This is a genomic window from Limosilactobacillus reuteri (assembly GCF_013694365.1).
Taxonomy (GTDB): domain Bacteria; phylum Bacillota; class Bacilli; order Lactobacillales; family Lactobacillaceae; genus Limosilactobacillus; species Limosilactobacillus reuteri_E.
Map to the genome: position 1 here is coordinate 634,384 of NZ_CP059275.1, position 115,343 is coordinate 749,726.

At 39.8% G+C, this 115,343-nt stretch carries 135 protein-coding genes, 3 tRNA genes and 5 pseudogenes (2 of these 143 only partly in view); 142 read left to right on the forward strand and 1 reads right to left on the reverse strand.

Annotated elements, in window-relative coordinates; all coding sequences use genetic code 11:
* The 53 genes and pseudogenes from HHK02_RS03670 to HHK02_RS03910 form a co-directional block, all read left to right on the forward strand.
* Positions 1–26: the 3' end of an IpaB/EvcA family protein gene (locus HHK02_RS03670; RefSeq protein ID WP_098035312.1), read on the forward strand. 934 nt of this gene lie to the left of the window's left edge; 26 of the gene's 960 nt are visible here — the last part of the coding sequence; its start codon lies beyond the left edge, outside the window; it ends in the stop codon at positions 24–26.
* On the forward strand, positions 27–1,289 hold the full coding sequence (locus HHK02_RS03675) for a hydroxymethylglutaryl-CoA reductase, degradative (RefSeq protein ID WP_098035313.1): 1,263 nt from the start codon (positions 27–29) through the stop codon (positions 1,287–1,289). It abuts the gene before it with no gap.
* Positions 1,290–2,231, forward strand: coding sequence for a Ppx/GppA family phosphatase (locus HHK02_RS03680; protein ID WP_085680112.1), 942 nt, complete (start codon positions 1,290–1,292; stop codon positions 2,229–2,231).
* Positions 2,232–3,254 (forward strand): tryptophan--tRNA ligase, encoded by a 1,023-nt coding sequence (trpS, locus tag HHK02_RS03685; RefSeq protein ID WP_003671322.1) that lies wholly within the window; start codon positions 2,232–2,234, stop codon positions 3,252–3,254. It begins immediately after the preceding gene.
* Positions 3,255–4,214 (forward strand): DNA-methyltransferase, encoded by a 960-nt coding sequence (locus tag HHK02_RS03690; protein WP_152709421.1) that lies wholly within the window; start codon positions 3,255–3,257, stop codon positions 4,212–4,214.
* On the forward strand, positions 4,215–4,658 hold the full coding sequence (gene ndk / locus HHK02_RS03695) for a nucleoside-diphosphate kinase (protein ID WP_019254244.1): 444 nt from the start codon (positions 4,215–4,217) through the stop codon (positions 4,656–4,658).
* Positions 4,659–6,977 carry an RNA polymerase recycling motor HelD gene (gene helD, locus HHK02_RS03700; RefSeq protein ID WP_152719693.1) on the forward strand — a complete coding sequence of 773 codons (2,319 nt, stop codon included), beginning with the start codon at positions 4,659–4,661 and terminating at the stop codon, positions 6,975–6,977.
* The gene (locus tag HHK02_RS03705; RefSeq protein WP_078009261.1) at positions 6,978–8,147 is read left to right on the forward strand and encodes a cation:proton antiporter; all 1,170 of its coding nucleotides are present in this window, start codon (positions 6,978–6,980) and stop codon (positions 8,145–8,147) included.
* Positions 8,148–8,221, forward strand: a tRNA-Thr gene (locus tag HHK02_RS03710).
* Positions 8,222–9,583 carry an aspartate aminotransferase family protein gene (locus HHK02_RS03715; RefSeq protein ID WP_180338676.1) on the forward strand — a complete coding sequence of 454 codons (1,362 nt, stop codon included), beginning with the start codon at positions 8,222–8,224 and terminating at the stop codon, positions 9,581–9,583.
* On the forward strand, positions 9,584–11,056 hold the full coding sequence (locus HHK02_RS03720) for an APC family permease (protein WP_152719702.1): 1,473 nt from the start codon (positions 9,584–9,586) through the stop codon (positions 11,054–11,056).
* The gene (nth, locus tag HHK02_RS03725) at positions 11,057–11,698 is read left to right on the forward strand and encodes an endonuclease III (RefSeq protein WP_139561145.1); all 642 of its coding nucleotides are present in this window, start codon (positions 11,057–11,059) and stop codon (positions 11,696–11,698) included.
* Positions 11,699–11,977 (forward strand): FMN-binding protein, encoded by a 279-nt coding sequence (locus HHK02_RS03730; protein ID WP_181462776.1) that lies wholly within the window; start codon positions 11,699–11,701, stop codon positions 11,975–11,977. It begins immediately after the preceding gene.
* On the forward strand, positions 11,978–13,174 hold the full coding sequence (locus HHK02_RS03735; protein ID WP_078009264.1) for an MFS transporter: 1,197 nt from the start codon (positions 11,978–11,980) through the stop codon (positions 13,172–13,174).
* A complete protein-coding gene (locus tag HHK02_RS03740; protein ID WP_152738322.1) occupies positions 13,175–14,107 on the forward strand; it encodes an L-lactate dehydrogenase in 933 nt (310 codons plus the stop codon).
* Positions 14,108–14,959 carry a MetQ/NlpA family ABC transporter substrate-binding protein gene (locus tag HHK02_RS03745; protein ID WP_003671339.1) on the forward strand — a complete coding sequence of 284 codons (852 nt, stop codon included), beginning with the start codon at positions 14,108–14,110 and terminating at the stop codon, positions 14,957–14,959.
* Positions 14,960–16,024, forward strand: a complete 1,065-nt coding sequence (locus HHK02_RS03750) for a methionine ABC transporter ATP-binding protein (protein ID WP_003671341.1) — start codon at positions 14,960–14,962, stop codon at positions 16,022–16,024.
* Entirely contained in the window at positions 16,025–16,714 is a 690-nt protein-coding gene (locus HHK02_RS03755) for a methionine ABC transporter permease (protein ID WP_003665503.1), read from the forward strand.
* The gene (locus tag HHK02_RS03760) at positions 16,715–17,860 is read left to right on the forward strand and encodes an ArgE/DapE family deacylase (RefSeq protein WP_085719501.1); all 1,146 of its coding nucleotides are present in this window, start codon (positions 16,715–16,717) and stop codon (positions 17,858–17,860) included.
* A gap of 120 nt (positions 17,861–17,980) precedes the next feature.
* Positions 17,981–18,340 carry a voltage-gated chloride channel family protein gene (locus tag HHK02_RS13080; protein WP_225358425.1) on the forward strand — a complete coding sequence of 120 codons (360 nt, stop codon included), beginning with the start codon at positions 17,981–17,983 and terminating at the stop codon, positions 18,338–18,340.
* A gap of 60 nt (positions 18,341–18,400) precedes the next feature.
* Positions 18,401–18,511, forward strand: a complete 111-nt coding sequence (locus HHK02_RS13085; protein WP_231124914.1) for a hypothetical protein — start codon at positions 18,401–18,403, stop codon at positions 18,509–18,511.
* The gene (locus HHK02_RS13090) at positions 18,512–18,859 is read left to right on the forward strand and encodes a voltage-gated chloride channel family protein (RefSeq protein WP_225364347.1); all 348 of its coding nucleotides are present in this window, start codon (positions 18,512–18,514) and stop codon (positions 18,857–18,859) included.
* Between the two features lie 9 nt (positions 18,860–18,868).
* Positions 18,869–19,264: pseudogene (gene tnpA, locus HHK02_RS03770) on the forward strand (IS200/IS605 family transposase); the annotation flags it as partial.
* A 3-nt stretch (positions 19,265–19,267) separates the two neighbouring features.
* Positions 19,268–20,443 carry an RNA-guided endonuclease TnpB family protein gene (locus HHK02_RS03775; RefSeq protein WP_098035224.1) on the forward strand — a complete coding sequence of 392 codons (1,176 nt, stop codon included), beginning with the start codon at positions 19,268–19,270 and terminating at the stop codon, positions 20,441–20,443.
* Positions 20,444–20,872: a peptide-methionine (R)-S-oxide reductase MsrB gene (gene msrB / locus HHK02_RS03780; protein ID WP_003665495.1), complete on the forward strand. Its 429-nt coding sequence runs from the start codon at positions 20,444–20,446 to the stop codon at positions 20,870–20,872.
* On the forward strand, positions 20,873–21,511 hold the full coding sequence (locus HHK02_RS03785) for an ABC transporter permease (protein ID WP_181462777.1): 639 nt from the start codon (positions 20,873–20,875) through the stop codon (positions 21,509–21,511).
* Positions 21,512–22,282 carry an ABC transporter ATP-binding protein gene (locus HHK02_RS03790; protein ID WP_181462778.1) on the forward strand — a complete coding sequence of 257 codons (771 nt, stop codon included), beginning with the start codon at positions 21,512–21,514 and terminating at the stop codon, positions 22,280–22,282.
* Positions 22,283–22,933, forward strand: a complete 651-nt coding sequence (locus HHK02_RS03795) for an ABC transporter permease (protein WP_181462779.1) — start codon at positions 22,283–22,285, stop codon at positions 22,931–22,933. It begins immediately after the preceding gene.
* A complete protein-coding gene (locus HHK02_RS03800; RefSeq protein WP_152715585.1) occupies positions 22,934–23,833 on the forward strand; it encodes a glycine betaine ABC transporter substrate-binding protein in 900 nt (299 codons plus the stop codon). It abuts the gene before it with no gap.
* On the forward strand, positions 23,834–24,289 hold the full coding sequence (locus tag HHK02_RS03805) for an Rrf2 family transcriptional regulator (protein ID WP_085680138.1): 456 nt from the start codon (positions 23,834–23,836) through the stop codon (positions 24,287–24,289). It abuts the gene before it with no gap.
* Positions 24,290–24,649 (forward strand): NAD(P)H-binding protein, encoded by a 360-nt coding sequence (locus HHK02_RS13095; RefSeq protein WP_414601688.1) that lies wholly within the window; start codon positions 24,290–24,292, stop codon positions 24,647–24,649. It abuts the gene before it with no gap.
* Positions 24,650–24,682: 33 nt separating this feature from the next.
* On the forward strand, positions 24,683–24,934 hold the full coding sequence (locus tag HHK02_RS13100; protein WP_414601689.1) for a Rossmann-fold NAD(P)-binding domain-containing protein: 252 nt from the start codon (positions 24,683–24,685) through the stop codon (positions 24,932–24,934).
* On the forward strand, positions 24,935–25,066 hold the full coding sequence (locus tag HHK02_RS12865; RefSeq protein WP_003667147.1) for a hypothetical protein: 132 nt from the start codon (positions 24,935–24,937) through the stop codon (positions 25,064–25,066). It abuts the gene before it with no gap.
* Positions 25,067–26,257, forward strand: coding sequence for a phosphopentomutase (locus tag HHK02_RS03815; protein ID WP_107690511.1), 1,191 nt, complete (start codon positions 25,067–25,069; stop codon positions 26,255–26,257). It begins immediately after the preceding gene.
* The gene (locus HHK02_RS03820; protein WP_181462780.1) at positions 26,258–28,066 is read left to right on the forward strand and encodes a heavy metal translocating P-type ATPase; all 1,809 of its coding nucleotides are present in this window, start codon (positions 26,258–26,260) and stop codon (positions 28,064–28,066) included.
* A complete protein-coding gene (locus HHK02_RS03825) occupies positions 28,067–28,801 on the forward strand; it encodes a M57 family metalloprotease (protein WP_078009274.1) in 735 nt (244 codons plus the stop codon). It abuts the gene before it with no gap.
* A complete protein-coding gene (locus tag HHK02_RS03830) occupies positions 28,802–29,506 on the forward strand; it encodes a hypothetical protein (RefSeq protein ID WP_107690514.1) in 705 nt (234 codons plus the stop codon).
* Complete coding sequence (locus HHK02_RS03835; protein ID WP_003671366.1) at positions 29,507–29,827, forward strand: hypothetical protein; 321 nt, start codon at positions 29,507–29,509, stop codon at positions 29,825–29,827. It abuts the gene before it with no gap.
* Positions 29,828–31,183 (forward strand): FAD-dependent oxidoreductase, encoded by a 1,356-nt coding sequence (locus HHK02_RS03840; protein WP_107690515.1) that lies wholly within the window; start codon positions 29,828–29,830, stop codon positions 31,181–31,183.
* Positions 31,184–31,327, forward strand: a complete 144-nt coding sequence (locus HHK02_RS03845; RefSeq protein ID WP_003671368.1) for a hypothetical protein — start codon at positions 31,184–31,186, stop codon at positions 31,325–31,327.
* On the forward strand, positions 31,328–34,177 hold the full coding sequence (locus HHK02_RS03850; RefSeq protein WP_181462781.1) for a DUF3427 domain-containing protein: 2,850 nt from the start codon (positions 31,328–31,330) through the stop codon (positions 34,175–34,177). It begins immediately after the preceding gene.
* On the forward strand, positions 34,178–34,678 hold the full coding sequence (locus tag HHK02_RS03855; protein WP_181462782.1) for a phosphatase PAP2 family protein: 501 nt from the start codon (positions 34,178–34,180) through the stop codon (positions 34,676–34,678).
* Positions 34,679–35,632: an aldo/keto reductase gene (locus tag HHK02_RS03860; protein ID WP_152709406.1), complete on the forward strand. Its 954-nt coding sequence runs from the start codon at positions 34,679–34,681 to the stop codon at positions 35,630–35,632.
* Positions 35,633–35,707, forward strand: a tRNA-His gene (locus HHK02_RS03865).
* Positions 35,708–36,478 carry a triose-phosphate isomerase gene (tpiA, locus tag HHK02_RS03870; protein WP_019252844.1) on the forward strand — a complete coding sequence of 257 codons (771 nt, stop codon included), beginning with the start codon at positions 35,708–35,710 and terminating at the stop codon, positions 36,476–36,478.
* Positions 36,479–36,874 (forward strand): phosphate-starvation-inducible PsiE family protein, encoded by a 396-nt coding sequence (locus HHK02_RS03875; RefSeq protein WP_231124900.1) that lies wholly within the window; start codon positions 36,479–36,481, stop codon positions 36,872–36,874.
* Positions 36,875–37,417, forward strand: a complete 543-nt coding sequence (locus tag HHK02_RS03880) for an RBBP9/YdeN family alpha/beta hydrolase (protein WP_152699704.1) — start codon at positions 36,875–36,877, stop codon at positions 37,415–37,417. It begins immediately after the preceding gene.
* A 93-nt stretch (positions 37,418–37,510) separates the two neighbouring features.
* On the forward strand, positions 37,511–38,536 hold the full coding sequence (locus HHK02_RS03885) for a cation diffusion facilitator family transporter (RefSeq protein WP_181462783.1): 1,026 nt from the start codon (positions 37,511–37,513) through the stop codon (positions 38,534–38,536).
* Positions 38,537–39,955 carry a Na+/H+ antiporter NhaC family protein gene (locus HHK02_RS03890; RefSeq protein ID WP_003671381.1) on the forward strand — a complete coding sequence of 473 codons (1,419 nt, stop codon included), beginning with the start codon at positions 38,537–38,539 and terminating at the stop codon, positions 39,953–39,955.
* The gene (locus tag HHK02_RS03895) at positions 39,956–40,120 is read left to right on the forward strand and encodes a cytochrome b5-like heme/steroid binding domain-containing protein (RefSeq protein ID WP_225429505.1); all 165 of its coding nucleotides are present in this window, start codon (positions 39,956–39,958) and stop codon (positions 40,118–40,120) included.
* Positions 40,121–40,771, forward strand: a complete 651-nt coding sequence (locus HHK02_RS03900; protein ID WP_181462784.1) for an NAD(P)-dependent oxidoreductase — start codon at positions 40,121–40,123, stop codon at positions 40,769–40,771. It begins immediately after the preceding gene.
* Positions 40,772–40,999, forward strand: coding sequence for a hypothetical protein (locus tag HHK02_RS03905; RefSeq protein WP_078009279.1), 228 nt, complete (start codon positions 40,772–40,774; stop codon positions 40,997–40,999).
* Positions 41,000–41,740, forward strand: a complete 741-nt coding sequence (locus HHK02_RS03910; protein ID WP_181462785.1) for an SDR family NAD(P)-dependent oxidoreductase — start codon at positions 41,000–41,002, stop codon at positions 41,738–41,740. It begins immediately after the preceding gene.
* Positions 41,741–41,772: 32 nt separating this feature from the next.
* On the opposite strand, the pseudogene HHK02_RS03915 reads toward HHK02_RS03910, so the two are convergent.
* A pseudogene (locus HHK02_RS03915) lies at positions 41,773–42,162 on the reverse strand (IS30 family transposase); the annotation flags it as partial.
* 1 nt (position 42,163) lies between these two features.
* On the opposite strand from HHK02_RS03915, the pseudogene HHK02_RS03920 reads away from it, so the two are divergent.
* The 89 genes and pseudogenes from HHK02_RS03920 to HHK02_RS04350 form a co-directional block, all read left to right on the forward strand.
* Positions 42,164–42,553 (forward strand): annotated as a pseudogene (locus HHK02_RS03920) (IS30 family transposase); the annotation flags it as partial.
* 299 nt (positions 42,554–42,852) lie between these two features.
* Positions 42,853–44,910: a peptidoglycan D,D-transpeptidase FtsI family protein gene (locus HHK02_RS03925; RefSeq protein ID WP_181462900.1), complete on the forward strand. Its 2,058-nt coding sequence runs from the start codon at positions 42,853–42,855 to the stop codon at positions 44,908–44,910.
* A complete protein-coding gene (gene rpmG / locus HHK02_RS03930) occupies positions 44,911–45,060 on the forward strand; it encodes a 50S ribosomal protein L33 (protein ID WP_003664049.1) in 150 nt (49 codons plus the stop codon). It abuts the gene before it with no gap.
* Positions 45,061–45,615, forward strand: coding sequence for a 5-formyltetrahydrofolate cyclo-ligase (locus tag HHK02_RS03935; protein WP_003672475.1), 555 nt, complete (start codon positions 45,061–45,063; stop codon positions 45,613–45,615).
* Positions 45,616–46,278, forward strand: a pseudogene (locus HHK02_RS03940) (rhomboid family intramembrane serine protease).
* A pseudogene (locus HHK02_RS03945) lies at positions 46,279–46,410 on the forward strand (YqgQ family protein); the annotation flags it as partial. It abuts the pseudogene before it with no gap.
* Entirely contained in the window at positions 46,411–47,382 is a 972-nt protein-coding gene (locus HHK02_RS03950; RefSeq protein ID WP_003675699.1) for an ROK family glucokinase, read from the forward strand.
* Positions 47,383–47,769 carry a rhodanese-like domain-containing protein gene (locus HHK02_RS03955; RefSeq protein ID WP_181462787.1) on the forward strand — a complete coding sequence of 129 codons (387 nt, stop codon included), beginning with the start codon at positions 47,383–47,385 and terminating at the stop codon, positions 47,767–47,769.
* The gene (locus HHK02_RS03960) at positions 47,770–47,946 is read left to right on the forward strand and encodes a DUF3042 family protein (RefSeq protein WP_003664039.1); all 177 of its coding nucleotides are present in this window, start codon (positions 47,770–47,772) and stop codon (positions 47,944–47,946) included.
* Positions 47,947–48,870 (forward strand): tRNA (adenosine(37)-N6)-dimethylallyltransferase MiaA, encoded by a 924-nt coding sequence (gene miaA / locus HHK02_RS03965; protein ID WP_181462788.1) that lies wholly within the window; start codon positions 47,947–47,949, stop codon positions 48,868–48,870.
* A complete protein-coding gene (gene glnA, locus HHK02_RS03970) occupies positions 48,871–50,214 on the forward strand; it encodes a type I glutamate--ammonia ligase (protein ID WP_181462789.1) in 1,344 nt (447 codons plus the stop codon).
* Positions 50,215–51,720: a glutamate--tRNA ligase gene (gene gltX / locus HHK02_RS03975; protein ID WP_003672488.1), complete on the forward strand. Its 1,506-nt coding sequence runs from the start codon at positions 50,215–50,217 to the stop codon at positions 51,718–51,720. It abuts the gene before it with no gap.
* On the forward strand, positions 51,721–52,881 hold the full coding sequence (locus HHK02_RS03980; protein ID WP_181462790.1) for an aminotransferase class I/II-fold pyridoxal phosphate-dependent enzyme: 1,161 nt from the start codon (positions 51,721–51,723) through the stop codon (positions 52,879–52,881).
* A complete protein-coding gene (locus HHK02_RS12870; RefSeq protein WP_003664033.1) occupies positions 52,882–53,007 on the forward strand; it encodes a hypothetical protein in 126 nt (41 codons plus the stop codon).
* Positions 53,008–53,535, forward strand: coding sequence for a peptide-methionine (S)-S-oxide reductase MsrA (gene msrA / locus HHK02_RS03985; protein ID WP_065533092.1), 528 nt, complete (start codon positions 53,008–53,010; stop codon positions 53,533–53,535).
* Positions 53,536–53,850, forward strand: coding sequence for a metal-sulfur cluster assembly factor (locus HHK02_RS03990; protein ID WP_003672498.1), 315 nt, complete (start codon positions 53,536–53,538; stop codon positions 53,848–53,850).
* Positions 53,851–54,738 carry a hypothetical protein gene (locus HHK02_RS03995; protein WP_003672501.1) on the forward strand — a complete coding sequence of 296 codons (888 nt, stop codon included), beginning with the start codon at positions 53,851–53,853 and terminating at the stop codon, positions 54,736–54,738.
* Entirely contained in the window at positions 54,739–55,767 is a 1,029-nt protein-coding gene (locus tag HHK02_RS04000; RefSeq protein ID WP_098039749.1) for a hypothetical protein, read from the forward strand.
* Entirely contained in the window at positions 55,768–56,274 is a 507-nt protein-coding gene (locus HHK02_RS04005; RefSeq protein ID WP_003672505.1) for a hypothetical protein, read from the forward strand. It begins immediately after the preceding gene.
* Entirely contained in the window at positions 56,275–56,409 is a 135-nt protein-coding gene (locus HHK02_RS12875; RefSeq protein ID WP_269204225.1) for a hypothetical protein, read from the forward strand.
* A tRNA-Arg gene (locus HHK02_RS04010) sits at positions 56,410–56,483 on the forward strand. It begins immediately after the preceding gene.
* A complete protein-coding gene (locus HHK02_RS04015; RefSeq protein WP_181462791.1) occupies positions 56,484–57,116 on the forward strand; it encodes a TetR/AcrR family transcriptional regulator in 633 nt (210 codons plus the stop codon).
* Positions 57,117–57,236: 120 nt separating this feature from the next.
* A complete protein-coding gene (gene rplU, locus HHK02_RS04020; protein WP_003664009.1) occupies positions 57,237–57,545 on the forward strand; it encodes a 50S ribosomal protein L21 in 309 nt (102 codons plus the stop codon).
* The gene (locus HHK02_RS04025) at positions 57,546–57,869 is read left to right on the forward strand and encodes a ribosomal-processing cysteine protease Prp (protein WP_085719311.1); all 324 of its coding nucleotides are present in this window, start codon (positions 57,546–57,548) and stop codon (positions 57,867–57,869) included.
* The gene (gene rpmA, locus HHK02_RS04030; RefSeq protein ID WP_003672232.1) at positions 57,870–58,151 is read left to right on the forward strand and encodes a 50S ribosomal protein L27; all 282 of its coding nucleotides are present in this window, start codon (positions 57,870–57,872) and stop codon (positions 58,149–58,151) included.
* Entirely contained in the window at positions 58,152–58,859 is a 708-nt protein-coding gene (locus HHK02_RS04035; RefSeq protein ID WP_098046317.1) for a YggS family pyridoxal phosphate-dependent enzyme, read from the forward strand. It abuts the gene before it with no gap.
* Positions 58,860–59,936 (forward strand): M24 family metallopeptidase, encoded by a 1,077-nt coding sequence (locus HHK02_RS04040; protein ID WP_098046316.1) that lies wholly within the window; start codon positions 58,860–58,862, stop codon positions 59,934–59,936.
* Positions 59,937–60,611 (forward strand): 2'-5' RNA ligase family protein, encoded by a 675-nt coding sequence (locus tag HHK02_RS04045; protein WP_085678787.1) that lies wholly within the window; start codon positions 59,937–59,939, stop codon positions 60,609–60,611. It abuts the gene before it with no gap.
* On the forward strand, positions 60,612–61,049 hold the full coding sequence (locus HHK02_RS04050) for an Asp23/Gls24 family envelope stress response protein (RefSeq protein WP_003663867.1): 438 nt from the start codon (positions 60,612–60,614) through the stop codon (positions 61,047–61,049).
* On the forward strand, positions 61,050–61,466 hold the full coding sequence (gene nusB / locus HHK02_RS04055) for a transcription antitermination factor NusB (protein ID WP_078009313.1): 417 nt from the start codon (positions 61,050–61,052) through the stop codon (positions 61,464–61,466).
* Positions 61,467–62,327, forward strand: a complete 861-nt coding sequence (locus tag HHK02_RS04060) for a bifunctional 5,10-methylenetetrahydrofolate dehydrogenase/5,10-methenyltetrahydrofolate cyclohydrolase (RefSeq protein ID WP_085678778.1) — start codon at positions 61,467–61,469, stop codon at positions 62,325–62,327.
* Positions 62,328–63,665 carry an exodeoxyribonuclease VII large subunit gene (gene xseA, locus HHK02_RS04065; protein ID WP_078009315.1) on the forward strand — a complete coding sequence of 446 codons (1,338 nt, stop codon included), beginning with the start codon at positions 62,328–62,330 and terminating at the stop codon, positions 63,663–63,665.
* Positions 63,666–63,947: an exodeoxyribonuclease VII small subunit gene (locus HHK02_RS04070; protein ID WP_078009316.1), complete on the forward strand. Its 282-nt coding sequence runs from the start codon at positions 63,666–63,668 to the stop codon at positions 63,945–63,947.
* Positions 63,948–64,820 (forward strand): polyprenyl synthetase family protein, encoded by an 873-nt coding sequence (locus HHK02_RS04075; RefSeq protein WP_078009317.1) that lies wholly within the window; start codon positions 63,948–63,950, stop codon positions 64,818–64,820.
* Positions 64,821–65,642 carry a TlyA family RNA methyltransferase gene (locus tag HHK02_RS04080; RefSeq protein ID WP_181462792.1) on the forward strand — a complete coding sequence of 274 codons (822 nt, stop codon included), beginning with the start codon at positions 64,821–64,823 and terminating at the stop codon, positions 65,640–65,642.
* Positions 65,643–66,095 (forward strand): arginine repressor, encoded by a 453-nt coding sequence (locus HHK02_RS04085; protein ID WP_078009319.1) that lies wholly within the window; start codon positions 65,643–65,645, stop codon positions 66,093–66,095.
* Positions 66,096–67,775, forward strand: a complete 1,680-nt coding sequence (recN, locus tag HHK02_RS04090) for a DNA repair protein RecN (protein ID WP_172748263.1) — start codon at positions 66,096–66,098, stop codon at positions 67,773–67,775. It begins immediately after the preceding gene.
* On the forward strand, positions 67,776–68,108 hold the full coding sequence (locus HHK02_RS04095; protein WP_181462793.1) for a hypothetical protein: 333 nt from the start codon (positions 67,776–67,778) through the stop codon (positions 68,106–68,108).
* Entirely contained in the window at positions 68,109–68,729 is a 621-nt protein-coding gene (gene gmk / locus HHK02_RS04100; protein WP_003672217.1) for a guanylate kinase, read from the forward strand.
* Positions 68,730–68,948 carry a DNA-directed RNA polymerase subunit omega gene (gene rpoZ, locus HHK02_RS04105; protein ID WP_003663855.1) on the forward strand — a complete coding sequence of 73 codons (219 nt, stop codon included), beginning with the start codon at positions 68,730–68,732 and terminating at the stop codon, positions 68,946–68,948.
* Positions 68,949–70,154: a bifunctional phosphopantothenoylcysteine decarboxylase/phosphopantothenate--cysteine ligase CoaBC gene (coaBC, locus tag HHK02_RS04110; protein WP_181462794.1), complete on the forward strand. Its 1,206-nt coding sequence runs from the start codon at positions 68,949–68,951 to the stop codon at positions 70,152–70,154.
* On the forward strand, positions 70,155–72,584 hold the full coding sequence (gene priA / locus HHK02_RS04115) for a primosomal protein N' (RefSeq protein ID WP_181462795.1): 2,430 nt from the start codon (positions 70,155–70,157) through the stop codon (positions 72,582–72,584). It begins immediately after the preceding gene.
* A complete protein-coding gene (gene fmt / locus HHK02_RS04120; protein WP_003672214.1) occupies positions 72,585–73,538 on the forward strand; it encodes a methionyl-tRNA formyltransferase in 954 nt (317 codons plus the stop codon).
* Positions 73,539–74,888 (forward strand): 16S rRNA (cytosine(967)-C(5))-methyltransferase RsmB, encoded by a 1,350-nt coding sequence (rsmB, locus tag HHK02_RS04125; RefSeq protein ID WP_181462796.1) that lies wholly within the window; start codon positions 73,539–73,541, stop codon positions 74,886–74,888.
* Complete coding sequence (locus tag HHK02_RS04130) at positions 74,889–75,629, forward strand: Stp1/IreP family PP2C-type Ser/Thr phosphatase (protein WP_078009326.1); 741 nt, start codon at positions 74,889–74,891, stop codon at positions 75,627–75,629. It abuts the gene before it with no gap.
* Positions 75,630–77,534 carry a Stk1 family PASTA domain-containing Ser/Thr kinase gene (gene pknB / locus HHK02_RS04135; RefSeq protein WP_181462797.1) on the forward strand — a complete coding sequence of 635 codons (1,905 nt, stop codon included), beginning with the start codon at positions 75,630–75,632 and terminating at the stop codon, positions 77,532–77,534.
* A complete protein-coding gene (rsgA, locus tag HHK02_RS04140; protein ID WP_181462798.1) occupies positions 77,535–78,425 on the forward strand; it encodes a ribosome small subunit-dependent GTPase A in 891 nt (296 codons plus the stop codon).
* Entirely contained in the window at positions 78,426–79,079 is a 654-nt protein-coding gene (gene rpe, locus HHK02_RS04145; RefSeq protein ID WP_035153182.1) for a ribulose-phosphate 3-epimerase, read from the forward strand.
* A complete protein-coding gene (locus HHK02_RS04150; protein WP_181462799.1) occupies positions 79,080–79,730 on the forward strand; it encodes a thiamine diphosphokinase in 651 nt (216 codons plus the stop codon).
* Entirely contained in the window at positions 79,731–79,916 is a 186-nt protein-coding gene (gene rpmB / locus HHK02_RS04155) for a 50S ribosomal protein L28 (protein WP_003663833.1), read from the forward strand.
* Entirely contained in the window at positions 79,917–80,279 is a 363-nt protein-coding gene (locus tag HHK02_RS04160) for an Asp23/Gls24 family envelope stress response protein (protein ID WP_003663831.1), read from the forward strand.
* Complete coding sequence (locus HHK02_RS04165) at positions 80,280–81,989, forward strand: DAK2 domain-containing protein (protein ID WP_181462800.1); 1,710 nt, start codon at positions 80,280–80,282, stop codon at positions 81,987–81,989. It abuts the gene before it with no gap.
* Positions 81,990–84,026 carry an ATP-dependent DNA helicase RecG gene (recG, locus tag HHK02_RS04170; RefSeq protein WP_181462801.1) on the forward strand — a complete coding sequence of 679 codons (2,037 nt, stop codon included), beginning with the start codon at positions 81,990–81,992 and terminating at the stop codon, positions 84,024–84,026.
* Entirely contained in the window at positions 84,027–85,058 is a 1,032-nt protein-coding gene (gene plsX / locus HHK02_RS04175) for a phosphate acyltransferase PlsX (protein ID WP_003672199.1), read from the forward strand.
* Entirely contained in the window at positions 85,059–85,313 is a 255-nt protein-coding gene (gene acpP, locus HHK02_RS04180) for an acyl carrier protein (protein ID WP_003663823.1), read from the forward strand.
* The gene (rnc, locus tag HHK02_RS04185; RefSeq protein WP_003672198.1) at positions 85,314–86,015 is read left to right on the forward strand and encodes a ribonuclease III; all 702 of its coding nucleotides are present in this window, start codon (positions 85,314–85,316) and stop codon (positions 86,013–86,015) included. It abuts the gene before it with no gap.
* Positions 86,016–89,579, forward strand: coding sequence for a chromosome segregation protein SMC (gene smc / locus HHK02_RS04190; RefSeq protein ID WP_181462802.1), 3,564 nt, complete (start codon positions 86,016–86,018; stop codon positions 89,577–89,579).
* Positions 89,580–91,097: a signal recognition particle-docking protein FtsY gene (gene ftsY / locus HHK02_RS04195; RefSeq protein ID WP_085678747.1), complete on the forward strand. Its 1,518-nt coding sequence runs from the start codon at positions 89,580–89,582 to the stop codon at positions 91,095–91,097.
* Positions 91,098–91,439, forward strand: coding sequence for a putative DNA-binding protein (locus tag HHK02_RS04200; RefSeq protein WP_003663818.1), 342 nt, complete (start codon positions 91,098–91,100; stop codon positions 91,437–91,439). It begins immediately after the preceding gene.
* Positions 91,440–92,885, forward strand: coding sequence for a signal recognition particle protein (ffh, locus tag HHK02_RS04205; protein ID WP_003672193.1), 1,446 nt, complete (start codon positions 91,440–91,442; stop codon positions 92,883–92,885). It abuts the gene before it with no gap.
* The gene (gene rpsP, locus HHK02_RS04210) at positions 92,886–93,161 is read left to right on the forward strand and encodes a 30S ribosomal protein S16 (RefSeq protein WP_003663816.1); all 276 of its coding nucleotides are present in this window, start codon (positions 92,886–92,888) and stop codon (positions 93,159–93,161) included. It abuts the gene before it with no gap.
* The gene (locus tag HHK02_RS04215) at positions 93,162–93,422 is read left to right on the forward strand and encodes a KH domain-containing protein (RefSeq protein ID WP_003668367.1); all 261 of its coding nucleotides are present in this window, start codon (positions 93,162–93,164) and stop codon (positions 93,420–93,422) included.
* Positions 93,423–93,929, forward strand: coding sequence for a ribosome maturation factor RimM (gene rimM, locus HHK02_RS04220; RefSeq protein ID WP_099979652.1), 507 nt, complete (start codon positions 93,423–93,425; stop codon positions 93,927–93,929).
* On the forward strand, positions 93,930–94,688 hold the full coding sequence (trmD, locus tag HHK02_RS04225) for a tRNA (guanosine(37)-N1)-methyltransferase TrmD (protein ID WP_181462803.1): 759 nt from the start codon (positions 93,930–93,932) through the stop codon (positions 94,686–94,688).
* On the forward strand, positions 94,689–96,119 hold the full coding sequence (locus HHK02_RS04230; RefSeq protein ID WP_181462804.1) for an APC family permease: 1,431 nt from the start codon (positions 94,689–94,691) through the stop codon (positions 96,117–96,119).
* On the forward strand, positions 96,120–96,479 hold the full coding sequence (rplS, locus tag HHK02_RS04235) for a 50S ribosomal protein L19 (protein WP_003675625.1): 360 nt from the start codon (positions 96,120–96,122) through the stop codon (positions 96,477–96,479). It abuts the gene before it with no gap.
* A gap of 173 nt (positions 96,480–96,652) precedes the next feature.
* Positions 96,653–96,877: a hypothetical protein gene (locus HHK02_RS04240; RefSeq protein ID WP_181462805.1), complete on the forward strand. Its 225-nt coding sequence runs from the start codon at positions 96,653–96,655 to the stop codon at positions 96,875–96,877.
* Positions 96,878–97,210, forward strand: a complete 333-nt coding sequence (locus tag HHK02_RS04245; RefSeq protein ID WP_003671551.1) for a MazG-like family protein — start codon at positions 96,878–96,880, stop codon at positions 97,208–97,210. It abuts the gene before it with no gap.
* Entirely contained in the window at positions 97,211–98,038 is an 828-nt protein-coding gene (locus tag HHK02_RS04250; protein WP_099979650.1) for an exodeoxyribonuclease III, read from the forward strand.
* Positions 98,039–98,233: a hypothetical protein gene (locus HHK02_RS04255; protein ID WP_107690218.1), complete on the forward strand. Its 195-nt coding sequence runs from the start codon at positions 98,039–98,041 to the stop codon at positions 98,231–98,233.
* Positions 98,234–98,371, forward strand: coding sequence for a hypothetical protein (locus HHK02_RS04260; protein WP_181462806.1), 138 nt, complete (start codon positions 98,234–98,236; stop codon positions 98,369–98,371).
* The gene (cas9, locus tag HHK02_RS04265) at positions 98,372–100,960 is read left to right on the forward strand and encodes a type II CRISPR RNA-guided endonuclease Cas9 (RefSeq protein WP_231124904.1); all 2,589 of its coding nucleotides are present in this window, start codon (positions 98,372–98,374) and stop codon (positions 100,958–100,960) included. It begins immediately after the preceding gene.
* A gap of 258 nt (positions 100,961–101,218) precedes the next feature.
* On the forward strand, positions 101,219–102,271 hold the full coding sequence (gene cobT / locus HHK02_RS04270) for a nicotinate-nucleotide--dimethylbenzimidazole phosphoribosyltransferase (RefSeq protein ID WP_003669958.1): 1,053 nt from the start codon (positions 101,219–101,221) through the stop codon (positions 102,269–102,271).
* Positions 102,272–102,982, forward strand: coding sequence for a uroporphyrinogen-III synthase (locus HHK02_RS04275; RefSeq protein WP_003669957.1), 711 nt, complete (start codon positions 102,272–102,274; stop codon positions 102,980–102,982).
* Entirely contained in the window at positions 102,983–103,573 is a 591-nt protein-coding gene (locus HHK02_RS04280; protein WP_003669956.1) for a histidine phosphatase family protein, read from the forward strand. It begins immediately after the preceding gene.
* Positions 103,574–104,335, forward strand: coding sequence for an adenosylcobinamide-GDP ribazoletransferase (locus tag HHK02_RS04285; protein WP_003669954.1), 762 nt, complete (start codon positions 103,574–103,576; stop codon positions 104,333–104,335).
* A complete protein-coding gene (locus HHK02_RS04290) occupies positions 104,336–104,926 on the forward strand; it encodes a bifunctional adenosylcobinamide kinase/adenosylcobinamide-phosphate guanylyltransferase (RefSeq protein WP_003669952.1) in 591 nt (196 codons plus the stop codon).
* Positions 104,927–106,222 (forward strand): glutamate-1-semialdehyde 2,1-aminomutase, encoded by a 1,296-nt coding sequence (gene hemL, locus HHK02_RS04295; RefSeq protein ID WP_181462807.1) that lies wholly within the window; start codon positions 104,927–104,929, stop codon positions 106,220–106,222.
* Complete coding sequence (hemB, locus tag HHK02_RS04300) at positions 106,223–107,194, forward strand: porphobilinogen synthase (protein WP_003669950.1); 972 nt, start codon at positions 106,223–106,225, stop codon at positions 107,192–107,194.
* Entirely contained in the window at positions 107,195–108,112 is a 918-nt protein-coding gene (gene hemC / locus HHK02_RS04305) for a hydroxymethylbilane synthase (RefSeq protein WP_003669949.1), read from the forward strand. It abuts the gene before it with no gap.
* Entirely contained in the window at positions 108,113–109,378 is a 1,266-nt protein-coding gene (gene hemA / locus HHK02_RS04310; RefSeq protein WP_152697235.1) for a glutamyl-tRNA reductase, read from the forward strand. It abuts the gene before it with no gap.
* A complete protein-coding gene (locus HHK02_RS04315; protein ID WP_225429473.1) occupies positions 109,379–109,840 on the forward strand; it encodes a precorrin-2 dehydrogenase/sirohydrochlorin ferrochelatase family protein in 462 nt (153 codons plus the stop codon).
* Positions 109,841–111,352: a cobyric acid synthase gene (locus HHK02_RS04320; RefSeq protein ID WP_003669946.1), complete on the forward strand. Its 1,512-nt coding sequence runs from the start codon at positions 109,841–109,843 to the stop codon at positions 111,350–111,352.
* Positions 111,353–112,162 (forward strand): energy-coupling factor ABC transporter ATP-binding protein, encoded by an 810-nt coding sequence (locus HHK02_RS04325; protein WP_003669945.1) that lies wholly within the window; start codon positions 111,353–111,355, stop codon positions 112,160–112,162.
* Positions 112,163–112,840 (forward strand): cobalt ECF transporter T component CbiQ, encoded by a 678-nt coding sequence (gene cbiQ / locus HHK02_RS04330; RefSeq protein ID WP_003669944.1) that lies wholly within the window; start codon positions 112,163–112,165, stop codon positions 112,838–112,840.
* A complete protein-coding gene (locus tag HHK02_RS04335; RefSeq protein ID WP_003669943.1) occupies positions 112,841–113,164 on the forward strand; it encodes an energy-coupling factor ABC transporter substrate-binding protein in 324 nt (107 codons plus the stop codon).
* Positions 113,165–113,908, forward strand: coding sequence for an energy-coupling factor ABC transporter permease (locus tag HHK02_RS04340; protein WP_003669942.1), 744 nt, complete (start codon positions 113,165–113,167; stop codon positions 113,906–113,908).
* A complete protein-coding gene (locus HHK02_RS04345) occupies positions 113,909–114,607 on the forward strand; it encodes a cobalt-factor II C(20)-methyltransferase (protein ID WP_003669941.1) in 699 nt (232 codons plus the stop codon). It abuts the gene before it with no gap.
* Positions 114,608–115,343, forward strand: the 5' portion of a protein-coding gene (locus tag HHK02_RS04350; RefSeq protein ID WP_063164357.1) for a sirohydrochlorin cobaltochelatase. Its footprint extends 41 nt past the window's final position; the window shows 736 of its 777 coding nt (coding positions 1–736); the start codon lies at positions 114,608–114,610; the stop codon falls past the right edge of the window.

Consider the following 115,343-nt stretch of genomic DNA (forward strand, 5'->3'; position numbering starts at 1 on the left):
GCATTCCATACATTGTAAGGAAGTGAATGACTGATTGGCAACACGGTTTTTATAAGTTATCTGCCGATGATCGACGTCAACAATTAGCAAAAGCTCGTCACCTATCCTCTATGGAAGAGCAAGTATTAGCAAATACAAGTTCAGATTTAGGGGATGAGTTAGTCGAAAATTATATTACTGATTATTCTTTACCTGAAGGAGTAGCCTTAAATATAACCGTAAATAATCGTCCGTATGTTGTACCAATGGTGATTGAAGAACCATCAGTCATAGCCGCTGCTAGCAATGGTGCACACCGGGTAAGTAGGTCGGGAGGATTTACTGCTCCTCGGCAAGACCGACAATTAGTGGGGCAAGTTGTGTTAGATGATGTGACCGATAAAGCAGCAGTTAAAGCATGGTTATTAGAACACCAAGATGAGATTTTAACAATTGCTAACCAGGCTCATCCCTCAATGCAGGCACGAGGTGGGGGTGCGAAGTCGATGAAAGTTCGCACTCCTGGAAACTTTATTAGCATTGACCTGGGGATTGATGTTTGTCAGGCAATGGGCGCTAATAGTATCAATACGATGGCAGAAGCGGTTGGAAAATGGTTAACAGACCAGGGCTTCCATGTTATCACCGCAATTTTAAGCAATCTTGCAACGCAGAGTCTGCAAACCGCTACTTGTAAAGTTGATTTTCGATACTTAGCAACTCCGGAGATGGATGGTAAAGAGGTTGCTCAACGAATTACCCGCCTTAGTGACCTTGCGCAAGTTGATCCTTATCGGGCAGCTACCCATAATAAAGGAATAATGAACGGGATTGATGCGGTCATGATCGCCAGTGGAAATGACTGGCGGGCAATTGAAAGCGGGGCCCATGCCTATGCTGCTCGTGATGGACAATATCGCGGCTTAAGTACTTGGGAAATCCAGGACGGTTACTTGATAGGAAAAATTGTTCTTCCTTTACCAGTTGGTGTAATTGGTGGTTCAATTGGATTAAATAAAATGACTAGGATAAATTATCATATTAGTCAAATTAAGAGTGCTGAAGAGTTGGCAGCCGTAACAGCAAGTGTCGGATTAGCACAAAATTTGGCTGCTTTACGGGCATTGACAACTACTGGGATTCAAGCTGGTCATATGAAACTCCAATATCGCTCATTAGCGGCAAGTGTCGGAGCAACGCCAGCAGAAGTACCGTTAGTAGTAACACAATTAAAGCAGCGATCACATGTTGACCAAGCACTTGCTAAAGAAATATTATCAACGATCAGAAAGGACCAAGTTAATGACTGAATGGTGGAAAACCTCGCGATTGTAGACCTCGGCTCAAACTCGGCCCGAATGGCAATAACAGAAATTGCTCCAGATGGACGATTTCGTGAAATTCGACGTGTAAAAGAAAATACACGTTTATCTGAGGGAATGGGACGAGAAAAAATGTTACAAGAGAGTGCAATTGAACGCACAATTGCGGCTCTAAAACGATTTAAAAAAATCTACCAAGAGATTCCCAATATTAAAGTTCGTGCGATCACAACTGCTGCAGTTCGGCAAGCACGAAATCGTCAAGAGTTTTTGAATCGTGTTCAACAAGAAGTCGGTATTCATCTACAAGTTTTATCTGGTAAAAAAGAAGCCTATTATGATTATCTAGGCGTTGTTCGGACATTGCGACTTAACCACTGTTTGATTCTAGATGTTGGTGGAGCAAGTTGTGAATTGATATTGGTGCAACAGCGAAAAGCACGTAATTTGATTTCTATTCCGGTGGGAGCTGTTAATTTATCAGAACAATACCACTTAAATGGCTATGTTCGTTCGGCTGACCTTTTTCGTGCTCAGGTAGCCATGAATGAACGATTGACCAAGATTCCGTGGTTACGATATGCAACGCGTGTTCCGATTGTTTTATTAGGTGGTGCTAACCGAACTTTGGCGCGTATGACTCAATCCTATCATCACCATCACCGCCGAAACGGTTCGATTCATGGGTATCAACTCTCCTCACGAGTAGTATTTGCGACTTACCGTGAATTATTAAATCGGAACTTGGCCCAGCGTAAACGGCTGACTGGTCTAGAACCGGAACGAGCAGATATTATTATTGGTGGAATGCTGCCTCTTGTAACCCTTTTGCAACGCAACAGTGATGGCCGGGTTATTTTTTCAGAGAGTGGTGTCCGCGAAGGAATCATCACTGAATATGTAAATCAAAGGAAGCGACATCATGACTGAATGGCAGAAGAAAAACACGTTATTTTAACTGGTGATCGACCAACTGGTAAGTTGCATATTGGACACTATGTAGGTTCGTTAAAGAATCGGGTTGAATTACAAAATACAGGTAAATATGATACATTTATCATGATTGCTGACCAACAAGCATTGACCGATAATGCCCGGGATCCGGAAAAAATCCGCCGTAGTCTCCATGAAGTTGCTCTGGATTATTTGGCGGTTGGAATTGATCCAAAGAAATCAACAATTTTGGTTCAATCACAAATTCCAGCATTGAGTGAATTAACGATGCACTACCTTAACTTAGTAACTGTTGCACGTTTACGCCGAAACCCAACTGTTAAGACTGAGATTAAGCAAAAGAAGTTTGGTGAAAGTGTGCCAGCTGGATTCTTTACTTACCCGGTAAGCCAAGCAGCAGATATTACAGCATTTAAGGCTGATACAGTGCCAGTTGGTGATGACCAAGAACCAATGCTTGAACAAACTCGTGAAATTGTGCGGACATTCAACCGTATTTACCAACAAGATATTTTAGTTGAGCCTGAAGGGGTATTCCCACCAAAGGGTCAAGGACGGATTCCAGGGCTAGATGGTAATGCAAAGATGAGTAAGTCGCTTGGCAATGCAATTTATCTTTCTGATGATGCTGATACAGTGCAAAAGAAAGTAATGTCGATGTATACTGATCCAACACATATCAAGGTTAGTGATCCTGGTCACGTTGAAGGCAATACTGTCTTTACTTACCTTGACATCTTTGATCCAGACAAAGAGCAAGTTGCTAAATTGAAGGAGCAATACCAAGCTGGTGGCCTTGGGGATGTTAAGATTAAACGCTACTTAAATGAAGTTCTTGAAGCTGAACTTTCACCAATTCGCAAGCGGCGTGAAGAGTATGCAGCTAATATTGATTATGTTGATCAAGTTCTTAAAGAAGGCTCAGCACGGGCAAATGAGGTTGCAAACCAGACGCTTAAAGAAGTTCGTGATGCAATCGGGATTAACTACTTTGGCTAAATGCGCTCAAAAAGAAATAAAACAATTGATTTCACACTTGAGGAAGCTTCACCTGAGCTCCTTAATCAAATTATTCAACCTACTGATAATCTCCAGACAATATCCGATAAGATTATCAACGGGGATTCTTTCAAAGTAATGACTAATTTATCACCACACCAGGTTGATCTCGCCCTTATTGACCCTCCTTACAACCTTAATAAACAGTATGATGGTTTAAGCTTTAAAAAAATGTCCACAAGCCAATATCAAGCTTACACGCAAAAGTGGATTGACCTCTTAAAACCATTATTAAAAGAAAATGCTAGTATCTATGTCTTTTCTGATTGGGCAACCAGCATGGCACTTGCGCCGATCCTCGAAAAAAATTTTACAATTCAAAATCGGATTACTTGGCAACGAGAAAAGGGCCGGGGTTCACTGAAAAATTGGAAAAATGGGATGGAAGATATTTGGTTCTTAACCGCGAACCCGAGTGATTACACCTTTAATGTCGACCAAGTTAAGCAACGACGACAGGTGGTAGCTCCTTATCGTCAAGATGGGGTAGCTAAAGACTGGCAAGCTACTAAAAATGGTAACTTTCGGGATACAATGCCGTCTAATTTTTGGGATGACATTTCAATTCCGTATTGGTCAATGCCAGAAAATACTGGTCACCCTACGCAAAAGCCTGAGAAATTGCTGGCAAAAATCATCCTTGCCAGTTCTAATCCTAATGACTTCATTTTTGATCCTTTTGCTGGTTCCGGTTCGAGTTTAGTGACTGCCGCTAAACTTAACCGCCGTTATCTTGGAATCGAGCAAAGTCTTCTATATTGTGCATGGGGACAGTACCGACTTAATCAAATAAAAGATGATCCTAGCATCCAAGGCTACACTGATGGAGTCTTCTGGGAGCGTAATACCTTAGCAGTACAACGAAAGATTAAACGTCAACAAAGGGCAAGTGAAAAATAAATGGTTAAAGACGAATACACACTTGTACTAGTAAAGCCTGATGGGGTAAAAACTCGTCATATTGGAGATATTATTACCCGTATTGAACGGAAAGGGTATAATATTGAAGCTCTTAAGATGATTAACCCATCAGAAGAAAAGCTTCGTCAGCATTATTTTGATAAAGTTGACAAACCATTCTTCCCTGAATTATTAGAATATATGACAGAAGGACCAATTGTAGGAATTGTTGTTTCTGGTACTAATGTAATCCAAGCAATTCATAACATGGCAGGAGCTACTAACCCTGGTGAAGCTGAATGGGGAACAATTCGTGGTGACTATGGTCGTGAATGGCCTGATGGTAACTTGCGAAATATCATTCATACGTCTGATAACGTTAACAGTGCCACTCGTGAAATTGGTATTTGGTTCCCAGAATTTGATATTAAAGATAAACAGTAGATGGAAAATCATGAACGAGAAACGGAGCAAGCGCGGGTTGATAATGTTGAAAAACAAATTGACCAACAGATAGCTGCTACCACTAAAGCTGTTGAAGATGCTCATCGTGAAACACGGGCAGTTGAACGTAATTATAGTGAAAATGCATCTATTAATCGTTATGAAGTTGATGATATTGCTGAATCTCGGTCAATGATTGAACAGCAGCGACAATTGGTTTCACGAGCAGCGGAAAGTGAATCAATTCTAAAGCACCAGTTAAGAACTTTGAAAAACTTAAAAGGGTCACCGTATTTTGGCCGGATTGATATTCAAGATCCTGGTGAAGATAAGAGTGAAACGCTATACATTGGTACTTCTTCTTTAATGAATGAAGATAAAACAGACTTTTTAATTTATGACTGGCGGGCACCGATTTCTGGGGTTTACTATAATGGTACCCTTGGGAAAGTCAATTATGAAACGCCAGCTGGGATGCAAACCACAGAATTAAAAAAGAAACGCCAATTCACTATTAAGGATGGCAAGATCACTAACATGTTTGATACCAATGAAACGGTTGGTGATGAAGTTTTGCAAGCAGCTCTTGGAAAGCAAAATGACCAGTATATGCATAATATTGTGGCAACAATTCAAAAAGAGCAAAATGATATTATCCGTGATACGCGTAGTGATCTTTTGCTAGTACAAGGAGTGGCTGGTTCAGGAAAGACTTCAGCGATCCTTCAGCGAATTGCATACTTGCTTTATCATAGTCGAACAGAATTGAATGCGGATCAGATTGTCCTCTTTAGTCCCAATAATTTATTTAGCCACTACATTTCTGAAGTTTTGCCAAGTCTTGGTGAAAGAAATATGCGGCAAGTAACATTAGAAGGGTTTATCCGGCGGCGTTTTGAAGGCTTGCAAGTAGAAACATTATTTGATCGCTATGAAGAACGGCAAAAACCTGAAAATGCTTCTCATGTTGTTGCTGACTTTATTGAAAGTGAATCTTTTATGACGTCAATTGCACATTATGTCGAGAAAATGACAATTGAGGATTTGCAGTTTGCTGATATTCGTTTTAATGGTCAAGTTTTCTTTTCAGCTGACCACGTCAAAGATCTTTATAAAGAATTACCATTGACGATGGCTCCTGCTGATAAGTTAGTTCAATTGAAAAATAAGTTAATTCGTGAATTACAGCGGCGAGTTAAAGATGAAGCTAAAAAAGATTGGGTAGCTAAAGAACTGGATTCACTTGATTTACAACAATTGCACAATCTTTGTGGTAAGAAGTCAATTGATGACTTTAAGGATGAAGATGAGCAATATGTTTACCTTTCGCGGCGTTTAGCTAAACGACGCTTACGTGTGATTGCAGATGCGATCTATAATAATTACTTTCTCGATTTTTATAATCAATATAATAAGTTTTTGCATCAAGTTGAGGTACCTAAGACAATTAGTCAGCGGGAATGGGCAACAATGATTCTTGCTTTTCAAGATGAGATTGAATACCATCGGCTGGAATTAATGCATGCGGCACCTTTGATGTATCTGCGTGATTTGATTTCCGGTACAGGACAAAATCGTTCTTTTCAATATGTATTTATTGATGAGATGCAAGATTATTCAACAGCGATGTTAATCTACTTAAAACACGCCTTTCCCCAAGCTAAGTTTACGGTCCTCGGTGATAGTGAACAGGCTCTTTTTAAGCCATTGCAGTTACCGGAAGAGTTATTAAACAAACTTAGTGGGGTATTAAAGGCTAAGCGGCCTAATTTAATTGCTTTACGGCGAAGTTATCGTTCCACGACGGAGATTACTAATTTTGCGAAGGCCTTGTTGCCGGATGGAGATAAGATAATTTCTTTCACTCGCCATGGAAAGAAACCACGCTTGTTAGTTCGTTATTCTGATAAAGAGAGTCAGCAAAGCTTGTTAGATGAGACACTTAAACTAGCTAACAAACATGAAACTGTAGCGATCTTAACCAAGAATCAAGAGCAAGCCGCTGTTATTTATCAATTACTTCGCCGGCAAAAGGTTGAAAATATTCATCTCTTAGATAAGGATGCAAGTGAATTGCCAAAGGGGATCTTAATTCTCCCAATTTACTTAGCAAAAGGACTCGAATTCGATGCTGTCCTTGCTGCGGATGTCTCTGCTAAAAACCTAGCTAATACTGATGAAGTCGGTATGATCTATACAATGGCATCACGGGCAATGCATGAACTGGTTCTTTTAAGCAACGGTTCAGTTAGCGACGCAATTAACGAGAAAGCTGGGCGTCTTTTAACGATTGAATATCAATTGCCAAATAAAAATTAAATGGAATTTATTGCAGTGTTGGCGGGGTTATTGCTTGCAACCCAGATCGTAGCACACTTATGTCGTCGCGTTGAGATTCCAGAAGTGATTGGACAAATCCTAGTTGGAATCATTGCAGGACCCGCTGTTTTAGATTGGGTTCATCTAAATTCAATGATGAATGAATTTCAGGAAATTGGGGTTATTATCTTGATGTTCATCGCAGGATTGGAAAGCGACCTATCCTTACTAAGAAAATACTTGAAGCCCGCTGTTGTTGTGGCGCTTTTGGGGGTAATTGTTCCCATTGTAATTATGGGACCAGTAAGTTATATGTTTGGCTTTACTAAGCTTGAATCACTTTTTATCGGGGTTATTTTTGCGACAACATCTGTTAGTATTTCAGTTGCAGTATTGCGTGAATTTAATCGCCTAGATAGCCGAGAGGGGGCAACAGTGCTTGGAGCAGCGGTTGCCGATGATATTATTGGTGTTATCTTGTTAAGTGTGATGATTAGTGTAATCAATGGAAGCAGCAATAGTGGCCACGGCAATGGTCAGCCTTTAGGAATTGTCCTCTTGATGCAGTTAGTGTTCTTTGGTGGAACTTACCTATTAATTCGTTGGTTAGCACCTTACCTGATTCATATGAGTGATCGCCTATTAACAGTTGCTTCAACGTCGGTAATGGCGATGATTATCTGTTTAGGCATGGCCGCAATTGCTGATTATGTTGGCTTGAGTGGGGCTGTTGGCTCCTTCTTCGCCGGAATTGCTGTGGCTAACACCAAGCATAAAGAAGTTGTTGACCGGAGTTTTATTCCAATTGGATATGCAATGTTTATTCCGCTATTCTTTGTCAGTGTAGGCTTGAACATGCGCTTTGATAATATTGGTGAATCGTTTGTCTTTGTTATTGTAATGACAATCCTTGCATGCTTAACAAAACTGCTTGGATGTGGAGCGGGTGCTAAGCTATCTGGCTTTAGCATGCCCAGTTCTTATATTGTCGGTAGTGGGATGGTTGCCCGTGGTGAAATGGGATTAATTACAGCCCAGATTGGTTATGAAGCACATCTTCTTTCGCCAATGTATTATTCAGATGTAATTACCGTGATTATTATCGCAACTGTATTAGCGCCATTTATTTTAAAGAATGCATTGAAACGATCAGCCAACGAACTTGAGTAAGCCATCTTAGCTCAGCTAGGTAGAGCACATCCATGGTAAGGATGAGGTCGGCGGTTCGAACCCGCTAGATGGCTATGTTAAAAACGAAACTGAAGCAGGAGAAAACAAATAGAGATGTTTTATTAGAAGAAAAAAATGCATTTGCAACTGCTGCCCGGATTAAGTACTACGATATTGTATTAGATCATGGACGGGGGGCAATGGTTACTGATATTGAAGGAAATGATTATATCGATTTGCTTGCCAGTGCTAGTTCGACTAATACTGGTCATGCGCATCCGCGAGTAGTGCAAGCTATTCAAGAACAAGCAGCTAAAATGATTCAGTATACTCCAGCGTACTTTGCTAATTCACAAGCAGCGCGGTTGGCACCTCGATTAGCAGAATTAGCGCCGATAAGCGGGCCAGTTGAAATGGTATGGGGTAATTCTGGTTCGGATGCTAATGACGCAATTATTAAATTTGCGCGAGCATATACTGGACGCCAATATATTATTTCCTTTACGGGGGCCTATCATGGTTCAACTTACGGTTCAATGAGCTTGTCAGGTGTTTCATTAAATATGACGCGAAAAATGGGCCCAATGCTACCAGGCGTAGTAAAAGTACCATTCCCTAGTCCCTGGGAACGATTAACTAATGAAAGTGACGAAGCGTTTGTTGAGCGGATGTTTCATCAATTTATGCTGCCTTTTGAAACTTATTTGCCAGTTGATGAAGTTGCTGCAATTCTTATTGAACCAATTCAAGGTGATGGGGGAATTGTTAAGACTCCTCCTGCTTATATGCAAAAGGTATACGAATTTGCTAAAGCTAATGGAATTCTCTTTGCCATTGATGAAGTTAATCAAGGGATGGGACGGACTGGTAAATGGTGGTCGATCCAGCATTTTGGGATTGAACCAGATTTAATGTCTGTTGGTAAGTCCTTAGCTTCGGGAATGCCGCTTAGTGCAATGATTGGTCGTAAGGAGATTCTGGAATCATTAGGTGCGCCAGCCAATGTTTACACTACAGCTGGTAACCCAATTACGGCTGCAGCAGCGAACGCGACCTTAGATGTTATTCAAAATGAGCATCTTTTAGAACGTTCACAACGCCTTGGCAAAAAAGCAGCTGAATTTTTTAAGCTTGAACAGCAAAAATATCCTTTTGTGGGTGATGTTCGAATGTATGGACTTGATGGTGGTATTGATATCATTGATCCAGTTACGGGAAAAGGTGATACAGAAGCAACAACCAAGCTAATGTACCGCATCTTTGAATTAGGAGCAATTATCATTAGTTTACGGGGGAGTATACTTCGTTTCCAACCACCATTAGTTATTACAGAAAAAGAATTAGATCAAGCTTTTGCGATGATTGATCAAGCATTCGCGGAATTAGCCGCTGGTAAATTAGCAGCTCCCGCAAATGCAGAAGAGTTAGGTTGGTAAATGAGTTTTTGGAAAACAATTACACGTAAAGAAGACCCGCGTGTTTATGATAATAAAGACGGTCATTTAGTTCGATCTTTGAAGGTGCGGGACTTTTTAGCTTTAGGTGTTGGAACGATTGTGTCCACTTCCATTTTCACTCTTCCTGGTGAAGTGGCCGCAATGCATACTGGACCTTCAGTAGTTATCTCTTTTTTAATTGCTGCGATCGTGGCCGGGTTAGTTGCCTTCGCCTATGCAGAAATGGCTGCTGCAATGCCGTTTGCTGGTTCAGCCTATTCATGGATTAACGTCGTGTTTGGAGAATTTTTTGGTTGGGTCGCTGGTTGGGCACTATTAGCTGAATACTTTATTGCTTTGGCCTTTGTTGGATCTGGTCTCTCTGCTAACTTCCGGGCATTATTTGTTCCGCTTGGCTGGAAGCTGCCTGCTTCATTATCAAATGCTTTTGGTACAGAAGGCGGAGTTGTTGATATTGTTTCAGTTGTTGTAATTATTTTAGTAGCCCTCTTAATTTCACGCGGGGTATCACAAGCTGCTCGTGTTGAAAATCTTCTTGTTATTCTTAAAGTTTTTGCAATTTTACTTTTTATTGTTGTTGGTTTAACCGCTATAAAAGCAAGCAATTTTATGCCATTTATTCCACAATACCATGAAACAGCTAATGGTGCATTTGGTGGTTGGCAAGGTATATATGCCGGGGTATCGATGATTTTCCTTTCCTATATCGGATTTGACTCAATTGCTGCTAATTCAGCGGAAGCAATCAATCCACAAAAAACGATGCCACGTGGAATCCTTGGTTCCTTAGTAATCGCGGTTGTTCTTTTTATAGCAGTTAGTCTTGTACTGATTGGGGTATTACCATATCAACAATACGCTAACAGTGCTGAACCAGTTGGGCTTGCATTACGTGCAGCTCATCATAGTGGTGTAGCAACTGTTGTTCAAACAATTGCTGTTCTAGGAATGTTTACCGCCTTGATTGGAATGAGTATGGCTAGTTCGCGGTTGATTTACTCATTTGGTCGTGATGGAATGCTGCCAAAATGGCTTGGAAAACTTGATAAACATAATCGACCAAACCGTGCACTTTGGACACTTACAATTGGTGTTGTTTTGATCGGTGCTTTCTTCCCATTCGCCTTTCTTTCCCAATTGGTCTCAGCTGGTACGTTGATCGCCTTTATGTTTGTTTCACTTGGTATTTATGCATTACGTCGTCGTGAAGGAAAAGATATTCCAAATCCTTCATTTAAGATGCCATTCTATCCAGTATTACCAGCTCTTGGTTTTCTTGCTTCATTACTTGTGTTTATGGGATTAGATTACCAGGCAAAACTTTACGCTGGTATCTGGTTTGTCTTTGGCTTAATTATTTACTTTGCTTATGGAATGCGTCACTCGTCAATGGCAAAGAAAGAAGATGAACAAAATGTTAAAAACGAAACTGAAGCAGGAGAAAACAAATAGATGTTATCACCAGATGAAATTCGTTACTCAATCAAGGTCATGCGGCAAACATTTCCCGAAGCAGGAACAACTTTGATTGCTGACACAAACTACCACTTTCTTTTGGCTACAATCTTGAGTGCACAGTCAACAGATCAATCTGTCAATGAAGTAACGCCAGCACTATTCGCTCGTTTTCCGTTGCCAGCAGATTTAGCAGGGATTGAACCCGCAGAAGTTGAGCCTTATATCAAAAGATTAGGGCTTTATCGAAATAAAGCTAAATTCTTAGTCAAAACTTCTCAACAAATTGTTACTGACTTTAACGGGGAGGTTCCCCACACCCTCAAAGAATTAATGACCTTATCTGGAGTCGGAAGGAAAGTTGCTGATGTGGTCCTCGCAGAATGCTTTAATATTCCTGCTTTTCCAGTTGATACCCATGTTAGTCGGGTTGCCCGCCGTCTCAGAATAGTTGAGCCCAAAGCATCCGTTCTTGCAATTGAAAAGAAATTAATGAAAACTATTCCCCCTGAACACTGGTTAGATGCTCATCATAGTATGATTTTTTGGGGTAGGTATGTCTGTACGGCAAGAAATCCTAAATGTCAGACTTGCCCGCTATTATCACTCTGCGTAACAGGACAAAATAATGTAATTTAAATGAGAGAAATAGAAAGAACCCAATATATTGGAAATGGCTTTAGTGCTTATGGTGGTGAATTAAAAGTCTTATTAACCTACCAAGATGACAAGATTCAAGATTTACAAGTAATCAAACACCACGAATCTGAAATGGGCAAATGGGCTTTAGATGAACTTCCCGGCAAAATTATTGCAGCTAATAGTGCAGACGTTGATGGTATTACTGGAGCCAGTGCAACAAGTCGTGCGATTAAAGAAGCAACCAAGGATGCATTGCAACAGGCACAACAAAATTAAATGACAAAAGAAGTAAAGCGTATAATCTTTGTAGTTCTTTTTTGTGAGTTTTTGATTTGTCTCGGAATGAGTCTTATCTTCCCAGTTGAACCATTCATTAAAAATGAATACCACTTTACTGCCTTTGACATGGGAGTGATGTCTTCCCTATTTGCGTTTGTGCAATTTATTGCTTCACCCATTGTTGGTCGGATTTCAGACAAAGTTGGACGAAAACCAATGTTAGTATGGGGATTGCTAATATTTGCGATTGCTGAATTTGTTTTTGCCTTAGCACAGCATTTATGGTTATTTGACTTATCGCGGGCGGTAGATGGATTATCAGCAGCTATGTTTGTGCCAACATCAATGGCATTAGCGGCAGACATTACTAGTGAAAAAGACCGCGCCAAAGTTATTGGGTGGTTGTCAGCAGCTTTTAGTGGGGGATTAATTTTAGGACCAGGTCTTGGTGGGATGTTAGCGCATGTAAACTATAAATTCCCATTTTGGGTTGCTGGTATTCTAGGCTTGATTAGTACGGTTGTTGCTTGGCGCTTTTTACCTCATGATGAGGATGAACTATTTAAGAGTGAAACTAAAAATCCTGAAAATGAACTATTGACTGGTGGTTGGAATCAGTTGAAACAAATTATGACCCCAATACTAATCACGCTCTTTGGAATGATCTTTGTAGCTTCATTTGGGTTAGCAGGTTTTGAAAGTATTTATAGTTTGTATGTCAATGAAGTTCATAATTTTGACTTAAACGCAATTGCGCTTGTTTTAACTCTCAATGGGATTATTTCGCTTATTTTGCAAGTCTTTTTCTTTGATCGGCTAGTTCGCTGGCTGGGAGAAGTTCGCCTAATGCGATATAGCTTTTTCCTTAGTTTAGTTGGAACGATCATGGTAATTTATGATCACAATCATTGGCATATCATTATTGCAACCTTGTTTGTTTTTGAAGCATTCGATATGTTACGCCCAACAATTACTACATTATTAACTAAGATGAGCAAGACAAACCAAGGATTATTAAACGGGGTAAATATGTCATTAACGAGTGTGGGAAATGTTATTGGGCCTCTTATTAGTGGCTATTTATTAGATGTCAATTATCAATACCCATATTGGTTCGTATCGATATTCCTAATTATTTCCTGGGTAATAACACTTGTTTTAGGACGGGAAAGAAAAGCAGCTGCTAACGATTAAATGACACGAAAAGTTGGAGTTATCGGAATGGGTAATGTGGGGTCAACAGTTGCCCACTATATTGTGGCAATGGGTTTTGCAGATGACCTAGTTCTGATCGACAAAAACGAAGCAAAGGTTAAGGCAGATGCACTTGATTTTGCAGATGCGATGGCTAATTTGCCTTTCCATACCAATATTACTGTTAATGATTATAGTGCGTTGAAGGATGCGGATGTAATTGTATCCGCGTTAGGAAATATCAAACTTCAAGATAATCCTAATGCTGATCGTTTTGCGGAACTTCCATTTACCCGCCAAGAAGTAAAAGAGGTTGCACAAAGGATTAAGGAAAGTGGCTTTAACGGTAAGATTGTGGCTATTACTAACCCGGTTGATGTTATTACCTCGCTCTACCAAAAAATAACTGGTCTTCCGAAGAACCATGTATTAGGAACAGGGACCCTGCTTGACTCTGCACGAATGAAGCGAGCAGTAGCTGAACGGCTTAATTTAGATCCGCGTTCTGTAGATGGTTATAATCTTGGAGAGCATGGTAATTCACAATTTACAGCATGGTCCACTGTTCGCGTTCTTGGCCGTCCTTTAACTGAATTAGCAGATAAGCGTGGATTAGACTTAGAAGAGCTTGATAAGGAAGCTAAGATGGGTGGCTGGACTGTCTTTCAAGGGAAAAAGTATACTAATTATGGGGTTGCAACGGCAGCTGTTAAGCTTGTCAATGCAATTTTATCCGATTCATTAACTGAATTACCGGTATCGAACTTCCGTGAAGAATACGGAGTCTACTTGTCTTACCCAGCGGTTGTTGGTCGTGATGGAGTTGTAGAGCAAGCACAACTTGACTTGACAGAAGAAGAACTGCAAAAGCTACAAACATCAGCCGATTTCATTAAGGAAAAATATCAAGAAAGTTTGCAAGCAAAAGATTAAATGAAGAGAAAGAAAAGAAGAAATATCATTATTTGGTCAGTAGTTGCACTTATCGTTGTTATTGCCGGATACTTTAGTTTTATCCGTCCGCAACAACAAGCAAAACGGACTGTTACTGTCGGGATTATGGCTGGTTCAAAACAAGATGATGAAATTTGGAATTCAGTAAGCAAAACCGCTAAAGATAAGTACAATGTTACTTTAAAATTCAAACGATTCACTGATTACAACCAACCAAACAAGGCTTTGGAAAATGGCGATGTTGACTTAAACGCCTTCCAACACAAGTTATTCTTACAAACTTGGAATAAAGCCCATAAAACTGATCTTGTTTCTTTAGGCGATACATTTATTACTCCAATCCGGTTATACTCCAAGCAATACAAGAGTGTAAAGGAAATTCCTAATGGTGGAACGATCGCAGTACCAAATGATGCTTCAAACGAATCACGGGCATTATTCGCATTAAAGAATGCTGGTTTGATTGACCTAAAGAAGGGCACAAAGCTCGCAACCGTAAGTTCAATTTCTAAGAACCCACGCGATCTTAAGATTAAAGAATTAGCCGCTGATCAAACAGCACGGTCGTTAGATAACGTTGATGCTGCAGTTGTTAATACTAACTATGCACAAGCTGCTGGTCTTAATTACAAGAGTGCAATTTTCGTTGAACCAGTTAACAAGGATTCAAAACAATGGGTCAACATCATTGCTGTTAAAGACAGCGAAAAGAACAACAAGATTTACAAAGATGTTGTACGTGCTTACCAAACCGAAAAAACAAAACGAGAAATTAAGAAACTATACGGAACCGCAGAAATTCCTGCTTGGGACCTCAACTTCAATAAATAAATGGCGAACCCGATCATTGACTTAGATAACATTAGCGTAACTTTTAAGCAACGAAAACAGGTTGTTCACGCCGTTAAGGATGTTACTTTAAAAGTAGAAAAAGGCGATATTTATGGGATTGTTGGTTATTCTGGAGCTGGTAAATCAACATTAGTTCGAACCATTAACCTCCTCCAACTTCCCTCTGCTGGATCAGTAACAGTTAATGGTACTGTCTTTTTCAAAGACCACCAACAGCAAATTAGCAATAAAGAATTACAAGAAAAGCGGCGAAAAATTGGCATGATTTTTCAACACTTCAATTTACTAAATGAAACTTCAGTAATTGAAAATGTTCTTTTCGCTCTTAAACATACTGATTTAGACGATGACGCAAAAGAGAAGAAGGCACTTGAACTTTTAGACTTAGTTGGCTTAAAGGATAAAGCTGAATTCTACCCTGTTCAATTATCCGGTGGTGAACAACAACGAGTTTCCATTGCCCGGGCATTAGCTAACGATCCTGAAATTTTAATCTCTGACGAAGCTACTTCTGCCCTCGATCCCCAAAATACAAACCAGATTTTGGATCTTCTTAAACGGCTCAATGATAAATTGGATTTAACGATTGTCCTTATTACCCATGAAATGGACGCTGTTAAACGGGTAGCGAATAAGATTGCTGTCATGGAATATGGACAAATCATTGAGCGTGGTACCTTACAGAAAGTGTTCCTCCAACCACAACAAGACTTAACCCGGCAATTTGTGGGAGGATCCTTAGCCGCAGTCGATACCCTTAAAGCATTTGATCTTGGTCACCTTGATGATGATGAAGAGTTGCTGCAATTAGTCTACGATGCAAATAACGTGACTAAATCAATCATTATCGGGTTATATAAGAAGCTGCAAGTTGAAGCAAGTATGCTTTATGGAAACATTGAAGTCTTGGCTGGTTCACCAGTCGGTACCCTGTTTGTAGTTATCAAGGGCGATGCTGATAAGCGTCAACAAGCTATTGATTTCTTAAAAGAAAATGATGTTACTGTCACAAAGATTGATGATCGGAGGATTTGGAATGAATAAATGAATAATCTTATACCAAATGTAATTCAACTTGGCTGGGGTGGTGACAATGGTTGGGGTACTTCAATCGTCCAAACTATCTACATGACTTTCTGGCCTGCTATTTTCGGTGGAATTTTAGGATTAATCTTCGGAGTTGCGCTTGTGGTTACTGAGCCCGGTGGAATTTTAGAAAATCGAATTGTTTTTAGTATCGTTGATAAAGTCGTATCTGTTTTCCGGGCAATTCCATTTATCATTTTGTTGGCCTTCATTGCCCCCTTCACCCAATTGATTGTTGGAACACAGATTGGAACAACCGCCGCATTAGTGCCGCTTTCATTAGGTGTATTTGCTTTCTATGCTCGTCAAGTTCAAGTTGCGCTTGAAAGTGTTGACCACGGTAAAATTGAAGCTGCCCAAGCTATTGGGGCTACTAACTGGGATATCATTATTGACGTTTACCTCCGCGAAGCTCGTTCTGAACTTGTCCGTGTCTCCACCGTTACACTAATCAGTTTAGTTAGCCTTACTGCAATGGCTGGTGCAATTGGTGCTGGTGGTTTAGGTAATACCGCTATTTCATACGGTTACGACCGTTTTAACAACGACGTAACCCTTGTCGCCACGATTCTTGTTCTTTTATTTGTTTTAATCATTCAAGTAGTTGGCGATATTTTAGCCAAGAAGCTTAACCACCAAGATCGCTAAATGGAAGTCAGTGAAAAAGTCAAAGTACTGCAGGATTTAATAAAAATCCATTCTGTTAATGGAAATGAAGTTGAAGTAGCACGCTACTTACAAAAACTTTTAGCAAATCACGGAATCGATTCAAAAGTTGATGAATTTGGTGATCGCCGTGCAAACTTGATTGCGGAAATTGGGACTGGGGAAAGTAAAAAAATCCTTGGGCTCACTGGACACCAAGACACTGTGGCAGTACCTAATCCAGACCGCTGGCAACATGATCCCTTTGGCGGTGAAATTAGTGGTGATTATATTTTTGGTCGTGGAGCTGCTGACATGAAGAGCGGTCTGGCTGCCCAGGCTATTGTATTAATCGAATTAAAAGAAGCTGGGCAACTGCCATCAGGAACTGTTAGATTTATTGCTACCGCCGGAGAAGAACTTGGTACTCCTGGAGCTTATCGTTTACAAAAGCAAGGAGTTGCCGATGACCTTGACGCATTAGTAGTCGGCGAACCAACCGGTGGAAATGTTATTTTTGCTCACTCGGGGAGTATGAATTACCGCGTTACCAGTTATGGAAAATCTTGTCATAGTTCTCACCCGCAAAATGGTATTAATGCAATTGAAGGGCTGTTAAAGTTTATCGAAGAAGAAAAACACCTTTTTGATAACACCAAAGATGATCAATACCTTGGAAAAGTCCAACATAGTATTACAGTTATCGATGGTGGATCTCAAGTTAATACCATCCCCGACAGTGCTAGTTTGCAAGGAAATATCCGCCCTACGGCATCATTTAATAATGTTAAAGTCGCAGATCGATTAAATGATGCGCTTGAATATATTAACCACACAACTCCTTTCCAACTAGAGCTAAAAATTATTCAAGATTTTTATCCAATTGCGACAGAACCTAATAACGATTTTGTCCAAATTGCCCTCAATGCTGCCCAGCGAAACTATCCAAATGACATCAAGCTTGATATTATCAATGGTGCAACTGACGCAAGTGTATTTACATTAAATCGTCCCGACCTTCCAGTTGTAATTTTAGGATGTGACGATTGGAACGTTGCTCATCAAACTGATGAATATACAACTATTTCGAGTTACGTTGCTACAATTAAAGCTTATAAACAAATTATTCGTGACTTTTTTAAAGAGTAGGTGTTTACCATGATGTCATTATTAAGTAACGTAATCGCTGTTGTAAGTTTTTCCGCAATTTTAGTAGCTTCAATTATAAGTTTATTTGTGGGTGGTAAACACCAACACAGATTAAATTAAATGAAAGGCGAAAATACTTTATATCACAAACGGGCACGGGACATTTTAGGAAAACCATTCACCTTCATTGTTTCTCGTTACCTTGGCGTTAGTATTGCTATTGGGATAGTAACTGGTCTGGTGATCGGGGTTTTTCGCTGGATTATCGACCGGACCCTTACTTTACTGACAATTATTTATCCTTTTATGGGTAAACATCCTTGGCTATTAATTCCATATATATTAGGAACATTTATCGTTGCATGGTTAATCGGAAAAATCGTTAAGCCTTATGAAACAGATGTTGTTCGTTCTGGCGTTACCCAATTAAAAGCTGTTTTGTTAGGAAAGCATCGTATTCATTGGTGGCCAGTATTATAGATGGAGTATGGCGTTGCGGCCGGATTATCTGCGGCTTTTAGTGCACCTTTAGCAGGAACAATGTTTTTATTAGAAGAAATGATCCATAATTTTAATTCTCGAATTTGGATTCCTGCTTTAACTTCTTCAATCGTTTCTGCATTTATCACTTTTTTTATTCTTTGGTACTAATTGGCATACCGTTTTCAATTTGCAGCACTAAACCTAACTTGGTGGTACAGCAAAATCACATTTATTCCAAAAGAATTTCATAACATTATTCCACTATTATTAGTTATTCCTGTTGGATTATGGAACCCTTATATTCTTGGTGGTAGTCAAGATTTTATTAAATATGTCACTAATATGTCACTTTCAACGAATTGGAAAGCAATGGTCGCAATTTTATTAGTAACTGAAATGGTTGGTTCAGTTGAACAAATTTTGCCAATGACATTAATTACTTTAGTCGCCTATTATGTTAATCGTTTATTAGGTGGTCGCCCTTCACTTTATGATGCAATGTTAGAAGAAAATTGAGTGGTAGTAATTAAATTGGATCGTAATCAACGTTCAGTATACTTGCTGAATTACCATTTGGTAATGGTGGTTAAGTATCGTAGAAGAGTAATTAACGATGAAATATCTGAATATCTTAAACATCGTTTTGTGATTGTAGGTCAATCCTATGGAATTAATTTACAAAAATGGAATCATGATCAAGATCATGTACATGTTTTGTTTAGAGCAACTCCTCACACGGAGATGGCTAAATTCTTAAATGCTTACAAATCATCCAGCTCTAGAATAGTCAAAAAACAATTCCCAGAAATCAAGCAGTATCTTTGGAAATCCGCCTTTTGGACACAAAGCTATTGTTTAATTAGTACTGGTGGAGCACTGTTAGAAGTTGTAAAACGATATATTGAAAGTCAAGGGGAGAAAATAATGGTTCTAAAAGCCGTTAAAATGCGTATATATCCAAACTCTGCACAACGAGACCAACTTTGGCAAACCTTCGGTTGTGTTCGTTTTGTGTGGAATCAAATGCTTAATATGCAAATTGAACGGCGTAAAAATAATCCAGAGGCTAAATTTGTTAATGCCTTTGGTATGAACAATCTCTTGAAACAACTTAAAGTTGAATATCCTTGGCTTAAGCAAGCAGAATCAACTGCTTTGCAAAGTGCTAATCGCAATTTAGCCGATGCTTTTCAACGCTTTTTTAAAGGTCAAAATAAGTTCCCTCGGTTTAAATCAAGAAAATATTCGCAAAGCTACAATTCAAAGTACGTTAATGGCAACATTAGAATTCTAGATAGGCATCATATTAAGTTGCCAAAACTTGGTGTGGTGTATTTTAGAGCTGGACGTTTGCCGTTAGGCAAAATTAAGAACGTCACTGTTCGACTAAATGTTGCTGGTCAATATTACATTACCGTTTTAGTGGAGAGCGAAAACCAAACTCTCCCTAAAACAGGCAAATATATTGGTGGCGATTTAGGACTTAAGTCATTACTGAATCTCTCTGACGGCTATAAAGAACCGTTGAATCATTTTGAATCTAAATACAGCAAGAAGTTGCACCATTGGGAAAAACTACGCAGTCGACGTTACTTAATTGCTCAACAAGCTATCGCTTGGGATCATCACAATAAGGTGTTAAAGCCATGCCAACTCGATGATTTCAAAAACTACCAAAAGGCACGGATCATGGTAGCTAAATATCGGCAAAAGATTGCCAACCAACGGTTGGATCAGCTACAAAAATTCACTACTATATTAGTTAAAAAGTATGACATCATTGTGTTGGAAAGACTTAATACTAAGGGCATGATGAAGAATCACCATTTAGCTAGGGCGATCGCTAACGCTAGTTGGTCAAAATTAGTAGATATATTGCAATATAAGTGTGAATGGTATGGAAAAAAACTCATTCAGATCAATCCATCCTATACTAGTCAAATCTGTGCAAATTGTGGTGAAAGCAACCATCGGTTGGGACTAAGTAAGGCTGAATGGCTAGGAATTAGGGAATGGGACTGCCCAAATTGTGGCAAACATCTTGACCGCGACATTAATGCGGCTCAAGTCATTCTTCAAAAAGGTTTGGCGATTCAATAAATGGATAAAAATGAATTAAAGAAATTAACGCCAATGCAATATGCTGTGACTCAAATGGGGGTTACGGAAAAACCATATAGTGGTAAATATGATCGATTTGATGAACCGGGTATTTATGTTGACGTTGTTAGTGGGGAACCATTATTCTCATCATTAGATAAATACGATGCAGGATGTGGTTGGCCAGCATTTACTAAACCGATTAAGAAGCGTGTTCTTACAGAAAAGCGCGATCAATCATTTGGGATGGAACGAACCGAGGTAAGAAGTAAGGAAGCTGATTCGCATCTCGGGCATGTCTTTACTGATGGTCCAACTGATCGCGGAGGATTGCGCTACTGCATTAATTCAGCCGCTTTGCAGTTTATCCCAGTTGATAAATTGCAAGAAAAAGGCTATGGAGAATATCTAAGTTTGTTTGATAAATAGATGATTGAGTATTGGAATGAGAATTGGCCGATAATGCTTGGTGATGTCCAGCAACATGCAACGATGGTTCTTTCTTCATTAGCAATTGCCTTAGTGATTGCGGTTGTAATAATCTTATTATTCTTACGGCGTGAAAAATGGCTTAATAGTTTGATCTATTTCTTTTCACTCTTATATTCAATTCCAAGTTTTGCCTTTTTTGCCTTACTCTTACCGATTTCTGGATTAGGAATGAAGACTGCAATTATTGTTTTAACGATCTACTCTGAATATGTTTTATTACGTTCCTTTATTACGGGAATCCGTGGCGTTGATCCACAATTAATCGAAGTTGGTGTGGGGATGGGGATGACATCTCGACAGGTTTTTCGCCAAATTCAATTGCCGCTAGCATTACCGGCAATTTTTAGTGGAATCCAAGTGGCCCTAGCTTCGACAATGGCAATGGCAACTATTGCGGCAACGATTAATGCCGGTGGTCTGGGTCAATTATTGTTTGAAGGACTGCAGGGGCAACAGGTCGTGCCGATTTTGTGGGGAACAGTCTTAACAATGGCTTTGACATTAATTTGTGCAGGAATCGTTCAATTGATCTCGTGGATATTGTTGCATCGGTGGAAAGGAGTATTAAATAACTGAATGACAGAACCAATTATTCAATTTGAGCATGTTGAGAAGCGTTTTAACGATCAAACAGTGATTCCTGATCTCAATTTTACAGTCAACAAGGGCGAATTTATAACGATTCTTGGCTCATCTGGTTCGGGAAAAACTACTACCTTGAAAATGATTAATGGGTTGATAGCGCCAAGTGCTGGTGAAATCTTAGTTGATGGACAAAAGCTTCGAGAACTCGATCTAGTAAAATTGCGCCGGCACATGGGATATGTTGTCCAACAGATCGGGTTATTTCCTCATATGACGATTGGACAAAATATTGCAGTTGTGCCCAAAATGCTGCATTGGGATAAGGAAGAGATTAATAATCGTGTTAAAGAATTACTAAGTCTTGTTCAACTAAATCCCGCTGAATATATGAACCGCTATCCTCAACAATTATCTGGTGGGCAACAACAACGCGTAGGAGTGGCAAGAGCTTTAGCGACTAATCCACCGTATGTATTATTTGATGAACCCTTTGGCGCGCTGGATGCCTTAACAAGAATGGAATTGCAACGAGAAGTAAAAAAGATTCATGAATCGTTGGCAGAAAAGACTTTTATGTTTGTAACCCATGATATTAATGAAGCCTTATTTTTAGGTCAACGAGTGATGATTATGCATGAAGGACGCATCGTTCAATTTGCTACGCCAGAAGAAATTGTTCGCCATCCAGCAACGGAATTTGTTGAGCAGCTTTTAGGGACGATTCGCCAAAATCAAGATTTGTGGAGGCAACAATATGATTGATTGCTAGGGCAAATAATTCAGTATTTTCAAACAAATAGCGGCCAATATTGGCAATATGTTGGTCAGCATATAATTCTGACTGTTGTAACGCTAGTGATTTCAATGATCATTGCATTGCCATTAGGATATATTGGTTCGCGAATAAAACCAGTTGCTCAATTTTGTGTGATGTTTGCGCAATTGTTACGAATCATTCCTAGTTTGGCATTGCTGTTTCTATTAATTCCATTTATTGGAACGGGGGTTGTCCCTGCGTTAACTGCTTTAATTGTTTTAGCGCTTCCGCCGTTGCTAATCAATACAATTCTCGGTTTTAATGAAGTGAGTCCACTATATAAGGAAGTTGGGATAGCCCTAGGGATGGATCAGCGCCGATTACGTCGGCAAATAGAAATTCCCCTGGCGTTGCCCTATATTTTAAACGGAATAAAACTAGCATTGGTTGAGATCATTGCTAGTGCAACCTTAGCTACTTATATTGGTGCTGGTGGATTGGGGACCCTAATATTTACTGGCTTAGGCTTATACGATATGAGTTATGTAGTGATTGGCGCAGTAAGCGTTGCTATTTTATCCTTGTTGGCAATGATTAGCTTTGATTTTTTAATTAGAAAGGTACAAAAGCATGACAGAACCAATTATTCAATTTGAATGAGATTTAAGAAAATCGTTGCTCTTTCATTATTAAGCATTGCTGGCTTACTAGCAGGGACTATTACGCCGGCAGTAGCAAGTGCTGCCAGCAATAAACCAATTATTGTGGGTTCAAAAAATGTTTCAGAAAGTAAGACTGTCAGTGAAATTTACGCGCTTGCACTTGAGCATGAGGGTTATAAGGTTACTCGGAAACCCAACATTTCAAATAATGTGATTTTTAGTGCAACACAAAAAGGCGAAGTTGATGTTTATCCTGATTATACGGGCACAATTGTAGAGGCGTACCTTAAAAAGAAGGGGACCGGCAAGAGTGCTAGTCAAATGGCTAAATTAGCACACGATGGTATTCAAAAAGACGGCTTAACGACATTTAAATACGCCCCAGGTGATAATCGCCAAGGTGTTGCAATGCCAACTAAGGACGCAAAGAAGTACCACATTACCAATTTAAGTGAACTGCAAAAGAATGCAAAGAAGATTAACTTTGCTTCACAGGGTGAGTTCGAAAAACGTGCTGATGCCCTTCCGGAAATGAATAAGGTTTATGGTAAATTTGATTTTAAGTCAATTAAGGATTATGACGTAAATTTACTCTATAAGATTATGGAACAAGGGAAAGCACAAGCAGCTCCGGTTTCAACAACTGATGGTCAATTAGCAACTGGCAAGTTTACGTTACTAAAGGACAATAAGAATATTTGGCCACCATATAATTTAGTTCCAGTAGTAAATAAAAAAGCTGCCAAAAGTCATCCCAAAATGGAGCAAGCCTTAAATAAAGTTGATGCAAAGTTAACAACTAAGCAATTAACAGATCTAAACAAGAAAGTTAATGTCGACGGGCAAAATTATAAGACTGTTGCTAAAAATTGGTATAATCAAAATATAAAATAAATGAAAATTTCAACCCGTTTTAGTGATAGCATCCACATTCTTGCTTTCATTAATATTTATCAAGGAATTATTCCATTAACAAGTAATAATATTGCTAGCAGCATTGAAACTTCACCAGTTGTCGTCCGACGTTTGATGAGTGCGCTCAACAAAGCCGGATTAATCAATACCGTTCATGGTGCAGCAGATCCAGCACTTGCAAAATCTCCTGAAAACATCTCACTTTATGATGTTTTTCTTGCGATCGAAGGAGATGCTCATCTATTTACGATTGATGAACGAACAAATCCACAATGCATCGTTGGCGGGAATATTCAAGAGACGCTTGATGGCTTTTACCAGCAAGCAGAAACAGCAGCAAAAGCTAAACTTGCAAGAATTAGTTTACAGGATGTCATCGACACTATTCGCGTTAAGCAAGCACTAAAAGATGCTGAAAAAGAAAGAAGGAATTAAATGAAATATATGGTTACTGGGGCAACCGGGCACCTTGGTCAACACGTTGTTAAGCAATTAAGCAAGCTTATATCTCCAGATAATATCCGCGTTGGCGTTCACAATCCCGCAAAAGCTTCCCAATTCAAAGATGCCGGATACGAAATTGCGGCAATTGACTACTATGACGTCGCTAAGATGACAGCGGCCTTTAACGGAATTGATATTGTTATCTATATTCCAAGTATTACCTACTTAGTTAAGGATCGAATTGACGAATTCGAGAATTCACTAACTTCAATGTTTAAGGCAGATGTTCATAATTTAGTCGATGTTAGTTTTATTTCCGCCAAGATAGCGCTGAAGCCATCGCCAATGTAGTTGCGAGATAAGGGACAAAATTATCTCCTTACCATGATCAAAAATTATACAATGCCAGAACTTAGTTATATTATGACTAATGTTACGGGTGAAGAAATTGGTTACGATCCCGTTACCGTAAAAAAATTTGCTGAAATTTACGCTGCTGAGGGTGACGGAAACGAACTTGCTTCTATGTACCAAGCAGCTGCAATGGGCTTGATGAACCAAGTCACTGACGACTTTGCGCATATCACTGGACATCAACCAACAGATATGAAAGAATTCCTTATAAAAAACTACTAAATGTTTACTCTTCCCCTTGGTATTGGACAAATTCATGCAATGCACGAGTTATTTAAAACAAACCCACGTCTTGCTGCCCTTGTCCTTCTTTTGATTATGGGAATTGCTATTTACTATAAATTTCATCGTTAAATGCAAAATGGACAATCTTATCAACGAATTTTTGTAGTGATAATTGATTCATTAGGGATTGGAGCAACGGCTGATGCCAATCATTTTGAGAGTTTAGGGGCTGACACACTAGGACACCTTGGGGAACATTTTCGAGTACGGCTACAACTACCGACTTTTCAGAAAATGGGTCTTGGCAACTTACACCCGATTATGGGGATGTCTTCGCTTGAAAAGCTTCACGCTGCTTATGGTCAAATGAGTTCAATTTCAACGGGCCTGAGTAATCGCGAGAGCCAGTGGGAGATGATGGGCTTAGCAACGACCGCTGAACCTGACGTTTTTATTGATGGTGTGCCGTTGAAAATAGCGACTAATTTTGCGCGAAAAGCAAAGCGCCCTCTTTTAAGCAATTCCTTAATGAATATTCGTACTGCGTTGAAAGATTATGGCCTTGAACAATTGGCAACAGGTGGTCTGCTAGTAGCGACGGCTAGTTCTTCAAGTGTTTGGTTAATTGCGCATGAACAGACTATTTCGGTTGGCGAATTAAAAGAAGATTGTCAGATTTTGCGAAAAATGTTGGATAATTCCCCATATACTATCGAAAATGTGAATGGCCTTCTTTTTAGTGGGAACCAGGCGGCTAATTTTTATCCCCAAGAACTTTATAGATTTCCTTTAGCTCCAGCAAGTCCAACGGTTATTGATTGTCTCTTGGAAGAGGGTTATGCTGTGAAGTTAATCGGGAAAAGTACCCAGTTCTTTGGTTTGGACCATAATGAAATAACCGGGAATAATCAAGAGAGCTTTGTTCAGTTGCAAGAACTGATCGAGAAAAAGTTTACAGGTATTTGTATAGCAGAAGTGGGAGAGATAGAGCAATTTGGTAAAGCACGTAATCCTGAAGGCTTTGGAACGGAATTAATGCGGATTGACCACGAACTTACAAAAGTCATCGATAAAATGCAAGATGATGATTTACTGATTGTGACGGGGAACTTCGGGAATGATCCTACTTATCCTGGTGAAAAACATACTCGTGAATATGTACCCTTACTTATAACAGCCCCGCAAATTAAACAAAATATTTCTCTTGGTGGCAGAAGTTTTAGCGATATTGGGGCAACAATTCTTGATAATTATGATTTAGGAGATAAGTTGCCAGTTGGTAATAGTTTTTTAAGAAAATTATTTTCTGCATATAGATAAATGAAAAAACTATCTAATAAGCAAAAATTAATCATCATCCTAGTAATTGCAGCAATCGCAGTCGTGCTCCAATTTGGATTTCATTTACAACTTTTTGCTCAAATTCTGGTTACTGTTGTCGGCGCAATTGTTGCTTTTTCAATGTTTATTGGCATGTTAAAAACTATCCGTAGCGGTAAATATGGCGTTGATCTGCTTGCCATTATGGCTGTCGTCGCAACGCTAGCTGTTAGCGAATACTGGGCAGCGATGGTTATTCTTGTAATGTTAACCGGAGGAGATGCCTTAGAAGATTATGCTGCCAAAAAAGCAAGCACCGAATTAAAAGCATTACTTAATAATTCACCGCAAACGGCGCATTTAATCACCAATGGCAAAACCAGCGACATCCCAGTTAACGATGTCAAAGTTGGTGACCAGCTTATCGTTAAGCCTGGAGAATTAGTACCAGTCGATGGAATCATTAAAAATGGTGAGGGATTGTTCGACGAATCGTCATTAACTGGTGAATCACGACCAGTTTCCAAAACAGCTGGTGACGAAGTGATGTCAGGATCAGTTAATGGTGATAATGCCATTACTTTACAGGTCACCAAACTAGCCAAAGATAGCCAATATCAGCAACTCGTTAAATTGGTTAAGGAGGCTGAATCGACTCCTGCCCACTTTGTTCGATTAGCCGACCGATACGCTGTTCCATTTACGATTATTGCTATTATTATCTCTTCACTTGCATGGGTATTTTCCGGTCGTCCCGAACGATTTGCGGAAGTTCTCGTTGTTGCTTCACCATGTCCGTTAATCCTCGCAGCTCCCGTGGCAATGGTTTCTGGAATGAGCCGAGCTTCACGAAATGGAATTGTTGTCAAAACAGGGAGTGTACTGGAAAAACTAGCAGTTGCTAAAACTGGTGCATTTGATAAAACAGGAACTATTACAAGTGGTCAATTGACCGTTGATAAAATCCTCCCTACAGGAAAAATAGACTCAACGCAGCTCCTCCATTACGCTGCAAGTGCTGAACAACAATCATCACATATCCTAGCACGCTCACTGCTTTCTTATGCCACTGCATATAATGTTTCCTTATCAACCGTTGATCAACTTAAAGAATTAACTGGTAAAGGAATTTTAGCAACTGTTGATGGGCGGGAAGTTAAAGTAGGAAAATTAAAATTCGTATCTCCTGAAAATCTTGACCAGATGTTAGCAGCAACAGCTATCTATGTGAGCGTAGATGGGCAATACTATGGTGCAATTACTTTTACCGACCATATTCGTCCTGAAGCAAAGCAAACAATGAACCGGTTAAAACGGCTTGGTGTTACCAATCTATTAATGTTAACGGGAGACCAAGCTGTCATTGCAGATAAAGTTGCCCGACAAGTCGGGATCACGCAGGTTAAAGCCGACCTTCTTCCACAAGATAAAATCAATGCACTTAAAGCCATTCCAACAAATGAACATCCTGTTTTCATGGTTGGCGACGGCGTAAATGACGCACCTTCTCTTGTGACAGCCGATGTTGGAATTGCGATGGGAGCTCACGGATCAACCGCTGCTAGTGAATCAGCTGCCGTTGTTATCCTAAAAGATGACCTTTCGCGAGTCGCAAAAGCCGTTAGCATTTCTCAGGAAACTCTGCGGATTGCAAAACAGGCGGTCCTAATCGGAATTGCAATCTGTACTATCCTAATGCTTATCGCTAGCACCGGAATCATTCCGGCCTTTTTCGGCGCCATGTTACAGGAAATAATTGATACTGTCTCTATCTTATGGGCACTAAAAGCACGGAAAATGACAGACTAAGTGAACGAGATAAATTTCATTTTTCGACTGCTTAAGCGGATATTTATAATAGGACTTTTAGTAGGTGGAGGATGGCTTTATTTCAATGATGCACAAGTTCAAGCAACGGCGAACCAAACTGCATGGAACGTTCGTGATCGCATTGCTAAGTTAATTGGCAGAGACGATACAAGCTCAAACGATAATTCTAATCTGCACTTAAACGATACAAACAATGGCTCTTCCAAAAGTGACCAAGAACCAACGACAGAACAACAAACAAGTACACAAACTTCAATTCCATCTACTGGACGATGGGCGACTAATCAAGCAACGGTCTATGTAAATACAAATAATGCTCAACTTGACGCAGCTACTAATACTGCAATTCAAAGCTGGAATCAGACTGGGGCGTTTACGTTCAAACCAGTAAATAATCAAAGTAAAGCAGATATCGTTGTTACAACAATGAACCGTTCTGATTCAAATGCTGCTGGGTTAACGAAGACGTCCTCGAATTCGTTGACAAGGAGATTTATGCATGCAACGGTGTACTTAAATACATATTATTTAACTGACCCAAGTTATGGCTATAGTCAGGAACGAATTGTTAATACAGCCGAGCACGAACTGGGGCATGCGATTGGACTTGATCATACCAATGCTGTTTCGGTAATGCAGCCTGCTGGATCATTCTATACGATCCAACCAGATGATGTGCAAGCAGTTCAAAAACTATATACTAATAATAAATAAATGCCAAAAGATGGGATGTCGGTAGTTCACTTTAGTTCTTTTGCGCCGGTGACAGAGATGATTTTACAGTCGTTGCCAGCCGTGAAGGACAAAGAGGACCAGAAAGCGCCGGCCATTAAAAACTTTGATCAATTACGTCAACGATTAAATAGTCATGCGCGATTCCTTATTTTGGACCTTGAGTTTTTTCAGGATCAGCAGAAGCATCGAAATGGCGTTGCTCAGATTGCGGGGAAGATATTTGAAACACAAAACAGCTTTAATTACTACCTCTATGCCCAGAATATGTCTGCTGAGCGACAATTGGCCTTTTTGCGACAATATGACCTCCGCCTTTCAGAAGTAAACGGATATGAGGTTAGACAGATTTTTAACCGGATTTTTCATTTCATTGCGGTAGAGCGGCCTGACTATATTGTAAGCTGGGATAATGGAACTGACTTTGAATCATTGAATTATGAAGCAAATCGATTAAAGATTAGGAAAGAGGACCGTCCCTGGCGTACGATTCAGTCGTTAGATCTGGAAAAGCTAGTCGCTAAAGAAGTATGGAAAAGTAAAAGTGGGATCAGTCTGGAAAAGATGTGTCGTTTATTGCACCTTCCCCGGGTTAAATATCATCAAGCCCAAAATGATGTGATGGCGATTGAACAGATCTTGAAATTTTATGCTTGTGATTTAGAGCGTGAATTAAATTGTCGCTGAATGAAAGCTGCACACTTAGTAGAACACTCCCAAAAAGCAAATGAAAAGAAGCAAGTTATTCAAGAGACCAAGTTTATCGACATTTTAAGCAAGGTTGCAACAGTCGTAGCTATTTTGATGTATGTATCTTACATTTCACAGATTAAGAATAATTTGGCCGGAAATTACGGTGCTCCTTTACAACCATTAGTGGCAGCGCTTAACTGTACGTTATGGTGCATTTATGCTTACTTCAAGCAGCAACGTGATTGGCCAGTCTTCTGGGCAAATTTCCCTGGTATTATCTTTGGCTTAATCACTTTTATCACATGTTTACACTAGATGAAAACAGTCAAAAATATTATCATTGGTTTTGGGAAGGGCGGAAAAACGCTTGCGAAGTTTCTCGCTCAACATGGAGAACAAGTTCTTGTTATTGAAAAATCGAAGCAAATGTATGGAGGAACCTGCATTAATATTGCTTGTCTCCCTTCCAAACGGCTAATTATTGAAGCTGCTCATGGAACCTCATTTGAAGACGCGGTCGATGGAAAAAATGTAATGACATCCCAACTCCGACAAAAAAATTATCAAATGCTAGCAAGCGAAGAAAATATCACTGTCTTAGATGGAACTGCTCATTTTACTGGTAACCACACGATTGACGTGCAAACGCCAGATGGGCAAACTCTTTCCTACAAGGGTGAACGTATTTTTATCAATACTGGTGCAACACCAACCATCCCTGATATTCCTGGATTGAAGAGTAGTCCATTTCTCATGAATTCTACCCAAGCAATGGAGCAGCCTAAGTTACCACGTGAACTCGTGATTATCGGTGGCGGTTATATTGGTCTTGAATTTGCAAATATGTTCACTTCCTTTGGTTCACACGTCACGGTTCTTGATCACCATCAGACTTTACTACCACGTGAAGATGATGATGTGGCAGAAATGGTAATTCAAAACTTTAAGGATAACGGGGTTCGCTTTGAAGTTGGGGTTGATATTAAGGCAATTAGCGAACAAGATGAGCAAGCTGCAATTACTTTTGCTAGAGCTGATAATCGTGAAACAACTATTTTCGCTGATAAAATTTTAGTGGCAACCGGCCGGAAGCCTGCAACGGCGGACCTTGATTTACAAAACACAGATATTAAGGTCGCTAAAAACGGCGCGATTGTTGTCGATGACCTCCTCCATACTAGCGTTCCTAATGTGTGGGTAATCGGGGATGTTAAAGGTGGTCCCCAATTTACTTACATCTCGCTTGACGACTTCCGAATTATTAAAGATGAATTATTCGGTAATAAAGAACGGCGAGTTAGTGATCGTTTAATTGTCCCAACCAATGTTTTTATTGAACCTTCCCTTGCACAAGTCGGTTTAACGGAAAAAGAGGCGCAAAAACAAGGGAAAGATTACCTACTCTTTAAGATGCCTGCTGCCGCAATTCCAAAAGCAAAAGTATTGAAGGATACCCGTGGGCTGCTTAAGGTATTAGTCGATCCACAAACGAACTTAATTATTGGGGCTACCCTTTATGTCCAGGAAGCGCAAGAAATTATCAACATGATTGTTCTTGCAATGCGGGCAAAACTCCCCTATCAAATGCTTCGGGACCAAATCTATACCCACCCAACAATTAGTGAATCATTTAATGATTTATTTAAACAACCAGTAAATAAAAAAGAATGAATGCATATTATGGCAAAAGGAAAGGTAAAAACTAGTGATAAGCGTTCAGTTCGGGATGTTAAATTAGATGAATTGGCTGGCTTACTAAATGAATTTGATGTCAATACGATAGGAGCACTAGTAAAGTCTCTAAAGAAGAGTTAAATGGACAATTCAGTGCTGCAAGATGCAATTTTGAATGGACTTATTAGTACTCAATATCAAGGTAATACGCTGTTAGGTCCGCAATTATTAACCAACAACCAATCATCGACAATTTGGCAAACGTTACGGCACGAATTACTGTCATGTAAAGACTTTACGTGGTCAGTTGCCTTTATTACGTTAGATATGTTAGTCCCCTTTAAGGCAGTGATGGCTGACTTAGCACAGCAAGGAGTACACGGGACCATCATTACCAGTAATTACTTGAATTTTAATCACCCCGCGATGTTTGAAGAATTGCAAAAAATTCCTAATTTAACGGTCAGAATTGCTGATCTTAATGGATTTCATACTAAGGGGTATTTATTTGATCATGGGAAATATCAGACCGTAATTATTGGGAGTGCTAATTTTACACGGTCTGCTTTATTAGTTAATAAGGAGTGGAATTTAAAATTAAGTTCCCGCCAAGAAGGAAGCTTTTTTCAACAACTAACGACGGAATTGGATACTGTTAAACATGAGAGTACTGTTCTAACGTCAGAGTGGATTGCGGAGTATCGCAAGAATTGGCAACCACCAAAGACTAGGGTGACGCAACCAGAAAAATTAAAACCAATTGAACCTAATCAAATGCAACAGGCCGCTTTAGGACAATTAAGCACTCTGATAAAAACTGGCGCTAAGAAAGGATTGGTCGTTTCAGCAACGGGAACTGGAAAAACATATCTGGGAGCATTTGCAGTTAAAAAATATCAGCCGCGCCGTTTCTTATATATCGTTCATCGAGAACAAATTGCCAAAAAATCGTTAGCTAGTTTTCGACGAGTTATCGGCGGCAAAAAAACTGATTATGGGTTATTGACAGGTAATCGCCATGATTGGAATGCTAAATATTTATTTGCAACTGTCCAAACACTAAGCCAACAAGCAGTACTGAATAAGCTCAAAGCTACCGAATTTGACTACATTTTGATCGATGAGGCCCATCGTGCAGCAGCACCTAGTTATCAACGAATTTTAAACCACTTTATGCCGCAATTTTGGTTGGGGATGACTGCAACCCCTGAACGAATGGACAATCAAGACGTATTTAAACTGTTTGATTATCATTTAGCCTATGAAATTCGGCTGAAAGATGCATTGGCTGCTAAAATGTTAGCACCATTCCATTACGTGGGGGTTACCGATTATGAAGTTGATGGAGAAGTTATTACTGAGACTTCTAAGTTAAACCAATTGATTGCTGTAAAACGGGTTAATTATGTTCTTAACCAATTAGACTATTATGGATATTGTGGCGATCAGCCCCGTGGATTAGTATTTTGTAGTCGGCAGGCAGAGGCAAAAGAATTGGCAGTCCAATTTGCCGCGGCTAACCATCCTGCAATTGCATTGACAAATCAAAGTAGTAGTCAAGAGCGAGCAAAGGCAGTTGAGCAATTAGAGGCAGGAAAGATTGAGTATATCATTACCGTCGATCTTTTTAATGAAGGGGTCGACATCCCATCAGTAAATCAGATTGTAATGATGCGTAATACCCAATCACCAATTGTGTTTATTCAACAACTAGGGCGCGGCTTGCGTAAATATCCTGGTAAAGATTTTGTGACAGTTATTGATTTTATTGGAAATTACCAACATAATTACATGATTCCTCTTGCTCTTAACCAGGATAATAGTCGAAGTAAGGATCAAGCGCGCCGTGAAGTTAAGGTGCCAACGAATTTTGACGTTTCAACCATTAACTTTACGAAGGTTGCCGAAGAACAAATTTTAGCCTCCCTCGATAAAGTTAAATTGGACTCGATGCGTGAATTGCGACAGGCATACCATGATTTAACTAACCAACTAGGGAGAACACCATTGCTGGATGACTTTTATCGTTATGGTTCTGTTGATCCCCGAGTATTTGCGCAAAATTCCCAGCTCAACCATTATGGTGACTTTTTAGAAAAGATGGGGATAGAACTTAAATTAACAAATTATGAGCGTCAAGTACTAGCCTTTTTAACTAAAGAGTTGCTTAACGGTAAACGGCCACATGAATTGATTCTCCTTCAACGCTTACTTCGCGGTACGTGTTTAATTGATGCTTTTAAAGCAGAATTAAAGCATCAAAATATTCGCGTTACGCCAGCTGTTTTACAATCAGTTGACGATATTTTAAGTTTGCAATTCTTTAATGTAAAAGCTGGTAAACAGGTAAAAAAGGATCAGTATGGCGGACAGCCGATTATTGATCATCCAGATTTGTTAACGTATCAGTTAAATTCAAAAATTCGAGCAGGACTAGAAAGTCACAATGATTTCAAGAGGCTGTTTATAGATGTACTAACAACGGGACTTGAAATCGCTAAGCAATATGACCTCAAGCAAGCATTTACCCTTTATCAGCAATATGACCGCAAAGATGTTTGTCGTTTATTAAATTGGCCCCTCGATGTAAGTGCGCCGTTATATGGGTATCGAGTGGCAGAAGATGTGTGTCCAATTTTCATTACCTACCATAAGGATGTGGAAGAAAAAAGAAGTGCTATTTATAATAATCAACTACAAGATGGACGTTCATTGCGCTGGTACACACGGACACCTCGGCATCTTTCATCTGATGAGGTCCAGCGGTTGCTTGCAGGAGTAAAAGAGGGTAAGCCGCAAGTAAAATTACACTTATTTGTAAAACAGAGTGATGCAGTTGGCAAAGAATTTTATTATTTAGGTCCTGCTTATATTCAACCGGACTCCGTAAGAGAAGAATTGGTTGGACCAAAGAAAAAAGCGGCAGTGGGGATGGATTTAGTTTTAGAACATCCATTGACCTCAACTATGATGAACCTATTGGCAATGTAAATGAAAAAAGATTATCTCCAGTTCTATCAGCATATTACAGCACCTTTTTATCGACACCCATGGACAATTCCTTTATTACGGGCGGTTAATAAATTTGTTGTGTGGACTATGTACGTTGCTTACATCGTTATATTAGTGTGGGTAGGGAAAAATAATGTCTTGAAAGCAGGACCTTTTCTGCTTATTCCCGGTATTGGCTTTATCCTGCTTTCTTTTATTCGCCAACGGATTGACGCGCCACGACCATACGAAAAATTTCCGATTAACCCCTTAATTCTACGTCAAAAAACTGGTGATTCATTGCCCAGTCGTCATGTTTTTTCGGCGACTATTATTGCGATGTGTGGGTTAAGGTTAAATTTGATTTTAGGAGTGATTTTACTCGTTTTAGCTGTTGTTTCTGCCATTACGAGAGTGATTGGCGGAGTTCATTTTCCTCGTGATGTGGTTGTCGGGTTTATTTGTGGCTTTATTTGTGGTTCGTTTTTATTTCTTGTCTAAATGAAAAACGTACAAATTGGTGGAACAAGTTGGAAAGTATCGAACGTTGCATTAGGTATTATGCGGATGGGGACGTTAGCAGTGACTAAAGCGATTGATGCCTTAGAATCCGCCCACGATGCTGGAATAAACTTTATTGATTCAGCTGATATTTATGGCAACGACCCACAGTTAGGACGTGGATCTTCGGAAATCCATTTTGGTGAAGCATTAAAGAAAAGCAGTCTTACCCGTGATGACTTTTACATTCAATCAAAAGGAGGACTTTTTGCGAACGCGGATAATAAAATAACGCGGTATGATTCGTCAAAGAAGCATTTAATCGCTGCTGTTGATGGAATTTTGCAACGGATGGGGATTGATTATCTTGATTCATTTTTGATTCATCGTCCAGACCCTTTAATGGAGCCCGCAGAGATAGCAGAGGCCTTTGACCAACTTCAAGCATCTGGGAAAGTCCGCCATTTTGGAGTATCAAATTTTAACCCGCAACAAATTGCGCTCCTTCAAGCGGCGACAAATCAACGACTTTTGATTGACCAGGTACAGTTTGGCTTAAAGCATACGGGGATGATTGATTTTGGCCTGCATACAAATATGACTGATGATGCTGCAATCAATCATGACGGGGGATTATTAGAATATACGCGTCGTAAACAGATGACGATTCAAACATGGTCGCCTTTCCAGTACGGTACATTTGCAGGGACGTTTATTAATAATGATCAATTCCCTGAGTTAAACGCAATGTTAGAAACTCTTGCGCAAAAATATAAGGTAAGTAAAAATGCAATTGCCGTTGCATGGATTTTACGTCACCCTGCGCATATGCAAGTGTTGCTTGGTACCATGACGCCAGCTCATATTATTGACAGTGCTAAGGGGAGCGATATTACATTGACGAGCCAAGAATGGTATGATCTATATCTTGCGGCCGGGAATGATTTACCATAAGCGGTATTGGTGAAGTTTGGTTAACACACCGGTTTGTGGGTCCGGCACGCGTGGGTTCGAATCCCACATACCGCCATGCGAAAACCCTTTATTGCTGCTAATTGGAAGATGCATAAGAATGTCCAGGAATCGGTTGAATTTGTGGACGCAATTAAAGGAAAACTGCCAGATCCGCAAGAAGTTGAAGTCGGAATTGCGGCCCAAGCTTTTGCATTACCGAGTATGGTTCATGCTGCTGATGATTCAGGATTAAAGATAATCGCGCAAAACGCGGCAGCTGAATATTCGGGAGCTTTCACTGGTGAGATTAGCTTACGAGGTTTAGCTGATGCCGGTGTTTCATACGTAATGTTAGGGCATATTGAACGGCGCCATTTATTCCATGAGGATAATGAGTTGGTTAATCGAAAAGTGTTGGCGGCCCTTCAAATGGGTGTTACCCCGATAATCTGTACGGATGAAACGATGGTTCAAAAAGAAGTCAACGGAGAGATTCATTACGTTTTCCAACAATTAATGAGTGTATTGAGGGGCGTTTCTCTTGACCAAATAAAAAATGTAGTTGTTTCCTATGAACCAAGTTGGGCAGTTGGATATGGTCAGCATGCTAATCCAGTTCTTGCTGAAGAAGGATGCCGTCAAATTCGGCGAACGATTGCTGATAACTATACTTATGAGATTGCTGATAAGATCAGGATTCTTTATGGGGGCAGTGTCAATCCAGATAATATCGGAATGATTATGAACAAGCCGGATGTGGATGGAGTATTAATCGGTCGGGCAAGTTTAGATGTTGATAATTTCTTGCGAATGGTCAATTATCTTAAAAATGATCAAGAAAAATAAATGAAAAAAATATATAAATTAGCGGCTAATTTTAGCCATATTTTACGTTTATGTACAATCGGCGCACTAGCAATTCTAGGGATTTTATTAACTATTATCTTATTTACGGAAACTTTTTCGCTGATTCCCCTTATGCAAGATGGAATACGGATCATGTTATTTTTAAGATTTTGGATCGTGTTATTGTCTTTTTTCTTTTCATTTATGACAATGATAATTGCCGCGCTAAAACATCATGGCCGAATTGCGGTCGATTTCCTATTAAGCTTAGGAATTATGGCTTTAATCCGGGGACTAATTGCCGCCCACGGTCAGCCTTATGAAATTCTTACTAATTCGATTGCCATTTTATTGTTAATCATCGGCATGGTAATATTGAAACACTTTATGAAATAGATGAAGAACGCATACTTAATTCATGGTACGTCTACCCGTGATGATGACTGGTTTCCATGGCTCGAAGAAGAAGCAAAACCAGTAATTACCCTTGATCGGATATGGCTACCAAATCCCTTTAATCCCCAACAAGCTGAATGGGATCAAGCGGTTGACGACCAAATTCATCCCCAAGATAACCTCATCCTTGTTGCCCATAGTTTAGGATGTATTACCGCCCTTCGTTATATTGAACATCATCATGTTAAAGATGCACGACTTTTACTTGTGGGAGCATTTGACAAAGAATTACCAGCTTATCCTGAATTAGATGAGTTTATGAAAGATCGGCCTCATTATGAGCATATACTCCCTAAACTTGCTAAAGCTACCGTTATAACAGCCAAAGATGACCCAATCGCTCCTTATCAAAATAGCATTGCGGTCGCTAATAAAATTAGAGCAAAACTCATAGTTAAAGAAAAAGGCGGCCACTTTTTGACTAGTGACGGCTTCACAAAATTTTCTCTAGCCTTAAAAGAATTAAACAGATTAGCTAAATAGATGATGTCAATTATGAGTAATATGATCGCTGTAGTAAGTTTTATGGGACTGATTATTGCAACATGCGCCCACGTAATTAATAACCGGGCCTAGATGACTAAATTTAAAAGACATACAGCCGAAGAAATGAATAACTGGGAAAAAACGCAAGCAAATGAACTAGCAAAGATTCGAGCTTCCCAACACCATTTAATCTATAACTTGGTTGCTTATGTTGTTATTTCAATTATCGAGTACTGGTTAGCTGAAATAAGTAAATCGCAGACGTTACGAGCCGATGCCTTTAACAACCTTTCGGGAATTATCTCGACCTTTTTATTGATGATGGGCTTACACATTGCCCAGGATGTGGATGATGATGATATCATCGGCGCACAGCTGCCTTCGGGAAATTATCAAGCGCACATGGGATCTGACCAGCGAGTACAATTCGTTCGTTGGCGTTATGAGACAATTTTTTCCCTTGTCACAGCGGTCGTTATGGTTGCGATTGCCTTAAGCGTTATCATTGATGGCATTAAAAGTCTCCTCAATCCTGCAAGTCGGGTGGTTCCCCAACCAGTCGCATTGATTGGGGCCGGAATCGCGTCAGTTATTATGTTAGTTGTTTGGTATATGAATCGCCAAACAGGGCTTAAATTAAAAAACGCCGCGTTGCTTGCTTCTGCCCAAGATAGCCTGAGTGATGCTTTCACCAGTATTGGAACTTTGATTTCAATTGGCGGTGCTCTCCTCTTTAACCTTCGTTGGCTTGATGGTGCTACCAGTATTGTCGTTGGTTTCTTCATTCTGTATTCTGGACTAAAAATTTTCTTTGAAAGCAGTCTTAACTTAACCGACTACTTTGATCCGCGGGCTGAACGGGAATACCGCCAAACAATCACCAATATTCCACACGTTGTAAAAGTTGTCGAACTAAAAGCTCACTATAACGGAAATGTGGTCACGCTTGATGCTTCCGTGATGGTTAACGCTAAAATGACGATCCTCAAAAGTTTCCAATTATCAGAGCACATCGAAAATGTAATGCGAGAAAAATTTGGAATAATTGACACTGATATTTCTTTTGTCCCCGACCCTCATTCATTTTCTGATAAGGATATTTCTGGCGAATTTTAAATGAAAACTATTAACAAATCAAAAAATAGTCCTGAGCCAGTGATTGGTTTTAGTGAAAGTTTACTTATTCTTGGCGTTATTTTATGCATCTTAGGCTACCCTATTATTTTTAAGCATCAAGAACCGCAAGCCCCATTATTTATTTCATTTGTTTTGCTTGCTGTTTACGGGCGAATTCGTGGATTTAAATGGGATACCGTGATGGGGGGAATGCGTCATGGTTTGCGAGCCGGTGTTGACCCTCTCATTATCTTTCTTTCTATCGGCGTCTTAATTGCCACCTGGATTTTCTCAGGAACTATTCCAACAATTATGTACTTTGGGTTTGAGATTATTTCTGTAAAGTTCTTCTTACCAACAGTTTTTATTGTTTGTACCCTTGTTGGGGTTGCTTGTGGAAGTTCATTTACTACTGTATCAACAATGGGAATCGCCTTTATTGGCATTGGCGCAACTCTTAAAATTAACCCCGGTTTAACTGCGGGGGTAATTGTTTCAGGAGCCTTTTGTGGTTCGAATATTTCCCCGCTTTCAGGAACAACAAACCTTGCCGCCAGTGTTGGTGAAATTAGTATCTACAAGCATATTAAATCCCTGCTCACCACCGATATTCCTGCCTGGGCAATTTGTCTTATTCTTTACACTTTCTTAGGGTTAAACTCCAAAAATGTTAGTTTAGGCGCCGTTCACCAAATGATGGCCGGGCTACAAAGTGGGTTCTGGATCTCTGGATGGGCTCTTCTCCCAGTTCTGCTCCTAATCGTATTAGCCATTTTCCAAGTTCCTGCTATCCCTTCCCTTGGTCTGGGCTCACTCTTCGCGGTCGTACTTGGCTGGATTCATGCACCTAAAACCAGCCTTACGACGATTACTAATACCATCATGACTGGTTACGTCTCCCATACCGGTGATAAAACAATCGATACATTGCTTTCTAAAGGCGGTATCTCTAGTATGCTTACTTCTCTAGCCTTAATTATCTTTGCGCTTGCTTTAGGTGGCTTATTGATCAAGTTCAATATTATTAGCGCTATCATCAATCACTTAACTGGGATTGTAAAGACACCTGGTCGGTTAACATTCTCCACAGCTCTTACTTGTATTGGGGTTAACCTCCTTGTTGGGGAACACTACCTTGCAATTATTCTTCCCGGGCAATCATTTCTCCCATCATTTGACAAATTAGGCTTAAAGCGGGTTGATTTAACCCGGATTCTCAATGATGCAGGAGCCGCAGTCAACGCAATTGTCCCATGGAGTGTTTCTGGGGTATTCATCGCTAGTACCTTACAAATCAATCCATTAAGTTTCATTCCTTGGGCATTTTTCCCATTCCTCGTTACGATCCTAACTATCATTGCAGGAATGCTCGTGAAAGTCTCAGTCAAAAGCCCTGCTGCAAACTTAGCAACTGAATAAGTGCGTGGAAATGTTTATGATGTTTCTGAAGTTCCAGAATGGAAAGGCGCAGAAATCCACGGTAATGTTTTCGGCCATGATTTATCAGATGTCACCTATCAACAAGCAGCCAAAAAGTGTTCACCGGTTTCAAAACTTCCAATTATTGGAAAATTAGTTGACTAAATGATAAGAGTTGGAATAATTGGTGCTTCTGGAATGGCAGGCAGTGCAATCTATAAATTAGCATCGACGAAAAAAGATTTGAATGTAACTGGAATTGTTCGAAATGAGAGTAAGGCCAGAAAGATCCTTGGTGATGATGCCAATTTGATCAGTGGTGATATTTTTGCCTTAAGTGATAGTTTGTTGTCGCGGTTTGATGTAATTGTTGATGCATATGGTACTAGTCCAGAGAATGCGGATCGGCAAGTAAGACTGGCTGAGAAATTAGTAGTTTTAGCCCGGAAACATAAAATCCGGTTAATTTTCATCCTCGGTGCCGGAAGCCTTAAAACTGGTAAGGATAAGCATCTATTTGTTGATGATATTGAAAAGATGTCTGGTGCTGAGACATGGATTAATACACCCCGCCAGCAGTTAAAAGAATTACAGTATCTTGAAACTATTTCTGATATTGACTGGCTAGGAATTTCACCATCGGCAGTATTTGAAGCTGGGGTTGCGACTAATTATATTCTTGGTCAGGATGAATTATTATTTAATGAACAAAATGAATCAAAGGTAACTGCAGGAACAATGGCAAAGTTAGTGGTCAATGAAATTTTAGCACCACGCCACCATCGTGAACGAATTACCGTTGTTGATGCAGAATAGATGAATACAGCAACCTTAGAAGCACTTCAAAATTGGCTTCATGGACGTGGCTATACATTAGAACAAGTAGACGCACAACTAATTCTTAAATATCATGGACAAGAACGAGCAGTCATTACGCCACCTGATCGCTATCAAGTGAAAGACCTTGACCTGAATTTTAATGACTGGGTTGAGTTCAATAAGTGCATTCGCAATATTCGCCATTCTTTAGCTAGTAACGAATAGATGCAGACAGTTGTTATTAGTGGTGGAACCTCTGGGATTGGTCTTGCCACTGCTGACATTTTTCTTAAAAATGGATGGAATACGGTACTTATCGGTCGTGATACCGAAAAGGGGATGCAAGTTAAACAACAATTAGGCGAAACGTATTCCCCGACACAAGTTGCTTTTATTCAAGCCGATATTAGTAAATCAAGTGAGGTTGAACATGCTAAGCAAATAACCCTCAGTAAATTTAAAACCGTTGATGCGGTTATCAATAATGCAGGAATCGTTATTCACGGCGAGGTTCATGAAACCAGTGAAGAAGATTGGGATAAAATCTTTGATGTTGATGTTAAGGGAACTTTCCTCGTTAGCAAAGCCTTCTTACCAACAATGATTGAACAAGATCATGGTAGTATCGTTAATATTTCCTCTGTCTCAGGAATGGCTGGTGATCGAGCAATGGTTGCTTATAATGCCGCCAAGGGAGCGATTATTAACATGACTCGGGCAATGGCAATTGATTACGGTAAAAATAATATTCGCGTAAATGTTGTTGCACCCGGTCCGACTAATACCCCGCTTTTTCACCAAGATAAACAAAAATTCGCAAAAAACAGTCCATTAAATCGGATTGTTGAACCCGAAGAAGTCGCCGCTGCAATTTATTTTGTGGCTAGCCCAGCTGCTAGTGCAATCACGGGAGAAGTAATTCCTGTAACAGCCGGCTTTGAAATCTCAACTGGACAACCAATGTAACCTAAATTTCAAGAATAAGTTAGCCACTGGACTCAAATAAATAATACTGACCAATTGATTATTGGTTGATGGAGCTGTGATATCTCTTGGTAGAAGGCCTTACGATAGATATCCATTGACGAATGTCCATTAAACATAGCTCGTGGATAGTGATTCATCCAATCATTAGTCGCTATGATCTGAGCACTACTATAGTTATTTATAGCTTCACCTTTGGTAATCTCCTTGCGGAGAAACCGGTTATTGATCTCATTGGATCCACGTTCCCAAGGGGAATACGGATCAGCATAGAAAACATGATCGTGAACTTGTGTTAACTCACTAAATTCTGAACCGTTGTCAGAGGTTATTGTCTTAAAGATGCGATAGTAAGCATCTGTGCCCATTTTCTGGCGTAAATTTATAAAGAACTGATTTACTGCAGCAGTAAATCAGTTCTTTATAAATTTACGCCAGAAAATGGGCACAGATGCTTACTATCGCATCTTTAAGACAATAACCTCTGACAACGGTTCAGAATTTAGTGAGTTAACACAAGTTCACGATCATGTTTTCTATGCTGATCCGTATTCCCCTTGGGAACGTGGATCCAATGAGATCAATAACCGGTTTCTCCGCAAGGAGATTACCAAAGGTGAAGCTATAAATAACTATAGTAGTGCTCAGATCATAGCGACTAATGATTGGATGAATCACTATCCACGAGCTATGTTTAATGGACATTCGTCAATGGATATCTATCGTAAGGCCTTCTACCAAGAGATATCACAGCTCCATCAACCAATAATCAATTGGTCAGTATTATTTATTTGATGTTCAGCTTCAAATAAACTGCCTGATTTCACCAAATTCTGCTCGATTTCTGTTAAAATATCCATGAGGAAAGACCTGCCTTTGCTTAGTATTCGACACACTAAAGGCTACTGGTCTTTTCTTTTTTTGTAAATAAGTAAATTGGTCTACAAAAAAGATTTCCACGACCAGATGAATTATTCATCCAACCTATGAAAATCTTACACTAACCTATTATGGATATTTTAACAGAAATCGAGCAGAATTTGGTGAAATCAGGCAGTTTATTTGAAGCTGAAGTGAAATTCTTTGATCGAATAATGAACTTGTTTGGTTCACGTACCAAAAAGCGTCAAAATGCGCAGTCAATTATTCCATTCCGGCTGAACATGCTATTATGGATTGTTGGTATCTTGTTATTAGCGTTAACTATTCGACTGTTTTATCTTCAAGTTCTGCAAGGAACATCATTTAAAGCGGAAGTAAAGCGATCAGATACAACAACGCAGACGAATAATGTACAACGGGGGATGGTTTATGATTCACAAGGGAATGTTCTTGTTGGTAATCAAACTCATCAAGCCATTACCTATACTAAAGGGGCTAATGTAACTACTGATCAGCTCTATCAGATTGCTAATCGTTTAGGAAAATATGTGTCTGTTTCTAATAAAAATTCGCGCTTAACTGATCGAAATGAAGAGGATTATTACCTTGCTGATAAAGAGCGGCTTAAGAGTGTTTTGAAACATGTCAAGACTTCAGATGCCGATTCTGAAGATACTAAATATAATAAAGCTCTCGAATATTTGAGCAAGCATCCTGATTCATGGGAACTTACAGATCAGCAAAAGAATAATGCCCGAATTTATGCGGCAATGAGTGGAGCATATTCCCTTTCGACAACTTATATTAAAGAAACGGGTGTTAGTGCTAAAGAGCTTGCAGCAGTTGGAGAACACTTGAATGAAATGCCAGGGGTAAAGATTGGAACGTCTTGGACTCGTAATTACCCCCAAGGTACAGATATTCAATCGTTAACAGGAACTGTCTCAACTACTGGTTTACCAAGTGATGAAGTTAACTCATTGCTTGCTCAAGGATATTCTCGAAATGATAGCGTTGGACAAAGTTATCTGGAAAAACAGTTCCAATCAACTTTAGCTGGTTCGAAGTCACAAACTGAAGTTACTACTAACGGAAATGATGTAACTAAAGAAAAGACTAAGTACCCTGGTAAGAAGGGTGATAACCTTGTATTAACGATTAATTCAAAATTCCAAAAGCAAGTTCAATCGATTTTGAAAAACAATTACTCAGCTGCCGGAAACCAGTATTCCACTGGGGTATATGCAGTAGTAATGAATCCAAATACCGGTGCAATTTATGCGATGGCAGGAATTGACCGTGACCCAGCAACAGGTAAAGAAACCCCTGATGAAATTGGTGCTATCAACCACCCAATTACGATGGGTTCAGTTGTAAAGCCGGCGATGGTCATGGGGGCATTAATGGATGGTGTAATTACGCCAACAAATAATACCTTAACCGATATGCCAATTAAGCTTGCCGGAACTTCATCTAAGGGATCATGGTTTAACCATGGTGGATCAGCAAATATGGCAATTAATGCAGCAACGGCGCTCGAAGTTTCTTCCAACTCTTATATGATGCAACTACTCATGAAAGAAGCAGGAATGAAATATACACCAAATGCGCAAATTACGATGAAGCCAAGTATTTTTGCTAAAGCGCGAGGTTACTTCAACATGTTTGGACTAGGGGTTAAAACTGGAATCGACTTGCCTGGTGAAACAAGCGGTTATACAGGACCTGCTGACCAAAAGCATATCGGTTCAGCACTTGACTTGTCATATGGTAACTATGATGGTTATACTTTGATTCAACTTGCCCAATATATGTCTACTATTGCTAACGGTGGTACCCGGATGCGCCCATACATTGTTAAAGAAATCCGTGGTACGAAAGCCAATGGTCAACTTGGTGCCGTTGAATATACAACAAAGCCCCAAGTTCAATTAACCATTCCTGCTTCTAAAGCTGACTTTGATGTCGTTAAACAAGGGCTTTATCAAGTGGTTCATGGTTCTAACCGTTATGTTACTGGTAAACCGTTGGCATCTGTTAAACCATCAGTATCTGGTAAGACAGGGACTGCCGAAACCTACTACAAGTCGCACTCAACAACTACGCTAAGTTTTGCTGGATTTGCGCCATCTGATAATCCACAAGTTGTAGTTGCTTTGGCTATTCCAGGAGCTTCAAATTCCGATGGTGGTGCCAACCTGACAATGGCAAAACAAATTTTTGAAGCCTACTGGAAGACTGTTCAGAGTCCTAAGGGTTTCGGTGACTAAATGCGTGTCAACATTACACTTGAATGTACTTCATGCCACGAACGGACTTACTTAACTAGCAAGAACCGTCGTCACAACCCAGATCGTCTTGAATTAAACAAGTACTGTCCACGGGAACAAAAGGTTACATTACATCGGGAAACTAAGTAAATGGCTTATTCAAAGAAAGAGTTACGACAAGCATATATTGCGCGCCTTCAACAATTAGATTTAAACACCCGTCTTTACGAAGAGCGAAAGTTAGCATCTTTGCTATATGATCAACCTGAATGGACAGGGGCTAAAACAATTGCTGTTACTTTAAGTCAATCTTTTGAAATTGATACTGCACCTATTATCCTTCATGCGCGTCATAAGGGCCAGCAGATTGTTGTTCCACGGACGTTGCCCCATCGTCAAATGGAATTTGTTGAATTAAATGAGGATACCGATTTCGACGAGACGTCTTTTGGTATTTTAGAGCCACATGATGGCAAAGTTTATTCTCCAGATGAGATTGATTTGATGGTTGTTCCTGGAGTAGCCTTTACCGCATCTGGTAACAGGTTGGGCTTTGGCGGCGGTTATTATGATCGTTACCTAAAAAACTATAAGGGCCCTAAAGTTTCAATGGCATTGACAACGCAACTGGCTGAAGAAAGCGAATGGGAACCAGAAGAATTCGATCAGCGAATAGATAAAGTGTTGTATTTACCGGGGATATAGATGCGGACACAGGGACTAAGATTGGCGCCCGTGACGCTTACCTTAATAATTTTTCAGGTATTAGTTTATTGCTGGTTAGTTTATGCAGGTGGCTCAACTAATACAGTAACCCTCCTGAATATGGGTGCTCGTAGTACGCCCTTAATCAGGGAAGGTGAATGGTGGCGTTTAGTATCACCTGTGTTCCTTCATGTTGGTTTATCACACTTAGTAGTCAATAGCGTTACGCTTTTATATATTGGCCGTTACATTGAAGAGTTTTTCGGTCATTGGCGAATGGTAATTATATACTTTGTCAGCGCGTTTTTTGGTAATCCTACCAGCGCGGTCTTCATGCCATCGACAGTTTCAGCTGGTGCTAGTACTGCTATTTTTGGATTATTTGGCGCATTTTTAATGTTGGGTGTTTGCTTTCACCATAATGTTATTGTTCGCGTCTTAAGTCGTACTTTTTTGTGTTATTTGTTATTATTAATATTGTGAATGGATTTTTTCCTGTCAGGAGTTGACTTGGTAGGACACATTGGCGGCCTATTTGATGGCTTTTTCATTGCATTTATTGTTGGTGCTCCCATGTTAGGAACTGTTGATTACCTGAAACGGTTGTTAAGTGGAGCTGTATTAACGGTAAGTTTGGTAATTTTGACTCTAGAATTGAAGTGAATGGCTATTGAGCTCGATAACCTCTATCAATCAGGAGTTGTAGATAACTCAACTTATACAAAAGCAAAGATTGTCTTGCGTAAAGAACATCGTGAAGAACAAACGAGAATTAAAAGGGGTAAACTGTATTAAATGGCTAAGAAATTAATTGGTGTTGACCTTGGTGGTACTACTATCAAGTTTGCAATTTTAACGGAGAACGGTGAGATTCAACAAAAGTGGTCTTTGCGGACTAACATTTTGGATGATGGTTCACACATTGTGCCAGACATCATTAACTCAATTAATCACCACCTTGATTTATATAAAATGTCTCGAGACCAATTTATTGGAATCGGAATGGGAACTCCCGGAACAATTGATCGTGAAAAGGGAACTGTTATTGGTGCCTACAACTTAAACTGGAAGACAACTCAAAATGTTAAAGAAGAGATTGAACAAGGCACTGGGATGCAATTTGCTCTTGATAACGATGCTAACGTTGCTGCACTTGGTGAACGTTGGAAGGGCGCTGGTAATGAAGGTGACGATGTTGCATTTATTACTTTAGGTACCGGTGTTGGTGGTGGACTTATCTCCAATGGTAAGCTTATCCACGGTGTCGTTGGTGCCGGTGGTGAAGTTGGTCACATGATTGTTAAGCCAGATGGATACCTTTGTACTTGTGGAAACCATGGATGTCTTGAACAATACGCATCCGCTACTGGAATTGTTCATATCGCTCAAGATAAGGCGGAAGAATATGAAGGTAACAGTCGTTTGAAGGCAATGATTGATAACGGTGACGAAATTACAGCCAAGATTGTTTTTGACCTTGCTAAGGAAAATGATTATCTTGCTAATACTGTTGTTGATGAAGTTTGCTTCTACCTCGGTTTAGCAACTGCCAACTTAAGTAACGCATTGAACCCTGAATACCTTGTTATCGGTGGTGGAGTTTCCGCAGCTGGTGAATTCCTTTTGAAGCGGGTAAAGCAAAACTTTGAAAAATTTGCCTTCCCAACAGTTCGGACTTCAACTCAATTGAAGTTAGCTGAATTAGGTAATGATGCTGGTGTTATCGGTGCTGCTTCATTAGCTCGTCAGTTTGTAAACGCAGATTAAATGATTCTTAATGCAGTCATTATAATCATCTTGTTAGTATGGATTTTTAGCTGGGCATTTCAGACTTACCGTCGAAAGAGATATGCAACTGTCCTTAGTCAAGATGACTTTAAGCAAGGAATGCGAAAAGCACAGGTTATTGACTTGCGACAAGAAAATGATTTTAAACAAGGTCACATTCTTGGTGCACGTAACTTGCCTTATCCATATCTTCGTCAACAATATGGCGAATTGCGGAAGGACTTGCCGGTTTACTTATATGATGAAGGAATGACATTAAGTACCCAGGCCGCTGCATTTTTAGGTAAGCATGGGTATAACCACCTTTATATCTTAAAAGATGGTTATCGTGCGTGGGATGGTAAAACTAAGAAGTCCAAGTATTAAATGAAACAATTAGCAAAAGGTATTTTAGTTGGTAGTTTAGCAACAGTTGCTGCCATTGCTAGCGGGGTTCTCACTTTCCATAAAACTGTCATTAAGCCAGCGGAAGAAGAAGAAGAAAAGTTTGATCAAAACCGTCGAGCTGCTATCCGTAAGGGCCGCTCAGCACACCAACTTTAAATGAATAAAGTAATCGCAATTGTCGGTCCAACCGCTGTAGGAAAAACTGCACTATCAATAAAACTGGCACATGAATTTGATGGGGAAGTAATTTCTGGTGATTCGATGCAAGTTTATCGCCGCCTTGATATTGGAACGGCAAAAGTTACTCCCGAAGAAATGGGGGATGTGCCGCACCATCTCATTGATATCTGCAATATTGAAGAGCGTTTTTCTGCAGCCCGTTTTAAGAAACTTGCTGACCAAAAAATAGACGAAATAGCTCAACGTAATCATTTACCGATTATTGCAGGCGGAACTGGATTTTATCTTCAAACCTTAACAGATAATCTAGCATTGGGAAGTGACCAGTTTGACCAACAAACACTTGAAATTCGTAACCATTGGAAAAGAGTTGCTGAGGAAAAGGGAGCCGAGTACGTTTGGGAGCAATTAAACGACTTGGATCCGGTAGCTAGTACTCGGATCCCCAAATCTAATACTCGCCGGGTTATTCGGGCTTTAGAGGTAATTAAGAAAACGGGTCAATTATTTTCCAACCAACCACAGTTCAAAGCAACAAATGATTTTCTCTTGATTGGCCTGACTACTGCTCGTCCTGTTTTATATGATCGGATTAATAAGCGAGTCGATTTGATGATTCAAAACGGCTTGTTAGAAGAAGCAAAATGGTTATTTGATCAAGGAGGAGAAAATCTGCCAGCAGGTAAAGGAATTGGGTACCATGAATTATTTCCTTATTTTTGTGGCGAGATTAGCCTAGCTGAGGCAGTTGAAAAAATTAAGCAGGATTCTCGCCATTATGCTAAAAGGCAGTTGACGTGGTTTAGAAATAAGGCTGATACTCACTGGTTTGATATTTTGCGTCATCCCGATGATATTAATCAAATTAAGCAGTTTATAAATGATTGGTTAAAAAAATAAATGGGTAAACACGTATTTACAAAAGATGAAGTTCGCCAAATGGTAAAGGATGAAGATATTCATTTCTTACGAGTTATGTTTACTGACTTATTAGGAACGATTAAGAGCGTTGACTTACCAGTTAGTCAGTTAGATAAATTGATGGATAACAAAATTATGTTTGATGGTTCTTCAATTGATGGATTTGTTCGGATTGAAGAAAGTGACATGTATCTTTACCCAGATATGTCCACTTGGCTTGCATTCCCTTGGGGTGCTGAACACGGGAAGGTTGCGCGGGTAATCTGCAGTGTTTACAAGACTGATGGTACTCCATTTGAAGGTGACCCCCGTAACAACTTAAAGCGGGTTCTTGAAGATATGCGGAAGATGGGCTTCAAAGACTTTAACATTGGACCTGAGCCAGAATTCTTCCTCTTCAAGACTGATGAAAAGGGTAACCCAACTACCAATCTTAACGATAAGGAAAATTACTTTGACATGGAACCAGCAGATCCTGGTGAAGATTGCCGTCGTGACATCGTCTTAGCTCTTGAAAAGATGGGCTTTGATGTTGAAGCTGCTCACCATGAAGTTGCTCCTGGTCAGCATGAAGTTGACTTCAAGTACTCAGATGCTTTAGAAGCCGCTGATAACATCCAAACATTTAAGTTCGTTGTTAAAACAATTGCTAAGAAGTATGGTTTCCATGCCACCTTTATGCCTAAGCCGCTTTCTGGTATTAATGGTTCAGGAATGCACCTCAACATGTCATTGTTTAGTCAAGATGGCACTAACGCCTTCTTTGATGAAAATGATAAAGATAAGCTTTCCGCAACTGCTTACCATTTCTTGGGCGGTTTGATGAAGCATGCACGAAGCTACACTGCAATTTGCAACCCAATCGTCAACTCTTATAAGCGATTGGTTCCAGGTTATGAAGCCCCGGTTTATGTTGCTTGGTCAACTTCTAACCGGTCACCACTTGTGCGAATTCCGAGTGATCGTGGAATGGGAACACGACTTGAGTTACGGTCAGCAGATCCATCAGCTAACCCATATCTTGCAATCGCTGCTGTTCTTGAAGCTGGTTTAGATGGTTTACGCAACAACTTACCACCAATTCATAATGTTGATGAAAACATCTATACGATGACGAAAGCAGAACGAGCTGAAAAAGATATTCATGATTTACCAGATACTTTACACAATGCATTAAAGTCTTTGGCTAACGATGAGGTTATCAAGAGTTCAATGGGTGAACACCTCTATAACAACTTTATGGAAGCCAAGACTCGTGAATATGCTTCATATCGTCAACACGTTTCTGACTGGGAACGGCAACACTATATGGAACAATACTAAATGGATCAAAAGGTCAGAGTTCGATATGCACCTAGCCCAACAGGTTTCTTACATATCGGAAATGCTCAATCAGCATTATTTAATTATTTATTTGCACGTCACTTCGATGGAACGATGGTATTACGGATTGAAGATACCGATACCAAGCGGAACGTTGAAGATGGTGAAGCTAGCCAACGTGAAAATCTTCACTGGTTAGGAATTGACTGGGATGAAGGTCCAAATAAGCCAAATCCAAAGTATGCCCCTTACCGTCAAAGTGAACGGAATAAAGAAGGTATTTACCACAAATACATTCAAGAATTATTAGACAAGGGCATTGCATACAAGGATTACTCAACAGAGGAAGAATTAGCTGAAATGCGTGAACGGCAAAAGGCTAACAATGAACCTCCTCATTATGATGGTCGTTGGTATGGCAAGAGTGAAGAAGAACAAAAGGCTGCTGAAGCAAAGGGATTGAAGCCAACTATTCGTTTCCACTTCCCTAAAGACCATGATTACGAATGGGACGATATTGCACGTGGTCATGTTTCATTTAACTCTGACAACCTTGGTGGTGATTTCATCATTGAAAAGAGTGATGGAATGCCAACATATAACTTTGCCGTAGTAGTTGATGACCATACCATGGACATTACCCATGTTTTGCGTGGTGCTGATCACATTTCAAATACGCCAAAGCAAATTGCTATTTATGAAGCATTAGGCTGGGATCACCCAACTTTCTGCCACATTCCATTGATCTTTAATCCAAAGACTCGCAAGAAGTTAAGTAAGCGTGATAAAGATACCCTTCAATTCATTAGTGAATACAAGAAGCACGGTTACCTTCACGAAGCAATCTTTAACTTTATTGCATTCTTAGGTTGGTCTCCAGTTGGCGAACGTGAAATCTACTCTAAAGAAGAGTTGATTAAGGTGTACGATCCAAAACGGATGTCAAAGGCACCAGCATACTTCGATCAAAAGAAACTTGATTGGATGAATGCTCAATACATTAAGAGTATGTCGATCGATAAATTAACTGATCGGACAATGGAATTAATTAAGGAAGGCGAAACTGAAGAAGCTAAGCGCCTTCAAAGTATTCCAGAAGATCAATTGACTGAATTGCTTAAGAAGACAATTAAAGTTCACCAACGGGATATTAATAAGCTTCTTGAAGTTATTCAATATGCATGGTCATACTACACGGTTCTTGACCAATCATTCAACTATGATTTGCTTAAGGACAACGAAGACTTCGCTAATGAAGATGTTTTAGCTGTTCTTAAGGGCTTAAAGGCTAAACTTGAAAACGGTGGCGATGACCTTGATTACAGTCAAGCTATTAAGGAAGTGGGTAAGGACACTGGTATTAAGGGTCGTGGTTTATACTTCCCATTAAACCTTGCCTTTACTGGTTCAACTTCTGCACCACAAATCTATGAAATTATGGATATTTATTCACGTGATACAGATATTGAATTGCTTGACCGGATGATCAAAGCATTTGAAAACTAAATGCGGAAGATCTTAAATGATGTTCCAACGTTAAAAGTATTTGATTTTTCCCAATACGTTTCAAAAATTCCAGGAATTATTAAGTTTACAATTGGTGAACCTGATTTTGACACACCAGAATATGTTAAAAGGTCCGGAATTGAGAGCATTGAAAATAATCGAACTCACTATGCTCTCCAACGTGGAACAGTGGGATTGCGTCAAGCGATTGCCGATACGTTGGCTAATAAATATGGCCTTCAGTACGATCCTGCAACAGAGATTCTTGTTACAAACGGAGTAACAGAAGGGGTTTCTGTTGCAATTACTGCAATTACTAATCCGGGAGATATAATTTTAGTTCCAACGCCTACTTTTTCAATCTACACGCCTGATGTAATGATTGCGGGAGGGATGCCAGTAGAAGTAGATACATCCAAGACCGGGTTTAAACTAACGCCTGCTCTTCTTAAACAGTATCTAGATAAATATGGTGATCGAGTAAAAGGAGTTGTTTTCGTTAACCCTTCTAACCCGACTGGAATTACCTATACTCAAGCAGAAATGAATGAATTAGCAGCCTTAATTAAGGGTAAGCCAATCTTTGCAATCTGTGATGAAATTTATAGTGAATTAAACTATGACGGTGAATACTCAAGCATGGCTAAGATCATTCCAGACCAGACAATTTTGGCTAATGGTTTTTCGAAGTCCTATGCAATGACCGGGTGGCGGATTGGATACCTTTGCGCAACAGCTAAAGTAACCGATCTGCTGTTCAAGGTTCATGCATTTGCTGTGACGGATATCGCAACATTTGTCCAGGATGCTGCAGAAGCCGCTTTAAAGGCTGGGGACGAGGCAACAAAGGAAATGGACGCCCAATATATTAAACGGCGTGACTATATGTATAAGCGGCTTACAGAGATGGGCTTTGAATGTAGTCAACCAATGGGCGCATTTTATATTTTTGCCAAGATTCCACCATTCCTTGATCAGGATGACAATAAGCTAATTTATCAACTTGCTAATGAGGCCAAAGTTGCCGTAACGGCTGGATCAAACTTTGGTAAAGGTGGGGAAGGATATCTTCGCTTTAGTTATGCTACAAGTATTGAGCAAATTAAAAAGGGAATGGATCGTCTCGCGGAATTTTGTGAAAAAGAACAAAATAATGCTTAAATGGCACTTAGTAAGCAAGAACGTAAGGAAATGGCTCGTAAAGCTATGGAAAAGCGTGGCAGCAAGAAGCCAGATGGTTCTGGTTTTGCAAAGATTGATGCTGACGCCAAGAAACTGAGCGAATAAATGAGTTTAGACACAGCAATATTTGCAGGCGGGTGCTTTTGGTGCATGGTTCAGCCGTTTGATACTTATCCGGGAATTGACAAAGTTGAATCAGGTTACACGGGTGGCCATGTTGCCAATCCAACCTATGAGCAGGTATGTTCTGGAACGACAGGCCATACAGAAGCAGTAAAGATTACTTTTGACCCCGATAAAATTTCATACAAAGACTTAGTAGAGATTTATTGGCACCAAACTGATCCGACTGATGCAAGTGGCCAATTCCAAGATCGGGGAGACAATTATCGTCCTGTAATTTTCGTTAAAAATGATGAACAACGTAAAACTGCAGAAGAGTCAAAAAAGGCTTTACAGGAAAGCGGCCGTTTTGGTGATGCAAAGATTGTAACAACAATTGAGGATGCGCAGCCATTCTATCCCGCAGAAGACTATCATCAGGGCTTTTATAAGAAAGATCCGCAACGTTTTGCCTTAGAAGAAGCTGGTGGCCGACAACAATTTATTGAGAAGTATTGGAAAAACAATTAAATGAGAGACAAACAATCAATTAAGGACGATATTGTTCAACGATTAGCAACAGTTATTGATCCTGAACTTCATATCGATATTGTTAATTTGGGACTCGTTTATACAATTGATCTCGATAATGATGGAATATGTTTGATTGAAATGACGCTAACGACAATGGGATGCCCATTAACAAATGTATTGGCTGATATGGTGACTAAAGCGGTAAAAGAGGTTCCAGAGGTAAAAAACGTTGATGTGGAATTTGTCTGGGAACCAGCTTGGACGATTGATCGGATGAGCCGTTTTGCTAAATTATCGTTAGGGGTTCATTGAATGGCGAGTGTAGAAACTAATAGTGATTCACTTGATGTTACTCAAGTCATCAATCAACAAATTATTACAAAGATAAAGTATTTGCGACGCTTTAATGATGCAATTTCAAACCATCGTGATCGGGAAATCTACCAATTACTAGATAACCAACGCTATGCTAAAGAGATTGAACATCGGGAACAACAACCAAATGATAAAGGTGTAATGAACCTAGTCGATGATTTGGCTGATCAATTAAGTAATTACCTTAGTGAAAACTTAATTAAATATTTGGGTAAAACCTATCCCTTCTTTTATTATGAAGAATATCAAACTGGTCACTACCGGATTTATTTTGGTAACTGGTGGGATCGCCGTCAATTTGGTGAATTAGACGTTTTGAATGTTCGTTTTTCTTTTGACCAAACAGAATATGATAAATTACGGACGGCTTTTGAATTAGCGCGTGACAATAAACGTTACAATAGTGACCGGATTAGTAAAATCTCTAGTGAAAATGACCGTCTCCAAGATTTGATTGATCATCAACGAGAACGTGAGGAACGTAAAGAAGCCCTTCAAGAACAATTAAAAGAAATTAGTTCACGGTCTGGCATTTGGGAATCAAGTCGTAACAAGGAGAGTCGCCAGGAACTGGTTGAGCAGCTGCAAAAGTTAGAGGACCAAGAAGAAGAAGCTCGTAATGCAGCCCAAACTATTAAGGATAATGAACGCGTTGTCCTATCCTTATCAAAAGAAAATACGATTTTAAGTTATGAGCAAAAGAGCATTATCGATACTTTTGGCAGCTTTGAAGATTTCGAATTAGCTAATCGCAATTTATATGCTAATTATTTAGCCAGTTTAAATGGATCAGAAGGAAAGCAGGTGGACGACGATGAGCAATAAATGAGCAATAATCGAATCGTGACTTCTCCTAGTGAACGGGTCCAGGCTCTTTCTGATTCCTTTAAAGATGTTTTAAGCCTTGGACAAAAATATGTTGACCTTTTAGACCAGTTAGCCCAGACTAAGGATGCTAAGAATCTATTATCAGCCGCTAATAAACTAACCAAAATGGATTTGGCAAACGCGTTTATTAATTTTCCGCCACACTATAAGGCGGCTGACTATTATCTGATTTTTATGGATCGCCTATTAAAAATGCATGGGGATACAGCGGTTAATGTTGCAGAAAATGAATTAAACCATGAATTTGAAGCGACTGTTGCGGCTATTGGCGGTGAAGCTATTTTTAAATTTGAGGTCGATAGTCGGGGAGAAGCGGCTTTTACAGAGCAAAGTCAGCATGAACCACTTTTCTATCTAAGCTTAGAAGATAAATTAATGCAATTTAATAACCGCGCATTAGTAAATTATTTTATCGTTTATGCGCTTAAACAGCATACTGACCTTGAGTTACGGGATGCGGTTAAACCTCTGATTGATTTTGCTAAATACTTGCAAAAAGATCTTGATTTCACGATTGATCTAGGCATTTTAGCAACTGCAAATGATCGCCGCTTTATGTTGAATAAGCCTGAACTTCCACTGACAGTAATTGATCGTTTATTTGTTGCGACTGCTGATGAAGATTACATGTTGATGAATTTACCACGAAATAATGGGGCTGAGTTACTATTAGATCAAGGTACCAAACTTGACATTGCTTTTGACCCGGACGATTATAGTCAAGAGTGGGCCTTCTTAGTTAAAGATTCGGATGAGCAAGTTTCGTTCTTTGATGTATTGCTTCATTACGACCTGGTTCGCGAGTGGTATTTGGCAAATCGTTCCGCTCTAGCCGTGAGAACAGATCATATGGAGATTGTTGATGAAGAATCACCAGCAACGACAGAAGTAGCAGAAGACGAATCTTCAGATGAAGTATCTTCGGCAGAACCATCAGAAGATCCAACTTCTAATGAGGAAGAATAAATGTTAGATATTACTAAAATGCTTCACCAAATTATCGATTTAGAATTAAAGATTGATGATGAAAAGGAATTAATGATTGGGCCAGAAACAAGAAAGCAAACGATTTTTGTTGACCTTGACATTTCTTTATCAAATATGGCTGAAGCAGCAGGGTGGTATAAGGTAGTTAATCCTAGTGAAGTAGACAAAGAAGATTTGCTAAAATCGTATGTTGAATCAGTAGCTTTACTTTTGTTGTATAGTGCAAAGATGAAGTGGACGCATCTGGTTGTGCTAGATGATCAAGCCTGGCAACGAATTACAGATGCAAAAAGATCTACAAAGTTAGCAGACCTTAATAAATCGTATCTAGCAATTAAACACTTCTTGAGTGATGCCTATTTTAATCATCAACAAGAAAGCTTTTGGCATGCTTGGCATCTTTTGCTAAAAATGGGAATTAGTGATTGGCAGTTAACACCTGATCAAATTTCCGATGCTTACCAAGCAATGATTGACCAACATTAAATGCTACCATTTCTTATTATTGTTTTAATTTTGGTTGCGTCGGTAATTGGTGAATTTATGTTTGGCAGTCTTAGTAACAAAGAAACTGGAAAACATAGTGCAACTACCAATCGCTTACGAGATCGAAAAGCTTAAGGAGCGGTAGCTCAACTGGATAGAGCATCGGTCTTCTAAACCGAGGGTTGCGAGTTCAAGTCTCGCTCGCTCCAATGGCTGATAATAAGACAGACCCACGTGTAATTAAAACACGTAATAGTCTGCGCAAAGCTCTTGTATATCTGATGAGACGTGAAAAGCTTGAAGATATTAGCGTCCAAAAGATTACTGAAACTGCCAACATCACTCGGGGAACTTTCTATCTTCACTATAAGGATAAACAAGATTTTATTCAGTCAGCAATCCAAGAGATTATTGACGATTTCTTTAACCAAGTAATGATCGATAGTAATTTTTCGAAAGAACGGACGGTAAAGGTGTTTTCACTCCACAAAGCGTTTCAGTATATCGAAAATAACGCCGATATTTTTGATGTTCTATTAAATAATGAAAAGAATAACTTCTTTTATGAACAACTTTACAATCGGTTAGCAAATGAAATGACACACTTTAATGAGCAAGTGAATAAGAACCAACAGTTGAAGGTCCCACTTAATTTGCAGATTTCCTTTGTTGATTCAGCATTTCTGGGTTTAGTAAGTCGGTGGCTAGAAGATGGCATGATTTATACTCCACGTTACATGACACAAAGCGTGGCAAAAACGTTGAATCAGTTTAGTAGCGAGAATATTTCTTTGGTTAGTTTTTTTGATGGTGAACTAGAAGGAACTTTAGAAAAGATTTAACCCCCGCAAGCAACAATAGGCCTCCAACGTTCGGCTTTTTTGCCGGACGTTGGAGGCCATTGTTGTACTGCGTATTTCCTTTTTATGAAAGTAACTTAACTTATGTCACAGTCCTTTTTTATGTACGCAATTATCGTTACTGGTGGTAAGCAATACAAGGTAGAAGAAGGTGCTTCTATCTATGTTGAAAAGCTTGATGCTAAGGAAGGTGACAAGGTAACTTTTGATCAAGTTATCTTTGTCGGTGGAGACGACACTAAGATCGGTACTCCTGTAGTTGACGGTGCTTCTGTTGAAGGTACTGTTGACAAACAAGGTAAGGAAAAGAAGGTTGTTACCTTTAAGTACAAGCCTAAGAAGCACACTCACACTAAGCAAGGTCACCGTCAACCTTACACTAAGGTTACTATCAACAAGATCAACGCTTAAATGATTCGAGCACAGTTTAATTTAGATTCGAATCAGCGGATCACTTCTTTTAAAATGACTGGGCATGCTGAATCTGGTCCATATGGGCAAGATATTGTTTGTGCCGCGGTTTCTGCATTATCTATTTCAACGGTGAACGGCCTTGAACAAGTTATTCATACAAAGCCTCACCTTAAACAAGATAATGATAATGGTGGCTTTCTGGAAGTTACAGGATTAGACCTTGGTCATGATAGTCAGATCCTTCTTAAAACCTTTTTAAATGGATTATGTGATATCCAAGAAAGCTATCCACAAAACATTGAAGTAAAAATGTTTGATTAAATGATTATGAATTTACAATTCTTCTCCCACCACAAGGGGGGTGGTTCCACTGCTAACGGTCGGAACTCAGCTGGTCGTCGTCTTGGTACTAAGGCTGCTGATGGTTCAATCGTAACTGCTGGATCAATCATCTACCGTCAACGTGGTACTCACATCAACCCAGGTGAAAACGTGGGTCGTGGTGGAGACGATACATTATACGCTAAGGTAGCCGGTGTTGTTAAATTTGAACGCATGGGTCGCAGTAAGCGTAAGGTATCGGTTTACCCAATCGCTGAATAGATGACGATTGTTGATAAAGCTAAAGATGTCCAAGAAAAAATTATTGCTGCATGTAAGCGCAGCGGTCGCGATCCTCAAGATGTTCAACTGTTACCGGTTAGCAAAAATCATCCGGCGGCAGATATTGCAGAGCTTTATAAAGCTGGATGGAACAGTTTCGGTGAAAATTATGTTCAAGAATTAGATAAAAAGCATGATGAATTACCAGCCGACATTAACTGGTATATGATTGGCCACCTTCAGCGTAATAAGGTTAAATATATTGCTGATTACGTTACAATGATTCAATCAGTTGATTCCCTTAAGCTAATGAAGACGATTGAAAAAGAAGGAAGAAAGCATAATCGAATAATCCCGATTTTAATTGAAGTTAATGTTGGAGAAGAAGAGAGTAAATTTGGGGTTAAGCCAACTTTGCAAGATTGCATGGAATTAGCTGAGGCCAGTCTTCAATTGCCACATGTAAAGTTACGGGGATTAATGACAAGTGCTCCTTATTATGATGATCCGGAAAAAACGCGGCCGATTTTTCGCCGACTACGTGAATTGTGCGATGAAATGAACAACCAAAATGATCAATTAAAATTAGATGTTCTTAGTATGGGGATGACCCATGATTATGAAATAGCGGTAGAAGAAGGGTCAACCTGTGTGCGGGTTGGGACAGCTATCTTTGGCCCTCGTGATTACTCTAACCGGCAGTATTAAATGTCTAGAATTAAACGTTTACAGAAGAAATTTGAAAAATTATATATCGATGCATTTTTAGTAACGGATGAAAAAAACATTTATTACCTCACTGGCTTTAATCTTATTGAAGGCGATGGATGCCTTTTAATAACAAAAGATAATGCAATTATTATTACTGATGACCGGTACCAGCTTGCATTAGAAGAATTTGAAAACGATGAGGTTGTGGGAATGATTACCCGTGACTATTACGGTTCGCTTAATAAAATATGTCAGGGGATGAAAGTGACTGTTCTGGGATATGAAGATACAGTTACTTATGCCTTATTTGATATGCTTGATGAGCAGATGGCGACAGACCTTGTTCCTTTCCACCAGCAAATTGAACGGATGCGAATGATTAAGGATAGTGATGAAGTAAATGCCCTGCGTGCTTCTGCAGACTTGCATTCAGCGGGATACCGGTATCTTTTAGAAAATGTCCACGCTGGGATGACCGAGCGCCATGTTGCGAACTTGCTTGATTTTTGGATGAAAGAACATGGAGCGAGCGGGGCCTCTTTTCCAACAATTATCGCTAGTGGCAAAAATGCGGCCAAACCGCATGCGACGGCTTCAAAAAAGGTGATTGAAGACGGCGATATTGTTACTGTTGATTTTGGCTACTACTTCAATGGCTATACGGCAGACATGACCAGAACATTTGCCGTTGGTTCAATTGATCCAGAATTACGTGATGCTTATCAAATCGTCAATGAGGCCCGTGAAGCTGTAATTCAAGCTGCTCATGTTGGGCAACGAGGAGACCAACTTGACTTTGCGGGACGGCAATTAATCGAAATAGCAGGTTATGGGGATGAATTCAACCATGGAATGGGGCATGGAATAGGCTTATCGGTTCATGAATTGCCTGCTAGCTATGGACCCAGTGCTCAAAATATTAAATTGCGGAACAATGAAGTTATCACTGTTGAACCCGGTATCTATATTCCTGAAATCGGCGGGGTCCGGATAGAAGATGATATTCTGGTTACTCACGGTGGAGTTGAAGTGCTGACAAAGGCGCCAACTGATCTAATAATCGTAGGAAAATAGATGCAACTTACTACTCTGTATAATAATATTAATCAACAGGGAATGTCGGCAATTAGAAATCATCAAGAACAGCTAGATCGTAACTTGCTAAATCCTGATAAAGATATGCGTCGAGGACTGACGCTTACTGCTTCACTGCCTGCGCACGTTAGTCGGAACATTATGTTTTGCTTGCAAAAGTTGGCTGCAATTGAGCCTAACCAATACTTCTATCCTCCTGCTGACCTGCATATTACGATTATTGACCTTATTGCAGCTAGTTCATACTTTTCGCTCTCAACATTTGAAGAGGAAAAATATAAAAACGTAGTAGGGCAGATTATTTCACAAATTGGACCGATTCATTGGCGTTTAGCAGGAATGATCACTAGTTCAGGAGCACTTCTTGTAAAAGGGTATTATTCAGCAGAATTATCAACTTTACGGAATGTACTTAGGAAAGAACTGCCGTTACATGACTTATTGCTAAAAGAACGATATCCAACAATCTCAGGACATGTGACGGTTGCACGGTATACTAGTCCGCTTCAGCAGGCAGACCAATTCTTGAAAACGTTAGAAGAATTTAAATCAATTAATTTCGGACAATTTACCACATCTAGTCTCGATTTAGTCGTTCATGATTGGTATAATCATAATTCGCGGTTAATTTCTAAACTGGCGCTATGTTCCTAAATGGCTGAAGAATCAAAGATTGTTTTAAGTAGTGAAGACAAGTCACTCGGGACAATTCAAATTTCGCCACGAGTTTTAGAAATTATTGCGGGGATTGCCGCAAGTGAAATCGATGGTGTTTCAAAGATGTATGGTTCATTTGCAAATAGCGTAAGTGAACTTTTGGGACGCTCTGATCGCCGGCGTGGGGTAAAGCTTTCCAGCAATGATGAAAAATTATCACTTGATGTGGATGTTTATGTTGAATATGGTGTCTCTGTTCCTAAAGTAGCGGCAATGATTCAAGATAAGGTCAAACAACAAATCACATTAATGACTGATTTAAAAGTAAAAGAAGTTAATGTTCATATTAAGGGAATCGTAACATCTAAAGAAGACCAACAAGTAGACCCTAATGACTTGTTTGGCGAACATCTTAATGACGAGGCTGGTGAATAAATGAGTTTAAACCGACACATGATTCGTGAGGAAGCTTTTCAAGTTCTCTTCGCTTTGCAATCAGATCCTGAAGCCGATATTCAAACTGTGTATGAGGCAATTCCTCATCATGATGAAAAGCAAATTCCCCCTTATTTACTGACTTTAGTAAATGGGGTGCGAGAACATCAAGATCAGCTCGACGAACAAATCAATGACCTTCTCGCAAGCGGATGGACCATCAATCGTTTAGCAAAGCCGGATTTAGTTATTTTACGGCTTGCTTTATTTGAAATTCAATATGCTGAAAATGTTCCAACAGTAGTAGCAATTAATGAAGCACTAGAACTTACGAAAACATTCAGCAGTGATAAGTCACGTAAATTTATCAATGGAGCCCTTGGCAAATTTGAAAAACAAGTCAACACGAATAACTAAGTGACGACAATTATTGATGGCAAGGCCCTTGCTAAAAAAATCAATGCCCAGACCCAAAAACTGGTGGCACAGTTAAAAGAAAAACAAAATATAACTCCGGGAATTGCAGTCGTGATTGCTGGTGATGATGCAGCGAGCTTAATCTATACCCGAAATAAGCATAATAAGGCTACTAGGTTAGGAATCAATTCAATTTTAAAAAAATTTCCTGCTGATGTTAGTCAAGATGAGCTTCTTGCCGAAATTGAAAAGCTGAATCATGATGACACAATTGATGCCATTCTTGTTCAACAACCCCTTCCTCCTCAATTGGATTCAGAAGTAATTACCAATGCTATATTGCCAACTAAGGATGTTGATGGCCTTAATCCCCTAAATTTAGGAAAACTGTTTGCCAATCAACATGGTAATTATCCAGTGGCCTGTACACCTCGCGGAATTATGCGGATGTTGGCAGAATATAATATTGATTTACAAGGGAAAAATGCAGTTATCGTTGGTCGGAGTATTTTAGTTGGTAAACCTCTTTTAGCTCTTTTAAATAATGCTAACGCAACTGTAACAATGGCTGGAAGAAGTACTGGCGACCTTTCTGCTTTAACGAAAACAGCGGATATTTTAATTGTTGCTACTGGTGTGCCTAACCTTATCAAGGAGACAGATGTAAAACCAGGAGCAGTGGTAATTGATGTGGGAATTAATCGTTTAAGCAATGGTAAATTGACAGGGGATGTTGATTTTGAAGCGGTAAAGACAAAAGCTCAGGCAATCACTCCTGTTCCAGGTGGCGTAGGACCAATGACAATTGCAACTTTAATGGAACAAACAGTTGATTTAGCGCGGTGGAGGCATCATGGATAGATGGATAGAAGCCAGTATTTAACAGTTAGTGAACTAACTAAGTATTTGAAAATGAAGTTTGACCGGGATCCATACCTACATACGGTTTATTTAACCGGTGAGCTTTCTAATTTTCGTTTACGGCAAAAGCATCAGTATTTTAGTTTAAAAGACGATAATGCTGTGATCGATGCTGTAATGTTTGAGCATCAATTCCGGAAAATTAAATTTACTCCTGAACAGGGGATGAAAGTTTGTGTAGTCGGTCATGTAAGTTTATATGAAAAAAGTGGTCGCTATCAGATTTATATTGATCGGATGGAGCCAGATGGTCTAGGCTCTTTATACTTAGCGTTTGAACAACTAAAAAAGAAATTGAGCGCTGAAGGTCTATTTAATTTACCTAAAAAACAGATCTTAATGTTTCCGAAACGAATTGCAGTTGTTACTAGTATTGATGGGGCGGTTATCCGGGATATTAATACAACTGTTCGACGCCGTTATCCAATTGCTCAAGTTGTTCTATATCCCACTGTTGTTCAAGGAGATAAGGCAGCGGCGGATATTGCTAGACAAATTAACCGTGCCAATGACCGCGGCGACTTTGATACCCTTATTATCGGTCGTGGTGGGGGATCAATGGAAGACTTATGGCCTTTTAATGAAGAAGTAGTTGCCCGTGCAATTGCCAATAGTAAAATTCCGGTAATTTCATCAGTTGGTCACGAGACAGATACAACAATTGCCGACCTCGTAGCTGATCAACGCGCAGCAACCCCAACTGCTGCTGCTGAATTAGCAACGCCGGTAAAATTAAACGATGTATTAATGACACTTAAAGATGATCAGAATCGTTTATTAAATACGATGCGGACTAAAATTAATTTTGACCGCCAACAATTGAATAAACAGCTGCAAAGCTATATTTTTCAGCAACCGACAAGATTATATGAAAACTATGCACAAAAGGTTGACCAATTGACGCAACAGCTAGGTCAAGCAGCACAAAATAAAATGCAAGAGCTGCGAATGAACGTAGAAAGATTAAGTGGGCGTCTAACAGCTATTTCTCCACTGCATCGGGTTCAACAACAAGAACAGTTAGTTAATCAATTACAAAAACAATTGGTGACAGCCTCACTTGCCAACCAAAATGAAAAGAAACAACAAGTGACAACTCTTATTAAACAATTAGATTCACTGAGCCCCCTTAAAATTATGAGTCGGGGGTATACATATGTAACGAGTGATGAAAAAGTTGTTAATCATGCCAGTCAATTAACGGTTGGGCAAAATGTTCACCTGCATTTTGATGACGGGGAAGTTCAAGCAGAAATAAAAAAGGTAAAGGAGCACTAAATGGCAACAGCAAAACCAACATTTGAAGAACAATTAGCACAATTACAACAGATCGTTAATCACCTTGAACAGGGGAATGTGCCACTAGAAGAAGCCCTTCAACAGTTTCAAGAAGGAATCAAGCTTTCTAAGGAATTACAAATGAAGCTAACAAATGCTGAAAAAACGCTTGGGCACTTAATTGACGATAATGGTGATGAGCAAGTCTACGAAAAACAAACCGATGACCCAAGCAATAATGGCGGTGGTAACCGTGGATTTGGTAGCACTGATGAACAATAAATGAGTACACCATTGCCGATTTTAAAAGAACAGATTGAAGATTATCTAAGCAAGTCATTGGCCACAGATATTGATCAAGCAACGTTAGAAAGCTCAATGTTTTATTCCCTAATGGCTGGGGGCAAGCGGCTGCGTCCAGCATTGACGCTTGCAACAATTGAGATGTTGGGTGGCACGCTTAATGATGATCTGCTACGCGCAGCTTCTGCGTTGGAATTGCTTCATACATATTCATTAATTCACGATGACCTTCCAGCAATGGATAATGATGATCTACGCCGCGGAAAACCAACTAATCACTGTAAATTTGGGGCAGGAATGGCAACTTTAGCAGGAGATGGATTATTGACATTGGCCTTTCAGTGGGTTGCCGATAACCATCTTCCAGCTAATGTTCGGAGTCAGTTGACCCTTGAACTTGCAAAAGCCGCGGGACCATCTGGAATGGTTGCGGGCCAAGCACGGGATATTGAAGGCGAACACCAACATTTAAATTTAAACCAATTGAAATACTTGCACCGTCAAAAAACGGGGGAATTGATTCGCTATGCTGTTTTGGCAGGTGGGATTATGATGGATCAATCTGCTGAAATCAAACAAGAGCTAGCAGCATTTGGTGAAAACTACGGGTTAGCATTTCAAATCTATGATGATTTAATGGATGTCCTCAGTACTACTGAAGAGATGGGAAAAGCTGTTCACAAAGATGCTGATGAGCAAAAAAATACTTATCCAGGATTACTTGGCATAGATGGTGCAAAGGAGCAGCTACAGATAGCTTTAACTGCTGCTAATCAAAATCAAAAGAACCTTGAAAAGCTTACTGGCAAGTCATTTGCTGGTTATGATGACTTTTTAGCATATTTTAAATAAATGAAAAAAGAACGTGTAGATGTATTATTGGTCCAACAAGGGCTGTTTGACTCTCGCGAACAAGCAAAGCGGGCGGTAATGGCAGGAGAAATTCTTGGCAAAAATAATGAACGATTAGATAAACCGGGACAAAAAATTCCGATTACCACCACCCTTCACATGAAAGGCCATAAAATGCCATATTTTAGTCGGGGCGGCTTGAAATTAGCGAAAGCATTAAAAGTTTTTGATATTTCAGTTAAGGACAAGACGGTTTTAGACATTGGATCATCAACTGGTGGCTTTACTGATGTAATGTTACAAAATGGGGCGAAGTTAAGTTACGCTCTTGATGTCGGGACTAATCAGTTGGTTTGGCAATTGCGGGAAGATCCCCGGGTAGTTGTTATGGAGCAGACCAATTTCCGTTACAGTAAGTTAGCAGATTTTACTAGTGGTCAACCAGAATTTGCTTCGATTGATGTTTCGTTTATTTCCCTTCGTTTGATCTTGCCACCTTTGGCTCAGATACTGAAAATGGGTGGTGAAGTAGTGGCCCTAATTAAACCACAATTCGAAGCAGGAAAAGAGCATGTTGGCAAAAATGGGATCATTCATGATCATAAAGTTCACAGAGCAGTTTTGGAAGAAGTGCTGACCTTTGCCCGTGAAGATCATTTTGATATCCTTGGATTAGATTATTCACCAATCAAAGGGGGACAAGGAAATATGGAATTTTTAGTTCACCTCCGCCTAAGTGAAAATCCGGGGATTGTTGCCGAAGAAGTAAATATCGATAAGGTTATTGCAACCGCTGATGATGATTTAAATCATAAGGAATAAATGAAAAAAGCAGAACGACAACAAAAAATTCGTGAAATCATTACTAATGAGAGCATTGAGCGGCAGGAAGATCTTGTTGAACGCCTGCGTGAAATGGGATTGACAGTTACTCAAGCGACTATTTCGCGTGACATTAAAGAAATGCAACTGATAAAGATTCCTGCGGATAATGGGGGTTATCGTTATGGTTTGCCAGCATATCATCATCAAGGACATGAAAATCAGTTAGCTCAGACTCTTCAAGACAGTTTGGAACAATTAAAGCGCAATGACTGTTTCTTAGCGTTAACAGTTCATCCGGGGAATGGGCCGGTAGTAGCTACCTTAATTCGCAAGATGGATTTTCCAACGGTCTTCACAACAATTGGTGATGATGGGAATGTTCTTGTAGTTTGTATGTCTCCAGAAGCGGCAATTAAATTGGAAGAAAAGCTTAACGCAATGCTCGACTAGTTGTTACAAGAATTGACAATTGATAATTTAGCAATTATTAAGCACTTAACCTTAACTTTTGCTGACCAAATGACTGTTCTAACTGGGGAAACTGGTGCCGGAAAGTCAATTATTATTGATGCAGTTGGTTTGCTGGCTGGTGGTCGTGGATCGCAGGAATTCATTCGCCGTGGAGAAGAAAAATTAAGCCTTCAAGGACAATTTGCAATTCCTGATGATCCTGAATTTGATAAATTACTTGAATCACTAGGAATTGATCATGAAGATGGGATCTTAATTGTCTCCCGTGAAATTCATCGCAATGGTCGCAATATTATCCGGGTCAATGGTCAACTAATCAATACGGCAACTCTTCGTCAAATTGGTGCGGGATTAGTTGATATTCAAGGGCAAAATGAACATCAACAATTAATGCAACCTGAGACTCATTTAGGAATGCTCGACCAATTTGCGGCTAAAGAGGTTCAGCCCTTACTTCAAAAATATCAAGAAGAATATCAAGCTTATTCTAAACTCAAAGCTGCTGTAAATAAAAAACAAGCAAATGAACAACAATGGGCGCAGCGATTGGATATGCTTCGGTACCAAGTCAATGAAATTGTAGAAGCTAATCTAAAAGAAAATGAAGAAGATGAATTAATTAGTGAACGTGATCGATTGGAACACTTTCAACAAATTAATAATGCTCTTCAACTAGCTGTGACGACCTTTAATGAAGGTGAGCAAGCGCCTGTTTTAGATCAAGTTGCCACGGTGATGGACTCAATCAATGCAATTGCTGAATTTGATGATGCTTATGATAATCTTAGTAAGGCTCTTAATGATGCTTATTACGCTCTTCAAGATGTAGCGAATGAAGCTAGTCAACAATTAGACATGCTTGAATTTGATGATGAACGATTAGCTCAGATTGAACAACGGTTAACTACTATCGGTGATCTTGAACATAAGTATGGCGATACATTGGCAGATGTTTTGAAGTATTATGATAAGATCAAAAAAGAACTCGATTCGATGGAGGCTGCGGCTGATTCTAGCAGTGACCTAGAGCAACGGTTAGGAGAAGCCGAAAATAAGATTCGAGAGACTGGTCGTAAATTGAGTCAGGTAAGACAAAAAGCTGCTCATGAGCTTGGCAAAAAGGTTCACCAGCAGCTTAAAGAGCTTTACATGGAAAAAGCAGAATTTGAAGTTCACTTTGCTAATCAAAGTCGGGAACAATTTACACCGACGGGAATTGACCAGGTTGAATTTTATATTCGGACTAATCCGGGAGAATCAATGGGGCCGTTAGCTAAAATTGCTTCTGGTGGTGAATTGTCACGGGTAATGTTGGCCCTAAAGACAATTTTTGCGCAAAAGGAAGGTGTTACTAGTATCATTTTTGATGAAGTTGATACTGGGGTGAGCGGACGGGTTGCCCAAGCAATTGCTGATAAGATTCGCTTAATTGCTCAACATTCACAGGTTTTATGTATCACGCACCTGCCACAAGTAGCAGCCGTTGCGCAACATCATTTCCTTATTAAGAAATCTGTCCATGATGACCGGACAACTACTCGAGTTACACCATTGAAAGAAAACGACCGAGTTGAAGAACTTGCGCGAATGCTATCGGGTGAAAAGATTACTCAGTTGACAAAAGAGCATGCGCAAGAATTGCTTAATATGGCAAAATAAATGCAAATTGAACAAAAGTCTATTTTTAAATTTACGCCACAAATTATTAGTGATAAGCTTCGTCATCTTTTTGAAGAAGCACCTGCTGACGATCAGCAGGCAGGGTTACTTACTCCCCAACCTGCTAAACAACGACAATTATTTTTAAAACGAGCCATTAAAGATAAAATTAAAGCAACGTTTCAGCTAATGCCAATCAACAACGATGGCTATCCCGTAAACGTTACCGGTAACATCGCCCAATTAGCGAATAGCAATCGATACCTTATTACGAATCAAAATGTAAGTTATGTTGTTAACTTTGATCAAATTAGATACATTGCGAATTTATAAATGGCAAATCGTGGAATGTTAATTGTTCTTTCAGGTCCTTCCGGGGTTGGGAAGGGAACTGTTCGAAAAGCTATCTTTGATTCAAATGATAATGATTTTCAATATTCAATTTCGATGACAACTCGGAAACCACGTCCTGGAGAAGTTAATGGTGTTGATTATTTCTTCGTAAGCAAAGAAGAGTTTGAACACCAAATTCAAACTGGTGGGATGCTGGAATATGCTAAGTATGTTGACAACTATTACGGTACCCCATTAAAATATGTTAATGAGACCTTAGATTCAGGAAAAGATGTTTTCCTTGAGATTGAAGTTAACGGAGCAATGCAAGTACGGTCTAAGTGCCCAGATGGCGTGTTTATTTTCTTAACCCCTCCTGATTTAGATGAATTAAAACAACGATTGATTCACCGGGGAACTGATAGTATGGAAGTCATTAATAAACGAATTCATAAAGCATTTAGTGAAATTCAAATGATGCAAAACTATGATTATGCAGTAGTTAATGACGAAGTACCAAATGCAGTTGAAAAGATTAAAGACATTATTCGTACTGAACGGCTTCGTGTTACCCGTGTAATGCCACGTTATCTTGAAATGTTAGGAGATGCCGAAAAATGAATGATCCTTTTTCCATCAGTTGATGAATTATTAAAACATATTGATTCTCGTTATTCATTAGTTATGCTTGCTAGTAAGCGTGCCAATGAATTAGATGCAGGAGCTGCCCCATTACTTGAACATTATGATTCAAGCAAGTCAGTTGGGAAGGCCCTTGAAGAGATTTTGGCTGGAAAAGTTACGATCGATCCTGATCATACTGAAGACTTACAGGATTAAATGACACGAATTGCAGTGTATCTTACAGGCAGTATCGCTGCTTACAAGGGAATCGAAGTAGTGCGTGGACTGCAAAAAATGGGACATAAGGTTCGCGTAGGAATGACTGACGCCGCTACTAAGTTAGTCACTCCTGCTACTCCTTTTGCCTTGACGAAAGCACCAGTTCTTACTGACCTATGGGATGAGCATTCAACGCCTATTCCTCATATTGAGTTAGCTGATTGGTCAGAACTAGCAATAGTGGTACCAGCATCAGCAGATATAATCGCTAAAATGGCAACGGGACTGGCTGATGATGCTGTTTCTACCACCTTATTAGCAACTAATGCTCCTAAAATTGTAGTTCCGGCAATGAATAGCCATATGTGGTTGGCCCCCGCAACTCAACGAAACATTACTCAACTTAAACAAGATGGGGTCAATATTATGCCGCCAGTTAGTGGAAGATTAGCTGAAGGATATGCTGGTCGCGGGCGTTTGCCAGAACCAGCAGCAATTTGCCAATATATAGAAGACTTTTTAGTTAGTAGTCAAGCATTAAAGGGCAGACACGTGATTGTTACTGCTGGTGGAACACGTGAAAATATTGATCCTGTTCGTTTTATTGGTAATCGGTCCTCTGGTAAAATGGGAATTGCACTTGCTAACGCCGCGGTCCAAGTAGGAGCTAAGGTAACATTGATTGCCGGTCAAGTTACCGTCCCCCTTCCACAATCACCAGCGATTGAAGTTGTGCGCGGAATCACAACTGAAGATTTATATACCAGTTTAAAAGAACGTTTTGCGCAGGCAGACATTTTAATCATGGCGGCCGCAGTTGCTGACTATCGCCCAGTTGAGGTAGTTGATCATAAAATTAAGAAAAAAGATGGTAACCCGCATCTTACCATTGCGCTTACTGAAACTATTGATATTTTAAAGAATATTGCGAAGATGAAGCAAAACGGTCAATACATCGTTGGGTTTGCGGCAGAAACAAATGATCTTCTAGAAAATGCTAATCGTAAACTTGCTAGCAAAAATGCGGATATGATTATTGCAAATAGTGTGGCGGGAGATATGGGAGCATTTGGCAGTGACCAGAATCAAGTGACCATCTTACAAAAAGATCAAACGCCAATTAAATTAGCTCGCCAATCTAAAGCTAAAATTGCAAACGAGATTATTGAATTAATTAGTGCAAAATTAAAGTCAGGTGATTAAATGCCAGAGTTGGCACAGGTAGTTGTTGATGTTCCAACAATGCAAACAAATCAACCATATACTTATCAGATTCCGCCAAAACTTGAAAAACAAATTCAAGTTGGAGTAAGAGTGATTGTGCCTTTTGGAAAGGGAAAACGGACTGTTCAAGGATTTGTTGTTGCCCTTGACAATGCATCCCAATATGAGGGAGAACTCAAACCAATTCAGGCGATAATGGATCTTCAACCGGTAATTAATCCTGAATTAATGAATCTTAGCAAATGGTTAGCTGATACTACTTACTCTTTTTGGATTTCTTGCTTATATACGATGTTGCCTAACTTATTGAAGGCTAAGACTACTAGAATTATTCGAATTGTAGATGAAGTAGACGAGCATGTTGCCTTTGACATTTTTCATGGGCGAGATGAATTAGAAATGGCGGCGGTACAAGATAAACCGGCAATCTTAAGTAAATTGTTCAAACTGCAAAAGGAAGGAAAGATAACGATTGAATACCAAGTGGAGGATCGAGCCAAAGCTAAAACGGTGACTGGTATTCGCTCTTTGCTTAATTTTGAACAACTGGAAGATGAGCGCGCATCCCTTCATGCTAATGCTCATGCTCAAAACCGTCTTCTTTCATATTTACAATCAATTGGTAGTCAAGTTGTTAAGCAAAAGGATGCTGAACATAAAACTGGTTTAAAAGCAGCCACCTTCAATCAGGGACAACAGAAGGGATGGCTAGAAAAAACATCAGTTGAAGTATATCGACAACCCTTGGCTATGCAGGGCACTCCTGATGATGCTCATTTAGTAGCCCCCCTGCAGCTCAACGCCGATCAACAAAATGCTGTTAACCAGATTAATCAAGCAATCGACAATCATGACCCTAAAGTTTTCCTCTTACAAGGAGTTACGGGGAGTGGCAAGACAGAAGTATACTTGCAATCGATTGCTAATGCTCTTCAACAGGGAAAGACAGCATTAATGCTTGTACCCGAGATTTCATTAACGCCCCAGATTGTTAACCGTGTGCGGCGACGATTTGGCTCTAAGGTTGCTGTTTTACATAGTAGTTTATCGAATGGTGAACGATATGATGAATGGCGACGGATTGAACGTGGAGAAGCGCAAGTAGTTGTGGGTGCCCGTTCAGCAGTCTTTGCTCCGTTAACTAATTTAGGGCTAATCATTCTTGATGAAGAACATGAATCTAGTTATAAACAAGATGAATCACCCCGTTATCAGGCGCGTGAAGTAGCTAAATGGCGGGGAAAATATAATCAAGCGCCTGTAGTTCTTGGCTCTGCTACTCCTAGTCTGGAGAGTCGTGCGCGAGCAGTAAAAAACGTTTATCACTTGTTGCGTCTTCCTCACCGGGTAAATAAACAGGAACTGCCACCAATCGAAGTGGTTGATATGCGAGATGAAATTAAAAAGTACGGGGAGAGTAACTTTTCTCAAAAACTATTAACCGAATTAAATGACCGCCTGCAAAAGAACGAGCAAAGTATTTTAATGCTAAATCGACGGGGATTTTCATCCTTTATGATGTGTCGTGATTGTGGAAATGTTTTAAAATGTCCTAATTGTGATATTTCTTTGACGCTCCATATGGATACGCGGACAATGAAATGTCATTATTGTGGTCATGAAGAACCAATCCCCCGTGAATGTCCCAATTGCCATAGTCATCAGATTCGCTATTATGGGACTGGAACAGAGAAGGTTGAGCAAGAATTGCATCAATTATTACCCCAGGCCCGGATTATTCGCATGGATGTTGATACCACTCGACGGAAGGGAATGCATGCAAAATTATTGCGACAGTTCGGTCAACACCAAGCGGATATTTTATTAGGAACCCAGATGATTGCAAAAGGGCTTGATTTCCCTAATGTTACCTTAGTAGGGGTTTTAAATGCTGATACTGGTCTAGGCTTACCAGATTTTCGTGCTAGTGAACGGACTTTTGATTTGCTAAGTCAAGTTAGCGGTCGGGCTGGTCGGGCAAATAAGCAGGGGGAAGTTATTATCCAGACATATAACCCTGACCATTACGCTATTCAAGATGCCAAAATGCACGATTACGAAAAATTCTTTAACCAGGAAATGATGCTACGAAGACAAGCAAGTTATCCGCCATACTATTACACCGTTCGTTTGATGGCCAGTCATCCCGAAGAAGCCAAAGCAGCTAGGGCAATGGCAGATATCTATGGTCGCCTAAAGCAGGGATTATTATCTTCGACGGTTATTCTTGGCCCCACTCCGCGAGCAATTGCCCGGATGAAGCGTCGTTACTATTACCAAATTGTCATCAAATATAAGAAGGATCCTTACTTGCATCAGCTATTGTTTGATATTCTTCAGGATACGCAAAGTCGCGGTTTTAAGGATGTCCAAGTAAGTATCGATCCAGATCCACAATATTTTATGTAAATGTCAACATCAGTCGTTTTTATGGGAACACCCGAGTTTGCTGTTCCGATTTTACAAAGTTTAATTGATAATCCAGAATACGATATTCAAGCAGTTCTTACCCAGCCAGACCACCATATCGGCCGGAAACGTACTCTTCATCAATCGCCAGTTAAAGAATTAGCTGAACAATATAATATCGAAGTCTTACAGCCAGCTAAACTCAGCAAAAGTCCTGAAATGGAGAAAATTATTAATTTGCAGCCTGACTTAATGATTACTGCTGCTTATGGGCAATTCCTTCCAACAAAGTTATTGGCGGCTGCTAAAATTGCAGCAATCAATGTTCACGGTTCATTACTGCCAAAATATCGTGGAGGGGCCCCAATTCAATATTCCATTATTAATGATGATAAAGAAACCGGGGTCTCCATTATGTACATGGTTAAGAAGATGGATGCGGGCGATATTATTTCACAAAGGTCTATTCCGATTGAAGACACTGATGATAGTGGCACTATGTTCAAAAAGCTTAGTTTGCTAGGAAGAGACTTGCTGTTAGAAACGCTGCCTAAACTTATTAGCGGGGATGTTAATCCGGTCGCTCAAGATCCAGATAAAGTAGTCTTTTCTCCCAACATTACTAGTGAACAAGAACAGATTGATTTCCGACTTCCGGCACGGTTAATTGATGCGAAGGTGCGGGGATTACGGCCGGCTCCTCTTGGTAATATGATTATTGATGGATTACGCACAAAAATTTATGATGTGACCCCATTAGAAGAAAAAACAGACCTTGAACCAGGGAAAGTAGTGCGGGTCACGAAGCATCAATTAGTAATTGCCGCTGGAGATGGAACGACATACCAGATTAATAAGTTAAAGCCAGCAGGGAAAAAGGCGATGGATATTACTTCTTACCTTAATGGACATAAAGATATTACAGAGGGAGGCCAAGTTGTAAGTGAAGACTAAGTGAAGACTAAATTTCAACCGCAAAATGCGCGTGAATTAGCTTTAGTGGCGCTTGAAGGAGTTGTCGAAAATGGTGCATACTCAAACTTGCAGGTTGACCAGTTATTAAAAAGGTACTCGTTGGCAGATAAAGATCGCCGGTTGGCAACTAATATTATTTATGGTGTTTTGCAGCATAAACTTACCCTCGAATATTGGCTAAATGGGTTTGTGCAGGGAAAACGGCTTGATCCTTGGGTAAAGACGCTTCTCTTGTCTGCACTTTACCAGTATCATTATTTAGAACGAGTTCCGGATTGGGCGGTAACTGACGAAAGTATTGAAATAGCTAAACGTCGAGGAAATCCAGGTATTCGAAAGTTTGTCACTGGCGTTTTACATGCCATTTTGCGGAAAGGATTACCTGACCTGCGGCAAATTGATGAACGTGATTTGCGGTTAAGTATCGAAAATAGTGTCCCACGGTGGCTAGTCAACGAGCTGACTAGGGAATATGGCGAAGAAAATACTGAAAAAGTACTTCAATCAATTAATGAGCCGGCTCATCAGGTAATTAGAGTTAACATCGTCAAAACTGACCTTCCAACCGTCAAACAAACTTTAGATGCTGCTGGAATTGAATATCAAGAAAGTCAAGTTGCGCAAAATGCTTTAGTAATTACTAAAGGTGAAATTATCAGTTCCGATCTCTTCAAAAATGGCGAAATTACTATTCAAGACGAAAGTGCCATGTTAGCCGTGGAAAGCATGCATATTGAGCCAGGGGATAAAGTCCTGGACGCTTGTGCAGCTCCGGGTGGAAAGACCGTTCAAATAGCAGAAGCCCTCACTAATGAAGACGGCCACGTTGATGCACTTGATATTCACCAACATAAGGTTAGATTGATTGAAAAGAATGCTCGTCGACTGGGAGTTGAAAAGCGAGTTACTGCTCATGCCCTTGACGCACGGGAAGTTGATCAACTTTTTGATGATGAAAGTTTTGACAAGGTCTTAGTTGACGCACCTTGTAGTGGGATTGGACTTTTACGCCGGAAGCCAGAAATTCGTTATACAAAAACGCTAAATGATAGCAAGCAATTACATAAGATTCAGTTAGCAATTTTAAATGCGGTTGCCGCAAAAGTTAAAAAAGGCGGTATAATCACATACAGCACGTGCACAATTTTACAGCAAGAAAATGATGATACTGTTCAAACGTTTCTAGCTGAACATCCGGAGTTTGAGTTAGTAAAAACAACAACTGCACGAAAAGTTAAGGATAATCGTCACTCACCAACCTTAACTATATTACCGAGTGATTTTGATTCTGATGGCTTCTTCGTCAGTAGCCTTAAGAAGGGAATATAAATGAAAGCTGCTTATCAAACAGATATCGGCCACCAACGAAAGCAAAACCAGGACCGGGTTGCTGTGTTTACTAACAAGCTAGGCAATCAATTAATGGTTATTGCTGATGGAATTGGTGGCAATCGTAGCGGAGATATCGCTGCAGAGCAAACAGTTGCGACTTTGGGGAGTCAGTTTAAAAAAAGGCCTCCGCAGACTTCGATGGAAGGGATCCGCTGGTTTGCTCGTGAAACCCAATTAATCAATAATAAAATCTTAGCGCAATCCAAACGTAATCTTCGCTTGCAGGGGATGGGAACAACAATGGTTGCCGCTATTGCATTTAAGGATGCGGTTGTGGTTGCTAACATTGGTGATAGTCGAGGATATATCCTTCATCAAAACCTATTAACGCAGATTACAGTAGACCATTCATTGGTTAATGAATTGGTAAAAACGGGAGATATATCAGAAGATGAAGCACTAAAGCTACCCCAGAGCAATATAATTACAAGGGCAATTGGAATCTCACAGGATGCACAAGTTGATGTAAACCGCTTTGAATTAAACGAAGGTGATCAACTGTTAATGTGTTCTGATGGCTTGTTTAAGACTGTTTCTAAGGAGCGGATTATCAAGGTGCTTGAATTGCCGAGACCGCTTGAAGAGAAATGTGCTCAACTTATAAAAATGGCAAATGATGCCGGCGGACCAGATAATATTACCGTTTTAATTGGGATTAATAGTAACCAGGAGGGATAGATGAATCCTGGATATGAAATTGGTCACCGATATCGGATAATTCGGTCACTGGGTGAAGGTGGAATGGCTAATGTCTACTTGGCACATGATATGGTTCTTGATCGGGACGTTTCTGTTAAACTATTGCGTCTTGACTTACGGGACGATCCAAGTACTAAACGGCGATTTCACCGGGAGGCAATGGCCGCAACGCAGTTAAATGATCCTCATATTGTTGGAATTTATGACGTTGGTGAGGATCATGGCTTGCAATACATGGTAATGCAATATGTAAAGGGGACAGACCTTAAAGCATATATAAAAAAGCACTATCCGATTCCACTTCCACAAGTTATTGATATTATGGAACAGGTGCTTTCAGCAGTTGCGACCGCCCATGCTCATGGGATTATCCACCGGGACTTAAAACCACAAAATATCTTAATTGATGAAAATAAAAACGTTAAAATTACTGATTTTGGAATTGCGGTTGCTGTATCGCAAGACTCATTAACGCAGACTAATACCTTGATGGGGTCAGTTCACTACCTATCCCCAGAACAAGCGCGAGGAAGCATTGCTACTAAACAATCAGATATCTATTCACTAGGAATTATCTTGTTTGAACTTCTAACAGGAAAGGTTCCGTTTGAAGGAGAAACGGCTGTCTCAATTGCCTTGAAGCATTTCCGCGAAGAAATACCTTCTGTTCGTGAACAGAACAAAGAAATTCCTCAATCACTCGAAAACGTAATCATTAAAGCGACAGCAAAGGAACCAGCTGAGCGGTATAGTTCAGTTAATGAAATGGCGGCTGATTTGAAAACCGTCCTTGATCCACAAAGAGCTAATGAGCCGCGGTTAAAGATCCAACAAGATGATAATGGAGAAACTAAGGTGTTAGATATTAAACACCTAAAAGCTGATGATTACCAACCAAAGAAGTCAACTGATTCACCAACCGTTGATCCATCAACTAAACCGCAAAAGTGGAAAAAATATGGGATTGTTAGTGGAACGCTTGGCATGATTGTGCTGATTGCAGTCTGTAGCTGGTGGTTCTTGATCCGTCAAGTAATCATCCCCGATGTAGAAGGAATGACAGTGCTAAAGGCAGAACAACGATTGCACCAGCAAAACTTACGGATTGGTAAGATTACTCGAGTAAATAGTCAGGCGGTTGATAAAAACCGAATTGTTTCAACCAATCCTGACGTCAGCCATAAGACCCGTGTTAGTACCCCAATTAATTTAACGGTTAGTACAGGAGTTAAGCAATTGCAAATGGCTGATTATGTTGGTGAGGACTATTCTTCAGTAGCCGCTAACCTTCGTCGCAAGGGATTTCAAGTTCATCAAGAACCAGTGTATTCGGATGATATCGATAAGGGACAGATTATCAGACAAAACCACAAAAAAGGTACGATTGTTAAGCCTGCTGCTAACACAATTATTTTTCGAGTAAGCGCAGGGAAAGAACCAATTAAGATTCCAAACTTTAAGAATCAAGATATTAGTGCTGTGCAACAGTTTGCAAATAAAAATAATTTGCAATTGACAACTCAAGAGAAAAAATCAAAAACAATCGCGACTAACCATGTGATTAATCAGACGCCGCGAGCTGGATCGACATTAAATCATGGTGATACGTTAACGGTTTCCATTGCTAATTCTGGTAATCAAACAAAGACGACGAATATTCAGATTAACATTCCATTCGATGGAAATGGTGGCCAGCGTGAAAACCGTGTACAGGTATATATCAGAGATGCCAACCATAATTTAACAATGGAGTATCAAGATATTACAATTAATCAGGAAACAACAATTAATGTGCCATTTACCCTTAAACAAGGACAAACAGGTGCATACCGTGTTGTTCGCAATGGACGAACGATTATGAGTGCAACAAATATTACTGGATAATTGAAAACAGGAATAATCCAACAATCATTAAGTGGCTTTTATGATGTAATTGCAGATGAAAAGATTTATCGGACAAGGGCGCGTGGAAACTTTCGTCAACGAAAGATCAAGCCAGTAGTTGGCGATCATGTTGAATTCAGTGCTGAAAATCAACAGGAAGGGTATTTATTAAAAATCTTGCCTCGTCGCAATCAGTTGGTGCGGCCGCCTGTTGCTAATGTTGATATGGCAGTTGTCGTAACCTCAGCTAAAGAACCAGCATTTTCCGCTAACCTTTTAGACCGTCAATTGATTGCTTTAGAAGCCCAAGATGTTACTCCTTTAATTTATTTTTCAAAGACTGACTTACTGACAGATGATGAATACCAACAACTTTTACCAACGATCGAGGGCTATCGTAAAATTGGCTACCATGTTTATGCGGCCCGTGAGCCCTTTAACCCTGATCAATTAGTAAGTTTGATGGAAGAATTAAAGGGAAATATTGTAACAATGATGGGGCAGACAGGAGCAGGGAAGTCAACCTTGCTTAATCATTTGGCTCCCCAATTAAAATTAGCGACTGGTGAAATTTCCCAAGCGCTTCAACGGGGACGGCATACAACAAGAAAAGTAAGTTTACTAGATGTTAACGGTGCTCTGATAGCCGATACCCCAGGTTTTTCATCGTACGAAACATTTGATATGACGGTAAATGATTTGCCGCATTTATTCCCTGAAATGGCTAAAAATTCAGCTGATTGTAAGTTTCGGGGTTGCCTTCACATAAAAGAACCACAATGTGCTGTGAAGGAAGCGGTAAACAATGGTATAATCATGAAGAGTCGGTATGATGATTATCTTCAGTTCCATGAATTGATTACTAATCAAAAACCAAATTATAAGAAATGAATGATTAAAGTTGCACCATCAATTTTAAGTGCAGATTATGTAAATTTACAAAAGGACATTGAAAAGGTAGAAAAGGCCGGTGCACCATACTTACACATTGATGTTATGGATGGTACCTTTGTTCCAAGTATTTCTTACGGACCAGGTTTTGTTAAGGCTATTCGTCCAATTACAAACATGGTATTGGATGTGCACTTGATGGTTGAAAGTCCAGAACATATTTTACCAATGTTCATTGATGCTGGCGCTGATATTATTGGTGTTCAAGTAGAAGCTACTCAACACATTCACCGTGCTCTTCAAATTATCAAAAACGGTGGCGTAAAAGCCGAAGTTGTTATTAACCCAGGTACACCAGTAGCGATGATTGAACCAGTATTACACATGGTTGACCAAGTCTTGGTAATGACTGTTAACCCTGGATTTGGTGGTCAAAAGTTCTTACCGGAAACCGTTGACAAGATTGCCCAATTAAACGCAATTAAAGAAGAAAAGGGCTATAATTTCGATATTGAAGTAGACGGTGGAGTTAACGATAAGACAGTTGTCGATTGCTACAAAGCCGGTGCTACAGTAGCAGTTGCAGGTTCATATGTCTTTAACGCTGAAGATCCTGCTGAACGAATCAAGGCTCTTGAAGATGCTACTAAGTAAATGAGAGTAAATATACTAGTTGGCGGTCCGCTTGAAATGGTTCCAACCGAGTTGATTTTGCAACGTAAAGATGAAAAATGGATTGGGGTTGACCGGGGGGCTTTAAGATTATTAAGGTGGGGAATTAAGCCGGTTTTAGCAATTGGTGACTTTGATTCCGTTACTGGGGAGGAATTGCAAGGTTTAGAAGGTAAAATTACTCGTATAAAAACTTATCCTCCTGAAAAAGATTATACTGATACGCAATTGGGCGTGAAATTTGCAATCCAAGAACAGGCTGATGAAATTGAAATTTTTGGTGCAACGGGAGGACGCTTAGACCATTTATTAGCTAACCTCTTTCTTCCGTTGCAGAGTGAATTTAAACCATACTTAACCAAGATTAAGATTATTGACTGTCAAAATGTTGTCTCTTACTACTTGCCAGGGGATTACACTATTTCTCGCCTGCCGCATAAGAAGTACCTGGCCTTTGTCAATCTTACTCCTGTTCGAGGCCTTACGTTAAAAGACGAAAAATATCCACTGCAAAACTGGAGTAGTCAAATTCCATTTTCGTGGACAAGCAATGAATTTACAGCTGGAGAAAATCATTTTTCATTTGAAAGTGGAATTATTTCTGTAATTCAGTGTAGCGACCAATTAAAATAGATGGCTAAAGATTTTATCAACGGTAAACGGACGCAATTTGGTAATAAGCGTTCTCACGCCCTTAACTCAAGTCGGCGTAGCTGGAAGCCTAACTTGCAAAAGGTAACCATTTTAGTTAATGGTAAGCCTAAGAAGGTATACGTTTCAGCACGTACACTGAAGTCAGGTAAAGTGACTCGGGTTTAAATGGCAGTAAAAATCAAAACTAAGTCAGGTACAATTGACATTGATAATGATGTGATTTCATCAGTTGTTGGTGGGGCTGCTACTGATAACTACGGTGTTGTTGGAATGGCAAGCCGAAACCCCCTCCGTGATGGGGTTAACCAAATTCTTCGTCGTGAAAATTTTGCGCGCGGCGTTGTTGTTCGGCAGCAAGATAATGGTGTAGCTGTTGACGTAAATATTATTGTAGGCTATGGCACAAAGATCTCAGAAGTATCAAAAAGTGTCCAAGCAAAGGTAAAGTATAATCTTGAAACAATGCTCGGTATTACGGCAAATTCAGTTAATGTATGTGTCCAAGGTGTGCGGACACTAGAAGATTAATTGGCTGTAACAAAAATTACAAACCTTGAATTCGGTAAAATGGTCCAGGCGGCCGCCGATAAACTTGGTAAGAACGCTGAATTTATTAATTCATTAAATGTTTTTCCAGTTCCAGATGGAGACACCGGGACAAACATGACTTCTTCAATGGCAAGCGGTGCCAAGTACGAACGCAACGAAACCAGTAAGAGGGTTGGCGACCTGAGTGCAGCGTTAGCAAAGGGCCTTTTGATGGGAGCACGCGGAAATTCTGGGGTTATTTTATCGCAGATTTTCCGTGGCTTTGCAAAGGCAACAGAAGGCATGGATGTTTTATCTACTGCTGACTTTGTTAATGCTTATGCTAATGGTGCAAAGACAGCTTATAAGGCTGTGATGAAGCCAACAGAAGGTACCATTTTAACTGTTGTTCGTGAATCAGCTCAAGCAGGCCTCAATAAGATTAAAGAGACTGATGATCTTGTTGAGATTATGCATACTATTTATGAAGCAGGTGAAGAAGCGCTTAAAAAGACGCCGGATTTATTGCCAGTCCTGAAAGAAGTTGGCGTGGTAGATTCTGGTGGGCAAGGACTTGTCTTTGTACTTCAAGCCTTTGATGAAGCCTTGAGTGGCCGCGTAGATAAAAGTGATGACTATAAACCTGACAATGCTGAAATTGATGAGATGGTTCACGCCATGGATCACCAAAGCGTTCAAGGAAAGCTTAATCCTGAAGATATCAAGTATACTTACTGTACTCAAATGTTGGTACGACTTGGTAAGGGTAAACAAGTGACTCAAAAGTTTGACTATGATACTTTCTATAACTACTTAGCTGACTTAGGCGATAGTTTACTTGTTCTAAACGATGATCAAGTTGTGCGGGTCCATGTTCATACCGAGCATCCTGGTAAAGTTTTATCTTGGGGTCAACAATTCGGTGATTTACAGACAATTGAAATTCATAACATGGTTTGGCAACAAGAAGAGATCATGGAAAAAGATGAAGAAGACGCTGACAGTGAGTCGCCAATTGAGAAGGCAAAAGCAGCTGCAGAAGCTAAAAAGGACCTCCAGACAGCTGTTATTGCCGTCGCATCAGGAGAAGGAATAGCGAAATTATTAAGGAGCTTGGGTGTTACCCATATCATTACAGGTGGTCAAACAATGAACCCAAGCACTCAAGATATTCTTGATGCCATTAATAATAGTGGTGCCAAGCAAGCTATTGTTCTGCCAAATAACGGCAACATCTTTATGACTGCTGATCAAGCTGCTGAAGTCGCTGATATTCCAACAAAAATTGTCCACAGTAAGACGATTGCCCAAGCGATGAGTGCGTTGCTTGAGTACAACCCAGAAGCATCTTTGGACGAAAATCAAGCAAATATGGAAGCTAATACAAATACGGTTGCCAGTGGAGCGGTTACTAATGCTGTTCGTGATACAACAATTGATGGTCGTGAAATTAAGAAAGACGACTACATGGGAATTGTTGATGGTAAAATCGTCACTACTGATTTGGAGCTGAAAGAAGCCGCTATTAAGATGGTTAAAGCCATGCTTGACGAGGATAGTGAAATTGTAACGATCTTATATGGAGCTGGTGGTGATCAAAAAACTGCTGAAGAGATTAAAGCAGCAGTTGAAGAAGTAGATGATGAATTAGATATTCAGATTTACGATGGTGGTCAGCCAGTTTATCCGTACCTGATTTCGGTTGAATAGTTGCGGAGTTTAACGGATTCCGTCGCCAATTTAAAAGGAGTTGGTCCTAAGCGGGTAGCAGATCTAGCTACTCTGGGAATAGATACTATTGAAGATTTGTTGACGTATTATCCCACTCGCTATAACGATTTTACGCCTACAGACATTGAAAGCGCCAAGGATAAGCAGAAAATTACTCTTCAAGGAGTAGTGGTGTCAGAACCGCTCTTGGTCCGCTATGGTTATCGGCGCAACCGGCTTACCTTTCGAATGCAGGTAGGTAATGAAGTGGTGATCGCAACTTTTTTTAATCAGCCCTATATTAAAAAGCAAATCGAACTAAATCAGCAAGTAACTGTAATGGGGAAATGGGATGCATCTCGCCGTCAAGTAACAGGAAACAAGCTTCTTAAGGAAAAAGCTGATGATCGAAATGAGTTTGGTGCGGTCTATGCGGTGAATAAGCATATCCGGCAAAATGTCCTCCAAAGTTTTATTCGTCAAGCTTACGAGGAATATGCCAATATCATTCCAACGTATTTGCCAGAAACGATTCGTCAACGATACCGGTTAATGGATCGGCGACAAATGATTAGGGAAATTCACTTTCCACAAACTCAGGCAACTGCAAAAGCCGCCCGCCGAACAGCAGCTTACGAAGAGTTTTTCCTGTTTCAGTTACGACTGCAAGCAATTCGCCGTGCCCACCGTCAAGAAGATGGCGAGCGGATTTTATACCATAATGACGAGTTAAAAGAATTTATTGGCGGACTCCCATTTGAATTAACTGATGCCCAAAAACGGGTTGTTAATGAAATTTGCCGTGATATGCGTCAACCATACCAGATGAATCGATTGTTACAGGGAGATGTTGGTTCTGGAAAAACAATTGTTGCTGCTATTGCCATTTATGCAGCTATTACTGCCGGTTATCAAGCAGCTTTAATGGCGCCGACAGAAATTCTGGCAGGACAACATGCTGAGAAATTAGCGAAAATTTTTGAAGGAACCCATGTCCAGGTTGCTCTTCTGACTGGTTCATTGACTGCTAAGCAACATCGGGAACTATTGACGGCGATGAAGCGGGGGGATGTCAACCTCATTGTCGGAACCCATGCGCTAATTCAAGATGGAGTTGAGTATGCTAATCTTGGTCTGGTAATTACTGATGAACAGCACCGTTTTGGGGTCAACCAGCGTCAGCAACTTCGTGAAAAAGGCGAACATCCTGATGTATTAGCCATGACAGCGACCCCTATCCCACGGACACTAGCGATTACTAATTATGGTGAAATGGATGTTTCGATAATTGACCAATTACCGGCTGGGCGAAAACCAATTCAAACAAAGTGGCTACAGTCTAACCAACATGCCGCAGCAATCCATTTCTTACGTGACCAATTAAAGCAAGGAGCACAGGCGTATGTTGTGAGTCCTTTGATTGAGGAATCAGCGGCTTTAGATGTACAAAACGCGACTGATCTTTATAATCAGCTATCGGCCGATCTTGAGCCAGCTTATAAAGTGGGCTTACTCCATGGACGAATGGGGACGGAAGAAAAAGATGAAGCGATGCGCCAGTTTAAATCTGGTGAGCTTCAAGTTTTAGTTGCAACCACGGTTATTGAAGTTGGTGTTGATAATCCTAATGCAACGGTAATGGTTATATATGATGCTGATCGTTTTGGGCTTGCACAGCTTCACCAATTACGTGGTCGGGTTGGTCGAGGCAGTCGACAAAGTTATTGTCTCTTAATTGCCGATCCGAAAACTGATGAAGGAAAAGCCCGGATGAAAACGATGGTTGCTACCGATGATGGATTTAAGATAGCTGAACAAGACTTGAAACTACGGGGATCTGGAGATATTTTAGGAAAAAAGCAATCGGGGATGCCAGAATTTAAAGTGGGTGATCCGGTTGCTGATTTGAAAATGCTGCAAATTGCCCGTGCTGATGCTGGGAACCTATTAGGGATGCCCAATTGGGATCAGGTCGATGAAAATCAGCCACTTGTTTTATATTTAAAGCGTCATGAACTGGAGACGCACTTTGACTAAATGAAAATTGCTGTTGATGCAATGGGTGGAGATAATGCTCCCCAAGTAATCATTGAAGGGGTAGAAGAGGCCCGAGACCTTTACCCCGACCTAGAATTTGACCTTTATGGAAATCCAGACAAGGTTAAACCCTTAATAAAAAATAATGAGCGGCTTAATATTGTTGCTACCAGTGAAGAGATTTCAATGGGTGAAGAACCAGTCCGGGCGATTCGACGAAAAAAAGATTCGTCAATTGTTCGCGCGGCAACAGCAGTTAAAGAAGGAAAAGCTGATGCCTTCTTTTCTGCGGGAAACACTGGGGCAATTTTGGCGGCCGGCCTCTTCATTGTTGGCCGTATTAAAGGAATTGACCGTCCGGGACTCACTAGTATTTTGCCAATTGCCAAGCCGGGTGCTAGTCGACATAATTTTGTCTACCTCGATACTGGTGCAAATGCTGAAAGTAAAGAGAAAAATTTGGAACAATATGCTTACCTTGGTAAATTCTATGCCGAAAATGTATTGGGAGTTGCGAATCCTCGGATTGCGCTATTAAACAATGGGGCAGAAGAAGATAAGGGTGACAAATTACATAAAGAAGTATGGCAAATCCTCAATAGCAAAGACGATTTGAATTTTGTCGGCAATATTGAGTCTGGCGACCTCCTGTTTGGCAAGGCAGATGTTGTCGTAAGTGATGGGTGGACGGCAAATGCGGCCTTGAAAGCGACTGAAGGAACCGCTAAGATGATGATGACGTTAATTAAAGATGGAATCTTACATGGTGGTCTCCGTGCTAAGTTAGGTTATCTTATGCTAAAGCCCGTTTTCCATCAAATCGGGCAAAAAATGAGTGCTTCAACTTATGGTGGGGCAGTCTTATTAGGACTTAAGGCCCCCGTTGTTAAGACTCATGGATCTGCTGATGCTTTAGCAGTGAAAAATACAATTAGTCAAATCAGAACGATGATCAAAACGGGTGTGATTGAAAAAACAGTTGAGTTTTTTGATAACACCGAAAATCTAGACAATTCTAAGAAAAACGAATAGATGGCTGATAATAAGAAAACAGAAATCTTTAATAAGGTTTCAGAGATTGTTGCTGACCATTTTGATGTTGATCGGGCTAAGATTACTGATGATTTGAACTTAAAGACAGATTTGGATGCTGATTCAATTGACTTTGTTGAATTTGTTCTCGAATTAGAGGATACGTTTGGCGAAGAAATTAATGATGAAGATGCTGAAAAGTTAAGTACAATCGGTGAAGTTGTTGATTACATTGCAGAACATACTGCCAACTAAATGATCAAAGAATTACAAGACTACCTGGCCAAGGAATTTAATATTCATTTTGATAATCCTGCTTTATTAGCAGAAGCTTTTACTCAAGCTTCGTATGTAAATGAACATCCTAACCAAGGATTAAAATATTACGAACGGATTGAATTTCTTGGCGATGCTGTGTTGGAACTGATCGTTTCAGAATATATTTATAAACGTTTCCCTGAATTGCCACAGGGAAAACTTACTCGCTTAAGAGCGGCAATGGTATGTGAAGATAGTTTTTCTAAATTTGCCAAGGAATGTCATTTTGATCAATATATTCGCTTGGGTCATGGTGAGGAAATGGCCGGCGCAAGAGAACGGCCAGGCTTGCTATGTGATATTTTTGAATCATTTATTGGTGCCCTCTATTTAGATCAAGGCCGACCAGCAGTCGAAAAATTTGTCCAACGGGTTATCTTTCCTAAACTTGATATGGGCTGGTTTGATCATGCTGTTGATGCCAAGACCAGTCTTCAGGAATTTCTCCAACGTGACGGTGACATTGCCATTGAATATCATTTGGTGGAGGAAAGCGGAACAGAAAATGACCCTGAATTTAAAGTAAATGTTACTGCTAACGGTGACGTTATCGGTGAAGGAAAGGGCTCATCAAAGAAGCATGCTGAAATGCAAGCAGCACAACAGGCACTTGATAATATGAGAAATAAAAATAAATAGATGCAATTATTGTCTTTAACTTTGGACGGCTTTAAATCCTTTGCCCAAAAAACAACAATTAAATTTGAGCCCGGAATGACAGGGATTGTTGGTCCGAATGGTAGTGGAAAGAGTAATATTATCGAAGCTATTCAATGGGTAATGGGCGAACAGTCGGCTCATCATTTACGGGGAGATCGGATGGCTGATGTTATCTTTAATGGGTCATCAGATCGTAAACCTTTAAACCGGGCCCTAGTTTCGATTACGCTAGATAATAGCGATCATTACTTAGCTAGTGAATTTACTGAGCTTACCATTACTCGTAAAATATACCGCAATGGTGATAGTGAGTACTTAATCAATGACCAAAGCGTCCGCTTAAAGGACATTACAGACTTATTCATTGATTCTGGTTTAGGTCGAGAATCCTTTTCCATTATTTCCCAGGGACGGATTGAAGAAATTTTTAACGGTAAACCAATTGATCGGCGGGGAATCATTGAAACCGTTGCGGGAGTTGCCAAGTATAAGAAGAATAAAGAAACAGCTGAAAAGCGACTTACTACGACGATGGAAAACCTTAACCGGGTAAATGACATTATTAGTGAGTTAGAAAAGCAGATCGAACCTTTAGAAGAGCAAAGTGCAATTGCCCAAGATTACTTGGAACAAAAGAAACAATTTGATGTGCTTGATCGGACACAAACGGTTCGTCATTATGACGAGTACTATGAAAAGTTAACCAAATTAGGTGCCAAGCTCGATCAAGCAGAAGCGATGGTAAGGGACTATCAAGGACAAGCAGGCCGCGATCAGCAACAGCTTGATAATTTGAAGCAAAAGCGTCAACAACTAAACGCAACTAAAGATCGTCTCCAAGCGATTATCTTAAATCAGACGGAGGCAATTGCTAAGTATGAGAATCAGCAATCGGTTTCCAGTGTTCGTCGTGAACAACGTGAAAATGAGCAACGGCGGTTAACTACCCAACAGGCTGAACTCAATGCACGTTTAAAAGAGGTTAAGGCAAACCAACAGGCAAATGACGAGCAATTGGCTGAACAAAAAGCGTTGATTAATGGTCAGCAAGCTGAGTTTGAAACAGCCAGAAAGATGAGTAGCAGTGAGCGGATCGCGACCCTAAAACAGCAAGTGGAGGATTTACGTAACCAACAAGTTAGCTTGATGCAGGAAAGAACAACGATTCATAATCAGCAATCTTTCTTGTCACGTAATCATGAACAGGCGATGAGTCTTCAACGTCAGAATGTCGAGGAACTTGACGCTACTAAGAACCAGCTTGCAGAAATTAATCAAGAATATGACCGCTACCAACAAGAAGTAGCCATTACTAAGGGAAGCCTACAGACTGTCAGTGAAAAACTAAAAGCAGCTCAAGATCACCGTGAAAAACTTAATTACGGGTACCAAACAAAACAACGTGATTGGTATGCAGCATTAGGAGATGTACGGTCGCTTAAGTCGCGAATTAACGCTTATCAGTCAATGGCCGATGAATATAGCGGCTATTACCGGGGAGTTCAAGAAGTCCTTCGGCAACGGCAGCAATTTCCTGGATTGGCGGGAGCAGTCAGTGAATTATTTGATGTTCCTGCCAAGTACACGCAAGCGGTTGAAACAGTATTAGGAAGCCAGCTTCAGCAATTGGTTGTTGACCGGCAAGCTACTGCCAAAGCAATTATTAACTTCTTGATTAAGACTCGCGCTGGCCGGGTAACTATTTTGCCGCTTGATACGCTTAGCCACCGGCGACCATTAAACATTTGGCCACAACTAACTGGTCTCCCTGGCTTTTTGGGTCGAGCAACAGAACTTATTAAGTTTGATCAAAAGTTTCAGATTATTGCTGACCACTTACTAGGAACAACGGTTATTGCTGACAACCTTGATCATGCCACTGAGATTGCTCGTGCAGGTCGTCATATGGTACGGGTGGTAACTCTTGACGGTCAGTTGATCAATGCTAGTGGAGCGATGACTGGGGGAGCCACCCGTAGTCAACGAACAGGACTTTTAAGTCAAAAGCAAATGGCTAAGCAACTAGAAGAAGAGCTAAAAAAACAGGAACAGCTTGCAGCAAACTTAGAGCAAGAAATTACTAAACTACAACAAGCGCAAAAAGCGAACGAACAAGTAGTAGCTGATTATCAGCAACAAGTTCAGACTTTACAAGATAAGTTTCATGAGCAAGAAAGTAATTGCCAGTTGATCTCAAGTAAGCATGAGACGCTTACTAATCGGGTACAGATTTTAGAAACCCAAAATAAACAGCAAGACACTCAACATCAGGATTACGAATCACAAGTTCAACAAAATAATGAACAAGCTGATAAAGTAAACCAGAAATTGACGCAAGTTGTGGCAAAGATTAAGCAAATTCTTACCCAGATCGATGAATTACAGAATGATGCGTCGACTCAGGCACGACAATTAGCACAAATGCAACAAAAAATTGCAGTGGCCGAAGAACGACTTCAACAATATCAACGCCAAAGTCAAGAGTATAACCGGCAATGGCGAGAAGCTGAGGAGAGTTTAGAAAAGGTCACGGTTGCAATCGCTGAGTTAACGACTCAATCAGCTAGTCAATCAACAAGTGAAAAATCGACACAGACAGCCTTAAAAGATGCTAAAGAAGAGCAGGCAAAAGCTAAGGTGCAACTGGAAGATAATTCAGTTGCTCTTGAAGAACTTGAGCAAAAGCTGTCACAAGCCGAAGCACATTATAATCGTCTGCAAGAACTTCAGCGGGCAGCCCTTGATGATCGTAATAACTTAAATGAAGAGCGCGTGAAGTGTGAATCAATGGTTGAGCAAGCTCTTAATCGATTATCTGAGCAATATTCCATGACCATTGATGAAGCTCGTCAACAGATGAGTGACTTGGACGAAGAGATCTTAGCGACCCGGTTGAAGCTATTAAAGCGGGGATTGGATGATCTTGGTCAAGTTAATGTTGGAGCGATTGAAGAATATGAGCGTGTTCGTGAACGGTACGATTTCTTGAAGGGACAACAAGACGACTTGCTCGCCTCTCGAGCTCAGCTTAATCAGACGATGGGTGAGATGGATGCCCAAGTCAAGAAACGGTTTATTACAACCTTTAATCAGGTTTCACAAAAGTTTGATGAGACGTTCCAACAAATTTTCTCTGGTGGTCATGCTAAACTCGTCTTAACCGATCCCCATGACTTATTAACAACCGGAGTCGATATTATGGCCCAGCCACCGGGAAAGAAAAATCAACATCTTTCATTGTTATCCGGTGGGGAGCGAGCATTAACGGCGATTACCTTACTATTCGCTATTTTAAAAGTCCGCCCAGTTCCATTTGCAATTCTTGATGAACCAGAGGCAGCCTTGGATGAGGTCAATGTACAACGTTTTGCACACTACCTCAGCAAATTTGGTACTGAAGGTCCACAATTTATCGTCATTACCCACCGCAAGGGAACGATGATGGACGCTGATGTACTGTACGGGGTTACAATGCAAGAATCAGGAGTTTCAAAGATGGTATCAGTGGACGTTGTTGATACTTTACAAGAGAGTGACAATTAAATGGGATTATTTGATATTTTTCGCCGTCATAAGAAAAAAGAAGAGGAAAAAACGCCTGATAGTTCAAGCGCAGTTGTTCAATCTGAAACCGCGCATGAAGATGAAGCAGCAGATACGACGAGTGCGACACCAGCTTCTGCACCAATTCATCCGGAACCGGTAAATATTCCTCCTGCCGATAGCTATGAGGAAAAGATTAACCCGGATGGAACTCACGAAATACTTCATAACAGGGTTAAAGAAGAAAAAGAAGAGGATACTAGCGAGAAAAGTCACTCAGAAGAGGTAGCAGCCTCAAGTGTTTCTGAAGAAGAAGTACCGTCGTCTAGTACTCCGGAAGAAACTATTTCTGCAGAAGAACCGTCTTCTAATTCTGCTGAAACTGAAACAGCCGTCGAACCGACCGAACCCGTTGCAGAAGAAGAAAAAACAGTTGAAGAACCAGTAATGCCAACTAAAGAAGAAGTGGCAGAAGATTCCTCAGCTACTGAAGAATCAAATGAGACTGATAATTCTGAAGAAAATGATGGTGATGAGGAACAACAACCTTCTCCTGAACCAGAAGAGGATCAAGAATCTGAAACAGTTAAGAAATACGATCGCGGGCTTGAGAAGTCCCGGACAGGCTTCGGGGCACGGTTAAATAAGTTCTTGGCTAATTTCCGGCATGTTGATGAAGACTTCTTTGATGATCTTGAAGATATGTTAATTGAATCTGATGTCGGCTATGATATGGCAATGAAGCTCAGTGATGAATTGCGAGAAGAAGTAAAACTGCAAAACGCTAAGAGCAAGCAGGATGTTTCCAACGTCATTATTGAAAAAATGGTCGAACTTTACGATGAAGCTGGTCAAGACGAAAATCCTGACTTAACCATGGCAAAAGAAGGACCAACTGTTATTATGTTTGTCGGTGTTAATGGAGCCGGAAAGACAACAACAATTGGTAAGATGGCCGCCCTCTTTAAGAAGCAAGGTAAGAAAGTTCTTCTAGCGGCTGCTGATACGTTCCGGGCGGGGGCCACTGAGCAATTAGATGTATGGGCAAAACGTGATGGTGTTGACATCGTTACCGGACCAGAAAACGGTGATCCAGCGGCTGTCGTCTTTGATGCAGTAAAACGGGCAAAAGATGAAAACTATGATATCTTGTTCGTTGATACTGCTGGTCGGCTCCAAAACAAGGTTAACTTGATGAATGAGTTAGCTAAGATGAAACGCATTCTTACTCGTGAAATTCCAGATGCTCCTCATGAAGTATTGTTAGTCTTGGATGCAACAACTGGTCAAAACGCTCTTAATCAGGCTAAACTATTTAAGGAAAGTACCGATGTAACAGGGATTGTTTTAACAAAACTAGACGGAACTGCTCGTGGGGGAATTGTCCTTGCTATCCGTAATGAACTCCACTTACCGGTTAAGTATGTGGGGCTCGGTGAAAAGGTAGATGACCTCCAGAAGTTTGATGCTGGCGACTTTGTTTATGGCCTGTTCAAGGGATTAGTCGAAGTTGACTAGATGGAAATTGAAAAGAATTATCGGATAAATTCATTATTTGAGTTTTACCAACCCTTATTAACCAAAAAACAAAATGATTATTTAGAGCTTTATTACGGGGATGACTACTCATTGGGCGAAATTGCCGAGAATTTCCATGTTAGTCGTCAAGCCGTATATGATAATATAAAGCGCACAGAAAGCATATTAGAAGATTACGAGGCCAAATTGCATTTGTATGCTGAATTTCAAGTTCGTAATCAACAGGCGGATCGAATTCAACGATACGTCCGAGAAAACTATCCAGACGATGCAACGCTCAATCACTTAGTAAATCATCTGGAAAGCTTGGAGGAAGAATAAATGGCATTTGAAGGTTTAACAGATCGTCTGCAAAAGGCGATGGAAAAATTACGACGCAAGCCCAAAGTTACGGAAGCTGATCTTCGGGAAACGATGCGTGAGATTCGGCTCGCCCTTTTAGAGGCCGATGTTAACTTTAAAGTTGTAAAAGACTTTGTAAAGACCGTTCGGGAAAAAGCAGCCGGAGCGGAAGTACTGAAAGGGTTAAATCCAGCCCAACAAATCGTTAAAATTGTTAATGATGAATTGACAAAACTGATGGGGGAAGAAGCAGTTCCTCTTAACAAAGCACCGCACATTCCAACTGTTATCATGATGGTTGGTCTTCAAGGGGCAGGTAAGACGACCACTGCCGGTAAATTGGCATTACGATTAAAAAATGAAAATCATGCGCGGCCAATGTTTATTGCTGCCGACGTTTACCGTCCCGCCGCTATTACTCAGTTACAACAAGTTGCTGACCAGATCGATGTTCCTGTTTTTGAAAAGGGGACAGATGTTGACCCGGTGGAAATTGTTCGCGAAGGGATGGAAGTAGCCAAGAAAAATCATAATGATTATGTCATTATTGATACTGCTGGTCGGCTTCAGATTGATGAACAATTAATGGATGAGCTTGCAAACATTAAAGAACTAGTAAATCCAAATGAAATTTTGCTTGTTATTGATTCGATGACTGGTCAAAACGCAGTAAATACAGCTCAAGGCTTCGATGATAAGCTTGACATTACTGGGGTTGTTTTAACCAAGTTAGATGGTGATACCCGTGGTGGGGCCGCCATGTCAATCCGGGCAGTCACAGGTAAGCCGATTAAGTTTGTCGGTGAAGGGGAAAAGATGGAGGATCTTGATGTCTTTCACCCTGACCGAATGGCTTCACGGATTCTGGGTATGGGGGACATGATGACCCTAATTGAAAAAGCCCAGAAGAATTTTGATGAAGAGCAAGCTCAAGAAACAATGGATAAAATGCGTGAAAACACATTTGACTACAATGATTTCTTGGCACAAATGGATCAGGTTACCAAGATGGGACCATTGGAAAACATTATTAAGATGATGCCAGGGATGGCTAATAATCCTGCCTTGAAGAATCTTAATTTGGATCCTAAGCAATTTGCTCATATCCGGGCCATTGTTCTTTCAATGACGCCAGAAGAACGTGAAAACCCTGATCTAATGAATCCTAGTCGTCGTCGTCGTTTAGCAGCTGGTGCGGGACGGCCAATTGTTGAAGTTAACCGGATGATTAAGCAATTTAATCAAATGCGTAAGATGATGAAGCAGGTTACAAACGGTAATTTCAATGGAATGCAAAATATGTTTGGTGGACAAATGCCAGGTGGCAAGATGGGACAAATGGCAATGAACCGCATGGCGCGAAAAATGAAAAAAGACAAGCAAAAACGCATTAAAAAGCTTCGTAAATTACGAAAGAAAAAATAAATGTCTGTTAAAATTCGTTTAAAGCGCATGGGTTCAAAGAAGCGTCCATTCTACCGGATCGTTGTAGCTGACTCACGTGCCCCACGTGATGGTCGTTTTATTACTTCAGTAGGTACTTACAACCCATTGACTACTCCTAAGGAAGTCAAGTTTGATGAAGACGCTGTTATGGAATGGTTACAAAAGGGTGCTCAACCTTCAGATACTGTTCGTAACATGCTTCAAGCAGCTGGTGTTATGAAGAAGTACCACGAAGCAAAGTACGCTAAGAAGTAGATGGCTGAGACAGATATTGAGTCGTTAATTCGTAGTTTAGTTATTCCGCTATTGAAGCAGCCACAGGCATTGTCAATTACCCAAAAAGATGATGGACGTTACCATCGTTATATAATTGATGTTGCTCCCAATGATGTTGGCCGTCTAATTGGCCGACAGGGACACGTTGCCGCAGCATTGCGAACAATAGTCGAGGGTACTCAATCTCGGCGGGCTAACTCTAAGCGAGTCCGGTTATTAATTAATGACCATCGTCACTAAATGGAATATTATAATGTTGGTAAGATTGTAAATACTCATGGTGTTCGCGGAGAAGTGCGCGTATTAGCAACTACTGATTTTATTGATGAACGATTTGCCAAGGGAAATACCTTGTACCTACAACAATCAGGCGAGCCTTTACCATTGACGATTGAAAGTACGCGGCAACATAAGGGATTTGTTCTTGTTAAGTTTGTCGGCTACGATAATATTAATGGTGTTGAACAATTCCGTGATCATGAATTAATGGTCAGTGCTGATGATCAACAGCCATTAGACGATGGTCAATATTACTACCACCAGATTATTGGATTAGACGTTGAAACAACAGATGGTCGTCATCTGGGGAAAATTAAGGAAATTTTATCTCCTGGTGCGAATGATGTGTGGGTTGTTGAACGTCCAGAAAAAAAAGATTTATTATTACCAGTGATTGATGATGTTGTTAAAAACGTTGACCTTGATAAAAATCTTGTAACAGTCGAATTAATGGAAGGACTTGAATAAATGAGGATTGATATTTTAAGCTTATTCCCCAATATGTTTCAAGCAACAATGGGGGAATCCATTATCGGTAAGGCGCAAGATAATGGATTTATCGATATTAATGTGACCGATTTTCGTCAATATACTACCGATAAGCATAACCATGTTGACGATGCGCCATTTGGTGGGGGAGCGGGGATGCTCCTTCAAGCGCAACCAATTTTTGACGCTATGGATGCAATTCATAAACAAACTAAAGATCAGTATTCAAAGGGACGGGTTATTTTAATGGATCCCGCTGGTCGAAAGTTTGATCAAGCCTATGCCAAAGAGTTAGCCCAGGAAGACCACTTAACATTTATCTGCGGTCATTATGAGGGATATGATGAACGAATCCGCAATTTAGTTACCGATGAAGCGTCTCTTGGCGACTATGTGTTAACAGGCGGGGAATTAGCAGCGATGGTGATGATTGATGCGACTGTCCGCTTTGTTCCTGGTGTCCTCGGCAACATGTCTTCACCAATGGGAGATTCATTTAGTAACGGTTTACTAGAATATCCTCAATATACACGTCCAGCAGATTTTCGGGGAATGAAAGTACCGGAAGTTCTTACGAGTGGTAATCATCAGAAAATTAAAGAATGGCGGATGCGTGAATCGCTACGACGGACTCTTCACCGCCGACCAGATCTTTTAAAAACTACTAAGCTAAGTCGGGAACAGCAATTAATGTTAGAAGATATTAAGCTGGATGAAGATCCAACTGTTCCAGACTAAATGAAAAAATTAATTAAACGATTATTTCTTAAGCAGAATCCCCGCGTTTATGAAGAAAAGGATGCACAATTAACCCCTAGTTTGCGAACAAGAGACTTAATTGGATTAGGAACTGGGATGGTAGTGGGAACGGCTATCTTTACTTTGCCAGGGATTGTGGCAGCTGAGCATACTGGTCCTGCCGTTCCATTAGCCTTCATTGTAGCCGCAATTGGCGCAGGATTATCGGCATTAGCCTATGCAGAAACGTCCTCAGTCCTGCCTTTTGCTGGTTCCGCTTTTTCCTGGATCAATGTTTTGTTTGGTGAATTCTTTGGTTGGATTGCTGGCTGGGCGCTTTTAGCTGAGTATTTTATTTCAGTCGCTTTTGTTGCGTCTGGGTGGTCAGCCTATATGCAAGGATTTCTTGGGAGTTTTGGGATTAAATTACCGCATGCCTTAACTGGTGGTTTTGATCCACATACAGGGTCTTATATTGATATTCTGGCCGCCTTTGCAATTCTAATTGTTGGAATTTTAATTTCCCGCGGCGTCCATCAGGTTAGCCGGATTGAAAATATTATTGTTAGTGTAAAGTTATTAGTAATTTTAATGTTTATTGTTGTGGGCGCAACTGCAATCCATCCGCAAAACTATATTCCATTTCTCCCTGCTCATCAACCAGGTACCACTTTTGGGGGCTGGCAGGGAATATTAGCTGGGACTGCACAAATCTTTATTGCCTATGTCGGCTTTGATGCGATTGCGGCTAATACAGCTGAAACGATTAACCCGCAAAAGACAATGCCACGAGGATTGATCGGGACACTATTACTAGGAACAGGCTTTTTTATTGCGGTTTCGCTCGTACTAGTGGGGATGTTTAAATATAGCCGTTATGCAAATAATGCAGAACCAGCAGCCTGGGCTTTAAGACAGTCTGGACACTATATTACGGCGAACTTGCTTTCCGTTGTAGCGATTGTTGGTATTTTCTCTGCGTTAATCGCAATCCTTTTAGCTTCCTCTCGACTAATCTATGCTTTTGGACGGGATGGGTTACTACCAAAATCACTCGGCCAAATCGATGATAAGCACGTCCCTAATCACGCATTATGGATGATTACTTTCTTGGCTATGATCTTGGGTTCTGTTTTCCCATTTACGTTCTTAGCAACCCTTGTTTCTGCGGGAACCCTGGTCGCATTTATCTTTGTTTCTCTGGGAATTTATGCCTTGCGTCCGCGGGAAGGGGTAGATTTGCCTGAAGCCCAGTTCAAGATGCCGTTATATCCAGTACTTCCAGCAATTTCGGCGATCTTTTCGGCCGTGATCTTCTGGGGCCTAAATACTGATGCAAAAATTTTAATGGTTGGTTGGTTCGTGATCGGTTTGTTAATTTACTTTATCTATGGAATTCGTCATTCAATCATTAATAAAGAAAACCACTAAATGCGTCAAAACAAGTTAATTGAAAAGATTACTGCTAGTCAATTACGGGATGATATTCCAGAATTCCGTGCCGGTGATACTGTTCGTGTTCACGCTCGGATCGTTGAAGGTTCACGTGAACGTATCCAGATGTTCGAAGGTGTTGTTATCAAGCGCCACGGTGCTGGTATCAGTGCTACTTACACTGTACGTAAGATCAGTAACGGTGTAGGTGTTGAACGTACTTTCCCAGTTCACTCACCACGTGTTGACAAGATTGATGTTCTTCGTTACGGTCGTGTACGTCGTGCTAAGCTTTATTACTTACGTGAACGTACTGGTAAGGCTACTCGTATCGCTGAACGTCGTCGCGACAACTAGGGGAGCGAGAAAAAAGTCACTTGTGACTTCGTTTTTCGACGCGAAGCTAGCCTTTGGGAGCCCCCGCAAGCAACAATAGGCCTTTAACGTTCGGTTTTGCCGGACGTTAGAGGCCATTGTTGTACTGCGTATTTGCTTTTTATGAAAGTAACTTAACTTATGTCACAGTCCCTATGGACTTAACCAATTATCGAATCGACCCTGCTAAGTTTGCTTTAGCTTGCGTGCAAAGTTCACCTGATCTTACCACTGAAGACAAATTAAGGGTTTACAAGGAAGGATATGAAGAAGCGCTTATTTTCTATCACCAAATTCAAACAGCCGTTATTAATAAAGGTCGTTCAAAAGAAGATCGCAGCCTTAAGGAAATGGGAGACTTTTTCGATTTAAAGAACTAAATGAATTACGAGGAGCTATTTCAAAAAATTGATAAGTGGGCGCATGAACGTGGGATTGACCACGCGGATCCACGTGTCGAATTTATGAAGATGGCTGAAGAGCTTGGCGAACTTTCGAGTGCGTATAATAAGGAAAATCGGACTAAGCTTATCGATAGCATCGGGGACTTACAGATTGCATTGCTAATCTTTTGTAAATTAGTGGGTGTTGACCATCAACAAGCACTTACCGCAGCTTATCAAGAAATTGCAAAGCGAACGGGTAAGACAACTGCCGATGGGGTATTCATCAAAGAAAGCGACCTTAAATCAAGAAATAAAAAGGAGAAATAGGTGAAATTTATTTCGTGGAACATTGATTCAATTAATGCAGCACTAACTGGAACTTCCGTACGGGCAGGGGAAACGCGGGAAGTATTAAAAAAGATTGCAGCGATGAAGCCAGATGTCATCGCCATTCAAGAGACCAAGTTGTCAAAGAATGGGCCAACTAAGAAGCATTTAACGGTTTTACAAGAATTATTCCCCAATTATGAAGTGGCATGGCGAAGTTCCGTTGAGCCAGCACGGAAAGGGTATGCTGGGACCATGTACCTTTATTTAGCCCAATATGAGCCGAAAGTAACTTATCCTAAAATTAATGCGCCAGAACCAATGGATGATGAAGGAAGAATCATTACCCTTGAATTTCCGGACTTCTATGTTACGGAAGTGTATACACCAAATTCCGGCAATGGGCTTAAACGGTTAGATGAGCGGCAAACGTGGGATGATTGTTACCGAGACTACCTGCATGAACTTGACCAGCAAAAACCGGTAATTGCTAGTGGTGATTTTAATGTGGCTCATGAAGAGATTGATTTAGCTCATCCAGCAACCAACCATCATTCAGCTGGATTCACTGATGAAGAACGTACGCATTTCTCAAAACTATTAGCTGCTGGCTTTACTGATAGTTTCCGACACCTTCACCCCGACGAAAAGGGAGTTTATTCCTGGTGGGCACAACGGGTGGTTACTAGTAAACAAAATAACTCTGGCTGGAGAATTGATTACTGGTTAGTCAGTGATCGGCTTGCTGATAAGATTACAGAAGCGGGAATGATCGATAGTGGAGAACGCCGCGATCATACACCAATTATTCTAGAAATTGATCTTTAATTGCCTAAAGCCCGTCGTTCACTTTTGATTCAAGATTTGCAAAATGGTGTGTATGGCACATTAGCAGACAACGACCTTAAGAAATTATCTGAAAAAGACATTCAAAAGGGCTGTCCAACTACTATTTACTTGAATGGAAAAGTAATTGGCCACACTGCCAAGAATGATAACCACCACATTATTTGGGATAAATAAATGAATAAAGTTTCTAAGGGCCTTGTACTCGCTCTTGCCGGTATTACTGTTGGAACTAGTACTGGACTTAGCACTACCTTTTTTCAATCAACCAGTGTTGCCTATGCTGCTGAGATGACAAAGGAAAAAATGATTTAGATGATAAAGAAAGACTATAATATTGGACTTGATATTGGAGCAACTTCGGTCGGCTTTGCTGGTATCGATGAACAGTATAACCCAATTAAGTTAAAAGGAAAAACAGTAGTGGGGGTTAACCTATTTGAAGAAGGGCAAACAGCGGCAGACCGACGTGGCTTTCGCACTACCCGTCGTCGATTGAATCGGCGTAAATGGCGCTTATCATTATTAGAAGAGTTTTTTGACCTATATATTACGCCTGTTGATCCCACATTCTTTGCACGTTTGAAAGAATCAAATCTTTCACCAAAAGATAATAACAAAAATTTTAGTGGATCATTACTTTTTCCTGATATTACAGATCAAAAATTTTATGAGGAATATCCGACAATTTATCATTTGCGATATGCATTGATGACTGAAAATAAAAAATTTGATCTTCGGGCTATCTTCTTAGCAATTCACCATATGATCAAGTACCGGGGAAATTTCTTGAATTCCACACCTGTAGCACATTTTGATACGAGTAAGATTGATTTTGCAGGTGATTTCAATGAGCTGAATAGTCTTTACTTAAATGAAGATCCTAATAATATTTTTGAAATTAATTTACAAAATGTAAAAGAAATAAGTGATATTTTACTGGATCATAGTATTAAGAAGTTTGATAAGCAAAAGCAAGTTGCTAAACTTTTACTTACGTCTCAAAATAATAAGGAACTGGATAAAATAAATAAGCAAATTGCTACTCAGATAAGTAAAGCAATTCTTGGCTATAATTTTTCACTAAATGAAATTTTGAAAATTGAAGCAGAGGATAAAAGCAAATGGAAACTAAACTTTAGTAGCGCCGACATTGATGATAAGTTACCCAACTTAATTTCCGAACTTGATGAAAGTCAAGAATCAATTTTGAATATTATTTTAAGTTTGTACTCACGATTGACTTTAAATGGAATTGTTCCAAGTGGAATGAGTCTTTCCGAAGCAATGATTGATAAGTATGATACTCATAAGGAACACCTTGATTTATTAAAGAAATATGTAAAGACCCTTCCTATAAAAAATCGGAAAGAGATTGCTGAAGTTTATGCCGAATATGTTGGAAATTCTTCAAAGAAAACCGGACATATTTCTCAAGAAGAATTTTATAAGGCAGTAAAGAAGAATCTTGATAAGTCCGAAACAGCTCAAAAAATTCTTGGTTTAATTAGTGAAGAGAAGTTTATGCCCAAGCAACGGACCAATCAAAATGGGGTTATTCCATATCAACTTCACCAAAAGGAACTTGATCAAATTATTGTAAACCAATCTCAATATTATCCATGGTTAGCAGAATTAAATCCAGTTAAGGAGCATAAAGATGCAAAGTATAAGCTAGATGAATTGATTGCTTTCCGGGTACCGTATTATGTTGGACCGTTAATTGACCCTAAAACAACCCCTCAAACAGAACAAGGAAATAAAAACGCTTCATTTGCGTGGATGGTTCGTAAAGAAAATGGTCGAATCACGCCATGGAATTTTGATAAAAAAGTAGATAGAATTTCGTCTTCAAATAACTTTATTAAGCGGATGACTACTAAGGATACGTATTTAATCGGCGAAGATGTATTACCTGCCCATAACCTTATTTACGAACGTTTTAAGGTATTGAATGAGCTAAATATGATTCGGGTAAATGGACATAAGTTAGATGTTCCAGTTAAGCAGAATATTTACAATGACTTATTTAAGCAGCATAAAACAGTTACTAAAAAGAAATTAATAAATTATTTACAGTCTAATCTTCAAATGCCTGAGCGACCACAAATTACTGGTTTATCTGATCCCGAAAAATTTAATTCACAATTAAGCTCATATATTGATTTACAAAAAATACTAGGGAGTGAAATTGTTGATGATGCTAATAAGCAGGATGATTTAGAAAAGATTATTGAATGGTCAACTGTTTTTGAAGATTCACGGATCTATAAGGTTAAGTTACAAGAAATTGAATGGTTAACTGAAAAACAAAAAAATGAGTTAGTAAGCCATCGCTATCAAGGCTGGGGACGATTATCAAAGAAATTACTAGTTGAGCTAAAAGATAAGAATGGGAGCTCAATTATTGATTTGCTTTGGAATTCACAGCGAACGTTTATGGAAATTCAAAGTCGTCCAGAGTTTGCTGAACAGATTGCTAATGAAAATCAAGATAAATTAACTGAGGATAACTATGAAGATGTTCTTGATGCGGCCTATACTTCACCGCAAAATAAAAAGGCAATTCGTCAGGTAATTAAAGTTGTCGATGATATTGTTAAGGCAGCTGGAAAAGCACCGAAGTTTATTTCGTTAGAGTTTGCTCGCTCAGATGAACGGTCAGATCGTGTAAAGGCAAGGAAAACACAAATCCAAAAAATTTATGAAACTACCGCCAAGGAATTACTTAAAGATGATCAGTTAATTAAAGAGTTAGGTAGTGTTTCAGATTTATCAGATCGGTTATACTTATACTTTACCCAGCTTGGACGTGATATATATACAGGCAAACCAATTAATATTCTGAAACTTGAAAGCCTAGAATCACGGCTAACCACCGCGACTCTAGGCTTTCTCGCGTAATTCTGAAACTTGAAAGCCTAGAATCACGGCTAACCACCGCGACTCTAGGCTTTCTCGCGTAAAAAATAGAAAACGCAAGAACTCTCACGTTATACTTAAGTAACCCAAAAAATAAGTAGAAGAGAGTCTTCACCACATTTTATAGATATATACTAAATATATCATAGAACAAAAGAAAAAGCACTAACGTGCTTTAAGAGAGCGATTCATCCCCTACTTATAGAAGTGGGGGTATTCTCGCAAATTTATGGATAAATTATGAATTTTAATGAGGTACGATGCCAACCGTTGTCAAAAGAAGCAATGGCTAAGATGCAAGCAAGACTTGATAATCTCGCAAAACCAGTCAAGGGGCTTGGTCGGCTTGAGGAATTAGCTGATCATTTAGCGGGAATCTATGGGACAAGCGATTTTGATGTTAAACCGCGAAAATGTTTGGTCTTTGCAGCTGATAGTGGCGTAGTTCACGAAGGCGTATCAGCGAGCCCGCAAAAAATTACGGCAATTCAGGCGGTGAATATGATGAATGGTCATACTGCCGTTGCAGCGCTCGCAAAAGCATTTAATTGTCATTTGCAGGTTTATGATATCGGAATTAATGCCGAATTAAACTCGCCGTTGGTAGAGGAAAATAAAATTCGGCAAGAAACCGGTGATATGTTAGTGGAACCCGCAATGACGGTTGATGAAGCAAGGCGGGCAGTTCAATATGGCTTTGATAAAGGAATCGAAGCATACCAAGCTGGTAACCAAGTAATTGCGGTTGGTGAGTTAGGAATGGGCAATACCACAGCAGCATCAGCAATAATTGCGGCAATCTTAGGAAAAACCGGTGAAGAAGTTGCGGGAAGAGGCTCTAATATTTCTGATGAACGGCTAAAGCATAAAATCGCAGTAATTAATAAAAGCCTTGATCGTGCGGGCTTTAGTGGAAAGAAGAATAATGATGCACTAACGGTGTTAAGTGAGGTTGGGGCACTCGAGCTTGGTGCAATGGCCGGTGCGATCCTAGCTGCTGGTGCAATGAGGAAACCGGTTTTATTAGATGGCTTTTTATCTTATTCGGCAGCATTATTAGCAAGTACGATCAATCCAGAGATTATTGCTTATATGATTCCGACCCATAAGTCAAAAGAGCATGGTTCACAGATTGTATTACAAGCACTAGGTTTGGCACCGTATATTGATATTGATATGTGTGTTGGCGAAGGAAGCGGGGCAATGATGATCCTGCCATGGTTAGATGGGATCAAATCGGTTTTGGAAAATATGAATACTTTACAGGAAATGGATTTTAACTTTATTCCTTAAATGGCAATTTTGATAACATATCCTAAACATAAAATTCCAATTTATTGGCGGATGCGATTAGAACAGCAAGAAGACGTGATTTACTTTCCATTTCGCGTCCTAAAACCGGTTAAACTCAGTAGAGAAGAGATTCAGCAGGTAAAAAAAAGCGCGACATTGGTTATTACTAGCCTGTACGGAGCAAAAGTGTTTATTGAGGAGTTAAGTAAACTTAATAAAGCCGCAACGATTTATGTCCTTAGTGATAAGATCAAAAAAGTTTTACAAGAAAAAATCAAAAATCCGATTAAAGTAGCAGAGAGCGAAAACCGGAATGCTCTTCTTAAAGACTTAGAACAGCAAGAGGTTACTAGTGTATGCTGGTTAATTGGGGATAAGGCCGAAAAGTACTATGACGACTTTATTGGAAGTAAGGTAGTAATTTACCAAAATACGTGGGATAAACTACATGCTAGCAAGGGCTTAAAAATCTTTTTAAAGCATCAAATTACCTCAATACTAGTAACAAGCTCGTCTAACTTTGATCGGATGTATGAAGTGATGACTAAAGTTGATAGTAGCGATTATAAACACGTTAATTATTATGTATTAGGAACAAGCACGGGAAAGTACTTGGCGACAAAGGGGCTAAAAGTAAAAGTACCAACAGAAAAAAGAGATGTTTTAGCACATGTGTTAGAGAGTATTTGGCAAAGCGAAAGGAATAAGTAAATGAAACTGATTTTAGCACGACACGGAGAGACCAATTATAATCATTTGCGAAAATTTTACGGGTCGGCTGATGTTAGTCTTGATGAAAAAGGAAAAAGGCAAGCACAGGAATTAGCAGAAAAGGTAAGAAAGCTTCAGCCTACATTATTTGTTAGGACTAATCTTCAACGGACAAAACAAACGATTAGTGCAACAGAAGCATTCTTTCCGACAACTCCGACAATAATAATTCCTGATTTAGCTGAAAAAGGATTTGGCAATTGGGAAGGATTAGATGCAGATGAAATTGAAACTCAGTATCCAGAAGATTGGGAAAAATGGCTATCGGCACCGTTAACATATACACCAGCAACAGTCGAACCGTTTGATTACTTTCGGACTCGGGTACAGCAAGGCTTGCAATGGTTATTGGAGCATGTTACGGAAAGTGATGTAGTTTTTATCGTAGCCCACCTTGGGTCTCTTCGTCTGATATACCAAGAATTGATTGACCCGACAGCGGATTTTTATTCGCTTGATTTTAAGGCGTCTTGCTATAGCACAATTGAGTTTAGAAATGGGAGTGTTTACCAGTGGGAAATGAATCAATAGATGAAAGATGCGTTGATTTTATTTGGGCAGTTTTTTACTAAGCTGAACATTCCAATCCCTGTTGATGATGCAACTAATAAATTCAAAACGAGTATCCAATATATTACCCTTTTTAGCTTTTTATTAGGATGTATTGAAGGGCTAATCTTTTGGGGCTTTACCTACCTTTTTCCATTATGGTTTGCGTGGATTTTATACTGGATTACTGATGGCTTATTAACGGGGGGCTTTCACCTTGACGCACTTGCCGATACGGCCGATGGCTTTTTCTCGTCTCGAACATCTGATAAGATTTTTGCAATTATGAAGGACAGTCGGCTAGGGACAATGGGGAGCTTGGCACTGGTCTATTATTATGCATTAGTTGTTGGCTTAGGAATTGTTATTAGCCGTTATTTAACCCTTACTCATATGATCCTATTGACAATTTGTCTAACTATGCTGACTAAGGCCGGTTTGTCACTCCTCTTTTATAAAATGGTTTATCCAGGTAATAAAAAGGGGCTTTCAAACATCTGGCTAGGAATTAAACCTTGGCGGATAGTAGTCGCACAGTTTTTTGCAATTATTGTTGTTAGCCTCTGCTTTTCATGGCAGGGCTTAGTTAGCTACTTAATGATCCCATTGGTAGCCTTTTTCTATCGTCGAAAGGTGACGAAAGTGTTAGGAGGAACGCCGGGAGATACGTTAGGAGCATTTGCTAGTCTTTCTCCATTGATTTTTTTGATAACACTTACTATTTTATTGAGGTTTGGATTATGAATGGGAAAGCAAAACTTAACCCTTGTCTTAGGCGGTGCCAAGAGCGGTAAGTCAGAATTTGCTGAAAGTTTATATTCGCGCCAAGAAAAGGTTTGCTATATCGCAACTGGTGTAGTAAAAAATCCGGACGGTGAAATGCAATTACGAATAAAACGCCATCAAGAGCGCCGATCAGCTAATTGGACAACGCGAGAACAATATAGAGATATTGCAGAAGCGATTGAAGATAATCCTTTAGATGGCTACTTACTTGATGATGCGATAATGCTAGTTACAAACTTGTTTTATGATTTTGTGCTAACTAAAACAACGCCAGAAAGAATAGATGCTTATTTAGAGCAAACATCTTCGACAGAAATAGCAAAAATTCGACAAATGATTCTTGATGAGTGGACAAAAATTTTAATAGCGCAAAAGCAGAATAGTCAATCAATGGTAATAGTTAGCGATGAAGTTGGCTTAGGAGTAGTACCAGCAACCAAGCAAACACGGATTTTACGCGATTTGTATGGTGAGGTTAACCAGCTAATTGCCAAGAAAGCAGATGACGTCTATTTTGTCATTAGCGGATTAGTCCAGAAAATTAAGTAGTTGAGTAAATTAAATACAACAAGATCAAAGGCAGCTTTTAAGGAAGCACAAAAGTATATGCCAGGCGGGGTTAATAGTCCTGTACGAGCATTTAAAAATGTTGGTGGCGATCCGCTTTTTATTGACCATGGTAAAGACGAATATATTTACGATATTGATGGAAATAAATATATTGATTATGTTTTATCATGGGGTCCGCTAATTTTAGGACATGCAGACGATCAAGTAGTAGCTGAGCTTGATAAGGCAGTTGCAAAAGGCACGAGCTATGGTGCGCCTACATTACAGGAAACTGAATTAGCAAAAATTGTTAATAAGATTATGCCATCAATAGAAATGATTCGGATGGTATCTTCAGGAACGGAAGCGACAATGAGTGCTATTCGGTTAGCCCGTGGGTACACTCGCCGCGAGAAGATTGTAAAGTTTGTGGGTAATTATCATGGACACAGTGATTCGCTATTAGTTGACGCAGGGTCAGGTTTAGCAACATTTGGCATTAATACTTCGCCTGGTGTACCTGATGACCTTGCTTACGATACCTTAACAGTTGCCTACAATGATGTGGACGGTGTTAAGAAATTATTTGCAGATCATGGGGATGAAATTGCTTGTGCGATTGTTGAACCAGTAGCGGGAAATATGGGTGTTATTCCTGGTACTCAAGACTTCTTGCAAACTCTTCGTGATGTTACCAAAGAGCACGGGTCCCTTCTTATTTTTGATGAAGTAATGTCTGGCTTCCGAGCAGCATATCATGGTGTACAAAGTTTAGTTAATATTACCCCTGATTTAACAACACTAGGCAAAGTTATTGGTGGAGGACTTCCAGTGGGTGCGTTTGGTGGTCGTCGTGAAATTATGGAGCAAATTACCCCTGCTGGTAGTATTTATCACGCTGGAACCCTTTCTGGAAATCCATTAGCAATGACAGGCGGAATCAGTACGCTTAAGCAATTAACCCCTGAAGATTATGTTGAGATGGATAAAAAAGTTACAGCATTAACTGATGGGATTAAGCAAGCTGCAGATAAGTATGGTGTACCAATGACTGTTCATCATGTTGGAACAATGTGGAGCTACTTCTACAACAGTGATTCAATTAATAATTTTGATGATGTTAAAGCTTGTGATCAGAAGTTATTTGAAAAGTGCTTCTGGGAATTGTTAGCTCATGGTGTATATGTGGCACCTTCACAATTTGAAATAAACTTTATTTCTACTAAGCACACTGATGAGGACATTGAAAAGACAATTGCAGCATTTGATGCAGCATTTAATGCGGCAACCAAGTAAATGTTGCAATTTGATCGTCATCGTCGTTTACGTACTAGCGCTGCAATGCGAGATTTGGTAAGAGAAACTCATTTAAATAAAGATGATTTAATTATGCCGGTTTTCGTGGACGCAACAATCAACGGCAAAGAAGAAATTCCGTCAATGCCGGGAATTTACCGGTATAGTCTTGATACCATTTTGGATGAAATCAAGGAAATCGTGGACCTTGGTATTAAATCAATTATTATTTTTGGTGTTCCAGAGAAAAAAGACGAGGTTGGAACCGGCGCTTGGGAAGAGAATGGTATTGTCCAACAAGCGATTCGGTTAATCAAGAAAAACTATCCTGAATTAATCGTAATTGCAGATACCTGCTTATGTGAATACACCAGTACCGGTCACTGCGGAATTCTTAAAGACGGAATAGTCTTAAACGATGAATCCTTAGAATATCTTACTAAAACAGCAGTTAGCCAAGTGGCAGCCGGTGCGGATATTATTGCGCCATCAAATGCAATGGACGGTTATGTCGCTGCTATTCGTCAAGGATTAGATGAAGCAGGATTCAAGAACACACCAATTATGTCCTATGCGGTTAAGTTTGCTTCTTCATTCTACGGTCCATTCCGTGACGCAGCAGATGGTTCACCTAAAGAAGGACCTAAAGATCGAAAAACATACCAAATGGATCCAGCTAATCGCCTAGAAGCATTGCGTGAAGTAGCTAGTGATGAAAAGGAAGGTGCTGATTTTGTGATGGTTAAACCAGCAATGGCCTTCTTAGATATTATGCGTGAAGTTCGTAACCATACTTTATTACCACTAGTTGCATATAATGTTTCTGGTGAATATGCAATGGTTAAGGCAGCTACAGCTAATGGCTGGATTAATGAGGACCAAATAGTTTATGAAAGTTTGGTTGGAATGAAACGAGCTGGGGCAGACTTAATTATTACTTACTTTGCCAAGGACGTTGCTAAAAAACTTTAAATGACAGATAAAGTAATTGTTGGTAGTCGGAAAAGTAAGCTGGCAATGGCGCAAACCAAGCTAGTGATTGCATCGCTTAAGGAACTTTTTCCGACAACACAATTTGAAATTAAGAATGTTATTACTGAGGGCGATCGTAATCAGCAAGCAAGCCTAGCTAAAATTGGCGGTAAGGGTGTTTTTGTAAAAGAGATTGAAGAAGAGTTAAAAAATTGTACCATTGATTTTGCTGTTCATAGTCTTAAGGATGTAATGCCGGTACTGCCTGATGAATTAACACTTGGCGCCTTCCCTAAACGAGTATCGCCGTTTGATTGTTTGGTGAGCCGTCAAGAATTCACCAGTCTTGATGCTCTTCCACACGGTGCCCGAATTGGTACTAATAGTTTGCGCCGTCAGGGTCAGTTATTGAATGTTCGACCGGATTTAAAAATTATACCGATTAGGGGTAATATAGACACTAGGCTAAAGAAAATAGACACAGAAAATCTTGCCGGAGTTGTCTTAGCTGAGGCAGGGCTAGACCGCTTGAGTATTGACTTAAGCAGCTATCATCAGCTATCACTAAAAGATATTATTGTTCCAGCTGTTGGGCAGGGATGTTTAGCAATTGAATGTAGGAAGGCGGATGAAAGAGTACGCAAAATGCTTGATCAGATTAATGATCCGCAATCGGCAAAGTGTATTCATATCGAACGAGAATTCATGCGTGAGTTAGGAGGAAGCTGTAATTTCCCAATTGGTGGGCATGCTTACTTACAGGACCAGCAGATTGTTTTTGACGGGTTAATAGCATCCCCTAATGGTGAACACTTAATTAAAGAAGTAGCAGTTCCTGCCAATAAGCCTGGAGTCGGCAAGGTGGTTGCTGATCAGTTATTGGCTAAGGATAATTTTGGAATTATTGAAGGAGATTAGATGTATTTGATGTGTGTGAGTTTGAATTATCATCAATTACCAATTGAATTACGAGAGAAATTTTCTTTTTCAGCTGACGAGATTCCCAAAGCTAATAGGTTGCTTAATGCGGAAAAGAGTATTTTAGAAAACTTGTTGATTTCAACCTGTAATCGGACTGAAATTTATGCGGTAGTGGACCAGGTTCATACGGGTCGCTATTACATTAAACGTTTTTTGGCGGAGTTGTTCCATTATACGGTAGAAGAATTTAATCAGTATGTTTCAATTACCACCAAGGATGATGCTGCAAGTCATCTTTTCCGAGTAATTGTGGGGCTGGATTCTTTAATTAAAGGTGAGCCGCAGATCCTGGGACAGATGAAAAATGCATTTCAAGTTGCAACAGATCAAGGAACAACCGGAGTAATATTGAATCATCTGTTTCGGCAGGCAATTACATTCTCTAAAAGAATGCATACAGAGTATCGGGTAAGTGAACTGGCTCAGTCTTCTAGTCAAGCAGGATTACATCAAATTAAAAGCGATTTTGGTTCATTAGAAGGTAAGAGTTTGGCGGTAATTGGGTTAGGACATATTGGTAAACATACTGCTTATAATGCTAGTAACATGGGCTTTAGTAAAGTTTTACTATTGAACCGCACAGACCAGAAAGCTAAACAGATTGCTAACGAGTTGCAAGGGGTAGTGGAAGCACGACCATTTAGCCGGTTAGATTCAGTGATGGCAGAGGTTGATGCTGCTGTTTTTGCTGCTTCAGTAAAAGAGCCACTATATCGGGTAACCGATGATCGTCAGCAAGTGATTGTTGATTTGGGTGTTCCACGAAATGTCGCCTATGATAGTGAATCCGTCAATTACTATGATATCGATAATTTGCACTCAATATTAGAAACGAATGACACCAAGAAAAATCAAATGTTAAATCAAATTGCTAAAGAAATTCCCCTTGAAGTTAACAACTTTTATGTTTGGGAAAAGCAATTGCATATTGTTCCTGTAATTAGAGGGCTTCGTGAGCATTCATTAAAAATTGAAGGAGAAGCATATGATAGTCTTCTACGTAAATTACCAGAATTAAATGCCCATGAACGTAAAGTAATTAGTAAGCATATGAAGAGTATCATTAACCAGATGATTAAGGGACCAATCAAAGAGATCAAAGAGTTATCAGTAACGCCAGGAGCGACATCGGATATTGACTTTTTCTGTAAAATCTTTGGGATGGACAATTTAAAGGTGGAGAATCAAGAAAATGACAGATAAATGATGGAAGCACCATATCCGATTATTTTAAATTTGGCAAAAAAAAACGTAGCAGTAATTGGTGGCGGAAAAGTTGCCCATCGTAAAATTAAGAAATTGCTCTTGGCTGGTGTAGTACCGACAGTTATTAGTCCTGAGTTAGTTGCGAATATTGATCAAGCTAAGATTAACTGGATTCAGGATATTTATCGGCGGAAATATGTCGAAGAGATGGATATTATTATCGCATGTACAAATGACGCGCAGGTTAACGACCGTGTCAAAGCGGAGGCAACACATTTTCAATTAGTAAATAATACTAGTGATAAAACTAATTCTGATTTTTATAATTTAGCAACACTTAGCTCAGATGATATGTTTATCAGTATTTCGACAATGGGAAAATCACCCAGTGTTGCTAAAAAAATGAAAAATGAGATTAAAGAATGGGTTAGTAAGAGATTTCATAAGGAGTTTGAATAAATGTCAGCACAGTCCATAATGTTTCAGGGAACAGCATCAGATGCCGGAAAAAGTTGGTTAGTTGCAGCTGTTTGTCGAATATTATCTAATCAAGGAAAAAAAGTTGTTCCATTTAAATCACAGAACATGGCGTTGAATTCATTTATTACTGATATTGGTGATGAAATGGGACGAGCACAAGTCTATCAAGCGGAAGCAGCACGGGTAAAACCAGATGTGCGGATGAACCCAATACTGCTTAAGCCATCAACCGATAAAGATTCGCAAGTAATTGTAATGGGCAAAGTACTTGCTGACATGGATGCTGCAAGCTACTACAAGTTTAAGCCGCAATTAATTCCCCAGATAATGGAAGCATATGAAGGACTTGCAAGTGAAAATGATGCGGTAATTTTAGAAGGAGCCGGCAGTCCTGCTGAAATTAATTTAAACGATAATGATATCGTTAATATGGGGATGGCCCGAATGGTTGATGCCCCTGTAATTCTTGTTGCCGACATTGACAAAGGCGGCGTATTTGCTTCTATTTACGGAACCATTAAATTAATGCCGCTAGAAGATCAGCGACGGATTAAAGGGATTATTATTAATAAGTTCCGGGGCGATAAAAGTTTACTTGAACCGGGGAACAAGATGATTGAAAAATTAACGGGAGTACCTGTTATTGGTGTCTTACCGATGAGTGACATCGATATTGATGAGGAAGATAGTGTTTCATTAACTCGGAAGTCGCGTCAAAAAGAAGCGGGGAAAGCATTGGACGTTGCTGTGATTGATCTTGATAAAATTTCTAATTTTACCGATGTTCATAGTCTTGAAATCCAACCGGACGTATCTGTTCGTTACGTTGTAAAAGCAGACGAATTAGGTACGCCAGACCTTCTAATTCTCCCTGGAAGCAAGAATACAAATGAGGACCTTGCTGCTCTTAAAAAGAATGGGCTATATGAAGAAATTTTACGAGCACACCAAGATGGTAGTAAGGTGGTTGGTATTTGTGGCGGTTATCAAATCCTTGGTCGAAAACTTTATGATCCCGAAGCAATTGAATCACCAATTAAGGAACAAGCAGGTTTGGGGCTGCTTGACACGGAAACAACCTTTAACGAGCAAAAGACAACAACACAGGCCGTTGCCAAAAGAAAGAATTATACATTAAAGGGTTACGAAATTCATATGGGGACTACTAAATTAGGCCTAAATGCAACGCCTTTCTCTGTTATTTATACGACTAACGGTCAATCAGAGTCGCGGGAAGACGGGGCGGTTAGTAGCGATGGAACCGTAATGGGGACTTATCTTCATGGAATTTTCGATAATCCTTATTGGACGCGCCATTTTTTGAATAAGATTAGGACAAGTAAGGGTTTAGCGCCACTTGTTAACACTAATGTTTCGATTAGCGATTATAAAGATCAGCAATATGAGAAACTTGCTCAATTATTTGAACAAAATGTTGATATGGAAAAGTTTGAACAGATTTTGCATGATTCAACAAAAAGTAAAGGGTGAATGATTGAATTAAAACACCTTAGCTACAGTTATGACGATAGGGTAAAAATTCTCGATGATATTTCATTAAAGATTGGTGCAGATAATCATAAAGTAATTGGCTTTATGGGTCACAATGGTGCGGGTAAATCAACCCTTTTTCTTAATTTAGTTGGTGAACTAAAGCCGACTAGCGGAGAAATATTAATTGATGGAGAACCTGTAGAATATTCCAAAAAAGGACTACGTAAACTGCGGCGGAAAATAGGAATTGTTTTTCAAAATTCAGATCAGCAAATTTTTTATTCAATTGTTAAAGACGATGTTGCTTTTGCACTGCATAATCTTAAAGTTCCTAGCGAAGAAATAAATAAACGAGTAGAAAAAGTATTAAGTGAACTTGATATTCTACCATTAAAGGAACGACCAATTCAGTATTTAAGCGGCGGTCAGAAAAAAAGAGTTGCGATTGCTGGAATGATGGTAATTGGTTCAGAATGGATCCTGCTTGATGAGCCAACGTCCGGCCTTGATCCGGATGGTCGAATTAGAATGCAAAAACTGATTCAAAAATTAGTAAATAACGGACAGCGAATAATCTTATCAAGCCATGACATGGACTTCATGTATGAGACCTGTGACTACTTCTATTTATTAGGAAAAGGGAAGATTTTAAAGCAGGGAGATAAGCAAACCGTCTTTGATGATGAACAATTATTGCGGGAAAATAAGCTTGACCAGCCGTGGCTAGTAAAAATTCACCAGAAACTGGGCTTGCCATTATACGATAGTGAGCAAGAATTATTTGCGATTGAAGGAAAACATAACTGAATGCTGAGTATTGATAAATATGCTTATGAAAATCGAATTGTTAACTGGTCACCAAAACTTAAGGCTTTATTATGGCTTGGCGGAATTATTCTTGCTTTTCAACCAATTCAATGGCTGAAATTAGCAGTTTTGGTAGTAGTTGCAGCAATTACGATTTATGTGACAAAGGTATCTTTTAGGCGCTATCTTAGCTGGTTTTATGCAATTATTCCCTTTGTCCTTTTAAGTATTATTGGAATTGTAGTGACGGTTTCTCCGCAACGAAGCGCGCTAATTTGGCCAATAAAATTTGGAAGCGTCTATATTGGGATGGCAAAGGTTATGATGCCAAAAGCTGGGCAAATGGCGTTGCAGTGTATGACGGCAATTGTTTGCACTTATTGGTTTGCATTAACAACACCGTTTATTCAGATTTTGCAGGTACTCAAAGCAGCGAGGTTTCCTCGTGTTATGATTGAGGTTACGATGCTAATGTATCGCTTTATCTTTATCTTTGTTGATGCATTCGATCAAATTCATCGAGCACAAAAACTACGATTCGGATATGATTCCTTTGGACTAATGATTCATTCATCTGGTATTTTAGCGAAGATGCTTTTTGAACAAGTTATTATTAACTATGAAATGATGACAAAAGCATTAGATGCTAAATTATATGATGGAGAATTTTATATCTAGATGAAGAAGCGAACAAAGACTAACATCATCTTATTGATCTGTGTTATATTGCTGGTTCTGATTCCATTTATTTTTGTTAAGGGTGAGTACGGAGGTAGTGATGACCAAGGGACTGAACAAATAAAGAAGTTTGATCCCCATTATAAGGTGTGGGCACAACCCGTTTGGACACCACCATCGGGCGAGATTGAAAGCCTCCTTTTTACCGTTCAAGGTTCTTTAGGGACAGGAGTTATTTGTTACTTTATTGGTGTAGCGCATGGCAAGAAAAAAGCGAGAGAAAATTCTAAGAATAATGGGAAGCAACAAGTCACAGGTAAGTAAATGGGAGCATTGAAAAAATATCGGAAATTTATGTTATTTTTAGCAATTGGTTTTATTTATACCCTTGCTTATCCGATGACAGCTCACGCAATGCATATCATGGAAGGAATGCTGCCGCCTAAGTGGTGTATTTTCTGGTTTGTTGTATCCGCACCATTCTTCATTTATGGATTATATCGAATGCACAAGATCGTCAATTCAGATATTCCTAATGCTAAGGTTATGTTAGCGCTTTGTGGAGCTTTTGTTTTTGTTCTCTCGTCATTAAAACTGCCGTCAGTTACTGGTTCATGTTCTCACCCGACAGGTGTTGGGTTAGGAACAGTAATGTTTGGCCCAGGTGTTATGTCTGTTTTGGGTGTTATTGTGCTATTATTCCAGGCTTTATTGTTAGCTCATGGTGGATTAACTACTCTTGGAGCTAATGAATTTTCGATGACCATTGTTGGACCAATAGTTGGGTATGCTGTTTGGAAACTTTGTCGAGCAATGAAGGTTAGACGGTCTATATCATTATTCCTTTGTGCAATGTTTGCGGATTGGTCAACATATGTAACAACTGCCTTTCAATTAGCAATTGTTTTTCCAGATCCAAACGGTGGTGTTGGAGCAGCACTTGTCAAGTTCCTCGGAATTTATGCCGTAACACAAATTCCATTAGCGATTGCTGAAGGCTTATTAACGGTTATTGTTTACAACTTAGTAATCAGTAATGATCTTTGGAAGGAGTCGGCTTTACAATGAGTGGCAAGTTTTTATGGAATTGGTGTTGGTCCTGGAGATAGTGAATTATTGACTGTTAAAGCAATCAATACGATCAAGAATTTAGATGTTTTGTATGTACCGCAAGCGCATAAGGGAAGTAAAAGTGTTGCAGAAAGAATTGCAACCCCATATCTGCCAGCAACATTAGCAATAAAGAAGCGCCATTTTCCAATGGTAAAAGATTGGGATACTAAGATGGAGAGTTGGCGTAAGATTGCGGATGAAATTAAAGATGATGTGCAACAAGGAAACAATGTTGGTTTCCTTACACTAGGGGATCCATCCGTTTACAGTACTTTTAGTTACCTTGCCGACATATTGATACCAGTCATTGATGTTCAAACAATCGCTGGAATTTCATCATTTAGCCAAATTGCAGCTAGCTTATCAATTCCATTAATGCTGGATGAGGAATCGCTAGAAGTGGTCCCTGCAACGGCCGATAAGGAAAAGTTAGCAAAGGTAATTGACCTAAATGATAATGTTGTCATTATGAAAATTGCCACTAATTTTAAGAAAGTTTATCAAATCCTCAAAGAAAGAAAGTTATTAGATAAAACCGTTATTGTCGAAAATGCATCAATGGCTAATCAAAGGGTGCAACGGTTAACAGAATATTCAGCAGACGACCAGCTACCGTATTTTTCAACCGCGTTATTAAAGAAAAAAGAGGCATAAGTGAATAAAAAAGCAATATTAGCAGTAAGCTTCGGGACAACATATCCGGAAACCCGTGAAAAAACAATTGGAGCTACGGAAAAGAAAATTAGTAAAGAGTTTCCTGATTATGATGTATTCCGCGCTTTTACATCAACGATTGTTCGGAAACGTATCTATAAAAATGAAGGAATCAAAGTTGATAGTATCCAAGAAGCATTAGATAAATTAAGAGCGCAGGGTTATGAAGAAGTTTACTTGCAATCTTTGCATATTATTCCGGGAATTGAATACCAATTAGTCCAAAATGCTATCGATGGTTATTCACCACAATTTAAGAAACTTGTTGCTACTCCGCCATTGCTTGACAAATTTGCGGACTATGAACAGCTGGTTAATTTTTTGAAGAAGCAAAGCGCGTATTTACCATCTGGAAAAGCTATTTTATGGATGGGACATGGAACAGCTCATAGTGCCTTTACAACTTATGCTTGCTTAGACCACATGCTTGCAGGAACAAAAAGCTATGTTGGGGCTGTCGAAAGCTATCCTGATGTTCATGATGAAATTAAGCGGCTAAAACACGCAAAGGTTGAGAAAGTATATATGCAGCCATTGATGATGGTGGCAGGAAATCACGCCCATAATGATATGGCATCAGATCAGCCGAACTCTTGGAAGACGGTCCTAAAAGAAAATGACATTGTTGGTCATCCTGTATTAAAGGGATTGGGTGAGTATGAAGAAATTCAAGAAA

Coding starts and splice junctions, on each gene's coding strand:
- nusB (WP_078009313.1), top strand. CDS start 61,050: ATGAGTTTAAACCGACACATGATTCGTGAGGAAGCTTTTCAAGTTCTC.
- HHK02_RS04275 (WP_003669957.1), top strand. CDS start 102,272: ATGGCAATTTTGATAACATATCCTAAACATAAAATTCCAATTTATTGG.
- HHK02_RS04200 (WP_003663818.1), top strand. CDS start 91,098: ATGGAAATTGAAAAGAATTATCGGATAAATTCATTATTTGAGTTTTAC.
- HHK02_RS03675 (WP_098035313.1), top strand. CDS start 27: ATGACTGATTGGCAACACGGTTTTTATAAGTTATCTGCCGATGATCGA.
- HHK02_RS04070 (WP_078009316.1), top strand. CDS start 63,666: ATGGCAACAGCAAAACCAACATTTGAAGAACAATTAGCACAATTACAA.
- HHK02_RS04150 (WP_181462799.1), top strand. CDS start 79,080: ATGAGAGTAAATATACTAGTTGGCGGTCCGCTTGAAATGGTTCCAACC.
- helD (WP_152719693.1), top strand. CDS start 4,659: ATGGAAAATCATGAACGAGAAACGGAGCAAGCGCGGGTTGATAATGTT.
- hemB (WP_003669950.1), top strand. CDS start 106,223: ATGTTGCAATTTGATCGTCATCGTCGTTTACGTACTAGCGCTGCAATG.
- HHK02_RS03760 (WP_085719501.1), top strand. CDS start 16,715: ATGGAAGTCAGTGAAAAAGTCAAAGTACTGCAGGATTTAATAAAAATC.
- cas9 (WP_231124904.1), top strand. CDS start 98,372: ATGATAAAGAAAGACTATAATATTGGACTTGATATTGGAGCAACTTCG.
- HHK02_RS13080 (WP_225358425.1), top strand. CDS start 17,981: ATGAAAGGCGAAAATACTTTATATCACAAACGGGCACGGGACATTTTA.
- HHK02_RS03875 (WP_231124900.1), top strand. CDS start 36,479: ATGAAAAAAATATATAAATTAGCGGCTAATTTTAGCCATATTTTACGT.
- HHK02_RS03980 (WP_181462790.1), top strand. CDS start 51,721: ATGCGGAAGATCTTAAATGATGTTCCAACGTTAAAAGTATTTGATTTT.
- HHK02_RS03925 (WP_181462900.1), top strand. CDS start 42,853: ATGAACTTGTTTGGTTCACGTACCAAAAAGCGTCAAAATGCGCAGTCA.
- HHK02_RS13095 (WP_414601688.1), top strand. CDS start 24,290: ATGAAATATATGGTTACTGGGGCAACCGGGCACCTTGGTCAACACGTT.
- cobT (WP_003669958.1), top strand. CDS start 101,219: ATGAATTTTAATGAGGTACGATGCCAACCGTTGTCAAAAGAAGCAATG.
- HHK02_RS03995 (WP_003672501.1), top strand. CDS start 53,851: ATGGCGAGTGTAGAAACTAATAGTGATTCACTTGATGTTACTCAAGTC.
- HHK02_RS04040 (WP_098046316.1), top strand. CDS start 58,860: ATGTCTAGAATTAAACGTTTACAGAAGAAATTTGAAAAATTATATATC.
- HHK02_RS04280 (WP_003669956.1), top strand. CDS start 102,983: ATGAAACTGATTTTAGCACGACACGGAGAGACCAATTATAATCATTTG.
- rplU (WP_003664009.1), top strand. CDS start 57,237: ATGTACGCAATTATCGTTACTGGTGGTAAGCAATACAAGGTAGAAGAA.
- HHK02_RS12875 (WP_269204225.1), top strand. CDS start 56,275: ATGCTACCATTTCTTATTATTGTTTTAATTTTGGTTGCGTCGGTAATT.
- HHK02_RS03900 (WP_181462784.1), top strand. CDS start 40,121: ATGATAAGAGTTGGAATAATTGGTGCTTCTGGAATGGCAGGCAGTGCA.
- hemC (WP_003669949.1), top strand. CDS start 107,195: ATGACAGATAAAGTAATTGTTGGTAGTCGGAAAAGTAAGCTGGCAATG.
- ndk (WP_019254244.1), top strand. CDS start 4,215: ATGGTTAAAGACGAATACACACTTGTACTAGTAAAGCCTGATGGGGTA.
- HHK02_RS03745 (WP_003671339.1), top strand. CDS start 14,108: ATGAAGAGAAAGAAAAGAAGAAATATCATTATTTGGTCAGTAGTTGCA.
- HHK02_RS12870 (WP_003664033.1), top strand. CDS start 52,882: ATGGCACTTAGTAAGCAAGAACGTAAGGAAATGGCTCGTAAAGCTATG.
- HHK02_RS03845 (WP_003671368.1), top strand. CDS start 31,184: ATGCATATTATGGCAAAAGGAAAGGTAAAAACTAGTGATAAGCGTTCA.
- nth (WP_139561145.1), top strand. CDS start 11,057: ATGTTATCACCAGATGAAATTCGTTACTCAATCAAGGTCATGCGGCAA.
- HHK02_RS03800 (WP_152715585.1), top strand. CDS start 22,934: ATGAGATTTAAGAAAATCGTTGCTCTTTCATTATTAAGCATTGCTGGC.
- HHK02_RS03885 (WP_181462783.1), top strand. CDS start 37,511: ATGACTAAATTTAAAAGACATACAGCCGAAGAAATGAATAACTGGGAA.
- HHK02_RS04045 (WP_085678787.1), top strand. CDS start 59,937: ATGCAACTTACTACTCTGTATAATAATATTAATCAACAGGGAATGTCG.
- msrA (WP_065533092.1), top strand. CDS start 53,008: ATGAGTTTAGACACAGCAATATTTGCAGGCGGGTGCTTTTGGTGCATG.
- HHK02_RS03815 (WP_107690511.1), top strand. CDS start 25,067: ATGCAAAATGGACAATCTTATCAACGAATTTTTGTAGTGATAATTGAT.
- HHK02_RS03715 (WP_180338676.1), top strand. CDS start 8,222: ATGTTAAAAACGAAACTGAAGCAGGAGAAAACAAATAGAGATGTTTTA.
- HHK02_RS03955 (WP_181462787.1), top strand. CDS start 47,383: ATGATTCTTAATGCAGTCATTATAATCATCTTGTTAGTATGGATTTTT.
- HHK02_RS13085 (WP_231124914.1), top strand. CDS start 18,401: ATGTTTTTATTAGAAGAAATGATCCATAATTTTAATTCTCGAATTTGG.
- cbiQ (WP_003669944.1), top strand. CDS start 112,163: ATGCTGAGTATTGATAAATATGCTTATGAAAATCGAATTGTTAACTGG.
- HHK02_RS03820 (WP_181462780.1), top strand. CDS start 26,258: ATGAAAAAACTATCTAATAAGCAAAAATTAATCATCATCCTAGTAATT.
- coaBC (WP_181462794.1), top strand. CDS start 68,949: ATGACACGAATTGCAGTGTATCTTACAGGCAGTATCGCTGCTTACAAG.
- HHK02_RS04005 (WP_003672505.1), top strand. CDS start 55,768: ATGTTAGATATTACTAAAATGCTTCACCAAATTATCGATTTAGAATTA.
- HHK02_RS03830 (WP_107690514.1), top strand. CDS start 28,802: ATGCCAAAAGATGGGATGTCGGTAGTTCACTTTAGTTCTTTTGCGCCG.
- ftsY (WP_085678747.1), top strand. CDS start 89,580: ATGGGATTATTTGATATTTTTCGCCGTCATAAGAAAAAAGAAGAGGAA.
- gmk (WP_003672217.1), top strand. CDS start 68,109: ATGGCAAATCGTGGAATGTTAATTGTTCTTTCAGGTCCTTCCGGGGTT.
- HHK02_RS04015 (WP_181462791.1), top strand. CDS start 56,484: ATGGCTGATAATAAGACAGACCCACGTGTAATTAAAACACGTAATAGT.
- HHK02_RS04080 (WP_181462792.1), top strand. CDS start 64,821: ATGAAAAAAGAACGTGTAGATGTATTATTGGTCCAACAAGGGCTGTTT.
- HHK02_RS03775 (WP_098035224.1), top strand. CDS start 19,268: ATGGTTCTAAAAGCCGTTAAAATGCGTATATATCCAAACTCTGCACAA.
- HHK02_RS03755 (WP_003665503.1), top strand. CDS start 16,025: ATGAATAATCTTATACCAAATGTAATTCAACTTGGCTGGGGTGGTGAC.
- HHK02_RS03840 (WP_107690515.1), top strand. CDS start 29,828: ATGAAAACAGTCAAAAATATTATCATTGGTTTTGGGAAGGGCGGAAAA.
- rnc (WP_003672198.1), top strand. CDS start 85,314: ATGATCAAAGAATTACAAGACTACCTGGCCAAGGAATTTAATATTCAT.
- HHK02_RS03730 (WP_181462776.1), top strand. CDS start 11,699: ATGAGAGAAATAGAAAGAACCCAATATATTGGAAATGGCTTTAGTGCT.
- HHK02_RS04320 (WP_003669946.1), top strand. CDS start 109,841: ATGTCAGCACAGTCCATAATGTTTCAGGGAACAGCATCAGATGCCGGA.
- HHK02_RS04335 (WP_003669943.1), top strand. CDS start 112,841: ATGAAGAAGCGAACAAAGACTAACATCATCTTATTGATCTGTGTTATA.
- xseA (WP_078009315.1), top strand. CDS start 62,328: ATGGATAGAAGCCAGTATTTAACAGTTAGTGAACTAACTAAGTATTTG.
- HHK02_RS03890 (WP_003671381.1), top strand. CDS start 38,537: ATGAAAACTATTAACAAATCAAAAAATAGTCCTGAGCCAGTGATTGGT.
- HHK02_RS03855 (WP_181462782.1), top strand. CDS start 34,178: ATGAAAAAAGATTATCTCCAGTTCTATCAGCATATTACAGCACCTTTT.
- tpiA (WP_019252844.1), top strand. CDS start 35,708: ATGCGAAAACCCTTTATTGCTGCTAATTGGAAGATGCATAAGAATGTC.
- HHK02_RS04025 (WP_085719311.1), top strand. CDS start 57,546: ATGATTCGAGCACAGTTTAATTTAGATTCGAATCAGCGGATCACTTCT.
- smc (WP_181462802.1), top strand. CDS start 86,016: ATGCAATTATTGTCTTTAACTTTGGACGGCTTTAAATCCTTTGCCCAA.
- HHK02_RS03720 (WP_152719702.1), top strand. CDS start 9,584: ATGAGTTTTTGGAAAACAATTACACGTAAAGAAGACCCGCGTGTTTAT.
- HHK02_RS03850 (WP_181462781.1), top strand. CDS start 31,328: ATGGACAATTCAGTGCTGCAAGATGCAATTTTGAATGGACTTATTAGT.
- HHK02_RS04240 (WP_181462805.1), top strand. CDS start 96,653: ATGGACTTAACCAATTATCGAATCGACCCTGCTAAGTTTGCTTTAGCT.
- HHK02_RS03835 (WP_003671366.1), top strand. CDS start 29,507: ATGAAAGCTGCACACTTAGTAGAACACTCCCAAAAAGCAAATGAAAAG.
- HHK02_RS03910 (WP_181462785.1), top strand. CDS start 41,000: ATGCAGACAGTTGTTATTAGTGGTGGAACCTCTGGGATTGGTCTTGCC.
- HHK02_RS04000 (WP_098039749.1), top strand. CDS start 54,739: ATGAGCAATAATCGAATCGTGACTTCTCCTAGTGAACGGGTCCAGGCT.
- rplS (WP_003675625.1), top strand. CDS start 96,120: ATGCGTCAAAACAAGTTAATTGAAAAGATTACTGCTAGTCAATTACGG.
- HHK02_RS03990 (WP_003672498.1), top strand. CDS start 53,536: ATGAGAGACAAACAATCAATTAAGGACGATATTGTTCAACGATTAGCA.
- HHK02_RS04130 (WP_078009326.1), top strand. CDS start 74,889: ATGAAAGCTGCTTATCAAACAGATATCGGCCACCAACGAAAGCAAAAC.
- rpe (WP_035153182.1), top strand. CDS start 78,426: ATGATTAAAGTTGCACCATCAATTTTAAGTGCAGATTATGTAAATTTA.
- HHK02_RS03785 (WP_181462777.1), top strand. CDS start 20,873: ATGATTGAGTATTGGAATGAGAATTGGCCGATAATGCTTGGTGATGTC.
- fmt (WP_003672214.1), top strand. CDS start 72,585: ATGTCAACATCAGTCGTTTTTATGGGAACACCCGAGTTTGCTGTTCCG.
- HHK02_RS03950 (WP_003675699.1), top strand. CDS start 46,411: ATGGCTAAGAAATTAATTGGTGTTGACCTTGGTGGTACTACTATCAAG.
- HHK02_RS03790 (WP_181462778.1), top strand. CDS start 21,512: ATGACAGAACCAATTATTCAATTTGAGCATGTTGAGAAGCGTTTTAAC.
- trmD (WP_181462803.1), top strand. CDS start 93,930: ATGAGGATTGATATTTTAAGCTTATTCCCCAATATGTTTCAAGCAACA.
- plsX (WP_003672199.1), top strand. CDS start 84,027: ATGAAAATTGCTGTTGATGCAATGGGTGGAGATAATGCTCCCCAAGTA.
- HHK02_RS03805 (WP_085680138.1), top strand. CDS start 23,834: ATGAAAATTTCAACCCGTTTTAGTGATAGCATCCACATTCTTGCTTTC.
- HHK02_RS04290 (WP_003669952.1), top strand. CDS start 104,336: ATGGGAAAGCAAAACTTAACCCTTGTCTTAGGCGGTGCCAAGAGCGGT.
- HHK02_RS04085 (WP_078009319.1), top strand. CDS start 65,643: ATGAAAAAAGCAGAACGACAACAAAAAATTCGTGAAATCATTACTAAT.
- HHK02_RS04050 (WP_003663867.1), top strand. CDS start 60,612: ATGGCTGAAGAATCAAAGATTGTTTTAAGTAGTGAAGACAAGTCACTC.
- HHK02_RS03905 (WP_078009279.1), top strand. CDS start 40,772: ATGAATACAGCAACCTTAGAAGCACTTCAAAATTGGCTTCATGGACGT.
- rpsP (WP_003663816.1), top strand. CDS start 92,886: ATGTCTGTTAAAATTCGTTTAAAGCGCATGGGTTCAAAGAAGCGTCCA.
- HHK02_RS03860 (WP_152709406.1), top strand. CDS start 34,679: ATGAAAAACGTACAAATTGGTGGAACAAGTTGGAAAGTATCGAACGTT.
- HHK02_RS03935 (WP_003672475.1), top strand. CDS start 45,061: ATGGCTTATTCAAAGAAAGAGTTACGACAAGCATATATTGCGCGCCTT.
- ffh (WP_003672193.1), top strand. CDS start 91,440: ATGGCATTTGAAGGTTTAACAGATCGTCTGCAAAAGGCGATGGAAAAA.
- hemA (WP_152697235.1), top strand. CDS start 108,113: ATGTATTTGATGTGTGTGAGTTTGAATTATCATCAATTACCAATTGAA.
- HHK02_RS04325 (WP_003669945.1), top strand. CDS start 111,353: ATGATTGAATTAAAACACCTTAGCTACAGTTATGACGATAGGGTAAAA.
- pknB (WP_181462797.1), top strand. CDS start 75,630: ATGAATCCTGGATATGAAATTGGTCACCGATATCGGATAATTCGGTCA.
- HHK02_RS04230 (WP_181462804.1), top strand. CDS start 94,689: ATGAAAAAATTAATTAAACGATTATTTCTTAAGCAGAATCCCCGCGTT.
- HHK02_RS13100 (WP_414601689.1), top strand. CDS start 24,683: ATGATCAAAAATTATACAATGCCAGAACTTAGTTATATTATGACTAAT.
- trpS (WP_003671322.1), top strand. CDS start 2,232: ATGGCAGAAGAAAAACACGTTATTTTAACTGGTGATCGACCAACTGGT.
- HHK02_RS03880 (WP_152699704.1), top strand. CDS start 36,875: ATGAAGAACGCATACTTAATTCATGGTACGTCTACCCGTGATGATGAC.
- HHK02_RS04095 (WP_181462793.1), top strand. CDS start 67,776: ATGCAAATTGAACAAAAGTCTATTTTTAAATTTACGCCACAAATTATT.
- glnA (WP_181462789.1), top strand. CDS start 48,871: ATGGGTAAACACGTATTTACAAAAGATGAAGTTCGCCAAATGGTAAAG.
- HHK02_RS04245 (WP_003671551.1), top strand. CDS start 96,878: ATGAATTACGAGGAGCTATTTCAAAAAATTGATAAGTGGGCGCATGAA.
- acpP (WP_003663823.1), top strand. CDS start 85,059: ATGGCTGATAATAAGAAAACAGAAATCTTTAATAAGGTTTCAGAGATT.
- HHK02_RS12865 (WP_003667147.1), top strand. CDS start 24,935: ATGTTTACTCTTCCCCTTGGTATTGGACAAATTCATGCAATGCACGAG.
- HHK02_RS03750 (WP_003671341.1), top strand. CDS start 14,960: ATGGCGAACCCGATCATTGACTTAGATAACATTAGCGTAACTTTTAAG.
- HHK02_RS04215 (WP_003668367.1), top strand. CDS start 93,162: ATGGCTGAGACAGATATTGAGTCGTTAATTCGTAGTTTAGTTATTCCG.
- HHK02_RS03680 (WP_085680112.1), top strand. CDS start 1,290: ATGGTGGAAAACCTCGCGATTGTAGACCTCGGCTCAAACTCGGCCCGA.
- rpmA (WP_003672232.1), top strand. CDS start 57,870: ATGATTATGAATTTACAATTCTTCTCCCACCACAAGGGGGGTGGTTCC.
- rpmB (WP_003663833.1), top strand. CDS start 79,731: ATGGCTAAAGATTTTATCAACGGTAAACGGACGCAATTTGGTAATAAG.
- HHK02_RS03960 (WP_003664039.1), top strand. CDS start 47,770: ATGAAACAATTAGCAAAAGGTATTTTAGTTGGTAGTTTAGCAACAGTT.
- HHK02_RS04160 (WP_003663831.1), top strand. CDS start 79,917: ATGGCAGTAAAAATCAAAACTAAGTCAGGTACAATTGACATTGATAAT.
- HHK02_RS04075 (WP_078009317.1), top strand. CDS start 63,948: ATGAGTACACCATTGCCGATTTTAAAAGAACAGATTGAAGATTATCTA.
- HHK02_RS04035 (WP_098046317.1), top strand. CDS start 58,152: ATGACGATTGTTGATAAAGCTAAAGATGTCCAAGAAAAAATTATTGCT.
- HHK02_RS03690 (WP_152709421.1), top strand. CDS start 3,255: ATGCGCTCAAAAAGAAATAAAACAATTGATTTCACACTTGAGGAAGCT.
- gltX (WP_003672488.1), top strand. CDS start 50,215: ATGGATCAAAAGGTCAGAGTTCGATATGCACCTAGCCCAACAGGTTTC.
- HHK02_RS04340 (WP_003669942.1), top strand. CDS start 113,165: ATGGGAGCATTGAAAAAATATCGGAAATTTATGTTATTTTTAGCAATT.
- HHK02_RS03735 (WP_078009264.1), top strand. CDS start 11,978: ATGACAAAAGAAGTAAAGCGTATAATCTTTGTAGTTCTTTTTTGTGAG.
- HHK02_RS04260 (WP_181462806.1), top strand. CDS start 98,234: ATGAATAAAGTTTCTAAGGGCCTTGTACTCGCTCTTGCCGGTATTACT.
- miaA (WP_181462788.1), top strand. CDS start 47,947: ATGAATAAAGTAATCGCAATTGTCGGTCCAACCGCTGTAGGAAAAACT.
- rimM (WP_099979652.1), top strand. CDS start 93,423: ATGGAATATTATAATGTTGGTAAGATTGTAAATACTCATGGTGTTCGC.
- priA (WP_181462795.1), top strand. CDS start 70,155: ATGCCAGAGTTGGCACAGGTAGTTGTTGATGTTCCAACAATGCAAACA.
- HHK02_RS03740 (WP_152738322.1), top strand. CDS start 13,175: ATGACACGAAAAGTTGGAGTTATCGGAATGGGTAATGTGGGGTCAACA.
- msrB (WP_003665495.1), top strand. CDS start 20,444: ATGGATAAAAATGAATTAAAGAAATTAACGCCAATGCAATATGCTGTG.
- HHK02_RS04285 (WP_003669954.1), top strand. CDS start 103,574: ATGAAAGATGCGTTGATTTTATTTGGGCAGTTTTTTACTAAGCTGAAC.
- rpmG (WP_003664049.1), top strand. CDS start 44,911: ATGCGTGTCAACATTACACTTGAATGTACTTCATGCCACGAACGGACT.
- HHK02_RS03705 (WP_078009261.1), top strand. CDS start 6,978: ATGGAATTTATTGCAGTGTTGGCGGGGTTATTGCTTGCAACCCAGATC.
- HHK02_RS04315 (WP_225429473.1), top strand. CDS start 109,379: ATGATGGAAGCACCATATCCGATTATTTTAAATTTGGCAAAAAAAAAC.
- rpoZ (WP_003663855.1), top strand. CDS start 68,730: ATGATCCTTTTTCCATCAGTTGATGAATTATTAAAACATATTGATTCT.